The organism is Exiguobacterium sp. s7 (assembly GCF_018618195.1).
In the GTDB taxonomy this organism is placed as follows: Bacteria; Bacillota; Bacilli; order Exiguobacteriales; family Exiguobacteriaceae; genus Exiguobacterium; species Exiguobacterium mexicanum_A.
In genome coordinates this window covers 1-113589 of sequence record NZ_JACSLO010000005.1, presented here as the reverse complement: position 1 = coordinate 113589, position 113589 = coordinate 1, and the positions used below count along the sequence as shown (strand labels likewise).

Annotated in this window: 118 protein-coding genes and 1 other annotated feature (1 of these 119 only partly in view); of the genes, 87 read left to right on the top strand and 31 right to left on the bottom strand. The window is 52.2% G+C overall.

What is annotated here, in order from left to right; genetic code table 11:
- Positions 1-1066, top strand: partial view of an MFS transporter gene (locus KNP79_RS08310; RefSeq protein WP_215191989.1) — the 3' portion only. It extends 185 nt beyond the left edge of the window; the window shows 1066 of its 1251 coding nt (coding positions 186-1251); its start codon lies off the left edge, out of view; it ends in the stop codon at positions 1064-1066.
- A gap of 27 nt (positions 1067-1093) precedes the next feature.
- Here the strand turns inward: KNP79_RS08310 and KNP79_RS08305 are convergent, their stop codons facing one another.
- The 4 genes from KNP79_RS08305 to KNP79_RS08290 all read right to left on the bottom strand — a co-directional run bounded on the left by KNP79_RS08305 (position 1094) and on the right by KNP79_RS08290 (position 3661).
- The gene (locus KNP79_RS08305) at positions 1094-1288 is read right to left on the bottom strand and encodes a hypothetical protein (protein WP_034776662.1); all 195 of its coding nucleotides are present in this window, start codon (positions 1286-1288) and stop codon (positions 1094-1096) included.
- Positions 1289-1394: 106 nt separating this feature from the next.
- Positions 1395-1943 (bottom strand): cysteine hydrolase family protein, encoded by a 549-nt coding sequence (locus KNP79_RS08300; RefSeq protein WP_214825135.1) that lies wholly within the window; start codon positions 1941-1943, stop codon positions 1395-1397.
- Positions 1944-2007: 64 nt separating this feature from the next.
- On the bottom strand, positions 2008-2745 hold the full coding sequence (locus KNP79_RS08295; RefSeq protein WP_214825132.1) for an ABC transporter permease: 738 nt from the start codon (positions 2743-2745) through the stop codon (positions 2008-2010).
- Entirely contained in the window at positions 2723-3661 is a 939-nt protein-coding gene (locus KNP79_RS08290; RefSeq protein ID WP_034776668.1) for an ABC transporter ATP-binding protein, read from the bottom strand. The genes KNP79_RS08295 and KNP79_RS08290 overlap by 23 nt, the downstream gene beginning before the upstream one ends.
- A gap of 334 nt (positions 3662-3995) precedes the next feature.
- On the opposite strand from KNP79_RS08290, the gene KNP79_RS08285 reads away from it, so the two are divergent.
- The gene (locus KNP79_RS08285; protein ID WP_214825129.1) at positions 3996-6842 is read left to right on the top strand and encodes a 2-oxoglutarate dehydrogenase E1 component; all 2847 of its coding nucleotides are present in this window, start codon (positions 3996-3998) and stop codon (positions 6840-6842) included.
- Positions 6843-6860: 18 nt separating this feature from the next.
- Positions 6861-8138, top strand: coding sequence for a 2-oxoglutarate dehydrogenase complex dihydrolipoyllysine-residue succinyltransferase (gene odhB / locus KNP79_RS08280; RefSeq protein WP_215191987.1), 1278 nt, complete (start codon positions 6861-6863; stop codon positions 8136-8138).
- Positions 8139-8175: 37 nt separating this feature from the next.
- Here odhB and KNP79_RS08275 read toward each other — a convergent pair whose 3' ends face one another.
- Positions 8176-9771, bottom strand: coding sequence for a diguanylate cyclase domain-containing protein (locus tag KNP79_RS08275; protein WP_215191985.1), 1596 nt, complete (start codon positions 9769-9771; stop codon positions 8176-8178).
- A gap of 157 nt (positions 9772-9928) precedes the next feature.
- Between KNP79_RS08275 and KNP79_RS08270 the strand changes: the two genes are divergently transcribed.
- The 4 genes from KNP79_RS08270 to KNP79_RS08255 all read left to right on the top strand — a co-directional run bounded on the left by KNP79_RS08270 (position 9929) and on the right by KNP79_RS08255 (position 12795).
- Complete coding sequence (locus KNP79_RS08270) at positions 9929-10600, top strand: DsbA family protein (RefSeq protein WP_215191983.1); 672 nt, start codon at positions 9929-9931, stop codon at positions 10598-10600.
- On the top strand, positions 10597-11013 hold the full coding sequence (locus KNP79_RS08265) for a disulfide oxidoreductase (protein ID WP_214752441.1): 417 nt from the start codon (positions 10597-10599) through the stop codon (positions 11011-11013). The genes KNP79_RS08270 and KNP79_RS08265 overlap by 4 nt, the downstream gene beginning before the upstream one ends.
- 11 nt (positions 11014-11024) lie before the next feature.
- Positions 11025-11612, top strand: a complete 588-nt coding sequence (locus KNP79_RS08260; protein ID WP_034776677.1) for an SCO family protein — start codon at positions 11025-11027, stop codon at positions 11610-11612.
- Positions 11613-11700: 88 nt separating this feature from the next.
- The gene (locus KNP79_RS08255) at positions 11701-12795 is read left to right on the top strand and encodes an MBL fold metallo-hydrolase (RefSeq protein WP_215191981.1); all 1095 of its coding nucleotides are present in this window, start codon (positions 11701-11703) and stop codon (positions 12793-12795) included.
- Between the two features lie 22 nt (positions 12796-12817).
- Here KNP79_RS08255 and KNP79_RS08250 read toward each other — a convergent pair whose 3' ends face one another.
- From KNP79_RS08250 to trhA, 3 genes are all read right to left on the bottom strand, one after another.
- The gene (locus KNP79_RS08250) at positions 12818-14035 is read right to left on the bottom strand and encodes an MFS transporter (RefSeq protein WP_215191979.1); all 1218 of its coding nucleotides are present in this window, start codon (positions 14033-14035) and stop codon (positions 12818-12820) included.
- 97 nt (positions 14036-14132) lie between these two features.
- A complete protein-coding gene (locus tag KNP79_RS08245; protein ID WP_215191976.1) occupies positions 14133-14828 on the bottom strand; it encodes a DsbA family oxidoreductase in 696 nt (231 codons plus the stop codon).
- Positions 14829-14914: 86 nt separating this feature from the next.
- On the bottom strand, positions 14915-15559 hold the full coding sequence (gene trhA, locus KNP79_RS08240) for a PAQR family membrane homeostasis protein TrhA (protein WP_215191974.1): 645 nt from the start codon (positions 15557-15559) through the stop codon (positions 14915-14917).
- Positions 15560-15684: 125 nt separating this feature from the next.
- On the opposite strand from trhA, the gene KNP79_RS08235 reads away from it, so the two are divergent.
- Positions 15685-16209: a DUF1836 domain-containing protein gene (locus tag KNP79_RS08235; RefSeq protein ID WP_215191972.1), complete on the top strand. Its 525-nt coding sequence runs from the start codon at positions 15685-15687 to the stop codon at positions 16207-16209.
- A gap of 39 nt (positions 16210-16248) precedes the next feature.
- Here the strand turns inward: KNP79_RS08235 and KNP79_RS08230 are convergent, their stop codons facing one another.
- From KNP79_RS08230 to KNP79_RS08215, 4 genes are all read right to left on the bottom strand, one after another.
- On the bottom strand, positions 16249-16527 hold the full coding sequence (locus KNP79_RS08230; RefSeq protein WP_034776686.1) for a hypothetical protein: 279 nt from the start codon (positions 16525-16527) through the stop codon (positions 16249-16251).
- 14 nt (positions 16528-16541) lie between these two features.
- The gene (locus tag KNP79_RS08225; RefSeq protein ID WP_215191970.1) at positions 16542-17156 is read right to left on the bottom strand and encodes a PH domain-containing protein; all 615 of its coding nucleotides are present in this window, start codon (positions 17154-17156) and stop codon (positions 16542-16544) included.
- 13 nt (positions 17157-17169) lie between these two features.
- Positions 17170-18003, bottom strand: a complete 834-nt coding sequence (locus KNP79_RS08220; protein ID WP_214752447.1) for an aldo/keto reductase — start codon at positions 18001-18003, stop codon at positions 17170-17172.
- Positions 18004-18066: 63 nt separating this feature from the next.
- Entirely contained in the window at positions 18067-18978 is a 912-nt protein-coding gene (locus KNP79_RS08215; protein ID WP_214825103.1) for an MBL fold metallo-hydrolase, read from the bottom strand.
- A gap of 364 nt (positions 18979-19342) precedes the next feature.
- On the opposite strand from KNP79_RS08215, the gene abc-f reads away from it, so the two are divergent.
- The 3 genes from abc-f (at position 19343) to KNP79_RS08200 (ending at position 22849) form a co-directional block, all read left to right on the top strand.
- Positions 19343-21037, top strand: coding sequence for a ribosomal protection-like ABC-F family protein (gene abc-f, locus KNP79_RS08210; RefSeq protein ID WP_215191968.1), 1695 nt, complete (start codon positions 19343-19345; stop codon positions 21035-21037).
- A gap of 12 nt (positions 21038-21049) precedes the next feature.
- Positions 21050-21826, top strand: a complete 777-nt coding sequence (locus KNP79_RS08205; protein ID WP_034776691.1) for a hypothetical protein — start codon at positions 21050-21052, stop codon at positions 21824-21826.
- A 114-nt stretch (positions 21827-21940) separates the two neighbouring features.
- The gene (locus KNP79_RS08200) at positions 21941-22849 is read left to right on the top strand and encodes a cation diffusion facilitator family transporter (protein ID WP_215191966.1); all 909 of its coding nucleotides are present in this window, start codon (positions 21941-21943) and stop codon (positions 22847-22849) included.
- Between the two features lie 43 nt (positions 22850-22892).
- On the opposite strand, the gene KNP79_RS08195 is transcribed toward KNP79_RS08200, so the two are convergent.
- From KNP79_RS08195 to KNP79_RS08185, 3 genes are all read right to left on the bottom strand, one after another.
- Positions 22893-24032, bottom strand: coding sequence for a zinc-dependent alcohol dehydrogenase (locus KNP79_RS08195; RefSeq protein WP_034776693.1), 1140 nt, complete (start codon positions 24030-24032; stop codon positions 22893-22895).
- A 106-nt stretch (positions 24033-24138) separates the two neighbouring features.
- Positions 24139-24996 carry a metallophosphoesterase gene (locus tag KNP79_RS08190; RefSeq protein ID WP_215191964.1) on the bottom strand — a complete coding sequence of 286 codons (858 nt, stop codon included), beginning with the start codon at positions 24994-24996 and terminating at the stop codon, positions 24139-24141.
- A gap of 93 nt (positions 24997-25089) precedes the next feature.
- Entirely contained in the window at positions 25090-25503 is a 414-nt protein-coding gene (locus KNP79_RS08185) for an organic hydroperoxide resistance protein (protein WP_021066776.1), read from the bottom strand.
- Positions 25504-25621: 118 nt separating this feature from the next.
- Here KNP79_RS08185 and KNP79_RS08180 point away from each other — a divergent pair, with 118 nt between their 5' ends.
- Both KNP79_RS08180 and KNP79_RS08175 read left to right on the top strand, forming a co-directional pair.
- Complete coding sequence (locus KNP79_RS08180; RefSeq protein WP_215191962.1) at positions 25622-26068, top strand: MarR family winged helix-turn-helix transcriptional regulator; 447 nt, start codon at positions 25622-25624, stop codon at positions 26066-26068.
- 20 nt (positions 26069-26088) lie between these two features.
- On the top strand, positions 26089-27015 hold the full coding sequence (locus KNP79_RS08175; protein WP_215190327.1) for a CAP domain-containing protein: 927 nt from the start codon (positions 26089-26091) through the stop codon (positions 27013-27015).
- A 43-nt stretch (positions 27016-27058) separates the two neighbouring features.
- Here KNP79_RS08175 and KNP79_RS08170 read toward each other — a convergent pair whose 3' ends face one another.
- Positions 27059-27532 (bottom strand): glutathione peroxidase, encoded by a 474-nt coding sequence (locus tag KNP79_RS08170; RefSeq protein WP_215191960.1) that lies wholly within the window; start codon positions 27530-27532, stop codon positions 27059-27061.
- A 162-nt stretch (positions 27533-27694) separates the two neighbouring features.
- On the opposite strand from KNP79_RS08170, the gene KNP79_RS08165 reads away from it, so the two are divergent.
- Both KNP79_RS08165 and KNP79_RS08160 read left to right on the top strand, forming a co-directional pair.
- Positions 27695-28216 carry a VanZ family protein gene (locus KNP79_RS08165; protein WP_215191958.1) on the top strand — a complete coding sequence of 174 codons (522 nt, stop codon included), beginning with the start codon at positions 27695-27697 and terminating at the stop codon, positions 28214-28216.
- Between the two features lie 299 nt (positions 28217-28515).
- On the top strand, positions 28516-29808 hold the full coding sequence (locus KNP79_RS08160; protein ID WP_251132920.1) for a murein hydrolase activator EnvC family protein: 1293 nt from the start codon (positions 28516-28518) through the stop codon (positions 29806-29808).
- A gap of 31 nt (positions 29809-29839) precedes the next feature.
- On the opposite strand, the gene KNP79_RS08155 is transcribed toward KNP79_RS08160, so the two are convergent.
- The 3 genes from KNP79_RS08155 to KNP79_RS08145 all read right to left on the bottom strand — a co-directional run bounded on the left by KNP79_RS08155 (position 29840) and on the right by KNP79_RS08145 (position 32235).
- Positions 29840-30046, bottom strand: coding sequence for a hypothetical protein (locus KNP79_RS08155; RefSeq protein WP_138859809.1), 207 nt, complete (start codon positions 30044-30046; stop codon positions 29840-29842).
- A gap of 42 nt (positions 30047-30088) precedes the next feature.
- On the bottom strand, positions 30089-30934 hold the full coding sequence (locus tag KNP79_RS08150; protein ID WP_215191954.1) for a GNAT family N-acetyltransferase: 846 nt from the start codon (positions 30932-30934) through the stop codon (positions 30089-30091).
- A gap of 86 nt (positions 30935-31020) precedes the next feature.
- Complete coding sequence (locus KNP79_RS08145) at positions 31021-32235, bottom strand: dicarboxylate/amino acid:cation symporter (RefSeq protein WP_214797141.1); 1215 nt, start codon at positions 32233-32235, stop codon at positions 31021-31023.
- A 211-nt stretch (positions 32236-32446) separates the two neighbouring features.
- Here KNP79_RS08145 and zapA point away from each other — a divergent pair, with 211 nt between their 5' ends.
- The 16 genes from zapA (at position 32447) to KNP79_RS08065 (ending at position 46890) form a co-directional block, all read left to right on the top strand.
- Positions 32447-32668: a cell division protein ZapA gene (gene zapA, locus KNP79_RS15725; RefSeq protein WP_021066785.1), complete on the top strand. Its 222-nt coding sequence runs from the start codon at positions 32447-32449 to the stop codon at positions 32666-32668.
- A gap of 8 nt (positions 32669-32676) precedes the next feature.
- Positions 32677-33213, top strand: coding sequence for a CvpA family protein (locus tag KNP79_RS08135; RefSeq protein ID WP_215191952.1), 537 nt, complete (start codon positions 32677-32679; stop codon positions 33211-33213).
- A 63-nt stretch (positions 33214-33276) separates the two neighbouring features.
- Entirely contained in the window at positions 33277-34992 is a 1716-nt protein-coding gene (gene polX / locus KNP79_RS08130) for a DNA polymerase/3'-5' exonuclease PolX (protein WP_215192030.1), read from the top strand.
- The gene (locus KNP79_RS08125) at positions 34993-37347 is read left to right on the top strand and encodes an endonuclease MutS2 (protein ID WP_215191950.1); all 2355 of its coding nucleotides are present in this window, start codon (positions 34993-34995) and stop codon (positions 37345-37347) included.
- Positions 37348-37360: 13 nt separating this feature from the next.
- Entirely contained in the window at positions 37361-37771 is a 411-nt protein-coding gene (locus tag KNP79_RS08120; RefSeq protein ID WP_215191948.1) for a DUF350 domain-containing protein, read from the top strand.
- Between the two features lie 140 nt (positions 37772-37911).
- Positions 37912-38376, top strand: coding sequence for a hypothetical protein (locus tag KNP79_RS08115; protein WP_215191946.1), 465 nt, complete (start codon positions 37912-37914; stop codon positions 38374-38376).
- 29 nt (positions 38377-38405) lie between these two features.
- Positions 38406-38876, top strand: a complete 471-nt coding sequence (locus tag KNP79_RS08110) for a hypothetical protein (RefSeq protein ID WP_215191944.1) — start codon at positions 38406-38408, stop codon at positions 38874-38876.
- A gap of 296 nt (positions 38877-39172) precedes the next feature.
- Positions 39173-39985 (top strand): EcsC family protein, encoded by an 813-nt coding sequence (locus KNP79_RS08105; RefSeq protein ID WP_215191942.1) that lies wholly within the window; start codon positions 39173-39175, stop codon positions 39983-39985.
- 76 nt (positions 39986-40061) lie between these two features.
- A complete protein-coding gene (locus tag KNP79_RS08100) occupies positions 40062-40265 on the top strand; it encodes a hypothetical protein (protein ID WP_215191940.1) in 204 nt (67 codons plus the stop codon).
- Between the two features lie 121 nt (positions 40266-40386).
- Positions 40387-41463, top strand: coding sequence for a hypothetical protein (locus tag KNP79_RS08095; RefSeq protein ID WP_215191938.1), 1077 nt, complete (start codon positions 40387-40389; stop codon positions 41461-41463).
- Positions 41442-41642, top strand: coding sequence for a hypothetical protein (locus tag KNP79_RS08090; RefSeq protein ID WP_215191936.1), 201 nt, complete (start codon positions 41442-41444; stop codon positions 41640-41642). The genes KNP79_RS08095 and KNP79_RS08090 overlap by 22 nt, the downstream gene beginning before the upstream one ends.
- Before the next feature lie 191 nt (positions 41643-41833).
- On the top strand, positions 41834-42151 hold the full coding sequence (locus KNP79_RS08085; protein WP_251132918.1) for a nucleoside triphosphate pyrophosphohydrolase: 318 nt from the start codon (positions 41834-41836) through the stop codon (positions 42149-42151).
- On the top strand, positions 42144-44501 hold the full coding sequence (locus tag KNP79_RS08080) for a DEAD/DEAH box helicase family protein (RefSeq protein WP_215191932.1): 2358 nt from the start codon (positions 42144-42146) through the stop codon (positions 44499-44501). The genes KNP79_RS08085 and KNP79_RS08080 overlap by 8 nt, the downstream gene beginning before the upstream one ends.
- A 13-nt stretch (positions 44502-44514) precedes the next feature.
- Positions 44515-44958 (top strand): hypothetical protein, encoded by a 444-nt coding sequence (locus tag KNP79_RS08075; protein ID WP_138859788.1) that lies wholly within the window; start codon positions 44515-44517, stop codon positions 44956-44958.
- A gap of 8 nt (positions 44959-44966) precedes the next feature.
- Positions 44967-45224, top strand: a complete 258-nt coding sequence (locus KNP79_RS08070; RefSeq protein WP_215191930.1) for a hypothetical protein — start codon at positions 44967-44969, stop codon at positions 45222-45224.
- Positions 45225-45351: 127 nt separating this feature from the next.
- Positions 45352-46890 (top strand): hypothetical protein, encoded by a 1539-nt coding sequence (locus tag KNP79_RS08065; protein ID WP_215191928.1) that lies wholly within the window; start codon positions 45352-45354, stop codon positions 46888-46890.
- Positions 46891-46931: 41 nt separating this feature from the next.
- Here the strand turns inward: KNP79_RS08065 and KNP79_RS08060 are convergent, their stop codons facing one another.
- From KNP79_RS08060 to KNP79_RS08040, 5 genes are all read right to left on the bottom strand, one after another.
- The gene (locus tag KNP79_RS08060) at positions 46932-48113 is read right to left on the bottom strand and encodes a hypothetical protein (protein ID WP_215191926.1); all 1182 of its coding nucleotides are present in this window, start codon (positions 48111-48113) and stop codon (positions 46932-46934) included.
- Positions 48114-48376: 263 nt separating this feature from the next.
- Positions 48377-48661 (bottom strand): putative quinol monooxygenase, encoded by a 285-nt coding sequence (locus tag KNP79_RS08055; protein WP_215191924.1) that lies wholly within the window; start codon positions 48659-48661, stop codon positions 48377-48379.
- A 20-nt stretch (positions 48662-48681) separates the two neighbouring features.
- The gene (locus KNP79_RS08050; RefSeq protein ID WP_215191922.1) at positions 48682-49320 is read right to left on the bottom strand and encodes a nitroreductase family protein; all 639 of its coding nucleotides are present in this window, start codon (positions 49318-49320) and stop codon (positions 48682-48684) included.
- Between the two features lie 23 nt (positions 49321-49343).
- Entirely contained in the window at positions 49344-49754 is a 411-nt protein-coding gene (locus KNP79_RS08045) for a MarR family winged helix-turn-helix transcriptional regulator (RefSeq protein WP_215191920.1), read from the bottom strand.
- Positions 49755-49875: 121 nt separating this feature from the next.
- Entirely contained in the window at positions 49876-50628 is a 753-nt protein-coding gene (locus KNP79_RS08040) for a hypothetical protein (protein WP_215191918.1), read from the bottom strand.
- 179 nt (positions 50629-50807) lie between these two features.
- Between KNP79_RS08040 and KNP79_RS08035 the strand changes: the two genes are divergently transcribed.
- From KNP79_RS08035 to mnhG, 16 genes are all read left to right on the top strand, one after another.
- Positions 50808-51209 carry a GntR family transcriptional regulator gene (locus KNP79_RS08035; protein ID WP_034776753.1) on the top strand — a complete coding sequence of 134 codons (402 nt, stop codon included), beginning with the start codon at positions 50808-50810 and terminating at the stop codon, positions 51207-51209.
- Positions 51184-52065 carry an ABC transporter ATP-binding protein gene (locus KNP79_RS08030; protein ID WP_214752485.1) on the top strand — a complete coding sequence of 294 codons (882 nt, stop codon included), beginning with the start codon at positions 51184-51186 and terminating at the stop codon, positions 52063-52065. The genes KNP79_RS08035 and KNP79_RS08030 overlap by 26 nt, the downstream gene beginning before the upstream one ends.
- Positions 52055-53182, top strand: coding sequence for an ABC transporter permease subunit (locus KNP79_RS08025; RefSeq protein WP_215191916.1), 1128 nt, complete (start codon positions 52055-52057; stop codon positions 53180-53182). Before KNP79_RS08030 ends, KNP79_RS08025 begins: the two co-directional genes overlap by 11 nt.
- Positions 53183-53195: 13 nt before the next feature.
- Complete coding sequence (locus KNP79_RS08020) at positions 53196-53663, top strand: DUF4825 domain-containing protein (protein ID WP_214708053.1); 468 nt, start codon at positions 53196-53198, stop codon at positions 53661-53663.
- Between the two features lie 137 nt (positions 53664-53800).
- A complete protein-coding gene (locus KNP79_RS08015; protein WP_215191914.1) occupies positions 53801-55474 on the top strand; it encodes an AMP-binding protein in 1674 nt (557 codons plus the stop codon).
- Between the two features lie 80 nt (positions 55475-55554).
- Positions 55555-56133, top strand: coding sequence for a fatty acid metabolism transcriptional regulator FadR (locus KNP79_RS08010; RefSeq protein WP_215191912.1), 579 nt, complete (start codon positions 55555-55557; stop codon positions 56131-56133).
- 79 nt (positions 56134-56212) lie between these two features.
- Positions 56213-56986, top strand: a complete 774-nt coding sequence (locus KNP79_RS08005) for an electron transfer flavoprotein subunit beta/FixA family protein (RefSeq protein WP_021066820.1) — start codon at positions 56213-56215, stop codon at positions 56984-56986.
- Between the two features lie 13 nt (positions 56987-56999).
- Positions 57000-57965 carry an electron transfer flavoprotein subunit alpha/FixB family protein gene (locus KNP79_RS08000; RefSeq protein ID WP_034776767.1) on the top strand — a complete coding sequence of 322 codons (966 nt, stop codon included), beginning with the start codon at positions 57000-57002 and terminating at the stop codon, positions 57963-57965.
- Positions 57966-58071: 106 nt separating this feature from the next.
- A complete protein-coding gene (trxA, locus tag KNP79_RS07995) occupies positions 58072-58386 on the top strand; it encodes a thioredoxin (RefSeq protein WP_034776769.1) in 315 nt (104 codons plus the stop codon).
- Between the two features lie 371 nt (positions 58387-58757).
- Positions 58758-61187 (top strand): Na+/H+ antiporter subunit A, encoded by a 2430-nt coding sequence (locus tag KNP79_RS07990; RefSeq protein ID WP_215191910.1) that lies wholly within the window; start codon positions 58758-58760, stop codon positions 61185-61187.
- The gene (locus KNP79_RS07985) at positions 61171-61608 is read left to right on the top strand and encodes a Na(+)/H(+) antiporter subunit B (protein WP_034776773.1); all 438 of its coding nucleotides are present in this window, start codon (positions 61171-61173) and stop codon (positions 61606-61608) included. Before KNP79_RS07990 ends, KNP79_RS07985 begins: the two co-directional genes overlap by 17 nt.
- Positions 61608-61949, top strand: a complete 342-nt coding sequence (locus KNP79_RS07980; protein WP_021066825.1) for a Na(+)/H(+) antiporter subunit C — start codon at positions 61608-61610, stop codon at positions 61947-61949. The genes KNP79_RS07985 and KNP79_RS07980 overlap by 1 nt, the downstream gene beginning before the upstream one ends.
- Positions 61942-63426 (top strand): Na+/H+ antiporter subunit D, encoded by a 1485-nt coding sequence (locus tag KNP79_RS07975; RefSeq protein ID WP_138859773.1) that lies wholly within the window; start codon positions 61942-61944, stop codon positions 63424-63426. Before KNP79_RS07980 ends, KNP79_RS07975 begins: the two co-directional genes overlap by 8 nt.
- Positions 63427-63433: 7 nt before the next feature.
- Positions 63434-63913, top strand: a complete 480-nt coding sequence (locus KNP79_RS07970; RefSeq protein WP_034776777.1) for a Na+/H+ antiporter subunit E — start codon at positions 63434-63436, stop codon at positions 63911-63913.
- Positions 63913-64203 (top strand): Na(+)/H(+) antiporter subunit F1, encoded by a 291-nt coding sequence (locus KNP79_RS07965; RefSeq protein ID WP_114165745.1) that lies wholly within the window; start codon positions 63913-63915, stop codon positions 64201-64203. The genes KNP79_RS07970 and KNP79_RS07965 overlap by 1 nt, the downstream gene beginning before the upstream one ends.
- Positions 64181-64540 (top strand): monovalent cation/H(+) antiporter subunit G, encoded by a 360-nt coding sequence (gene mnhG, locus KNP79_RS07960; RefSeq protein ID WP_034776781.1) that lies wholly within the window; start codon positions 64181-64183, stop codon positions 64538-64540. Before KNP79_RS07965 ends, mnhG begins: the two co-directional genes overlap by 23 nt.
- 41 nt (positions 64541-64581) lie before the next feature.
- Here mnhG and KNP79_RS07955 read toward each other — a convergent pair whose 3' ends face one another.
- Entirely contained in the window at positions 64582-65895 is a 1314-nt protein-coding gene (locus KNP79_RS07955; RefSeq protein ID WP_215190310.1) for a dihydrolipoyl dehydrogenase family protein, read from the bottom strand.
- A 72-nt stretch (positions 65896-65967) separates the two neighbouring features.
- Here KNP79_RS07955 and uvrC point away from each other — a divergent pair, with 72 nt between their 5' ends.
- Positions 65968-67752 carry an excinuclease ABC subunit UvrC gene (uvrC, locus tag KNP79_RS07950; RefSeq protein ID WP_034776784.1) on the top strand — a complete coding sequence of 595 codons (1785 nt, stop codon included), beginning with the start codon at positions 65968-65970 and terminating at the stop codon, positions 67750-67752.
- 43 nt (positions 67753-67795) lie between these two features.
- Here the strand turns inward: uvrC and KNP79_RS07945 are convergent, their stop codons facing one another.
- Positions 67796-68188, bottom strand: a complete 393-nt coding sequence (locus KNP79_RS07945) for a YslB family protein (RefSeq protein ID WP_251132917.1) — start codon at positions 68186-68188, stop codon at positions 67796-67798.
- Between the two features lie 223 nt (positions 68189-68411).
- On the opposite strand from KNP79_RS07945, the gene KNP79_RS07940 reads away from it, so the two are divergent.
- The 22 genes from KNP79_RS07940 (at position 68412) to KNP79_RS07835 (ending at position 93025) form a co-directional block, all read left to right on the top strand.
- Positions 68412-69029 (top strand): succinate dehydrogenase cytochrome b558 subunit, encoded by a 618-nt coding sequence (locus KNP79_RS07940; protein ID WP_034776788.1) that lies wholly within the window; start codon positions 68412-68414, stop codon positions 69027-69029.
- A 16-nt stretch (positions 69030-69045) separates the two neighbouring features.
- Entirely contained in the window at positions 69046-70803 is a 1758-nt protein-coding gene (gene sdhA / locus KNP79_RS07935) for a succinate dehydrogenase flavoprotein subunit (RefSeq protein WP_138859768.1), read from the top strand.
- A gap of 8 nt (positions 70804-70811) precedes the next feature.
- Entirely contained in the window at positions 70812-71600 is a 789-nt protein-coding gene (gene sdhB, locus KNP79_RS07930; RefSeq protein WP_200881496.1) for a succinate dehydrogenase iron-sulfur subunit, read from the top strand.
- A 9-nt stretch (positions 71601-71609) separates the two neighbouring features.
- Positions 71610-72050, top strand: coding sequence for an acyl-CoA thioesterase (locus KNP79_RS07925; RefSeq protein ID WP_215191906.1), 441 nt, complete (start codon positions 71610-71612; stop codon positions 72048-72050).
- A 70-nt stretch (positions 72051-72120) separates the two neighbouring features.
- Complete coding sequence (locus KNP79_RS07920) at positions 72121-72384, top strand: phosphocarrier protein HPr (protein WP_021066838.1); 264 nt, start codon at positions 72121-72123, stop codon at positions 72382-72384.
- A 116-nt stretch (positions 72385-72500) separates the two neighbouring features.
- Positions 72501-73307 (top strand): glutamate racemase, encoded by an 807-nt coding sequence (gene racE, locus KNP79_RS07915; RefSeq protein ID WP_305798055.1) that lies wholly within the window; start codon positions 72501-72503, stop codon positions 73305-73307.
- Complete coding sequence (gene rph, locus KNP79_RS07910; RefSeq protein WP_034776797.1) at positions 73300-74049, top strand: ribonuclease PH; 750 nt, start codon at positions 73300-73302, stop codon at positions 74047-74049. Before racE ends, rph begins: the two co-directional genes overlap by 8 nt.
- A complete protein-coding gene (locus tag KNP79_RS07905) occupies positions 74046-74636 on the top strand; it encodes an XTP/dITP diphosphatase (protein ID WP_215191904.1) in 591 nt (196 codons plus the stop codon). Before rph ends, KNP79_RS07905 begins: the two co-directional genes overlap by 4 nt.
- Positions 74637-74641: 5 nt before the next feature.
- Complete coding sequence (locus KNP79_RS07900; RefSeq protein WP_034776800.1) at positions 74642-75154, top strand: metallophosphoesterase family protein; 513 nt, start codon at positions 74642-74644, stop codon at positions 75152-75154.
- Positions 75155-75695: 541 nt separating this feature from the next.
- Positions 75696-76601 (top strand): hypothetical protein, encoded by a 906-nt coding sequence (locus KNP79_RS07895; RefSeq protein WP_214797120.1) that lies wholly within the window; start codon positions 75696-75698, stop codon positions 76599-76601.
- 88 nt (positions 76602-76689) lie between these two features.
- Positions 76690-77982, top strand: a complete 1293-nt coding sequence (gene tig / locus KNP79_RS07890; RefSeq protein WP_034776805.1) for a trigger factor — start codon at positions 76690-76692, stop codon at positions 77980-77982.
- 210 nt (positions 77983-78192) lie between these two features.
- Positions 78193-79461, top strand: coding sequence for an ATP-dependent protease ATP-binding subunit ClpX (gene clpX, locus KNP79_RS07885; RefSeq protein ID WP_034776808.1), 1269 nt, complete (start codon positions 78193-78195; stop codon positions 79459-79461).
- A gap of 70 nt (positions 79462-79531) precedes the next feature.
- Positions 79532-81832: an endopeptidase La gene (gene lon / locus KNP79_RS07880; protein ID WP_034776810.1), complete on the top strand. Its 2301-nt coding sequence runs from the start codon at positions 79532-79534 to the stop codon at positions 81830-81832.
- A gap of 3 nt (positions 81833-81835) precedes the next feature.
- Entirely contained in the window at positions 81836-82432 is a 597-nt protein-coding gene (gene yihA / locus KNP79_RS07875; RefSeq protein WP_214708077.1) for a ribosome biogenesis GTP-binding protein YihA/YsxC, read from the top strand.
- A gap of 114 nt (positions 82433-82546) precedes the next feature.
- Positions 82547-83725 (top strand): AI-2E family transporter, encoded by a 1179-nt coding sequence (locus KNP79_RS07870; protein ID WP_215191902.1) that lies wholly within the window; start codon positions 82547-82549, stop codon positions 83723-83725.
- Between the two features lie 185 nt (positions 83726-83910).
- Complete coding sequence (hemA, locus tag KNP79_RS07865; RefSeq protein ID WP_215191900.1) at positions 83911-85254, top strand: glutamyl-tRNA reductase; 1344 nt, start codon at positions 83911-83913, stop codon at positions 85252-85254.
- Positions 85255-85313: 59 nt separating this feature from the next.
- Complete coding sequence (hemC, locus tag KNP79_RS07860) at positions 85314-86231, top strand: hydroxymethylbilane synthase (RefSeq protein WP_215191898.1); 918 nt, start codon at positions 85314-85316, stop codon at positions 86229-86231.
- A complete protein-coding gene (locus tag KNP79_RS07855; RefSeq protein WP_215191896.1) occupies positions 86224-86889 on the top strand; it encodes a uroporphyrinogen-III synthase in 666 nt (221 codons plus the stop codon). The genes hemC and KNP79_RS07855 overlap by 8 nt, the downstream gene beginning before the upstream one ends.
- On the top strand, positions 86886-87866 hold the full coding sequence (gene hemB, locus KNP79_RS07850; RefSeq protein WP_215191894.1) for a porphobilinogen synthase: 981 nt from the start codon (positions 86886-86888) through the stop codon (positions 87864-87866). The genes KNP79_RS07855 and hemB overlap by 4 nt, the downstream gene beginning before the upstream one ends.
- The gene (hemL, locus tag KNP79_RS07845) at positions 87863-89167 is read left to right on the top strand and encodes a glutamate-1-semialdehyde 2,1-aminomutase (protein ID WP_215190303.1); all 1305 of its coding nucleotides are present in this window, start codon (positions 87863-87865) and stop codon (positions 89165-89167) included. The genes hemB and hemL overlap by 4 nt, the downstream gene beginning before the upstream one ends.
- A gap of 47 nt (positions 89168-89214) precedes the next feature.
- Positions 89215-89435, top strand: a binding site (T-box leader).
- 55 nt (positions 89436-89490) lie between these two features.
- Positions 89491-92142 (top strand): valine--tRNA ligase, encoded by a 2652-nt coding sequence (locus tag KNP79_RS07840; protein WP_215191892.1) that lies wholly within the window; start codon positions 89491-89493, stop codon positions 92140-92142.
- 94 nt (positions 92143-92236) lie between these two features.
- Positions 92237-93025: a hypothetical protein gene (locus KNP79_RS07835; RefSeq protein WP_215191890.1), complete on the top strand. Its 789-nt coding sequence runs from the start codon at positions 92237-92239 to the stop codon at positions 93023-93025.
- A gap of 18 nt (positions 93026-93043) precedes the next feature.
- Here the strand turns inward: KNP79_RS07835 and KNP79_RS07830 are convergent, their stop codons facing one another.
- From KNP79_RS07830 to KNP79_RS07815, 4 genes are all read right to left on the bottom strand, one after another.
- The gene (locus KNP79_RS07830) at positions 93044-93220 is read right to left on the bottom strand and encodes a hypothetical protein (RefSeq protein ID WP_215191888.1); all 177 of its coding nucleotides are present in this window, start codon (positions 93218-93220) and stop codon (positions 93044-93046) included.
- The gene (locus tag KNP79_RS07825; protein ID WP_215191886.1) at positions 93217-93417 is read right to left on the bottom strand and encodes a hypothetical protein; all 201 of its coding nucleotides are present in this window, start codon (positions 93415-93417) and stop codon (positions 93217-93219) included. The genes KNP79_RS07830 and KNP79_RS07825 overlap by 4 nt, the downstream gene beginning before the upstream one ends.
- Complete coding sequence (locus KNP79_RS07820; protein ID WP_167491820.1) at positions 93414-93590, bottom strand: hypothetical protein; 177 nt, start codon at positions 93588-93590, stop codon at positions 93414-93416. The genes KNP79_RS07825 and KNP79_RS07820 overlap by 4 nt, the downstream gene beginning before the upstream one ends.
- An 87-nt stretch (positions 93591-93677) precedes the next feature.
- Positions 93678-95114, bottom strand: a complete 1437-nt coding sequence (locus KNP79_RS07815) for a protein adenylyltransferase SelO (RefSeq protein ID WP_215191884.1) — start codon at positions 95112-95114, stop codon at positions 93678-93680.
- 108 nt (positions 95115-95222) lie between these two features.
- Between KNP79_RS07815 and KNP79_RS07810 the strand changes: the two genes are divergently transcribed.
- From KNP79_RS07810 to KNP79_RS07730, 17 genes are all read left to right on the top strand, one after another.
- Positions 95223-96443: a bifunctional folylpolyglutamate synthase/dihydrofolate synthase gene (locus tag KNP79_RS07810; RefSeq protein WP_215191883.1), complete on the top strand. Its 1221-nt coding sequence runs from the start codon at positions 95223-95225 to the stop codon at positions 96441-96443.
- 84 nt (positions 96444-96527) lie between these two features.
- Positions 96528-96956: a type IV pilus modification PilV family protein gene (locus tag KNP79_RS07805; protein WP_138859753.1), complete on the top strand. Its 429-nt coding sequence runs from the start codon at positions 96528-96530 to the stop codon at positions 96954-96956.
- Entirely contained in the window at positions 96953-97408 is a 456-nt protein-coding gene (locus KNP79_RS07800) for a prepilin-type N-terminal cleavage/methylation domain-containing protein (protein ID WP_371743427.1), read from the top strand. Before KNP79_RS07805 ends, KNP79_RS07800 begins: the two co-directional genes overlap by 4 nt.
- Complete coding sequence (locus KNP79_RS07795) at positions 97392-98897, top strand: DUF7305 domain-containing protein (RefSeq protein WP_215191881.1); 1506 nt, start codon at positions 97392-97394, stop codon at positions 98895-98897. Before KNP79_RS07800 ends, KNP79_RS07795 begins: the two co-directional genes overlap by 17 nt.
- 27 nt (positions 98898-98924) lie before the next feature.
- On the top strand, positions 98925-100181 hold the full coding sequence (locus KNP79_RS07790; RefSeq protein ID WP_215191879.1) for a VanW family protein: 1257 nt from the start codon (positions 98925-98927) through the stop codon (positions 100179-100181).
- Entirely contained in the window at positions 100178-100471 is a 294-nt protein-coding gene (locus tag KNP79_RS07785) for a hypothetical protein (RefSeq protein WP_215191877.1), read from the top strand. Before KNP79_RS07790 ends, KNP79_RS07785 begins: the two co-directional genes overlap by 4 nt.
- Position 100472: 1 nt before the next feature.
- A complete protein-coding gene (locus KNP79_RS07780) occupies positions 100473-102131 on the top strand; it encodes a GspE/PulE family protein (protein ID WP_215191875.1) in 1659 nt (552 codons plus the stop codon).
- 4 nt (positions 102132-102135) lie between these two features.
- Positions 102136-103170 carry a type IV pilus twitching motility protein PilT gene (locus tag KNP79_RS07775; protein WP_215191873.1) on the top strand — a complete coding sequence of 345 codons (1035 nt, stop codon included), beginning with the start codon at positions 102136-102138 and terminating at the stop codon, positions 103168-103170.
- Between the two features lie 4 nt (positions 103171-103174).
- Positions 103175-104392, top strand: coding sequence for a type II secretion system F family protein (locus tag KNP79_RS07770; RefSeq protein ID WP_215191871.1), 1218 nt, complete (start codon positions 103175-103177; stop codon positions 104390-104392).
- A 141-nt stretch (positions 104393-104533) separates the two neighbouring features.
- Positions 104534-105010: a prepilin-type N-terminal cleavage/methylation domain-containing protein gene (locus KNP79_RS07765; RefSeq protein WP_215191869.1), complete on the top strand. Its 477-nt coding sequence runs from the start codon at positions 104534-104536 to the stop codon at positions 105008-105010.
- A gap of 88 nt (positions 105011-105098) precedes the next feature.
- Complete coding sequence (locus KNP79_RS07760; RefSeq protein ID WP_215191867.1) at positions 105099-105851, top strand: prepilin peptidase; 753 nt, start codon at positions 105099-105101, stop codon at positions 105849-105851.
- A gap of 12 nt (positions 105852-105863) precedes the next feature.
- Complete coding sequence (gene pilM, locus KNP79_RS07755; protein WP_215191865.1) at positions 105864-107501, top strand: pilus assembly protein PilM; 1638 nt, start codon at positions 105864-105866, stop codon at positions 107499-107501.
- The gene (locus KNP79_RS07750) at positions 107498-108205 is read left to right on the top strand and encodes a hypothetical protein (RefSeq protein WP_034776853.1); all 708 of its coding nucleotides are present in this window, start codon (positions 107498-107500) and stop codon (positions 108203-108205) included. The genes pilM and KNP79_RS07750 overlap by 4 nt, the downstream gene beginning before the upstream one ends.
- 139 nt (positions 108206-108344) lie before the next feature.
- A complete protein-coding gene (locus KNP79_RS07745; protein ID WP_251132916.1) occupies positions 108345-108932 on the top strand; it encodes a Maf family protein in 588 nt (195 codons plus the stop codon).
- Positions 108933-108961: 29 nt separating this feature from the next.
- Positions 108962-109585, top strand: coding sequence for a RadC family protein (gene radC / locus KNP79_RS07740; RefSeq protein WP_235420135.1), 624 nt, complete (start codon positions 108962-108964; stop codon positions 109583-109585).
- A gap of 467 nt (positions 109586-110052) precedes the next feature.
- Positions 110053-112065: an STM2767 family DEAD/DEAH box helicase gene (locus tag KNP79_RS07735; RefSeq protein WP_215191862.1), complete on the top strand. Its 2013-nt coding sequence runs from the start codon at positions 110053-110055 to the stop codon at positions 112063-112065.
- A gap of 10 nt (positions 112066-112075) precedes the next feature.
- On the top strand, positions 112076-112729 hold the full coding sequence (locus tag KNP79_RS07730) for an STM2766 family helicase-associated protein (RefSeq protein WP_215191860.1): 654 nt from the start codon (positions 112076-112078) through the stop codon (positions 112727-112729).
- A gap of 172 nt (positions 112730-112901) precedes the next feature.
- Here KNP79_RS07730 and KNP79_RS07725 read toward each other — a convergent pair whose 3' ends face one another.
- Positions 112902-113411, bottom strand: a complete 510-nt coding sequence (locus KNP79_RS07725; RefSeq protein ID WP_034776857.1) for a hypothetical protein — start codon at positions 113409-113411, stop codon at positions 112902-112904.
- Positions 113412-113589 lie beyond the last annotated feature (178 nt).

Genomic DNA, 113589 nt, shown 5'->3' with positions numbered 1-113589 from the left:
AGCCGCATGTCTGTTCTTCGTCGGGCGGTTGATCGACCGGTTCGGGCAACGTGTCATGATGGTCTTAGCATCGATTCTCTTAGCCGTCGCCTGTCTGTTCAATAGTTATGTGACGAACTTGACGATGCTCTTCTTCGGCATTTGGATGCTCCGTTTATTTGGACAAGGCTCGATGACACTCATTCCGAACACGCTCGTTCCGCAATGGTTCATCACGAAACGGGGGCAAGCGCTCAGTTATATGGCGATTGGTGGCTTCTTGAGTTCGGCTGTCTTTCCTCCGCTCAACGTTTGGCTTGTCGGTTTGATCGGCTGGCAGACGACGTGGCAAGTATGGGGACTCCTCGTGTTCGTCTTGTTCACGCCGCTCGCTTACCGTTTCGTCCGCAATCGACCGGAGGACATGGGGTTGTTGCCGGATGGCGGGACGAACCCACATCCGAGTCCAAAGACGGCAGGCGCACCGATTCATGTCGACATCGACTTCACGTTCAAAGAAGCGCTCAAGACACGGGCGTTTTGGCTGATTCTCTCGTGTATCGGGATCCCGGCGCTCGTTAACACGGCCATCACGTTTCATTTGATTTCCATCTTTGAGGAACAAAGTCTGCCTCCTGTCACGGCGGCACTTGTCTTAAGTTTGATGGCGATCCTTGGGTTTCCGGTGACGTTCATCGCCGGACGGATCATCGATGTCGTGAAAATCAATTACGTCCTCATCGGGATTTTTGTCACAGAAATCGTCTTCATGATTATCTTGCAGTATACGACGACGTTCTCGCTCGCCATCCTCTTCGGGGTCATTTGGGGGATCAGTAACGGCTTCGAACGCATCGCCTTGAATTATGTCTGGCCGTATTACTTCGGTCGCGCCGCGCTCGGCAGCATCAGCGGGCTGGCGACGTCTGTCATGGTACTCGGTTCTGCGGTCGGCCCGCTTCCGTTCGGGATCGCCTACGACCTGTTCGGGAACTATGAGATGATCATTTGGTATTCGCTCGTCTTCCCGTTCATTGGTATCGTAGCTGCCGCTTTGGCAGTGAAGCCGACACTCGTCCGCTCGTGATGACACAAAAAATCCCGATGAACGAAGTCATCGGGTAATGAAATAGTATAACAGGCCGAGCGCCACGAAGGAGATTGGGAACAGGACGATATACGTCCACGACACCATCGACCAGCTTTTCTTTTGACTGTAGTCTGATTTGTCTTTTCCGAGTCCGACCATGATCGTAAAAATGAGGGCAATCAAGCAAACGAGTAGCGATAATCCGATTGTGAGATACATATTGTCACATCCTTCATTGTTTCTTCATATATCAAGCATAGCTGAAAACGTAACGAAAAAGCCTCTGAAATGTTGGGATTATGTGTCCAACAGTCAGAGGTTTTTATCACACCTGGGTATCTTTTATATATGTGTCGGCATCATCGATCGGAATGCCAAGCGCCTCGTGGATGACGGTCAAGGCGCTGTCGTTGCGCTTGTCCGTCTCGGCGGCGACACAGTCGCGCGGGACGTGGAGCTCATACTCACGCATATAGCCGTCATTCGCCGAGAACAGGATACAGATATCCGAGGCGACACCGGTCAGGACGAGCGATGTGACCTCAAGTTGACGCAGCAAGATGTCGAGCTGTGTCCCGTAAAACGTCGAGTGTCGCGGCTTGATGATGAAGTACTCTTTCTCTTCCGGCGCGATCCGTTTGGCGATGGCGCTGCCTTTCGAAGACTCGACATGCCGGATGATATCCTCGGTGCTGTCTTTCCACTGCCCGAAGTTATCGTTGCAGTAGATGACCGGCCAGTCGTTCTCTTTAAAGTGATGCTTCAGTTTCAAAATCGGGTCGACAATCGGCTCCGTATGTCGAAACAGGTCGTCCCCACCGACGAAATCGAAGTCGTTAAACAGATCGATGATGAGTAACGCCGTCTTTGGCATCGTGGTCCCTCCATTCAAAGAAGTCTCTGTATAGGAAGTACCACACTCGTTCAGACGTTAATCGTCATTCAGCAAACGTTTTGCTGCGGAACATGAACGCCGTGATGATATAGAAGGCGACGATGTGAATCAGGACGTAGAACGCCGAGAACCAAATCGTCACGTCCATCGTCTCCATGAAACCTGGGCTTTGGTAGTAGATCGACAAGTCCGTGTGTAGGAAGACGATCCATTTGGCGATGGCCGGTTTCCACGCGATGAGAAGACCACCGATCATCGTCGAGACGAAGTTTGCGAGCACGGTGAAGCCGATCACGACCCCGACCGATTTGAAGACGACCGAGAACATGAGCGTCAAGAAGATGACGAACACGCCGCTCGAGACGCTAAGCAGGACATTGCGGAACTGCTCGAGCGTCAACTCCCCGTCGAGCGTCAACGCAAAACCGTACGTGACAGCAAGGATGAACACGAACTGGGCGAGCATGATGAGAAGGGCGGCCACAAGTTTCGACAGTAAAATTCGATCGCGCGAGTACGGGCTCATGAGTAAATGCTTCAACGTATCAAATTTCAACTCGTTCCCAATCATCTCAGCGGTGAAGACGATCGTGAAGATGCCGAGGAACGTCATCGCCGCCATCGTCGCATAGTTGACGAACGTTTCTGCGTCACCTGGGTTGTTGCCGCTACGGACGATGAAGTACGTTAAGACGATGATCCCAGTGTACATACCGAGTGCGACGAGCGGTTTGATCGTACGTCGCCATTTCATGAACTCATTGGCTAGTAATGAATGCATTGTTCGTGCCTCCTTCTTTTTTCGTCAATTTCAAGAACTGTTCTTCGAGTGTCTCGTGTTTCATCCCGATCTGATAGACGGCGATGTCACGTTCGACGAGATGTTTCAACAAATGCGGGATATCGGTTTCCGGACGCGGGACGATGAACGTCTCAGCTGACTGTTGAATGATTTTCACATCATCAAAAGCGAGTGCGACGACATCGAGCGCTTCGTTCATCTGCTCGCGGCCGACTTTACAGAGGATGACACTCTCCGTCTTGGCCTCACCGTCTCCGCCTTGGACCGACTTGATTTGTCCTTGATCGATGATGGCGAACCGATCGGTGATCAGTTCCATCTCGCTCAATAAGTGACTCGAGATGAGGATGGCGATGCCGCGGTGGTCGGCTAAATGCCGTAAGTAGTTGCGCAAATCAGCGATGCCTGCTGGGTCGAGACCGTTTGTCGGCTCGTCGAGGATCAATACTTTCGGGTTATGGAGCAGGGCACGGGCGATGCCGAGTCGCTGTTTCATCCCGAGTGAGTATTGTTTCACTTTCATATCGAGCTTTGTCTCAAGTCCGACGAGGGCACCGAGGGCGTTCAAGTCGACTTTCTTTAGACCAGGAATCAAATTCATCGCGTGAATCAGGTTCTCGCGGCCCGTCAAATACGGATAGAAGGCCGGGTTTTCGACGATGGCACCGATGCGACTGAGCGCTTGTTGGCGTTCTGTCGAGACGTCGAATCCGTCGACGGTCACTTTGCCGTGTGTTGCTGGCATGAGGCCGGTGATAATACGGATCGTCGTCGTCTTCCCGGCGCCGTTTGGGCCGAGGAAGCCAAAGATTTCTCCGGGCGTGACGTCAAAACTGACATTCGTCAGGACGTTCGTCTGGCCCATTTTCTTGTGTACATTTTGTACGGATAACATAGGGTCACCTTGCTTTCGTTGAGAGTATTTTCCAACTGGACACCCTTATATACGGATTGGATTGAAACAAGGTTTCACCTTTTTTTGAAACTGTTGAAACAAAGCGTTGATTTCACAATTAGTTGATAAGGAAAACTTATTGAAATAGTATGGACGAATTGTGAATTTGAAAGGGTCTTTCTACAGGGAAAGGTGTAGTATGAAGAGGAGAGAAAGAGGCAAGATTTGGCTCTTTTTGCAGGACGAATCAGATGGATGAACTGCTTCGTGCTTAATGTTAAAATGAAAGCGTTCACACATCGGACGCACAGGAACGGATAGGGGGATTTATTCAATGGGAGAGTCGTCGAACGGTCGCGAAGAAGTGCAAGCATTTTATGGTCCAAACTTAGGCTATATCGTTGAATTATATGAGCAATACGTGGAAGACCCAGAATCGGTCGACGCGGAGACGCGTCAATACTTTGACGAACACGGGGCACCGGAAGCGAGCGCGCCTGTCGCGCCGGCTGCATCGTTTGATTTAGAGAAAGTCGTGGCAGCGACACGGTTGGTCAATGATATCCGGGCACTCGGCCATAAAGCGGCCGATATCTATCCGCTCAAAGACCACCCGCGCGAACACGGCTTGTTTGCGTTTGACCGTTACGGATTGAGTGAGGCCGACCTCGAGCAAGTACCGGCTCACTTGTTGTCGGAAGACGTGCCAAAACCGGGCGCGAACGCGCTCGAACTCGTCCGTCATTTGCTTGACGTCTATACGGGCACGGTCGCCATCGAGCTCCGCCATTTGGACGATATGGAAGAGAAGCGTTGGATTCGCCGCCGTATCGAGCAAGGCGCATTGAAAGCGAAGTACTCGAAGAACGAGAAAATCGAGTTGTTCCAACGTCTAGCCGAGACAGAGTTGTTCGAGTCGTTCCTTCATAAAACATACGTCGGACAAAAGCGCTTTTCGATCGAAGGGCTCGACGCGATGGTGCCGCTCCTTGACGCCATGGTCGGCGGCCTCATCTCGAGCGGGTCAGAACATATCAATATCGGGATGGCCCACCGCGGACGCTTGAACGTACTCGCGCACGTGCTCGGCAAACCGTACGAGATGATCTTCGCCGAGTTCCAACACGCTCCGAACAAAGAGTTGATCCCGTCGGAAGGATCGATCGGCATCAATTTCGGTTGGTCCGGCGACGTCAAATATCACCTCGGTCTCGACCGCAGAGTGTTAGAAGAGAAGAAAGAGGTCCGTTTGAACCTCGCCAATAACCCGAGTCACCTCGAGTTCGTCGGTTCGGTCGTCGAAGGATATACGCGCGCAGCGCAAGACGACCGCTCAGAAAAAGGGATGGCGGTCCAACATGACGACAAGGCCGCATCGATCTTGATTCACGGAGACGCCGCGTTCCCAGGTCAAGGGATTGTCGCCGAGACGCTCAACATGACGAACTTGCAAGGCTATCGTACAGCGGGGACGGTCCATGTCATCGCCAACAACACGATCGGCTTCACGACCGACCCGAGCGACTCGCGCTCGACACGTTATGCGAGCGATATCGCCAAAGGCTATGAGATTCCAGTGTTCCACGTTAATGCGGACGACCCGGAAGCGTGTGTCGCCGTCGCCAAACTGTGCAGCGAGTATCGTGCCAAGTTCCATAAAGACATCCTCGTCGACTTGGTCGGTTACCGCCGCTACGGTCATAACGAGATGGATGAACCGATGAACACGAACCCGGTGCTCTATAAAGCCATCAAAGAACACCAATCGGTCCGTCACGTCTACGCAGATGTGCTCGAAGCGGAAGGTGTCATGTCGAAAGAAGACAAGGCGACGATCGAACAGTCGATCGAGGATCGTCTCAAGTCGGCCCGTGACCTCGTCCCGGCCGAAGAAGAAGATGCTGACATCGTCTTGCCGGAAGCGGTCCATAAAGGATTCCCGTTCGTCGAGACGGGCGTGGAACGTGATGTGCTCCAACAATTGAACGATGAATTGCTCGTCTGGCCGGAAGGCTTCGGCGTGTTCCATAAACTTCAAAAAGTGCTTGACCGTCGCCGTGACGCGTTCGCGGACAATGGGAAAGTCGACTGGGGCCATGCCGAGACGCTCGCGTACGCCTCGATTATCTCGGATGGCACACCAATCCGCTTGAGCGGTCAAGATTCGGAGCGCGGTACGTTCGCGCAACGTAACATCATGTTGAACGATGTCGAGACAGGCAAGAAGTTCTCGCCGCTCCATCACTTGTCGACGGCGAACGCCTCGTTCTCGGTCCACAACAGCCCGCTCTCAGAAGGATCGGTGCTCGGTTTCGAATACGGCTATAACGTCTTCGCCCAAGACACGCTCGTGCTTTGGGAAGCCCAGTACGGCGATTTCGCCAACTCGGCCCAGGTCATGTTCGACCAGTTCATCTCGGCCGGTCGCGCCAAATGGGGACAGAAGTCAGGTCTCGTCATGCTGTTGCCGCACGGCTATGAAGGCCAAGGGCCAGAGCACTCGAGCGCCCGTATGGAGCGTTACTTGACGCTCGCCGGAGAGAAAAACTGGACGGTCGCGAACTTGTCGACTGCCGCGCAGTACTTCCACATCTTGCGTCGTCAGGCGAAGATGCTCGGCACGGAACAAGTCCGTCCGATGATCATCATGACACCGAAGAGCCTGCTCCGTCATCCGCTTGCAGCCTCATCGGTCGATGAACTGTCAGACAACAGCTTCCGCCCGATCATCGAGCAGGTCGGTCTCGGTGAGAATCCGGAGCAAGTCGAACGTCTCGTCTTCTGTTCAGGGAAGATGGCGATCGATTTGCAAGAAGCGACGATGAAGTCAGAGGAGTCACTCGACTTCCTGCACATCATCCGCGTCGAAGAAATCTATCCGTTCCCGGTCCGTGAGATCCGCGAATTGATCAGCCGCTATCCGAACGCGAAAGAGATCGTCTGGGTTCAAGAAGAACCGAAGAACATGGGGGCATGGACGTACATCGAGCCACGTCTCGAAGCGGTCACATCGAACCGTCTAAACGTTCGCTACGTTGGCCGTCGCCGTCGTTCGAGCCCGGCTGAAGGAAACCCGACAGCCCATAAACAAGAGCAAGCACGCATCATCCGTGAAGCCATTTCACGTGACGCCGTCTCGGCTGCTGCCGGAACGAGCACATACCAAAAAGATCGTAAATAAGTTAAGGGGGAACTCATTGTGATCGAAATTAAAGTACCGGAATTAGCAGAGTCCATTACGGAAGGAACGGTCGCGTCTTGGCTCAAACAGCCAGGCGACCACGTCGAAAAAGGGGAAGCCATCGTCGAACTCGAGACGGACAAAGTCAACATCGAGGTGCCGGCCGATGAGTCGGGCACGCTCGACGAGCAATTGGCGGCCGAAGGGGACACGGTCCAAGTCGGACAAGTGATCGCTCGCCTCAGCTCAGGATCGGGTGGCGGCACGGCCGTCGCGACGAAGACAAAGACAGAAGCACCTGCTGAGACGGCTCCAGCACCAGCCGAGACGAAAGTCGAAGCGGTCGGGGAAGCGAAGAAAGTCGAGCGCCGTGAAGAGCACGTCGCGAGCCCTGGCAAAGGACCGATTGCGACACCGGCGGCCCGTAAATTGGCCCGTGAGAAAGGCATCGACTTGTCAGCCATCCAAACGAACGACCCGATTGGCCGCATCAACGTCCATGACGTGACGAGCCACGAGTCGAAACCGGCACCGGCACCGGCGCCACAAGCACCGAAAGCACCGGCAGCGGCACCGCAACCGGCGGCGAGCGGCAAAGAAGAGGAGCGCATCAAGATGACGCGCCGTCGTCAAACGATTGCCAACCGCCTCGTCGAGGTGCAACAGACAGCGGCGATGCTCACAACGTTCAACGAAATCGATATGTCGGCTGTCATGGCGCTCCGTAAACGTCGCCAAGAGAAGTTCATCAAAGACAATGACGTCAAACTCGGCTTCATGTCGTTCTTCACGAAGGCGGCCGTCGCGGCACTCAAACGGATGCCGTACTTGAACGCTGAGATTCAAGGCAATGAGATCGTCTTGAAGAAATACTATGACATCGGCATCGCCGTGTCGGCTCCGGACGGCCTCGTCGTCCCGGTCGTTCGCGAAGCGGATCGCAAAAACTTCGGTGAGATCGAGAAGGATATCTTGCACCTCGCCGATAAAGCCCGCAACAACAAGCTCGGGTTGAGCGACCTTACAGGTGGTACGTTCACAATCACGAACGGTGGCGTCTTCGGCTCACTCTTGTCGACACCGATCTTGAACGGCCCACAAGTCGCCATCCTCGGGATGCACTCGATTCAACTCCGTCCGATCGCCATCGACGCCGAGACGATGGAGAACCGTCCGATGATGTACGTGGCACTCTCGTATGACCACCGCATCGTCGATGGTCGTGAGGCCGTGACGTTCCTCAAGCACATCAAAGACATGATTGAAGACCCAGAACAATTGTTGTTCGAAGCGTAATCCAAGAAGGTCCATGCCAAGCGGCATGGACCTTTGTTTATGCGATGAGCGCCTCATCGAGCGTGATTTGATGCTTCCCGTTCGCTTTCGAGCGATAGAGCGCCTGGTCGGCCCGTTCGATGGCGGCGTGCGGTTCCGACTCCGTCTGCCAGAGCGACGCGCCGATACTTGCCCCGACGCTTGTCGACCCGTCTTCGATGACAATCGGTTCGGACAGGGAGGCGATGAGGTCTTGTCCAATCTGTGTGATCGATTGTTCGCTCTGTCCATTCCGTTCGAACAAGAGGAAGAACTCGTCACCGCTCAACCGGACCGGATAGGCACCGTCGAGCGTCACACGTTTCAATCGTTCGGCGATCTCAATCAAGACGACATCACCCGTGGCGTGGCCATACGTGTCGTTGACGGCTTTGAAGCCGTCGAGGTCGATATAGAAACAGACGTATTCGTTCTTCGTCGCCTGGGCTTCGTTCAAATAGTGACGGAGCGCCGTCCGATTGGCGAGTCCGGTCAAGACGTCACGGTTGGCGAGTGACTCGTAATGGACACGTTCCGACTCGGACTCGGTGAGCGACGTGACGAGTGACTCGAGGGCGAAGGCGAGCGTTTCGATTTCATGGATGCCCGACTGGTGCGGGAACGTCTTCGCTTTCCCTTGTTTCATGAGAGCGGCCGTCTCGGTGATGCGTTGTAGCGGTCGGGTCACAATCGAGGCGAGGAACCATCCTAGCGTGGACGTGACGAGCGAGGCGATGAGACCAATCCATAAGATTTTATTCTCAAGTTCGATGACCGGGGCGAATGCGACCTCGGTCGGCTGGCGAACGACGACGCTCCAACCGAGACCGGCGTAATCTTCATACCCTTCGCCGGTGGCGACACCGGTCAGATAAGACGTTCCGTCCTGCCATGTGTCGACGTGCCAGCCTTCCTTCAATGACGTCGGGAGCGGCTTGCCGATGAGATGATCTGGTCCGAGCAACACCGTGTTGTCGCGTCCGCTGACGACGAACAAGTCGGTGTAGTCGGATTGATGATGGAGCGTCCGATTGAAGTGGCGGAGCACTTCCTTGCCCCATTCCCAACTGAGGTGGGTCGCGAGTACACCTTGGAAGGCGCCGTCGCGGACGAGCGGGACGCTGATGTCGACGAACTGGAGCGGTTCGCCGCTAGGGTTCGGCAACAGTTCGGCGAGCAATACAGCTTCATGCACATCACCGATGAACGGCTCTTGCTGTGCATTTAGAAACACGGGACGTTCGCCAATCGAAGCGCCTTCTAAAATCCCGTTCGTCGACGCGACGACATTCCCTGATGCGTCGGTCACGCCCATCCATGAGAAAGCAGGGATGTTCGTCTGGACCTGGTCGAGAAGCGCCCGGCTCGAAGCAGGGTCGTTCAAGGCGTCGAGCCCTTGTAGCAATTGGATCTCTTGATAGCGCGACCACATGTAGAAGTCGAGCTTATCGACGAGCTGGTGCGACGTCATCGACAACCGTTCCCCGATCTCTGCTTCGAGCGAGGCGGCGGAGCGTTGGCTGGTCATGTACGTTAGCGTGATGGTGAGCAAAAAGACGAGTGTGGCGATGCTGAGCGCCAAGATCAGGCCGAGGCGCATCGAAAATGATTTCATGAACAAATTCCTCCTACAGTGACAATCTCCACTCTGTTCATCGTCATCTTTGCCGTGACATGAAGCGAAGTTACGAAAAAACAAGGGTGATTTCGTGGAAACAGATAGCGCTTTCGTTATAATGAAAGACGAATCGATACAAATAGAGGTGAGACAAATGAAACAGAATAAACTATTGGTCATCGCGACGCTGCTCGCGGTCGCCCTCGTGGCCGTTGTGGTCGTTCTCTTGAACCGGCCGGCCGAACAAGTGGAGACGGCGGCACCGGTAAAGGCAGAGCATGTGTCGACCGAAGGACAGCCGACGCTCGGAGATGCGGACGCACCCGTCTCGGTCGTCGAGTTCGGGGATTATAAATGCCCGTCTTGTAAACAGTGGGGTGAGACGGTCTATCCGAAGTTGAAGCAAGACTATATCGACACCGGGAAAATCAGTTTCAGCTACATCAACGTCCTGTTCCACGGACAAGAGTCGATTTTGGCATCGCTTGCGTCAGAGTCGGTGTATAAACAAGACCCGGACGCGTTCTGGGATTTCCATAAGGCGCTCTATGACGCGCAACCGGCGAGTCAGCAGCACGACGAGGCATGGGTCACGGTCGAGCGGTTGACAGAGATTGCGAGCGAGACGACATCGGTCGACGTGGCGAAGCTCGAGGACGACTTGAGTGAGAACTCGACGGTGCTCGACCAAGTGAGCCTCGATGACGGGCTCGTCAAAGAGCACGGTGTCCAGTTCACCCCATCGATCATGATCAACGGGGTCATGCTCGAAGACCCGTTTGACTATGAGACGATTGAGCGGTTGATCGAGCAAGGCACACCATGAAGCAGTCGTTCTTGACCCGTTATGGTCTCTATCTCGCTTGGCTCGTCGCCCTCGCAGCGACGCTCGGCAGTCTTTACTTCAGTGAGATTCGCGAGTTCGTGCCATGTGAGCTTTGCTGGATTCAACGCATCTTCATGTATCCGCTCGTCATCCTGCTCGGCGTTGCCGTGTTCACGGACGACCGGGCGGTGAAGAAGTATGTATTGCCGCTGTCGATGATCGGCGGTCTCGTTTCTTTGTACCACTACTTGGTCCAAAAAGTGCCCGGGTTCGCCGACATCAAACCGTGTGTCGCAGGCGTACCTTGTAACGTGCAATACATCAATTGGTTCGGGTTCGTGACGATCCCGTTCCTTGCCTTGACGGCATTTACTTTAATCACGCTCCTCGTTTGGCGCGTGAAACGCAACTGACAACGAAGGAGATGGAACGTGTGAAGAAATGGATGCTTTTCGGGCTGATCAGCCTCATGGTGGTGCTCGCTGCATGCGGCAACGAAATCGAAGACCCGCTCAACTGGGAGATCGAGTCGTTCAATTATATGAATCAAAATGAAGAGATGGTCAGTCTTGATGATTTGAAAGGGAAGGTATGGATGGCCGACTTCGTGTTCACAAACTGTGAGACGGTCTGTCCACCGATGACGTACAATATGACAAAGCTCAATGAGGCGCTCGTCGAGGAAGGTGTCGAGGACGTCCAGTTCGTGTCGTTCAGCGTCGACCCGACCGTCGACACGCCAGATAAAATCAAAGAGTTCATGGCAAACTACGACTTGGCACAGGCCGACTGGCAGTTCTTGACGGGCTACTCGCAGGAGGAGATCGAGGCGTTCGCGCAACAGAACTTCAAGGCGCTCGTTCGTAAACCGGCAGAGGGCACGCAAGTCGATCACGGGACATCCTTCTACCTCGTCGACCAAGACGGGAAGATCATCAAAGTGTATCCCGGTTTCCAAGAGGTACCGCTCGAGGATATCGTGAACGATATTAAGATTTTACAAGAATCATGAGACGGCCATGTGCCGTCTTTTTCTGTATTCAAAAACAGGGAAATCGGCGCTAGTACCGTATAATGAAAACGTAGAGGAGTGGATGAACATGAAGAAGACATTATTATTTTCATTGTTGGGCATGGCAGCCGTGACCGGGACCGTGCTCACCCAATATAAACCGCTCGGGAAAAAGCCGAAAACGCTACGATCGCCGAACCTCGTGAACGGCAAGTTTCGCAATCAGCTCGAGACGCCGATGCGGTTTTCAACGGACGACATGATCTCGATGTCGAAGGAATATTTGAACCCGGACTCGCTTCGGAAACCGAGTGAGCGGTTGCCGGTCGTCCCAATCGACTTCAGCGAGAAACTCGGCTCGAGCTTCACCCGCATCTATTGGCTCGGCCATTCGGCGATGCTCGTCCAAATGGATGGCAAGACGATGCTCGTCGACCCGATGTTCGGCCGGAGCCCGTCGCCGCTCCCGTTCGCAAAGAACGAGCGGTTCAGCGAGGACTTGCCGTTCGAGCTCAACGACTTACCAGATATCGATGTCGTCCTGCTCACGCATGACCATTACGATCATTTGGACTATGCGACGATTCAAACAATCAAAGACAAGGTCGCGGTCTTCATCGTCCCACTCGGTGTCGGCAGCCACTTGAAACGGTGGGGTGTCGGGACGGAACGCATCGTCGAACGTGATTGGGGCGAGACGTACAACTTCGGGCCATGGACGTTCGTCTGCACGCCGGCTCGGCACTTCTCGGGCCGCTCGCTCACTGACCGCAACGCGACGCTCTGGGCGTCATGGGTCGTCCTCGGTGAGACGGATCGCCTGTTCTTCAGTGGGGACGGTGGATACGGGCCGCACTTTAAAGAGATTGGTGATGCGTACGGACCGTTCGACTTCGCAGCGCTCGAGTGCGGCCAATACGACGAGCGTTGGCCGGACGTGCATATGCAACCGACTGAGACGGCACAGGTGTTCCGGGACGTGCGGGCCGACAAGATGCTCCCGATCCATTGGGGCGCGTTCACGTTATCGTTCCATGCCTGGTTCGACCCAGCCGAACAGATGGTGGGGCTCTTACCACGAGAGGACGTGCTCACGCCGCGAATCGGTGAGCGGATCACGCTCGACGGACGGAACGACACGACCAACTGGTGGCGTGACATCGAAGACATGAACAAGCGCTGACCGAATTCGGTCAGCGCTTTTGTCACGAAGAGAGGCGTTCGGCCTCGTCCGTTTCGATATGAAGTTTGTGTTTGCGCGTGTAGACGAGGAACGCACCCGTCATGAGGATCGAGCTGATCCCGAACAAGACGACCATGAGCTGTAAGCCGATTAAGTCGAGGAAGAAGCCAGTGACGAGCAACACGACTTGGAAGACGATCCGGTCGAGCATGTTCCGGAACGAGAAGAAGCGGCCGTGATAGTCTTTCGGCATCCGTGTCTGGAAAATCGTCACGGCCGTCGGGAAGAAGCAGCCGACCGAGAAGCCGAACAAGACGAATGCGGCGATCGAGACGGCAGGGATGTCGGCGAAGTAAAGCATGAGCTGGGCGACCCCGATCAAAAACGAGAACGTGAACAAGATGGAGAACACGGAGAACTTCTCACCGATCCGTTTGATGAGAAACGCACCGACCATGAAGGCAATCCCTTCGGCCGTGTAAATCCATCCTTTGATCGCCGTCGAGTCCTGCAGCTCGCTAATGTTAATGACGAGCAAGTTGAACCCGCCGATGAAGAGGAGCGGGATGAGCGTCATGACGAGCGTCATAAAGATGACCGGAATCGATTTAATGATCGGAAAGACGTCCTTAAACCCGCCGGACGACTTGGCGTCCACTTTCTTCGCAGACGGGACGGTCGTCTCGTCGATCTTCAAGAACCACGTCGCGACGGCGAGAAGGAGATAAGCGACAAGCGAGAGCGAGTAGACGTCCCGAAGTGAGATGAGCGTGAGCAAGATGCCGGCGATGGCCGTCCCGATGACCCGCGACAGCGTCGACACGTTCATATGCACCCCGTTCAAGGCGAGTAACTCTCGTTCCTTGACGATGAGCGGGATGGCCGCTTGGAGCGCCGGGAAGTAGAACGCGGCCGACCCTTGCAGGAAGACGAGGAAGACGACCATCCACAGCACGCTTCCCGTCTCGATGGCGACGAACATGAACAGGACGCTCAGCGCCCGGACAATACTTGAGATGAGCATGATTTTCTTTTTCGAGCCTTGGTCGGTGAGACGGCCGGCGAGCGGCCCGATGGCGACCCCGGCGAGCAGTCCGCCAGCGAGGATGAGCGCCTTGACGAAGTCAGACGGCACTTTCTCCTGCATGAACTCCAAGTTGCCGATGATGCCGAGCCAAAGCCCGAGACCGGCGACGAACTCCCCGGTCAAGATGATCCAGACGTTGCGATTTTTCCACATATGGTTAAGTCCTCGATTCTTATTAGCTAATAATAATTATCCTTCAGAACGATTTAGAAAGCTACAAAAAAGAAGCCGGGATTCGGCTTCTTTCAAATCAGATATCGCAGTTGTCGTCCGTGCACGTCGCACCGCCTGAGAGCACTTGAAGCGTCGGTGCCGATTCGGCCCACGTCTTCTCAAGCACTTGTGTGAACGCCTCGGTCGGTTGCGCGCCAGAGACGCCATATTTTCCGTCAAAGACGAAGAACGGGACGCCGGTGATGCCGAGGTCGCTTGCACGCTTCTCTTCAGCGCGAACGTCTTCCGTGTATACGTCTGAAGCGAGCACGTCTTTCACGGCGTTAGCATCGAGTCCGACACTTGTCGCGATCTCGACGAGGACGTCGTGCTCGCCGATATGTTTCGCGTCGACGAAGTAAGCCTTGAGGAGCGCTTCTGACAGTTCTTTCTCTTTGCCGACCGTCTTCGCATAGTGCGTCAATCGGTGCGAGTCGAGTGTGCCCGTGACGACCATGTTGTCGAAATCGTACTCAAGTCCGACGGTGCGGGCCTGGGCAGCGACTTGTGCCGTCGTGCCTTTCGCCTGCTCGAGCGGCATGCTGTATTTCTTCGCGAGTGCTTCGTAAATCGAACGCGAGTCCGTCGTCGGGGCGTTCGGGTCGAGCTCGAAACTCTTGAACTCCACTTCGACGTTGTCCGCGTGCGGGAACTGTTCGAGCGCTTCTTCTAGACGGCGCTTGCCGATATAACAGAACGGGCAGACATAGTCTGACCAAACTTCAATTTTCATCATAAATCCCTCCTACAGTCAGTGTAGGATGTCTTGAATTTGAAGTAAATGAATGTGCTCACGAAAAAAGCCCTCACGAGGAGGACTTAAAAGACGTACCAGAACACGCAGACGAAGTGGGCGAAACTGCCGAACAAGATGAACAAGTGGAAAACCTCGTGGAAGCCCCAACCGCGCCAGTTGACGAACTTCGGTTTGAAGCCGTAGATGAGCCCGCCGATCGTGTACATGACGCCGCCGAGGATGAGCCAGAAGATACCGGCGTTGCCGATGACTTCATGAAGCGGCCCGATGAAGAACACCGATAACCAGCCCATGCCGATATAAAGTGCCGTCGACAAGAAGCGCGGCGCGTGGAACCAGACGAGCTTGAAGACGATGCCGAACAAGGCGAGCGCGTGGACGGTACCGAACAACACCCAACGCGTCGGCCCTTCGAGCGCAAGCAACGTGAGCGGGGCGTACGTCCCGGCAATCAAGGCGTAAATCATCGCATGATCGATTCTCCGGAAGAAAGCGATGACTTTCGGCGAGGCGATGATGCTGTGGTACAGGCCCGACGACAAATAGAGGAAGACGAGGCTAATCCCAAACAAGATCGCAGCCATGATGGCGAGCGGCGACCCGAGCAGAGACGCTTTCACCGTCATCGCAATCAACGCGACGAACGCGAGCACGGCCCCGGCCAAATGGGTCAGTGCATTAATCGGTTCCCGAAAAATCGAATTCATGTAAAAACACTCCTCATCACGTCATGTAGTATCCATAACTACATGATAAGCTGTATACGGAAGAACAACAAGGTTTTTGTTTCGACAAATCAGGTTTGTCCGTATACTGAAAGGGAGGTGATCCAATGAAACCGCACGAGATTGTAGAGACGGAAGGGACATTGCCGAAGCAGGTGCTCCCGACGATCGACTTATATATGGACCAAGTCATCCAGCTGTTTGAGCAACATTACGGCAAGATGAAACGAAGCGACGATGAGACGATTTTGACGAAGACGATGATCAACAACTACGCCAAGGGCAAACTGTTCCATCCCGTCAAAAACAAGAAATACACGAACGAGCACTTGATGTTGCTCAGCCTGATTTACGAGATGAAAGGATTGCTCTCGATCAATGACATCAAAAAGACGCTCCGGCCGTTGAACGAGTCGGACGAGGGTTTCTCGCTCGAGGACTTCTATGACGCGTACCAGGTTCAGAAAGAGCAGAACATGCAGGCGTTCGAGGCGCAAGCCGAGACGCTCCTCGCCAACGTACGCACGAACGAGACGAACGGCATCCAACAGTCGCTCGCCATCGCCTCGGCCGTCCATATGAGCCACTTGTTCCAACGGCTCGCTGAACAGTTGATTGATGAAGGCAAATAAAAATGTCCCCTAGAATCCGATTGGAGTCTAGGGGACATTTCATTTCAGACGATCGCGTTCGAAGCGCTCACCTTTGTTGTACAGTTTGATGACAAGAAGTGGTGCTGCATAACTGATGGTCACGAGAACGAGTAGCGTCCAGAAGAGATTATAATCCAACATGAGACGCTCATACGCAAACGATAACAACAAGATGACAGCGATATGAATTACCGGGTGGAGGTGCCGGAACAAGGCGTTGAGCACACTACTGATGAATACAGTCAAAATTACGAGCATGAACAAGCCGAACGCAATCAACAGCCACATGTAATCCATAAGTCACCGCCTGGTTAATTATTGATGTGCTTCTCGAACACGTCACCGAAGTCTTTGCGGTTCCACTCGTGATAGTGACCTTTGAGCCAGTCGAAGCTTTGTTCGTTCAATTCCTTGAACGTCGACGCCACGTTCATGTCGCCTTGGCGGAGCCCGCTCAAAATCGACACCGAATGCGTGAGTGACGCGTTGGCATACTCCATCATCTTCCGGCCTTCACGTTGCTTCTCAGCGATGGCGAGGAGCGATTTGTACAAGTCTTTCACATGCTCGATTTGTTTCTTGTTCACGTCGATTGAGTACGGCTTGTCGCCGATGGTGAACTTGATCTCGACGTCCATGTCGACCGTACCGGCCGTCTCGAACATGACGTTATTCAATGGGAAATGGGCGTAAGGATAACGGTACAAGACGCGTTTCGAACTCATCGCACTCGTCCCGTCGAGGTGGATCATCGCCAAGTTTGTGAAGCAGTACTCGTCCGATTTCGATTTGATCAAGAAATAAATCTTCTCGTTGTCCTCATGCAGGACGTAATCATCCGAATCCGCTTTATCAAAATCTTTCGGGTCGATGACTTCGCCGATATCGCTGAAGCCCGTCAAATCAGAAGCTAGTTTTTTGAACATGTACAATCTCTCCTCAGTAGTGGATTTTGTGCATCTCGTTCGGGTCAGACCCGGTCCGCTCGTCGCGGTTGAGTCCATCGATCGCGTGCATCTCTTCTTTCGTCAACGTGAAGTCGAATACCTCTATATTCTCGCGAATCCGGCTCGGCGTGACCGATTTCGGGATGACGGCGACGCCGTTCTGCAAGTGCCAACGCAAGATGACTTGAGCCGGCGACTTCCCGTACTTATCAGCGATCTCGGTGATGACCGGATCCTCGAGCGCCTCACGCCCTTTCATGAGCGGACTCCACGCCTGGATCTGGATATCGTAGCGCTGGCAGAACGCAATCAACTCTTTTTGGGACAGGTATGGGTGGATCTCGACTTGGTTCACCGCCGGGACGATCGAGCACGACTGGATGATCTGTTCGAGGTGGCTGATCTCAAAGTTCGAGACCCCGATGGCCCGAACCTTGCCTTCCTCATACAACTGTTCGAGCGCTTTATACGTCTCGACGAACTTGCCGAAGCGCGGCATCGGCCAGTGAATCAAGAACAAGTCGACATATTCGAGCCCGAGCCGGTCGAGGCTATCTTGGAACGCTTGGAGTGCCTCGTCATAGCCGTGGAACTCGTTCCACAGTTTCGTCGTCACGAAGATGTCTTCCCGCGGGACGCTTGACTCGCGAATCGCTTGGCCGACGCTCTCCTCGTTTTGATAGATGGCCGCCGTGTCGATTAACCGATAGCCGGCATCAAGCGCCGCTTTGACCGTGTCGACCGTGACCGCTCCGTCTTCCACTTTGTACACGCCGAGTCCGAGCATCGGCAGTTTCACATCATTGTTGAGTGTTGTCCATTCCATAAATTGATTCCCTCCCTCTCACCTCTTACGTTACCGAAAATCGTCCGGAAGTGAAAGCGAAAGCTACAGCCGAATGCTTTCGCCGTGCGCCTTGATCACGATTTGATCACGTTCAAGCTTTGCCGCGGCGACGAGTCGCTCATACGGCTCCTCGACGGGTTCGTAGGATAAGACGAACGTGTCCCAATGCATCGGGAAGAAGCGTTTTGCTCCGCTCTGTTTGAACATTGTCCATGCCTGTTCCGGCGTGCAGTGCGCTTCCTCGAACGACTCGGGTTGATAGGCACCGATCGGAAAAAAGGCGAGGTCGATCGGCTCTTTGTTCGCGAGCCCGTTGAACGACTCGGTGTACGCCGTATCCCCGGCGAACAGCATGCGGACCCCTTTATATTTCAAGACGTAGCCGTTATAGCCCATATGTTTGTCCCATGGGAAACGATTGCCCCAGTGGGCGACAGGGATCGCTTGGACGTGGAGCCCGTTCGCGAGCGTCAATTTGTCGTGTGGATGCATCTCGAGCGTCTGTAAGCTCGGATATTTACGTAACAGTTTGCTCGTGCCTGGAGCCGAGATGACGACCGTATCGCGGGTGATCAGCCGCTTCAGGCTCTTATGGTCGAAGTGGTCCATATGGGCGTGACTGAGCAAGATGACGTCGACGTGCCCAATCTCCTCGATCGAGAGGGCGGGGGCGGTATGGCGTTTCATCCCGAACGTGACCGGGCCGACGTGGACCCCAATCCGGTTCGAGAACACCGGATCGGTCAAAATCTTTAATCCGTACCAATGGATGAGCACGGTCGAATGGCCGACCCAGGTGGCGCCGATCATCGTCTCATCGAACGAGGCGAGGTCCGGCTTGACCGTCGGGACTTTGAAGGCGGGGCGAGGCAGTCTTTGTTTGAATCGTGTATATAAGAACGTACCGACGCTCGCTAGGACAGCGCTCGGGACGAGTAGGTTTCGTAATTTCATGGCAGTCACCTCATCATCTAAGTTGGTTTAATCATACCGCTTGCGTGACGCGCTTGCATCCGCCGGAAGGTGTAGAAAAAATGGGAGATTGTGGGGCACCCCTTGCGAATCCGCTTTCAATTTGGTACGGTTGCAATAACTTAGGAAAGGAAGGTACAACGTGCCATGAAAAAGTCACACGCCCTCAACTGATGAAACGAATCATCACTGTTCGCACGAACAGTCACGGGTGAAGTGTGTCCAATTTCAGGCTACGGGGGTAACCCTTCTTTCCGCTTGACCGGAGCTCTTCACACCATCGCTTTTGAGCGGATGGTGTTTTTTGTTTCATCGCGTATCCGAACAATTAGCGAGGTGAAACAATATGTTATCAATCCAACAAGTCCGGTTCGACCACGACCGGCAACCATTATTCGACAACGTCTCGTTCGACGTGGCGGCAGCAGAACGGGCCATCTTATTCGGACAGAACGGGTCCGGCAAGACGACGCTGTTCAAGCTGCTTATCGGCGAGCTGACCCCACAAGCAGGCACGATCGACGTCTTAGGTTCGGTCGGTGTCGTCGAACAGACGGTGTTTGACGGAGAAGAGACTGCGCTGGACTACGTCATGCAAGGCGACCCGCAGCGCTATCCGCTCTACATGGATGTCACATCAGGTGACACGGCGCGCGTGCTTGAAGCATACGACGAGGCGCTCGCAACTGACGCCTTCGGACTCGAGACCGAAGCGAGACGAGCGCTCAAACGGCTCGGTCTCGACGCACAGGACTCGATCCGGCTCCGAGAGTTGAGCGGCGGTGAACAGACACGGGCCCAACTTGCTCGGCTCACGATGCGACATGTCGATATCGTCCTCTTAGACGAGCCGACGAACCATCTCGATGTCGACTCAATCGAGTGGCTGACGCGCTGGGTGAACGAGTTTCCGGGTACGGTGCTCGCCATCTCCCACGACCGCCAGTTCATCGACGATGTTGCGACGGTCATCCTTGAATTAGACGAAGGGAAAGTCGTCCGCTATCCTGGCAACTACACGGCCTATAAACACCAGAAGGCCGAGGAACGTGTACGCGACGAGCGAGCCCATGCCCGCTACGTAGCGCGGAAGTCGGAGCTGCTCGATATGATCGCCCAATATAAGGGCTGGCATTTGAAAGCGAAAGCGACGGCGAGCGTGCGGAGTCCCGGCGCGCAAAAAGGCGCGGCGAACCTCGCCGTCAAAATGAAGGCAAGGGAACGTAAGCTCGAGCAACTCGAAGGTTCTCGGCCCGATCGCCCGAAAGACGCGGCCCACGTCTCCGTCCGTTTCCAAGCCGACCCGCTCGAGGCGAAGACGTGGATCACGGTCGACGACGTCTCGTTCGGTTATGAGGAACCCCTCTTTGAGCACCTCTCGTTCACGGTGAACCGGGGTGACCGCATCTCCATCGTCGGTCCGAACGGAAGTGGGAAGACGACGCTTTTGAAACTATTGATCGGCGAACTCGCACCGGAGGCAGGGGACATCAAGCGTCACCCGAAACTGAAGGTTGGCTATTTCTCGCAGACGCTCGCGCGATTGCCGAAAGACGGGGCGTTGCTCGACGCACTTCTCGCCGAGAGCGACATCACAGAGACGGAGGCACGGACGCTTTTGGCGCACTTCTTATTCCGCCGCGATGAGGTGTATAAGCCGATCCGTGACGCGAGCATGGGGGAGAAGTGTCGCATCGCCTTCCTCATCCTCTACTTCTCGGATGCGGATTTGCTCGCGCTCGATGAGCCGACGAACTATTTGGATGTGGCGACGCGAGAACAAATCGAAGCCGCACTCGACGTATACCGGGGCGGGTTGATCCTTATCTCGCACGACCGGACGTTCCATCGATTGACGGACCGGACGATCGAGCTCGGAAAGACGGTGCGCGTCCTTGAGTCGGGTGATACAAAACCTCCGGTCGACGTCGACGCGACGCTGCGGACGCTCGAGACGTTGACGAGCGAGCCGCAAATTTTCTTCGACGAGGCAGGAAACGGGATCCCTCTTGCCGAATCGGAGAAGGGACGAAACAAATAGGGGTGGAAGAACATGAAAGAAGAAGTACGGGTATCACGGGCAGCGTCACGGAAACGGAAACGGTTTTGGCAATCAGCGACAGTGGTGTTGTTGATCGCCTCGCTCATCGGCGTCATCGCTTTCGCGGCGCTCATGGACTCGAAGAAGTCGGCGTTGCCGGAGACGGACGACATCGCGACCGAATCGGTCAACAGTGAGACGGAAGCGACAGAGGAGACCGAGGCGGAAGCAGAGGCTGACGAGACCGACGGGGTGTTCGTCTATATCGCGGCGCCGTATACGAAAGTGTTTGCCGATGACCGGGTGACGGTCATCTATGAGGCCGACCTCGGCGACCGTTTCGAACAACTCGAGGCCGTCAGTGGTTTCGTCAAGCTCCAATTGAACGAGCGGACGATCGGTTGGGTGACGGAAGCGCAAGTGACGAAAGAAGCGACGAGTGTCTCGGACGAAGATGTGACTGCGGCCTGGAAAACGGTCGTCCCTACGGCCGACCCGGCGACGCTTGAATGGCTCGGACAAGATATCTCGAGCGTCCGCGCCACGCTCGGTGCCCCGAAAGCCGTCCAGCGTGACCAAGTGAACGAATATCATTTCTATGACGGTTTCTTCTTGATGGTGCGTGACCAGCAGGTGAAGGCGATCGACTGGGACCGCCAAGCGGTCGCGACGCCTGATATGACGGCGACGAGCAGTCAAAGCGCCGGCAGTTGGTATGAGGGCGAGACGCGACAATTGAAGTTGTTCCCATATGACGGGGTCATGCGGGTCCGGCTCGAACAAAAATAATGACGATCGTCGAGAGGACATCCCTTTCGGCGATTGTTTTTATGTATTCATTCAAACGAACGTTTGAATGTTAAAGGAGAAAGGTATAGAATGAAAGGGAGAGGAGGGGATGGTATGGGTGCACATCACGATCACCACGGACATGACCATCATCACCATACGACGAATCAACGGGCGTTATTCTGGTCGTTCGTCCTGATCGCGACGTTCATGATCGTCGAGGTCATCGGCGGATTATGGACGAACAGTTTGGCGCTCTTGTCGGATGCGGGCCACATGCTCAGTGACGCCGCCGCGCTCGGACTCAGTTTTCTCGCCGTACGGTTCGGGGCACGGCAGGCGACGCCGGAGCGCACGTTCGGCTATCGGCGGTTCGAGATTTTGGCGGCATTCGTCAACGGATTGACGCTGCTCGTCATATCCATCTACATCATCATCGAGGCGTATCAGCGCTTGTTCGCCCCGCCTGAGATTTTGAGCGGGGGCATGCTCACGGTCGCCATCATCGGACTACTCGTCAACGTACTCGCGGCCTGGCTGCTCATGAGGGGTGAACGTGACAACTTGAACGTCCGCAGTGCACTGTTGCACGTGTTCGGCGATTTGCTCGGCTCGGTCGGTGCCATCACGGCGGCCGTATTGATTATGGCGTTCGGATGGACGCTTGCCGACCCGATCGCGAGTCTGTTCGTCGCTGTCCTGATTTTGTTGAGCGGCTACCGCGTGACGCGGGAGGCGATCCATATTTTGATGGAAGGGACACCCGACCAAATCGACGTCGTGGCGATGCAACGTGAACTCGGTGGCGTCGATGGCGTCAAAGAAGTCCATGACTTACATGTCTGGTCAATCTCATCGAACGAACTCGCCGTCACGTGCCACGTCTTGATCGGGGCAGACACGGACGACCAGCGCGTCTTGCGTGAGGTGACGAAACGAATCCGACAGTTCGCCACGTTCGAGCGTTCGACCGTTCAAATCGAACGGGAAGCACAATGTTGCGAAGAACGGACGATCTGGTAAATAAACAAGCGGTCCCTGACATCTGTCGGGGACCGCTTGTTCGTTATGGTTTCAAGACGACTTTGACGCAGTCGTCGAGATGATCATTAAAGATTTTGTAGGCGTCGGCCGCTTGTTCGAGCGGCAAGCGGTGCGTAATGATGTCGGTCGGGTCGAACTTCTTGTCGACGATCATTTGGAACAACTCGGGCATATAGTGGATGACCGGGGCTTGTCCGGTCTTCAATGTGACGTTGCGTGTGAAGAAGTCGCCCATCGGGAACTGGTTGTAGTTCATCGGATAAACACCGGTCAATTGGACGATACCGAACTTACGGACGGCTTCTTTGGCGACTTTGATGGCGCTGAGCGTGCCGCCTTGGACCATGAGTTTCTGCTCGACTTTCTCGATTGGTGATTTCTTCCCGTCAATCCCGACACAGTCGACGACGATATCGGCGCCGCCACCCGTGATCTCGCGGATGTATTTGCCGGTTTCGACCGGGTCTTTCAACAGGACGGTCTCGACGTTGTTCGACAGCTTGGCCCGATTCAAACGATAGATTTCGGGGTCGACGGCGATGACACGTTTCGCGCCGCGCACCCAGGCGAGCTTTTGCGTCATCAGACCGACCGGCCCCGATCCGAGGACGACGACCGTGTCGCCAGCCTTCATACCCGCGTTGTCTAGACTCCACCACGCCGTCGGGATGACGTCCGATAAGAACAGGAGCGCCTCGTCATCGAGCTCGCACGACTCCGGGATGACGAGCGGCATGAAGTTTCCATACGGTACTTTTAAGTACTCGGCTTGACCGCCGGGATGGTTCCCGAACTGCTCGGTGTAACCGAACAACCCGCCGGCGTCGGTGTGCGGGGCATGGTTCGAGTTGTCGCACTGGCTCTCCATGTCGTTCTCACAATAGAAGCAATGGCCGCACGAGACGTTGAACGGCAAGACGACGCGGTCGCCTTTTTTGACCTTTGTCACGTCCGGTCCGACTTCTTCGACGATGCCCATCGGCTCATGGCCGATGATGAACCCATGACGGGTTGGCATGTTCCCTTGATAAATATGCAAATCCGATCCACAGATGGCCGTCGATGTGATCTTGACGATAATCTCTTCCCGATTCTCGATCTCCGGGTCTTTCACGTCCTTGACTTCGATGTTCTTCGTTCCTTGATAGGTAACAGCACGCATATGTCCACTTCCTCCTTTTTTCAAAAACAGGTAAGTCACAACATGGATACTGTACCCGCACTCGGTGCATGCGAATCCGATTTTTAGGGAAAATAGGAAAAGGGGCTCATTGAGGAGCCCCGGTCCCAGCGACGTCGATGACGACGATCTCTGGTGGGTTGAACACGCGCGGTACACTGACGCTGTAGTTGAAGCCGCGACCGATGACGTGGGTGAACGTCTCGTGCTCATATAGACCGCCGGCATACTTCGGGAAGAAGCCTTGGTCCGGCGCGTACAGCCCGTTCAATAAATAGGGAATTCGAACCTGCCCGCCGTGGGCATGGCCTGAGAGGACGAGGTCAAACGGTAAGGCGGCGTACGTCTCGACCTGCTCGGCCCGATGTGACAAGAGCAGACTGAACGCCGTCTCGGTGTCGACATCACCGAGTGAGGTCAATGCCGTCTTTTCCCAGCTGCCGTGGATGTTTTCCGTATACGTCCGCAATGGGTCCTCGAGTCCGCCGACGAGGACGTCGACGCCGTTGACATTGATTGACGCGGTCTCGTTCTCGAGCACGGTCACACCATAGGAGCGAAATACGTCCTTGACGTCGTGGCGGACGAAATCGTCCGAGCCGTCGATCTCATGATTGCCGGTCACGAAATACATCGGCGCGATCCCTTGTAGCCCCTCGATCAATTCGAACGAGGCGTCGGGGGAGCGGAAGCGGTCGAGGATATCACCGGGCAGGGCGATCAAATCCGGTGCTTGGTCTCGTACTTTATCGATCAAGACGCGCTGGTCGTCCCCGTACGAGTAGCCGTGTAAGTCCGACAGCAGGACGACTCGGAACGATTGTCCTGCCTCGAGCTTGTCCGACTCGACCGCATAATTGCGGACGGTCAGGCCGTTATAGAAGGCGGCGAGAAGAAATGCGACCCCAAGGCCGAACGTCACATATTTTCGTTTTCCTTTGAACATCATCCGCCTCCTCTCCTTGTCTATCGTTCCTTCATTCTACTCCGTAGAGTAGGGAGACGCAAAAAAAAGCCCGCTCGGAAGCGGGCCATCGAATTATGCTGCTTTGGCAGTCAACTTGACGTCGACGTTGCCGCGTGTCGCTTTCGAGTACGGGCAAACTTGGTGTGCCGCTTCGACGAGACGTTCCGCCGTCGCTTGATCCACACCTTTGATCTCGACTTCTAGTTCGACCGAGATGAAGAAGCCTTCATCGTCTTGGTTGAGCGTCACGTGTCCTGTGACGTTCGTGCCATCTGTTTTAATACGTTCTTTGCCGATAACGAGGTTCAAGGCGCTACCGAAACATGCCGCATAACCCGCTGCGAAGAGTTGCTCCGGGTTCGTCGCTTCGTCCGCGTGTTTTGAGCCAGGCATTGAGACGTTCAAGTCGATGACGCCGTCCGTCGATGTAACGCGACCTTCGCGGCCACCGATTGCAGTTGCTGAAGCTGTGAATAATGGTTTCATGATTCAATTCCTCCATTTCGTTTTTAGGCAATTAAGTTGTGCACAATTTAATTATAGGGCAGTCAAACAGATAAGCAAGTGATATGCTTGTCCTAAGACTATAGCCGGAGGAAATGACATGAAAAGTTCGTTAACATTAGAGCATCAGATTTGTTTTCAGCTCTATACCGCCTCGAAAGAATTGACGCGCCTGTATCGGCCGATTCTCGCGCCGCTCAAGCTGACGTATAGCCAGTACTTGGTCATGCTCGTCTTGTGGGAAGAAGACAATATCGACATGAAACAACTCGGCGACCGACTGACGCTCGACTCGGGCACGCTGTCGCCGCTCGTGAAACGTTTGATTCAGCTCGATTACGTGGAGAAAGTCCGGGCGACCGACGACGAGCGTCGCGTCCTCTTATCCCTCACGCCGTCCGGCAGCGCACTGCGTGAGCAGGCCGAAGACGTACCGGTCAAAGTGAGTGGTATGCTGAATATAGATGAAGCGACGTACGTCGCTTATATGCAGATGCTCATCGATATCAAGACACGACTGCGTGACTTCGGTGAGCGACAGGAGTAGTTTTTTCGAAAGGAGACGCGATGTTTCGTAAACTAGTGATTCTATTACTCGCGATCGGCATGTATGCGGCCTGGAAGTATGAAGTGCCGAACGTGTCGGCGCCGACGAGCGTTCAAGTGAAGTCGACGGAAGTGGCGGAAGAACAACAGGAACGTGCGACCGACGCGCCGCGCTTCACGAGCCAATATGCCGGGCATGACTGGTACTTGCTCGAGAAGGGCGGGGACCGGAGCCTCGAGTTGATCGATGACGACGGTTCGAAGAAAGGCCATTACCAGTTCGAGACGGGGAGCGTCTATGAAGGACTCGTCGTGGGTGAGACGACACGGCAACAAGTTGAGCAAATCGGTTTCGATGAGGTCAAGTCGTATAATAAGGGACTCAAACGCTATTTGATCCCGGACGACCCATCATTCAACGTCTATGCGATCGACGACGACTATGTGACGCTCTTCTTCGATCAGCACGATGAGGACAAGCTAAAGGCCGTGCTCACTGTCGACCGGGACGTCGAGGAGTCGAGTGACGGCTATTACGGCGACGTGTCGGAAGACAATCTCGTCGCGAACGAACAGTTGATGCGGATGCTCATGAACTGGGACCGTCAGAAGTTTGGATTGTCGGCGCTCGCTGACTACGAACCGCTGCTCCCGGTCGTGCGCGCCCATAGTGAGAACATGGCCCGCAACAACTTCTTCAGCCATACCGATCCCGAGGGCCGCGACCCGTTCGAGCGGATGAATGAGGCCGGCATCGCCTACTCCCTCGCCGGAGAGAACTTGGCGATGGGGCAGATGAGCGTCTTCCACGCCCACTGGGGACTCATGAATTCGCTCGGCCACCGGGAAAACATTTTGAAAGATGGTTTCACGCACGTGTCGGTCGGCCTCGTCTATAATGAGGAGTCGAGCCCGTTCTACACGATCAACTTCATCACACCGCGTTAACAAAAAGGATGGCCTGCCGGATTGTGGCGGACCATCCTTTTCCTTATAACAGGCGTTTGACCGCCGTCTCGATCTCGTCCGGTGTCGTCTGCGGCGAGAACCGTTCGATGACGTTGCCTTTCCGGTCGACGAGGAACTTCGTGAAGTTCCACTTGATCGTCTTCGAGCCGAGCAGGCCAGGTGCTTCTTTCGATAAGTATTGGAAGATCGGGTGGGCGTCTTTCCCGTTCACGTCGACTTTGGCGAACATCGGGAACGTCACGCCGTAGTTCAATTGACAGAACTCGCTGATTTCCTCGTTCGAGCCCGGATCTTGATTGCCAAACTGGTTGCATGGGAAGCCGAGGATATGGAACCCTTGCCCCTGGTAACGTTCATATAATTTCTCGAGCCCGTCGAGCTGTGGTGTGAAGCCGCACTTGCTCGCCGTGTTGACGATCAACAGGACGTCCCCCTCGTATTTGGATAGCGGTTGGAGCTTGCCGCTCATGTCGGCCGCTTCATATTGATAGATCATGTTGATTCCCCCTTTTTGTTTTCATTATAACAATCGGAATTTCAAGACACGACTTTGAACCGGTCGTCCGCAATCAAATTGTCATGAAATGATGAAGTCGTTGTTACAATGAAACATGATGGACGGCGTATAATGAGACTCGTTGTAGAAAGGAACGGTGTTATGTACATACTGAAAAATGAATTTATATGGATCAGTTTGATCCTGATTGGCTTATTCTTCTCGAGCGCGACCCCATACTCGGACCAGAGTATCGTCTCACCGCTCGAACGCATCGATTGGACGTGGGCCGAACCGATGCTGTCGACCGTCGACTTCGAGTACGCCGGAGGACCAGTATCGCTCGAGGCGAAAGGGAGCGTCGGCTTGATTGAGTTCTTGATTCGGAAAGCGGCGCACTTCACCGTCTTCTTCGCTCTCGGGGCACTTCTCGTCAAAGCCGTGTCGCGGACAAGACTCCATGCCGGTCTGACAATCTTGTTTGCCTGGACGCTCGCGAATACGGTCGCCATCTTTGATGAGTTCCATCAAAGCCTGACGCCGGAGCGGACGCCGCTCATTCAGGATATCCTGCTCGACAGTTTCGGGGCAGGCTGTGGCGCCCTTCTCGTTGGCGGTTATTATTTGTGGAAACACGGCCGGACGAACCGGTCGCGATCGGGGTATGTCTCCCCAAGGTGGTAAAAAAATCATATAGGTAGTTATTTGGAAAGCGCTTTCAAGAAGTGCTTTTCTTTTTTATTTATAACGTTTTTGTGACATGGGGAAATGAGAAATCCCTTTATACCCCCATTTTTAAACGTATAAAACCTAAAACAGGTCAATGTAATGCGAATGAAATATAAGTGTAAAATAACTTTAGGTTTAGATTGCTATAATGAGTCTCAGAGCGATACAGGAATTCGCGTTTTAACTTATAAATTATTCGATCTATTTTATATAGAAATTCACAGAACTCAGCGGAGGGAAGCACATTGGTTAACTTGAAGAAATTTGCAGCAACCGTCACTTTAGGAGCTCTTCTCATTAGCGGCACGACACCTGGCTATGCAGCGTCACTTACAGACAAACAGAAAAAGGTGCAGCAGCAACAACAAAAGAATAGCAGTGAACAGAGCAAAGCGAACGCCTCGATCCAAAAACGTGAACAGGCAATCAGCAAAGAGCAGCAAGAAATCAACAAGTTAGACGCTGAACTCCAAGACGTCATCAACGACGTCGCGCAAAAGAAAGCTGAGATTCGTGCGACACAACAAAAAATCGCAGCCCTTCAAAAGCAAATCAAACAATATGAAGCGAAGATGAAGGCACAAGAAGAGCTCATGAAAGAGCGCATGGCCACAATGCAAAAAAATGGCGGCGGTTCGATCGACTGGGCAGAGTTCATCTTCGGTTCGAAAGACTTCGGTGACTTGCTCACACGCATGATCACAGCTGGTACGATCCAAGAGAACGACAAGCAAATCTTCGAAGAGTACCAAGCGACAAAAGAAAAATTGGCGAAAGCGCAAGCTGAATTGAAAGCCGAGCGCGACGCTCTCGTGAAACAAAAAGAAGAACTCGAACAACGTCAAAAGACGCTCAACAAGAAAATGAAAGAGCGCGCAGCGAAGATCAAGAAACTCAACGCTGAAAAAGTGAAGTTCGAATCGAAATTGGTGAGCCTCCAAGAAATGGAGTCAACACTCAAGTCACAAGAAAAAGCCATCAAAGCTGAAATGGAAGCACAACGTCGTGCGGCCGAAGAAGCCAAACGTGCGGCAGCGGCAGCAGCGGCAGCGAAGAAACAACAGAGCTCAAACTCTGCTGCGAGCGCAGTCAACACGCCGACAGCATCGGCAGCAGCTTCAGTACCAGCAAGCGGTGGCATGTTCCAACGTCCAGCAAGCGGTCGCCTCACACAAGGATGGGGTCCAGCAAGCGGAGCGAACGGCTACTCGTTCCACAACGCTCTTGATATCGCAGGTCCAGTCGGTACACCGATCTATGCAGCACAAACAGGTACGGTCCTCCGTGCAGGTTGGAGTGGCGCATACGGAAACCAGGTCATGATCGCACACGTGATCAACGGACAAGTATGGACGACAGTATATGCTCACATGAACTCAATATCCGTTTCTGCGGGTCAACGCGTGTCACAAGGACAAAACATTGGCGGCATGGGTAGCACAGGGAACTCGACAGGTTCACACCTTCACTTCGAGATTCACCGTGGTGGCTACTCGTACTCATCTTCGAGCGCGGGAAGCACAGTCAACCCAGCATTATTCTTCTAAACATAAAGACAGTGATCGACAAACGCGTCGATCACTTTTTTGTTGCCTTGTACGTGATAAAGGTCAAAAGGGCGGCGCCAATCACGCTCAGCCAGAGCGTGTCCCAGTTCGGGTCGTCGAGCATGCTCCTCCCGCCGAGGAAGACCATATAGCCGAGCACCGCGAGCGTGGCGAGCGTCAAGACGGTCATCCGGATCCGGCGTGGGATGCGGAGCCACCAACCGAATAATCTGTTCATCAAAAATCGCCTCCACCTACAGTATAGGGGAGGCGACACGAATCAGCTAGGCAATCGAATCCATGCCGAAGTGAAGATTTTTTGATAGCCGACTTCTTTGTAAATCTTGTTCGATGTCGGGTTGCTCAAATCCGTATAGAGCGTACAATATTGTTTCGACGTCAAGAGCTCCCGGCTCAGCTCGGCGACGAGCGAACGGGCATAGCCGCGCTTGCGCAACGCTTTCGGTGTATAGACGAACGAGACGTTGACGCCGTTCGCGGTCTCACGTGATTTCTTCGCGCAGGAAACGACCTTGCCGTCGACTTCCCAGACGTACACTTCTTGATTCTCGAGCATCGTCGCAATCTTTTGTTTTGCGTCTGCCTTCGACGAGACCGGCAAACCGGTTTCTTTTTCAAACGCGTTATACGCCTTTACGAGGAACGTCTCATCGTCCTCGGTCGCCCGTCGCATCGACCCTTCCGACAGCGGGATGTCGTTGACGTGATCAAGACGATACAGACCCTGCTCCATGAAGACTTTCGGCTCTCGCGCCGTCAGGATGTACCAGAGCGTGTAGAAATTCATCGCTAGATCGGCTTGCGAGACGACCTCGGTGAATGGGATATCACCATTTAATAGTTCAGGCACGAGCAGACGAAGGACGTCATCCTCTCGCTCGGGCGTCACGAGCACATAGTTGAGCGGATGGGGCGGCGTCACTTGCAGGATTGCGAGCACATCACCGTCATCTTCGACGGTCAGTTGATGATACGACTCGTATCGGCCTTGCTTGATGGCATCGAGCACGCCAATCATCAAGCTGTTCTCGGCCTCATGTTCGAGCAGGTGGGGCATGACACGTTCTTCAAATCCGGATAGGTCGTTCCAACGAATCAGTTCCATGTAAACACCCTTTCTTCGTATGTATGAAAAACGGGCAAACCGCGTGGCCTGCCCGTTTTCCTCATTCTATCAAATTTTGGAGCGTATTATGCGATTTCTTCGCGCGCTTTCGCGTCGTCGAGGAGTTTCGTGTTGCGTTTGAAGTAATGAACGATCTTGGCGATGGCCCCGTCTCCCGTGACGTTCGTCGCCGTGCCGAAGCTATCTTGTGCCAAATAGAGAGCGATGACGAGACTTTGCATCGTCGCATCGAACCCGAGGATTGAACCGAACAAACCGAGTGAGGCCATAACGGCTCCACCTGGTACGCCTGGTGCCGCGATCATCGTGACGCCGAGGGCGAGGATGAACGGAAGCACGATCGCGTAAGACATCGGCATGCCGTTCAAGTACATGAGGGCGACACCGACCGATGTGAGCGTGATGGTCGACCCTGACAAGTGGATCGTCGCACAGAGCGGGACGACGAAGTTGGCGACGCCCTCGTCCGTGTTGTTCGCTTTCGCTTGGCGAAGCGTGACCGGGATTGTCGCCGCTGACGACTGTGTCCCGATGGCCGTGAAGTAAGCCGGCATCATCGTCTTCAAGAGGCGAAGCGGGTTCTCTTTGTTGAGACCCCCTGCGATCGAGTATTGAATCAAGAGCATCGTCAAGTGTAGGACGATGATTGTGACGAAGACGAGCGAGAACACCGAGAGAATCTCAGCGACTTGTCCGGCATACGTCATGTTCATGAAAATTCCGGCGATGTGAATCGGTAATAGTGGAATGATGACTTTGCTGATGAGTAGTTCAATGATATCGCGGAAATCCATGGCCAAATCGAGCGAGCGCTTGCTTTCGATGGCGGCAATCCCGATGCCGATGACGAATGCGAGAATGAGCGCCGTCATAACGCCGAATACCGGTGGGATCTCGAATTCCATGAAGCCTTTTAAGAGCGCTTCCTCCGGGCTTTCAGCTGACGCGTTGTTACGTGTCAAAATTTGTGGGAACAGGTTGCTCGTCGCGAAGTAGGCGAGCGTCCCGGCAACGATTGTCGATACGTATGCGATCAGTGCCGTCAAACCGACCAATTTCCCAGCGCCTTTTCCAAGTTCCCCGATTCCTGGAATGATGAAGGCGAGAATGATGAGTGGGATGGCGAAGCCTAGGAACTGTCCAAAGACCGTGTTGAACGTGACGAACGTCCGGACAATCCAGTTCTGGCTTTCTGGTACGATGCTACCGAGTAGAATCCCGAATGCGATAGCGATGATGATGCGACCTAGAAGGCCAATGCGTAATTTCAAATAAATCATCCTCTCTTGATGTTTGAATTGTTGCTATTTTCGCACATTTCATGCGGTATTGCCACCCTATCTTTCATTTTTCAATGAAGATTGATGTTTGACAACTTTGAAATAGGGTATTACAAAATGTTGGAGTGGAAAAGCGAGGGACCTTCTTCTTTTCCTAATATACAAACGATGTTATGATTAATTTTGAATAGACGTAAAGGAGGGGTGACGCGTGCAGGTACAACGAACAACAATTCATATCGCGGGTCAAGACTATACGATCGTCAGCGAAGAGCCGGCCGATCATGTGAGGGAAGTGGGCTTTCTGGTCGATAGCAAAATCCGTGAGATTCGTGAACAGTCCCCTCATCTAGACGCTCGTCAGGCAGCGGTGCTCGCCGCTATCCAAATCGCGAGCGATCACGTCAAAACTAAACGAAATACGGGAGAATAAATCACTTTATGGTTACTCTACTTATACTGTTTTTCTTGTTCATCGGAATCGTTAACGGGTTCCGTCGCGGGGCGATCTTGCAGCTCGGCCATTGGGTCGCGCTCATCATTAGTTTCCTCGTCGCCAATGCATACTACCGTGATCTCGCCGAAGCGTTCAAGCTTTGGATTCCGTATCCGTCGCAACTCGATGGAACGCTTCCGAAAGGTGTCATCGATTTAAACGCGCTCACGGGGCTCGAGATGACATTTTATAACGTCTTTTGGTTCGTCGTGTTGTTCGTCGTCACGAAACTTGTCTTGCATCTCATCCTATCGATGCTCGACTTCTTGACGGACTTGCCGATTTTGCGCCAATTGAAAGGCATCATTGGTGCCGTCCTCGGTTTCTTCGAGGCGTATGTGATCACGTTCTTCATTTTATGGGTCATCGCCTTCGTGCCGATGGCAAGCGTCCAAAGTGCGGTCGATAACTCGTCGCTCGCGACGTACATCATTCAAGACACGCCATACCTCTCAGAATGGTTCTCGAATAAGATGTTGTAACACGACAGGCCGGAATGCAAGCTAGTGCTTGTGTCTCGGTCTTTTCTGTATGGAAAAGGGGGAATTTCAATGAATAAAGTTGAAGCGATGATGCTGTTAGAAAAGATCGCGCAATATATGGAGATTAAAGGGGAGAACCCGTTCAAGATCAACGCCTTCCGGAAAGCCGCGACGGCGCTCGAGAACATGGAGCTCGAGCTCGAGGACATCGAGGATTTGACGACGATCTCTGGGATCGGCAAAGGGACGGCCGCCGTCCTCGAAGAGTGGCGGGACACGGGCCGCAGTGAAGTGCTCGAGTCACTCCAAGAAGAGATCCCGTACGGTCTCATGAAACTGCTCAAAATCCAAGGGCTCGGCGGCAAGAAGCTCGCCAAGTTCCGTGAGATCGGCGTCGTCGACCTCGAGACGCTGATTACCGTGTTAGAGGACGGCACGGCCGCAAGCCTGCCGGGATTCGGGGCCAAGAGCGTCGAGAAGTTGCTCACGGCGGCAAGGAACCTCGAGTCACGTCCGGAACGTTTGGCGTACGCCATGATGCGTCCGGTCGTTGAAGAGATTGAGACGGTGCTCGAAGCCGAGCCGCTCGTCTTGCGCCATTCGGTCGGAGGCAGTTTCCGCCGTGCCGAGGAGACGTGTAAAGACCTCGACTTCATCATCGCGACCGAGGAACCTGTCGCCCTCCGCGATAAGCTGCTCGCCCTCCCGTTCATCAACGAGGTCATCGCGGCCGGCGAGACGAAAGTGTCGCTCGTCCTTGAGCGCGAGGAGATGGTGTCGATCGACTTCCGCATGGTCGAACCGGGTGCCTTCGCTGCGACGCTCCATCACTTCACCGGCTCGAAAGACCACAACGTCCGCATGCGCCAGCTCGCCAAGGCGAAGGGTGAGTCGATTTCCGAGTATGGGGTCGAGACAGCGGACGGCCTCTGGCAACCGGAGACGGAAGCCGAGCTGTTCGAACGCTACGGTCTGCCGTTCATCCCGCCTGAGCTCCGGGCAGGGAACCTTGAGTTCGAGCACGATATCTCGAAACTCGTCACACTCGACGACATCAAGGCCGACGCGCATATGCACACGGTCTGGTCGGACGGGAAGCTGACGGTCGACGAGCTCGTCGCGGCGATGAAAGCACGCGGCTACGAGTGGATCGCTATCACCGACCACGGCAAATACATGTCGTTCGTCAACGGCTTGACCGAGGAACGGCTCGAGGCGCAAGGAGAAGAAATCCTTGAGGCCGCGAAGAAACACGACATGCACGTCCTACGCGGTGTCGAGATGGACATCCGCCCGGACGGGACGCTCGACTATGAGCCCGAGTTCTTGGCGACGCTCGATTACGTCGTCGCCTCGATTCACTCAAAGATGGACCAATCCGTCGACGAGATCATGGCCCGGCTCGAGAACGCCTGCCGCTCGCCGTACGTCAACGTCATCGCCCATCCGACCGGCCGCCTCATCGGGCGCCGTGACGGCTATCCGATCGATGAGGAGCGCTTGATCGCCCTCGCCAAAGAGACGGGGACGGCGCTCGAGTTGAACGCGAACCCGAACCGGCTCGATTTGACGGCCTCGACGCTGAAGAAAGCGAAGGCGGCCGGCGTCAAACTGATGATCAACACCGACACGCACCACCCTGATATGATGGAAGATATGGCACTCGGCGTCCTGCACGCCCGGAAAGCCTATCTCGAACCGTCAGACATCATCAACTGCCTCTCGTTCGAGGACGCCAAGGCGTTCATCGACGCGAAGCGACAGAAAGGAACATGCTAGATGGATCACGCGTTACGCGTTTTAGAATATGAAAAACTACGCCAGCAGCTCGCCGCCCACGCCGCGAGCACGCTCGGGAAAGAACGGGCGCTCAACATGCAACCCGACTATACGTACGACCGGGTATTGTCGAACTTGAACGTCACCCGCGAGGCGACCGAGGTCGTCCGACTCCGAGATCGTCTCCCGCTCGGCGGGCTGACCGACGTCCGCAGTGAAGTGAAGCGGGCCGCTATCGGCTCGGTCCTGTCGACGAGCGAACTGCTCGCCGTCGCCGCCGTCATGTACAGCGGCCGCCAAGTGAAGAACTTCTTTGAGAAGCTGCACGAGGACAATGAAGACCTCCGCATCCCGCGCCTCGATGAGTATGCCGAGCGCTTGACGAAGCTGATTGAGGTCGAACAGTCGATCCGTCACGCCATCGACGACCAAGGCACGGTCCAAGACTCGGCGAGCGACCGACTCCGTGGCCTCCGGACCCAGCTCCGCAGCTTCGAGGGCAGCGTCCGCTCACGAATCGACAACATCCTCCGCAACAACGCGAAGATGCTGTCAGACGCCATCGTCACGATCCGGAACGACCGTTACGTCGTCCCGGTCAAGATGGAGTACCGCCAAGCGTTCGGCGGGATCGTCCACGACCAATCGGCATCGGGCCAGACGCTCTTCATCGAGCCACAGGCGATTGTGTCGATTAACAACGAGATTCAAGAAGTCCGCCTGAAAGAGCGCGCCGAGATCGACCGCATCTTGAGCGAACTGTCGAACCTCGTCGGCGGTGTCGCCGATTCGGTCGTAATCAATCTCGACGTGCTCGCCACGCTCGACTTCGTGTTCGCGAAAGTCGCCTACGGCCATCAGCTCAAAGCGACGGAGCCGAAATTGAACGACGAACGCGAAATCAAGTTGAAACAGGCGCGTCACCCGTTCATCCCGCAAGATGAGGTCGTGCCGATCACGGTCGAGCTCGGTGAGGCGTTCACGTCGCTCGTCATCACCGGACCGAACACCGGCGGTAAGACGGTGACGCTCAAGACGCTCGGATTGCTCCAACTGATGGTGCAGTCAGGTCTGTACGTACCGGCCGAGTTCGGGACGGAGCTGTCCGTCTTTGACGCCATCTATGCTGACATCGGGGATGAGCAGTCGATCGAGCAGAGCTTGTCGACGTTCAGCTCGCACATGACGAACATCGTCAGCATGCTCGACAAGATCGACTTTATGTCACTCGTCCTATTCGATGAGCTCGGTGCCGGGACCGATCCGCAAGAAGGGGCGGCCCTTGCCATCGCCATCCTTGACGAAGTGAAACGACGCGGCGCCCGCGTGGCGGCGACGACGCATTACTCGGAACTGAAGGCTTACGCCTATAATCGCGAAGGCGTCATGAACGCCTCGATGGAGTTCGATATCGAATCACTCAGCCCGACGTATCGCCTGTTGATTGGCGTACCAGGTCGTTCGAACGCGTTCGAGATCAGTCGACGTCTCGGCTTATCGGAACAAGTCATCGACAAGGCGCGGAGCCATGTCGGTACCGACGCCGAATCAGTCGAATCGATGATTAATGAGCTCGAGGCGGCCAAGCAACGCGCCGAACAACTCGAGAAAGAACTCATCGTCAAACGCCACGACCTTGAAGAAGAGCAGGCGGCGTTCGAGGCGAAGCTGACCGACTTCGAGCGCGAGCGCGACACGATGTACGGCGAAGCCGAGGCTCGTGCCGAGAAGGCCGTCGAACAGGCGAAGCGCCAGGCGAACGAAGTCATCGACCGTTTGAAGAAGCTACGCGCAGAAGGGATCGTCAAAGAGCACGAGATTATCGCCGCGAAGAAACAGCTTGAATCGGCGAAACCGACGCTCCAAGAGAAAAAGATCCAAAAAGTGAAACAAAAAGCGCAACAGAAACGTACGTTCAGTAAAGGCGAAGAAGTGAAAGTGACGACGTTCAACCAAAAGGGCTATATCGTGAAGCAGTTGAACGACAACGAGTACAACGTCCAAGTCGGGATCATGAAAGTGAACGTCAAAGCGGACGACCTTCAGAAGATCGGCCCATCGAAAGAGCAGTCGCTCCAGTCGAAAGGCAGCTCGCTCAAGCGTCAGAGCTCGACGAAGTCGGAGCTCGACCTGCGCGGCGTCCGGGTCGAAGAAGGACTTTCCCGCCTCGACAAATATATCGACGAGGCGCTCGTGTCCGGGTATGACAACGTCCGTATCATCCATGGTCTCGGGACCGGTGCGATGCGACAGGCGACACAAGAGTACCTAAAAGGACATCGTCACGTGAAGAGTCAGCGCCCCGGTGGGATGGGTGAAGGCGGACTCGGTGTCACGGTCGTCGAACTGAAGTGAGGGGAACAGACGGATGGGGAATGTGAACGTGAACGTATTGCTTGAATCGCTCGGTCTGTATTCAATCGCGGGACTCATGATTGTCGTCGGTCTCGCCGTCTTCGAGGTGACGACACCGTACAGCAATTGGCGCGAGATTCAAAAAGGAAACATCGCCGTCGCACTCGCGACCGGCGGGAAAATCGTCGGTCTCGCCAACATCTTCCGCGTCGTCGAGAGCCACCACGACCAGACGATGGATGTGTTGGTCGGAGGGAGCTTCGGCTTCGTGCTCTTGTTGGTGACGTATTGGCTATTCGAATTTTTGACGCCGTCGCTCAAAGTGAACGAGGAGATCGGGAAAGGGAACATCGCCGTCGGCCTGATGGCGTTCCTGCTTTCGATTGGGGTCTCGCTCGTCGTCGGCGCGGCGTTGGTGAGGTGAAGACATGGTATATGAGAGACTAGCGAAGATTCTCTTCATCGGGGCCGGCCTGTTTTTGGTGGCAGCGGCACTGTGGTTTATCTTTTATTGAGGAAAAGCGACGTTTTCGGACGTCGCTTTTTTGAAAGGGGGAGACAAGTGTGGCAATCGATTTGAACTTTTTGATGACGACGGAAGACTATGTGCTCGAGACGGAGTCGTTCCAGATGAAGGGCGTCACCTATTATCCACTTGAGTGGACGTTTTTCGGGGCAAATGATCCGACGATGTTGCTGACGTGGGACGCGGAACGCGACCGAATCAGTATCCGTTTTGAGCAATATGCGGTATTTCTTGGGACAATCGAGGACCATAGTACGCATGAAGAAGGGCTACGCAATGCTTACCCAATCGTGAAACTGAAGACGTCCCGATTCACACGATTCGCCGCAGAGAACATGGGGACAGAACGTGTCAACACGTACCGAGGCGAACTATCCCACTATGTGATTCGGACGTTTGAACAAGAGTTTCACGTCTTGGCGTACGAAGAGCCGACCGTGCTCGACTTGGGGAAAGCCGGGGATACAGGGGTTGTGGTCGAAACGATAGATGAACTTTCTTAAGAAAATCTAGCAGATGCGGAGGAAGATCGATGGTGAAGAAGTTACTTTTATCCGTCGCTCTGTTCGCAGGAGCAATGCTTGCTTTAACCGGTTGCGGAAGCACGGGAACGGTTGAAACGATTGACGTCAGACCCGTTATTCATTTCAATGCCGCTTCAATCATTTCGTCAGCACGCGACCATCACATCAAGATGCTCACGTTATCGAGCATTCCGAGAGATGACGTCAACGTTCCCGGAGCGGTAGAAGAATTGCAAGGCATGCAAGCGGACAATGACATGTATTTAGCCGAACTGGAGGGCTTGCAACATAAAGTTTCTGCTGCCGATGAGTATAAAGACCTCGTTGTCGAATATTTAGAAGCGGAAAACGCGTATATCGATCAAACCATCGAGAACGTGCACGCGGGGAGTATAAGTCTCCCTAGCCGATTTTCGATGGACACGCTTTACTCGCGAACAAACTCAAAAGTGTCAGACTTTCGATATGAGCCAAAATGAATGACTAAATAATATGAAAACGTGTATGCAGAAGATGTGATACACGTTTTCAGCCTCTATATCAACCTATTCAAAAAGCCTCAATCTAACAGATTATATCTCCCAGCCCTAAACCAAGCTAGGGGACGTAATTCGTGGTGAGGTTTTTTGATTTTTAGTTGGTGACAGAAATCAACCCTTAAGAAGGCAATCGATCTAAGCTGAAATGTTTCTCTAGACAAGCTTAAAGGAAACAGTATATAGCTAAGTAGGATTTAAGTGATGATGAGGGCTGTAGAAAGGGATGGAATGTGAATATGTTGAATGGGGCAAAATTTTTCGAACAGTTAGTGATTAATGTAGTGAAATTGCCAGGAGTGAAAGTAGATCGAACAGAGTTTTTAGCAAAAAGTTTTAGTAAGCACGTGACCGCGAGACAATTAGCAGACATCCTTGAAAAAGGACCAGTTCAATCAAACGTTTCAAAAAAGTTGATTCGACGAGTCGCAAAGAAGACCATTTTGAATCGAACGATGAAAAGTTCATCGGCTTCGTTTGCAGCGGGGTTACCTGGTGGGGTGGTCATGGCGGCCACGGTTCCAGCGGACACTGCTCAATTCTTTGGTGTAGCGCTTCGAGTGGCTCAAGAAATTGGTTATATCTATGGATATGAAGATTTTTGGAGTGAGAATGGCTTAGATGTCAATCGAGTGAGCGGAGAATTGATTTTGTTTCTCGGTGTCATGTTTGGTGTAGGTGGAGCGACGGCCACCATTAAAGTGTTGTCTTCGCAATTATCCAAACAAGCATTGAAGAAAATTCCGAATCGAGCAATGATGCAGACCATCTATTATCCGATTCTTAAGAAGATGGGAAGCTACATCGGATTGAAGATGACGAGAAAATCTTTCGCGCAAGGGATTTCGAAAGTGATTCCGATCGCTGGCGGCGTGATTTCAGGTTGGATCACGTATTCATCCATGCATCAAATGGGGAATAGACTACTGACAGCACTTGAAGAAAGCATGGATCTCTCTGATGAGGAACTTGTAGCGAGTATCAAAGAGATGAAACAAGAAATTCCGAACATGACTGAGAAAGATTTCAGGATTTTGCAAGGGAGTGTGTAAGCAAGGAGATGAAAATAAGTCTGGCAGACGGTGACGAGCGGTAGAAGGACATCATGAGTGTAACGGAGGAGACGACATGAAATCGTATGAAATTGAATTCCATATGATCAATGATGAGGTGTTGACGCAAGTGGTGGAAGCGGAGAGTCGCTATGCGGCGCTCGAATCGATTTATCAATCGTTCCGTCATGCGACGGACGGATTCGTCCAGTTCGAGGATGAGTGGATCATCTTTCTCGACCATGTCGTGTATGTGAAGGCGTTTGAGATTTTGGAGTGATTCGAAGCATAATGTATTCATCATTGCGAAGAAATAGTAGAATTAAATTATATAATATAATAAGAGTCAGTAAGTCTATATTTAATATTGAATTTAATATTGATGGTATTGGAGGGAAAGAATGAGTTCTAATTTCAAGCAAAATTTGCTAAATCTCAGTGGTGATTTCGATAACTTCTTCGGATTACTTCAAAAAAGCTATAATGACGAAAAGCTAGCTCCGTGGACAACTACTCTGCTAACAGCCCCTTTTACTAAAACATCCTTTTGGGCTATCGTTAAATCTTTGTTCCCATTAATTATAGGAATTTTAATTAGTATAGGGGCAGTAAGTGCTGCCACAACCATTTCGGCTAAAATAATAGCTGGATTAATCACATTTGCTATTGCTTTACTAATAACATATGCGCTTCATTTTTTTAGAATGATTAATCCGAAAGATATAGAAAACTTCCACATAGGTGCTTACAGAATTGCTAAAAAGCATGAATATGATCTCTTTGTAAAATACTTGCCTTACAATTTTTCGTTTTCGGGACTTTACGATGAGGTTGTAACCCACAATCCTAGTAGACAAGAATTATTGTTAAAAGAAGAGCAAATCAATTTGCAGAAGCAACAACATGAAGAGTATGTAAGGAAAGCCACTAATAATTATGTGTCTCTTCAGCAAGAATTTAAAGATTTGCAAGAACAAAATTCTTTAGTAGTAGAACTGTTTAAGGAAATAGTCACTATTTTCTACCAATTTGTGAACAATAGCTTTGAAGTTTATTCCATGAAATTCTTTGCTGGTTTTACTATTTATGAAACAAACAGTGAAAACAGAAAAGTTTTAACGAAAATTGCAGATATAGGGACTACTGGTCATTCCGCTATGAGCATTTCAATTCCTAACAAAATTGAGGATAGTGACTTTGCTGTATTACGAGCTTTAAGGCCGAGGGAAGATAGGTATGAACCAGAGTTTGACATACCGTACAAAAATCGCTTTATAGTATCGTTTTGTATGAGAATGAATAATAGAAATACATGGGTATTTAATTTCCATGCTGATGAGGATAACTCGAGAGCTTTATTTTATCTTCTTACCGATAGTATAATGGAAACACGAGAAGTTTATCGATTAATCCATTCCCTCTGTTTAAACCTTGAGCAAAGAAAGGAGCACAGAAAATGTGGAGAGATGTTGCATTAGACAAACTGAAAACTAAAAGTGGAAAGCTCTCTTTTAAAACTCAAAGCGAAATTAATGCAGAACAAAAAAAGAAACTAGAAGAATTTACTGATAAGTTATCTGAACTTAATGAAATAAATATAAAATTTCGTGAAGTTTCAGTAGTTGAAACCATTTCACACCACAAAGAAGAAGGTTAAGTGAATGTTTTGTATTGAATCGAAAGTAGTCAACTTACATTTTTTTAATTTCTAGAATAATATGAAAATTGCCTTCAATTAATTTACTATTGAAGGCAATTTTCTTTAATAACCTTAACGGGAAAATAAATTTCGACCGTCTATAATTTATAGAAATTTTATTGAAGGGATGATTTACGATGACTAAACATATGAAATTAATCCGCGACCGTATCCCTGAAATTATTCACGAGGCAGGACAAATTCCTGTCGTCAAACACCTAAATCAAGCCGAACATTTTGAACAGGCCCGCTTGAAACTTTACGAGGAGATCAAAGAGTACGAAGAGACGAACATCGATGAAGAATCACTCGAAGAACTTGCTGACATTCTGGAACTCGTTTATACGCTTGGAAAGATGCATGGTGCGAGCTTCGAAGAGTTAAATCGCATCCGTGAGGAGAAGCGTGAGAAGCGAGGCGGCTTCGAAAAAGGTCTCTTCTTGGAAGAGGTCCTTGATCATGAGTGAGTTACGTCTTCATACGAGCCATTTACGAATTCCATTACAACACCAAATCAATGCGGCGACTGAAATCTATATGGTCGTCGCGTTTGCGCAAGTATCGGGTGTTCAAGAACTCGTCGCTTCACTTAAGCAAGCAGTCCATCGCGATGCCCAAGTCCGTATTCTGATTGGAGATTATCTCTATTTGACGAACCCGGACGCGCTTGAAATGTTAATGAACATTCAAGGCGTGGAACTACGGCTCTATCGATCGAAAGGCCAGTCATTTCACCCGAAGGCATATTTGTTCCGAACACAAGATGGAGGGACGTTCTTTGTCGGCTCGTCCAATCTGTCGCATAGCGCTTTAAATCGAGGTGTCGAATGGAACATCGAGATTCCGGCGAGCATCTCGGAGGACGTGTTTGAACAGTCGGTCGATGCGTTTCATGAGCTTTTTTATAGCGACTACGCCCAAATCATGAACGCCGTCTCGTTGCAGCCCTATCGTGAAGAATATATGGCCCGGCAAAATCGGATGAAGGAAGCCGAACAAATCGCAGCGCCGGCCCCGGTCTATATCGAGGACGATACAATCACACCGAACACCGTTCAAGACGCTGCATTGAAGGCGTTACGCGAGACGATGGACGAAGGCAGACGCAAAGCAATGCTCGTGCTCGCGACAGGACTCGGAAAGACGTATTTGAGTGCCTTTTTTGCCCGCCAGTTCAAACGAGTGCTCTTCATTGCCCATCAGAAAGAGATTCTGCTTCAAGCTGAGGCATCGTATAAGAAAGTCTCGAGCGAATGGAAGACGGGATTATTGCTTGGCGGTGACTCGAGAGATGAGGAATCGGCAGATGTCTTATTTGCTTCGATACAAACGTTGGCATCGAAACATCGGATGCAACAGTTCACACCAGATCAGTTCGATTTGATTGTCGTCGACGAGTTCCATCATTCGGCGGCACCTTCCTATCGGCGTGTCCTTGACTACTTCGAGCCGAAGTTCTTGCTCGGATTAACGGCAACGCCAGATCGGTTGGACGGGGGAGACGTCTATGCCTTATGTGATGACAACGTTGCGTATCAGATGCATTTCACCGAAGCGATTGAAGAGTCGTATTTGACACCATTCCATTACGTTGGGATTTATGATGAGATCGACTATTCGCAGATTCGACTGATTAACGGTCGTCGCTATGATCAGGACGAACTGTTGGCGGAGCAGTTGAAGGAAAGTGTCGCTCAAAAAATCTTTGATGCCTGGCGGCTACATCATCAGACGCGAGCGCTCGGATTCTGTTCATCAGTCACTCAGGCTGAATACTTGGCCGACTATTTTCGCCTGCAAGGTGTTCAAGCCGTAGCTTTACATAGTCAGACCGAATATGACCGTGCAGAAGTCATCCGTCAATTGAAGCAAGGACATCTCGATATCATCTTCGCGGTCAACTTGTTCAATGAAGGTGTTGATATCCCGGAAATTGATACGCTATTGTTCTGCCGCCCGACCGAATCGTTGACGGTCTTCACGCAACAGATCGGCCGTGGATTACGTCTATTGAGTGGGAAGACGCACTGCACCATCATCGATTTGATTGGGAACTATAAGAACATCGATAAAAAGTTGGCGCTGTTGACGACGAAGCGGCAGCCGATTGTCAAAGCACTTCCTACAGATGTGGATTTACCAGGCGAATGTACCATCGAATTTGATTTACATGCCATCGATTTATTGAAGCGAATGGTCACCCGTTCTTCGACACGGCGACAACAGTTGGAGCGGAACTACTTCATGGTGAAAGAAGAACTCGGAAGACGGCCGAGTTATCTAGAGTTGATTCAACGAGGCGAATACTCGATGGATGCCTATCGCTCTGAATGGAAGAAAGATGGAGGGTTTTACGGGTTCCTCAATCGGATGGGGGAGCTGGATGAGGAAGAGAGTCACCTGTTTGAAGAGGTGAAGTCGCTATTGCTTGAAGTAGAATACACAGACATGACGAAGAGCTATAAGATGATTGTGTTATCCATCATGTTAAGTCGTGGGGTCGCGGGATGGCTTCAACCACTCTCAGCTAGCGAGGCGGCTCGTCCATTCTATGAGTTCATCAATGAATTCCCATATCGTCAGCAGATTGACGGACAGACGAAAGACTTCCAATCCCCGTTCCATCAACAAAAGATTGAAAAGTTACTGTTGCGGATGCCATTTGATAAAATAGCTAAAGGACCGTTCTTCGTATCAGAGGAGTCATTACACATCGAGCATAATGAAGCATTTGCTCATCCTTTAGTTTACGAATGGATCAGTCAAATCGTTGAAGTGCGGCTACATCACTACTTCAGTCGTAAGGCTTCAGAATGAGGGTGGCGTAATTATGGAAGATCGGCTTGAGCGGTTAATTCAGTACATAGATGAGTTCGATAGACAGGGACCTTACAAGATGAACGTACTGAAAATAATGTTAGAGCGAGGTTCTCAAGATTGGTATGCGCCAATTTCGATAACTGAACTTGCAAAACCTTATTATGATTTAGTGAACGAGCAACTCCGTTCTTATACCCTTAAAAATATAAGTGCGGGCTTTACAACGAGCTTTTCACAAGCAAAAATGGAACGGCATTTAAGAACACTGCCATTAAAATATCTATCAACAACTTCTACTAGAGTAAGCAATATTTCTCCACCCTTTGAATTAATTGATGATATGTTTTATGTGAGGGAAGAGTACTGTATTGAAGGTCAAGCGGCTCATGATAGAATCATTAAAGCAGTGGAACAAAAGTTTGAAGAGTACTTAGAAGTATTTAGTGAAAGGTGAGGGATAATTTGAAACGCGCACTACTTCGCAAAATCCAATTCGCCCTCCAGCATCATGGCGGGACGGCTTCATTGAAAGAAATCAACGCATATATCGAGCGGTCATACTATCAACTCGAGCTCGATCGATATAAAGACTGGAAGGCTCACGTCAATAAACAGATTCGGGCCCATTCGAGTGATTCGGCCATCTTCGCGGGGAAAGAAGACTTATTTTATTCCACGGGAAATAAAGGCATATGGGGCCTTCGCCAACCGAATAACTAACCGAAAGCGGAACCATTTTAGTTGGTTCCGCTTTCAATGTTTACAATACGTCACACCCCCTTGTCACAGAATGTTCAATCCTGTAAACTTCGAAACAGTGTGAAAAAAATGTATAAGGGGTTTATCCATGGAAATCGTTCAGCAATTATCGCAAGTACAATTACTCAACCAATTCTGGTTGCTCATGGCCTTCGTCATCCCGATGGTCATTTTATCGCGGATGGTCGTGGCCGGTTCACGGTTCTCGCCAATCCTCGTCATCGTCATCTTCGGTCTCGGACTTGGTTTCGCCATGGTCGAGATGGGTATCGCGACACCGGGTCTCCCTGAGTTCCCGCTCGTCGACTTCATGTCACGCACGACGATCATCGCGCTCGTCGTGTCGTTCTTTGTCGGTGGACAAGAACTTCGCAAGATTTTAAGCAAGCAAGAGCTCGACGTGAAAGATATCGTCGTGCCATCGAAAGAAGAGATGTTCCTCGGGACAGGACGGACACAGTTCATCTTCATCCTCCGTTCATTCTTCTTGCTCGTCGGTCTCGAAGGGTTCTTCCGCATGATGATTCAACCGGGCGCGGCAGAGGGCATCATGCTCTACTACCCGATCCTCGCGTTGATCGGCCTCGCGGCATCGTTCCTCTTGATCGACCACAAGGCGCAAATCGACGATAAGAAGGTATACATGCGTAAAGGCGTCATCGAGACAGTGTTGATGCTCGTCATCTTGTTCGTATCGTACGGCATCGCCGTGGCGGTTCAACCGGTCATCGCATTGCCACAGATTTTCTTCGCCATGTTGATCTCGTCAGCACTCGGTGCCATCTTCCACAACTGGACGTATGGACCGACCGTCCGTGCGCTTCTGTTTGCCGGAATCCCGGTCGTCTTGGCCGCCAACTTCATGGTCGGTGGTTCGCGAATCGGTGATGCGTTCGCCATCGAAGGCATGAACTCGATTCTCGTTTACGGTTTCTTTGGTCAATTGTTCTGGATGTTCGGTGGGATTGCACTCCTCATGTGGTTCGCCCGCACAGGACATGTCCGCAACCTCGCACCAGGTATGGCCGGCTCGCTCTCGCACAGTGGTCTCACAGGCGCATGTACGGCCGGTGACTTCGGTCAAGTGGCCGCGAAACGTGCTCCGATCATGATCAACATCCCGTTCTTCGGTCACATCTTCGTGTTCTCGATTTTGGCAGTCAGTGCCGACAACGGGGCGCTCTGGATTTGGCCGACGGCGATCATCGTCTTGATCGGTCTTGTGCTCACGGCGCTCGCGCTCAAAAACTTGCGCGGTGCCAACGGAGAAGACTTCAAAGAAGTAAAGGCGCTCATGCAGTTCTCGTTCGGTTGGCAGATGATGGCGGTCTTCGGTGGACTCGTCATCCTCAGCTTCAGCTCGATCGCGTTCGACTACACGACGATGGCTCAATCGTCAGCCATCTCGCACTTTGGTCTTTTCGCAGCCGTGCAGGGCGGCATGTTCGGGACAGAGGCATCGCTTCTCATCCCGCTCATCTTCTCGATGCCGTTCCTCGTCCACCCGATTGTGTTCTACATGTTCGGGAAGGCGCTCGATAATAACGGTGAAATGCCACGCGTACCAGTTTATGCGATGGCGCTCATCGGTGTCGTCGGAGTCTCGTTCGCGATTCTCGGCGTATAACAAACAGCCGCTTCTACAAATGCGTAGAAGCGGCTGTTTTTTTAACGGAAATGTGTTGTGGGTACTTCTGTAAAACCCAAAGAAGAAATTTGCATTATTGAATTGAAAAGTACTTCACTGATTATAGATTCAGGTAAAGCGAAGTTTCTTCCATATGGCTTTAATGTCCAGTTTTCTGCAATTGCACGATGTCCTTGTGATTCACAGGATGTAATTACTGAATTTTGGGCATGAATCTTGGTTATTTCTTTTGCCTGATAACGTCTTGTACTGTTTGCCACAGCACGATAAATAATATTAAATATTTGTGCTGTTGAAAAATGATTGAGTAAATAATCAAATACTTGATATGACTTTTTGCCTAAATTAAACGAGTAACCCACCTTATTCATTTCAAAAAGAAGATATTCTTCAATTTCATTAAGTGCAATTTGTCTCCATTTTTCATAACAAAATTCTACATTAAATGATTCGGGATTAGGATATAGCAATCTTTGAATCATTGAATAATAGTTTCCGTCATCAGCAATTATATTGATTTTATATGCTACTTGATATCCATGATAAGAAATATCACGTTCTCCTTCTTCATCTATTTCCAAAACGAAAGCATCTAAACTGGAGTATTCACTAATTAAAATTAAGTTTCTAGCTGTTAATGTATCCATTATTTCTTTTATTAACTTATTGGTAGGAGCAATCTTTCTACTAATTTCGTTCAATGGGCCGATAATTCTCATATCTTCGGAAAGTGCTGCTCTTAGAATGACACTCATATAAAAACGATCTTCTAAAGATAAATCTTTTTCAGAAATTAAAGGGACATCTGCATTTATGAAAGTTGCATTAACTATTTTTTTCTTCTCTTCCTCTAACTCTATTCGTTCTTTTTCGCAGAAATAACAATCACAAAAACGAGAATTGACTTTATGGGAGCAATTCGGACAAGCTTCCTTTGGTCCGATTATATGAAGACTCGATTTAGATTTAAATTCACCATGTAATTGTGAATTACACTTCTTGCAATGTGCCTTCAAAAACACAGAAGGAAAAACTTTAACCAATTTCGATGGAGTAATTGATATTTTATAATCGTTCAAAATATCATTGATTTTTTCATCATCGTAATACTTTTTGATAACTTCATAAATTTGTTCATTTAATAAGTGCTTTAAACTTGGGTCTATGTTACTGAAATTAATATGACCAATTGCTATCTGCATACAATACCTCCCAAATAAAACCTTCATTCGTTTATAAACAGTATAAGTTTCCTAAGCCTATTTCAAAAGGGATTTTTTATATAAGCTAATTGGCTACAATCACTACAACAAAATTAAAATACCCGACAATGACACCCTATTGAGTATCAGGCTGACGGTTGGCGTTTCTTCTATATATTATAATGAATGCACTGGATACAACGAGCCTCTTCCATGTATTAGTCCATATAAAAACGGCCGACACGAGATCGACCGTCTTCTGCTTATTTGACTTCCGTCACATGGATGACCGGTTTCGCCGTCACGTAGTTGCCTACGTTTTGGGCGAACGCAATGAGATCCGGGTTTTGGTTGTGTTGCTCGACGGCCGCTTGGTCGGCCCAGTTCTCGATCATGACGAAGCGGTTCTCCGAAGTCGTCGATTGATAGAGCTCATAGCCCAAGCAACCGGCTTCTAGTTTCGACGAGTCGATGAGCTTGTTGATGTCTGCCAAGAAGTTGTCAAACTCCGTTTCTTTCACGTCGAATATGGCGTTGATTAAGATCATATTCGTATCCTCCGGTTATCTTATTTGAATGATGTGATGGTTTCAGCGTCGAGGCGTACCGATTGGTAGCCTGCTTCTGCCGCTTTACCGACTGAGAGGATCATGACCGGCACGTAACGGTCTTTATCTAAACCGAACGCTTCCGCGAGTTGGTCTTTCTCGAAACCGCCGATTGGGTTCGTGTCGTAACCGTGGGCACGGGCGACGAGCATGAATTGCATCGCTGCGAGACTCGAGTCGATTTTGACGATGTCGTTCATCTCTTGTTTCGACAAGTTCTTGTAGTATGGGAGGATGGCAGCGAGCTGTTGGTCGCGTACTTCTTGCGGCATTTTGCCTTCCGCGACAGCTTGGTCATAAATCTCTTCACCAAGTTCGTAGCATTCCATGTCGCCGAAGATGAGGACCATCGCAGCCGACGTGTCGTTTTGACGGACGTTGAAGCGGATGAGCGGCTTGAGCGTCTCTTTCGCCTCTGGGCTCTCGACGACGACGAAGCGCCACGGTTGCATGTTGACTGAAGACGGGGCCGTTGTCGCTTCCTCGATCATTTGAAGCATTTCAAGTTGTGAGATTTTGACGTTCTCGTCGTAGACGCGGATCGATTTGCGACCGAGCATCACGTCAGTGAATGTGTTGTTTTCGAATGTAGTTGCCATGGATATTACCTCTTTCTCTCTTGTTATAGTTGGTTTAGCTTTTGCAACAATCCGGACAGTTGCTGAATCTCTGACTCGGACAGCACTTTCGTGATCAAATGCTTGCCACGGTCGTGGTCTTGTTCACAGCTCGTCAAGTCATGCTTGGCTTCGTCGGTCAAATGGACGAACACTTCACGATGGTTCGCGGTGTTCCGTTCCCGGCGGACGTAGCCTTTTTCTTCAAGGATCTTCAAATGGCGGGTGATGGCCGCATTGTCGATTTTCATCGCCTGCTGAATCTCGCTTTGCGAACAGACGCCCTTGTCATGCACGATCATGAGCATCTCGTAGCGGGTCAGGCTGAAGCCCGTCTCTTTCTCGAACGAGGTCGCGACGCGTTGGTCCGCCAGTTTGATTTGGTAGAGCAGTCGGCTAATATCTCGTAATTCCATCTGTGGTGTCTCACCCCTCTCATTTGACAAGTCAATTGTTGACTCGTCAAATGTAAAACATTCACGCCGTGCTGTAAAGGAGAATGCTCACAAAAAAACCATCCGCTTTTGCGAATGGTCCTCAGTCTTCATATTTGGTGCCATCGAAGTGGTAGTCATGGATGAACGTCGTCTCGTCGAAGCCATACAGTCGATCATGGCGATTCAAGTCGTCAATCGTCTGTAGCTCATGCATCGCCGGTTCGCCCGGTAACGAATCGCGTGCGACGTTCAAATACCGCTCGGTGAAGTCGTCATCCTCATACGGTGTCCCGTCGAATGAGAAATGAATCGAGTAGACGTCATCTTCCAAAGCTCGTATCACGCCGAGCATCCGTTGTTTCTGCGCATCGGTGTTGGACCACTTCTCGTGGAACATGATGGACACGTCCAAGAACTCTTTTGACTCGACGTCGAAGACGGACGTCGGGGTAGGGCGTACGGTCGTCGCAACATCCTCATCCACACCGGTCGGTACACTCGCGCGGACCGTTTCCGCCTCCGTCAACAAGTCGAGTTGCTCGAGACGCTCCTTGAACGTGTCTTCGGCTTCTTGCTGCCAGACATGTTCAAGCACGTTGTCATGGATCGTTTGATCAGTCTGATACGTCTCAGCCCAATAGTCACCTTCGAGTATCGGATCGGTCAGGGTGAATTTGGCCGCATAGCCGCCCATCTTCCAGTCGCGCTTGAGCGTGACCTCGACGTCTTCTCCATATGTATCTTCAATATAGGACGCGTATCGTTCTTCCTCATCTTGTTTTGCATAAGTCGACCATGTCGTGCCAAGCGCGGTCACGGCGACAGCGGTTGCGACTAACCATCGTTTTCTCATTTTTGATTCACCTCTCTACCAATGTACCTGAAATGGAAGTGTACTACCTCGGTCCAAAGTCGTATTCAATTTATTCCCAATTGCCTGTAAACTGAAAGTGCCCTTTAAGAACTATTGTATTTACGTGTACTAATACATATAATACACTTATACCACGTACACAAGAGAGGGTGTGACCCATGTTATATAAAATTGATATGAAAAGCGCGGAACCTTTGTATGAACAAATCGTCAATCAGACGAAGGCACTCGTCATCCGCGGAATTTTACGGCCGGGCGACAAAGTCATGTCGGTGCGCGAACTTGCGACCGACCTCGTCATCAATCCGAACACGGTCAGTAAGGCGTATCAGGAACTCGAGCGGCTCGGATTGCTCGAGATGCACCGCGGGCGGGGGACGTTCGTCTCCGAGGACTGGATCGACCAGGACTCACCGCGCGCCCCAATCCTAGAGGCGATCAAGAAGCTCGCCATCGATTGCCATTACGCGAACATCGCGCTCACTGAAGCGCTGACGCTATTTGAGACAGAGTATAAGAAAGTAGGGGAGAACCATGCTGACAGTCCAGCAACTGAGTAAAAAAATCGATCGACAGCAAGTGCTAGATGATATCGATTTCACCGTCGGCGCAGGGGAAATCATCGCCCTCGTCGGACGGAACGGGGCCGGCAAGACGACGCTCCTCCGGACGATGGTCGGCATCATCCGACCGGACACGGGCGACGTCCGCTACGGTCCATCAAGCATCTTTGAAAAAGCAGAGTTAAAGCGTGACGTCATCTTCGTCCCAGATTCGGCCGACGCGCTCAAGCATTATACAGTCAACGAGGCGGCCGCGCTCTACGAATCAATTTATCCGACGTTCAACCGTTCAACCTTTAGAGAGACGCTCACACGATATAACATCGACAACAAGAAGATTCGCCAGCTCTCAAAAGGGCAGAAGGCGATGGTGACGCTGTCGCTCGCGTTCGCCGTCCAAGCGAAGTATTATCTGCTCGATGAACCGACGGACGGACTCGACGTCGTCGCTAAATCCGACGTCTTGAAGCTGATGATCGCCCAAGTCGAGGCGCGCAACTGTTCGATTATCGTCTCGAGCCACCAGTTGCACGAGCTCGAACGAATCGCCGACCGCATCATCATGATCGAAAAAGGACGCGTCAAAGCGATCATGTCGCTCGAGGAGGCGCGTGAGACGAGCGTCAAACTGCAAGTCGTCTTCAACGACCAAGTACCGGTCGAACTGCTTGAACGGAAAGATATCGAAATCATCAACGTCACAGGCCGGGTCGCCTTGTTCATGGCGAAAGAACGGACGAAAGAACTCGATACGTTCGTCGATGCGCATGATCCGATGCTCGTCGAAGAGATTCCGATGTCTCTCGAAGACATCTTCCGGGTCCAATTAGGAGGTGAGGCAAGTGTCTTTTAAAGTGTTGTTAAAGAAAGACTGGAAACAAGTGTCGTTGTTATGGATGTTGCTCGTCTTCCTTGGAATCGTCGCCTACACGCTTCCAGTGTGGACACAGATGCAATCATTCGATGAACAAGTTCGAGAAATTCAAGCGAATCCCGAGGAGTTTGCCGAATGGTATGGCGTCAATGTAACCAATCCGTCGGTTGAAGAGTTGTTTAGCCCGCAGTACAGCTACTTTATTGGTGACTTACAGACACTGATCCCGTATGGTGGCGTCATCTTCCTCTACATCATCTTCGGCTTCTTGATGGCATCCGTCTTGATTGGAAGTGAACGCAATAGCCAAATGTCTGACTTTGCGATGTCCCTCCCGTTCAACCGCAACCAGCTATACATATCGAAGTGGTTGATTGGGACGAGCGGGATCATAGTCTCGTCTTTCATTGGTGGACCGCTCATGCTTTGGGTGATCCACTCATCACGCTATTCTTTTTTGATGGACGGACACACGTTACAAGTCGCGGGGCTTGTTGGGTTTATGTTGTTGACCGGCATTGCCGTTTTCTCGTTGGCATTATGGATGGGTTCATTCGGCGGGGAGGCTGTCTCGCAAGTGCTCTGGTCGGTCGTCGCCTTATTATTCCCTGTCGGCATCCTCCTGTTGATTCAAGGGTCGATTTACGCGGTCGCTCAAAATACGTCGGGCGTCTACGGTCTGTTCGAACGGGCTATGGAAAGTGTGTTCTTGCGAGTGATTTCACCGCTTGCGAACGTATTTAACGTCGATACGTTCAACATGTTCACGGACAACACGGTGTGGGAAGACTTTATGACGGTGGCGATGCTTAGCGCCATCAGCTTTATCATCCTCTCGTTCGCTCTCGGCTTATGGATGTTCAACCGGGCCCCACAAGAGAACAACGGCCGCTTCTTCATGTTCACGAACTGGCTTTGGCTTGTCCACGTGATCATGGTCGTCTGTTTCGCCATGCTCGGCGGGATCATTCTAGCCAACCTCTCGTACCCGACGAACAGCATCCTTTACGTTGTCGGCTTTGTCATCGGCGGTTTCCTCGCTCATTTACTTGCGAAACGCCTGCTCTATCGCTTGAACTTGAAACTAAAATCTTGATAGGAGGATTTTCATGAAACGGCTCAGTCTGCTCGTCGTCTTGCTCATCGTGCTCGCTGGATGCGGGGACACCGAACGATCGAACGCTTTCCAATACAAAGGGTCTTACGTCGGGGACAACAGCGCCGTCGCCGGCATCGCCCAGACGTTGCCGATGCACGACTGCTACAAGTCGATCGAGTTGCAGACGAAAAAACGTCCTTACGGGCTGACGATTCGTTACAGTGATCCTGAGATTGAACGGATCGAACAGGAGCGGCTCGCGATTCGGAATGCGGCGACGTACTTCACACTCGTGCAAAATACGGAGATTGTCCGCTTCGCTTTCCCGAACCGGACATATTCGTTCTCACGCCCGGAGATGGAGGCGTGGCTCGACATCGACTTCTCGACGATCAAGTGGGAAAAAGAGTTAAAGGATCACTTGGACGAGAAAATCAGCAACCAAGAGCAGACCGAAGCCTATTTCAAGAGAATCTGAACGTGTGCGGAAACTTTCATCCGCGCACGTTTTTTCGATATTTTCTGAAAATTATCGGGTAAAGGGTAGATGAAAGCGTTTTCTTGGCATTATAATAGAGTTAACTGAATGACTATTCATTCCAAGGAGGAGAATCGATGAACAAACCGTGGTTGCAAGATTATCCAGCTGACATGCCAGAAACGATTGATTACGAGGTGAAGCCGCTCTATGAGGCGCTAGCCCGGGCCGCTTCCGATTATCCGGACCGGACCGCCGTCTCTTTCATCGGCAAAGAGTTGACGTTCGCCGAGGTCGATGACGCGGCGAAGCGACTCGCTACGATGCTCCAATCGAAAGGCCTGCAAAAAGGGGACCGCGTCAGCCTGATGCTCCCGAACTGTCCGCAATACGTCATTTCATTCTACGCCGTCTTGTACGCTGGTGGAACGGTCGTCCAGACGAACCCGCTCTACACCGAGCATGAGCTCGAGAATTTGATCACCGACTCAGGTGCGAACATCCTCATCACGCTCGACCTCCTCTATCCGAAATCGCTTCGTGTGAAACAGAAGACGGACATCAAGACGATTATCACGACGAGCATCGCCGACTATCTTCCGTTCCCGAAGAACAAGCTGTACCCGATCAAAGTGAAACGTGAGAACAACATCGTCATCGACACGACAGGTTCGGTCGCATTCAAAGACTATAAGAACTTCGGGCCGATCACCCCGATCGCAATCGATCCGAAAGAGGATGTCGCTGTCTTGCAATATACGGGCGGGACAACGGGGTTGCCAAAAGGCGTCATGCTGACCCACTTCAACTTGACGGCGAACGTCGACCAAATCTCGAACTTCTTCTATAGATATAACCGAGGCGACCTAAAGCGTGTCTTGAGCGTCGTGCCGTTCTTCCACGTCTACGGGATGACATGCTGTCTGAACTTCGGGATGGCGAACGGATATGAGCTCGTCCTCGTCCCGCGCTTTGATGTCACCGACGTCTTGAAGACGATTCACAAGAAGAAGCCACACTTCTTCCCAGGTGCACCGACGATGTATGTCGGCATCCTCAACGACCCGAAATTGAAGAAATATGACCTGTCGTCAATCGAGGCGTGTATCTCCGGGTCGGCGCCGCTCCCGGTCGAAGTGCAGGAGCAGTTCGAGAGCATCACGGGCGGTCGCATCGTCGAAGGGTACGGGTTATCGGAGACATCACCGGTCACGCACGCGAACTTCCTATGGGATAAACGGGTCGTCGGCTCGATCGGCGTGCCGTTGTCGGACACATCTGCTAAAATTGTAAAGGCAGACGGGGAGACGCCGGCGGATGTCGGCGAGATCGGTGAAGTCATGCTTCATGGCCCGCAAGTCATGAAAGGATACTGGCAGAAGCCGGAAGAGACGGCTGCCGTCTTGAAGGATGGATGGCTCGCGACCGGTGACCTCGGCTATATGGGCGAGGACGGGTTCTTCTATATCGTCGACCGGAAGAAAGACATGATCATCGCCGGAGGCTTCAACGTCTATCCACGTGAAATCGAAGAAGTGCTCTATGAGCATCCGGCCGTCAAGGAAGCGGTCTGTATCGGCGTCCCGGACCCATATCGCGGCGAGACGGTCAAGGCGTTCATCGTGACGCGTGACGGCGCCAGCGTGACAGAAGAGGAGCTCGACAAACACTGTCGCGAGAAGCTCGCGGCGTATAAAGTGCCGAAGCTGTACGAGTTCCGTGAGGAGTTGCCGAAGACGTTCGTCGGTAAGATTTTACGTCGTGTCCTCGTCGACGAAGAGAAGGCGAAACAAGTGAAACAAAGCAGTTGACACAACCGTGTCACATGATAGAATAATAAATGAATGAACCATCATTCATTTTTCTGCAGCGGTAAGGAGCTTGGGTGTTTATGACAAAGAATGGATCAAAAAGTGACCGCATTATCGATGCGGCAGTGAAAGTGATTGCGGATCATGGCTATCACGGTGCAAAGGTGACGGCCATCGCCAAAGAGGCGGGCGTCGCCGACGGAACGATTTATCTGTACTTCAAAAACAAGGAGCATCTGTTGATTGAATTGTTCCAAACGAAGATGGGCTTGTTCATCGACTACTCGAAGCAACAAATCGAGCGGGAGACGACGGCCGGCGACAAACTCTATCAGTTGATCGAGTCGCACTTGAAGCAACTGTCGGCCGATTACGACCTCGCCGTCGTGACGCAAATCGAGCTTCGGCAGTCGAACTTGGCGCTTCGTCAAAAGATCAGCGAAGTGTTGAAGCCGTACTTGAACTTGATCGATGCGGTCGTACAGCACGGGGTCGACACCGGCGAGTTCGACCAAGAACTTGACTATCGCCTCGCCCGGCAGATGATCTTCGGCACGATTGATGAAGTGGTCACGAGCTGGATGGCGAGCGGCTTCAAATATGATTTGATGTCGACGTTACCGAAAGTACACCATATGTTAAAAAAAGGGCTTGCTTAACCGTAAGCCCTCTCGCTAGCTCAAAAAATGAATGGAGATTCATGAATGATGGTGCGAACAACTTAAAGGGGGAACTACGATGAATATTTTTGTATTGCTGAAGCGTACGTTCGATACAGAAGAAGCGATTCAGCTCGAGAATGGGGAAATTCAAGAAGACGGCGCTGAGTTCATCATTAACCCGTACGATGAGTATGCGGTCGAGGAGGCCATTCGCAAGCGTGACGATCTCGGGGGAGAAGTCACGGTCGTGACGGTCGGTCCAGAAGACGCGGACAAAGAACTTCGCACGGCGCTCGCGATGGGTGCGGACAAAGCGGTCCGTATCTCAATCGAGGATGACGTCGAGGACGCCGATCACGTGACAATCTCAAAAGTACTCGCCACGTACTTGAAAGAGCAAGCGCCAGATCTCATCTTCGCGGGGAACGTCGCCATCGACGGCGGCAGCGGCCAAGTCGCACCACGCGTCGCTGAACTGCTGGACATGAACTACGTGACGACGATCACGAAGCTCGACATCGACGGCACGACGGCGACGGTCACACGCGACGTCGAAGGGGACACCGAAGTGATCGAAGTGGCGCTCCCGCTCCTCGTGACGGCGCAACAAGGGTTGAACGAACCGCGTTACCCGAGCCTTCCAGGTATCATGAAGGCGAAGAAGAAGCCGCTCGAAGAACTCGAACTGTCGGACATCGACCTCGATGAAGACGAGATCGAAGCGAAAATCGAGACGATTGAACGTTTCTTGCCAGAAGAGAAGAAAGCCGGACGCATCCTTGAAGGGGATACGTCGTCACAAGTGAGCGAGCTCGTTCAATTACTTCGCACGGAAGCCAAAGTCATTTAAGGGGGACACATAGATGAAAGCTCTAGTACTCGCAGAAGCGCGTGAAGGCGCGTTACGGAACGTATCATTCGAAGCCATCGCCGCGGCGAAGCAACTGACGGACGACGTGACGGCGGTCGTCATCGGGGATGATGTCAAAGCACTCGCCAATGAACTCGGGGAATACGGCGCGGGACGCGTCCTCGTCATCGAAGACGAGCGTCTCAAACATTACACGCCAGACGGTTACGGACAAGTGCTCCGCCAAGTCATCGACCAGGAGTCGCCGGACATGATCGTGCTCGGCCATACGGCACTCGGGAAAGATATCGCCCCGAAACTAGCGGCTCGTCTGGACGCAGGTCTCATCAGTGACGTCGTCTCGATTGAAGGATCTGGCAAAGACGCCGAGTTCGTTCGCCCGATCTATTCAGGGAAAGCGTTCGAGAAAGTGAAGTTCAAAGACTCGGTCATGTTCTTCACAATCCGTCCGAACAACATCGACGCTCTTCCGCGTACGGCTGGAGCGAGTGTGTCGGTCGAGACACCGAGCGTGGAGCTCAAGGACCTCGCCATGATCGTCAAAGAAGTCGTCCGCAAGGCGACGGGGAAAGTCGATTTGACGGAAGCGAAAGTCATCGTCGCCGGTGGCCGTGGCGTCAAGAGTGAGGACGGCTTCAAGCCGCTCGAAGAGCTCGCGGAATTGCTCGGCGGGGCCGTCGGTGCTTCACGTGGAGCATGTGACGCCGACTACTGTGACTACGCGCTACAAATCGGGCAGACCGGGAAAGTCGTCACGCCGGACTTGTATATCGCCTGCGGCATCTCTGGGGCGATCCAACACTTGGCCGGGATGAGCAACGCCAAAGTCATCGTCGCCATCAACAAAGACCCGGAAGCGAACATCTTCACCGTGGCCGACTACGGCATTGTCGGTGACTTGTTCGACGTCGTCCCGCTCTTGACGGAAGAGTTCCGCAAACACCTCGTCAATAGCTGATATGCAGAATGTTTGGGGAAACGTACCCTCCGTGGTATACTCTGAACATGAAATGCATGAGAGTTCTTAATCGGCTCTCACATCTTACTGGGGAGGTATTTACCAAATGGCTATTAAACACGCAACGACTCAAACATTTGAACAAGAAGTAAAAGAGGGCGTCGTCCTCGTCGATTTCTGGGCAGCTTGGTGTGGACCGTGCCGCATGATCGCACCGGTACTCGAAGAGCTTGACCAAGAGATGGGCGATCAAGTCCAAATCGTGAAACTTGACGTTGACGAGAACCCAGAAGTAGCGGGTGCTTTCCAAATCCAAAGTATCCCAACACTCATGATGTTCAAAGATGGACAACCTGTTTCGAAAACAATGGGCTTCCAACCAAAAGAAGCACTCAAAGAGTTTATCGCGACAGCAAAATAATGCGTACGGCCGACCGGGGAACTGGTCGGCTGTTTTTTGTTGGGCTCGTTAGGGAAGAAGGAGTTTAGTCGTTTCGCATGGAATAACAACGGTTAAGGTTCGGTCCGGATTTAACGGGGAATCCGGAAAAAGCACCATCTGAAAACGGATACATACAACGCTTGATCAGAATTTTTTTTCGTCGCTTTTTGTCGACTCTCTTCATATTTAACAGTTCGGTATTTTTTGACGAGGCTCTGAAAAGCGGGAAGGTTTTATCATGGAAACAGACTGAAAATTTACGCTATACTCATGAAGAAGACATGATGGCGTCAAGTGACCTTAATAATTGGCCCATCGCTTGTAAGACTCTGTTCGAAGGAGGAATTTTCTTGTCGGTGTTACATTTAGCTATCTTATTGCCGCTTCTCGCGGCACCGTTCATCCCGTTCTTGTTCCGGGCGCTGAAGCGAATCCATACGGGTTGGTTCGTGTTAATCGTTCCGGTCGTCCTGTTCGTGTACTTCTTCCGCTTCATCGGAATCACGAGCGCGGGGGACGTCGTGACGGAGACGGTCGAATGGATGCCATCGCTCGGCATCAACTTCACGGCCTACGTGGACGGGCTCGGCCTATTGTTTGCCCTCCTCATTACAGGGATTGGGGCGCTCGTCGTCCTCTATTCGATTTACTATTTGAATAAAGACAAAGAGTCGCTCGGTCATTTTTATGTGTACTTGCTCTTGTTCATGGGTGCGATGCTCGGTGTCGTCCTCTCGGATAACATGGTCGTCATGTACATGTTCTGGGAACTCACATCGATTTCGTCGTTCCTGTTGATCGGGTATTGGTACGAGAAAGAACGCTCACGCTACGGGGCACGTAAGTCGATGCTCATCACCGTGTTCGGGGGCTTGTCGATGCTAGGGGGGATTGTGATCCTCGAGTCGATCGTCGGCTCATTCAGCATCCGTGACATGGTCGCCAATCAGGCACTCATCGCCGACAGCCCGTTCTTTATCGCGGCGATGATTCTCATCTTGCTCGGCGCCTTCACGAAGTCAGCGCAATTCCCGTTCCACATCTGGTTGCCGGATGCGATGGAGGCACCGACCCCGGTCAGTGCATACCTTCACTCGGCGACGATGGTCAAGGCCGGTCTCTATCTTGTCGCACGGATGAGTCCGGTGTTCCAAGAGTCGTCACTCTGGCTATGGATCATTGCCTCGGTCGGGACGTTCACGCTCTTCTGGGGTTCGTTCAACGCGGTCAAACAGACCGATTTGAAGGGGATTCTCGCCTTCTCGACCGTCAGTCAGCTCGGTCTTATCATGTCGCTTCTTGGCCTCGGGGCCGCGGCGCTACATTATGACGGCATGGATGACAACATCTATATGGTCGCGACGATCGCGGCGATCTTCCACTTGATCAACCATGCGACGTTCAAAGGGTCGCTGTTCATGATGGTCGGAATCGTCGACCACGAGACGGGGACGCGTGACATCCGTAAGCTCGGCGGTCTGATGACCGTCATGCCGATCACGTTCACGATCGCCGTCATCGGCTCGTTGTCGATGGCAGGGTTGCCACCGTTCAACGGCTTCCTCAGTAAAGAGATGTTCTTGAAGGCGACGACGAAAGTGTTCTCGATGGACTTCTTCGCGCTCGATACGATCGGCATCTTGATCCCGGTCGTCGCGTTCATCGCGAGCGTGTTCACGTTCATCTACAGCTTGATTATCTTCACCCGGACGTTCATGGGCAAAGCCCAGTTCGACCGGTTACCGAAACAGCCGCACGAGGCACCGATCGGGATGCTCATCCCGCCAGCGATTCTCGCTATCCTCGTCGTCGTTCTCGGTTTCGTACCGAACGTGTTGTCGAACTCGCTCATCAAGCCGGCCGTCGAGTCGATTTATCCGACGCTCGTCGCGAGCGGGCAGGACGTGAAAGTCGACATCTACTTCTGGCATGGCATCACGCCTGAGCTACTCATGACAATCGGAATTGTTTTACTCGGGACGCTCATGTTCTTCACGATCAACAAGTGGATGGGCATCTACAACCATATCCCGCATCGCTTGACGCTCAATGGCATGTACGACGGGACGCTCGTCTGGTCGAACAAGGCGGCGTACCGCTTTAAAGACAACTATATGACGGGCTTCATCCGCTCGTATTTGGTGTACATCTTCTTGTTCTTGTCAGGCATGATGTTGTTCTCGATGTATCGCTTCGACTTGTTCGACTTCTCGTTCGGCGAGATGGAACCTGTCGCACCGTATGAATACGTCCTCGGGGCGGTCGTCATCTTGGCATCGCTCGCGATTCTGTTCATGCGTTCGCGTCTGCCGTCGATCATCTTGCTCGGTGTCGTCGGCTACTCGGTCGCGTTGTTCTTCGTCTTCTTCAATGCCCCGGACCTCGCCTTGACGCAACTCGTCATCGAGACGGTATCGGTCGCCTTGTTCTTGCTCGTCTTCTACCATATGCCGGAGATCAGCAAGAAAGAAGTGCGTGTTAAGTTTAAAATCGAGAATGCGATTGTCTCGATTTTCGTCGGGGTGACGGTGACGCTCCTCAGCTTCATGGCGCTGTCGAATCGGTCATTGTCGTCGATCTCCGAGTATTATAAAGAAAACGTCTATGACTTGGCAGCCGGGAAGAACATGGTCAACGTCGTCCTTGTCGACTTCCGTGGCTTTGATACGTTGTTCGAGATCGTCGTCCTTGCCATCGCGGCCATTGGGATCTACACGATGATCAAATTTAGAACGACAGTACGTACGAAAGGAGCGCGCGAACATGAACCGAAAAAATGATCAGGTCAATGACGTCATCTTACAGACGGCCGCGGTGATCATCTTCTTCATCATCATCGTGTTCTCGATCAATTTGTTCTTCGCCGGGCACTACTCGCCGGGCGGAGGCTTCATCGGTGGTTTGATGACAGCGGCGGCGCTCGTCCTCTTGCTTCTCGCCTTTGACTCGAAGACGCTCGCTGACGTGCTCCCGTTCGATTATCGGAAGATGACGGCGCTCGGTCTCGTCATCGCGATGCTGACGTCACTCCATAGCATCTTTTGGGACCGTCCGTTCCTGACGCACGCCTATGACAAATTCGATTTGCCGCTCTTGGGCGAACAGACGCTTCACACGGCGATCGCCTTTGACCTTGGCGTTTACCTTGTGGTCATCGGTGTGACGATGACGATCATTCAAACGATTGGAGAGAGTGAATAATGGAAATCTTCGTTAGCATCATCATCGGTGTCCTGACGATGAGCGCGGTCTATATGATTCTCTCAAAGAGTTTGTTGCGCATCATCATCGGCACCGGGTTGCTCAGCCACGCTGCCCACTTGCTCGTCTTGACGATGGGTGGACTGAAAACCGGAGCGGCACCCGTTCTCGTCGATGGGGTCACGGAATATACCGACCCGCTCCCGCAAGCGCTCGTCTTGACGGCGATCGTTATCAGCTTCGGGGTGACCGCGTTCTTCCTCGTGCTCGCGTATCGGGCTTACCAGGAACTGAACACGGATAATATTGAGGAAATGAAAGGAACGGAATCGAATGATTAACTTACCGATCTTTCCGATTGTCATCCCGGCGCTTGCGGCCATCTTTCTTCTCTTCGCACCGAAGCAAGTTCGTCTGCAACGCGGAGTGGCACTCGGGGCTTTACTTGTAACGTTTGCAGTGACGGTGCTGCTCATCTTCACCGTGTCTCAAGACGGCATCATGACCGTCAACTTAGGGAACTGGCCGGCACCGTTCGGAATCACGCTCGTCTCGGACATGCTGTCGGCACTACTCGTCGCCACGTCGACGTTGCTCGTCTTTTTCATCGTCTGGTTTGCGACCCATTACTTCTCAGACGCCTATGAATCGAACTACGTCTACGTCGCGATGCTGTTCCTCCTCGTCGGGGTGAACGGTGCCTTCACGACAGGCGATATTTTCAACTTGTTTGTCTTCTTTGAAGTCTTCCTCATCTCGTCGTACGTGTTGATTGTGCTCGGCGGGAAGGGCGTTCAGTTACGCGAGTCAATCAAGTATTTGCTCGTGAACGTCATCGCCTCGGCGCTGTTCGTCATGGCCGTCGCGCTTCTTTACGGGACGGTCGGTACGCTCAGTTTGGCGGACCTCGCGCAAAAGATTCCCCTCGTGGAGAATCAAAGCGTCATCACCGTCATCGGTGTGTTCTTCGTCATCGTCTTCGGCTTGAAAGGGGCACTCGTGCCGCTCCATTACTGGCTCCCGGGCTCGTATGTCGTGGCACCGACACCGATTCTCGCCATGTTCGGGGCGCTGTTGACGAAAGTCGGCGTCTACTCGATCTTACGGACGTATACGCTCCTGTTTGATGGCGGAAGTGCGTTCATGCAGAACTTCTTGATTATCCTCGCCGTGTTGACGATCGTCATCGGGATGATCGGGGCGATCGCCTACAACGACGTCAAGTTGATCATCATCTACAACATCATGATCGCCGTCGGGGTCATCTTGTACGGAATCGCACTCAACACGCAGACGTCGCTTGAAGGGGCGCTCTACTATTTGATTCATGACATGTTGATCAAGGCCGCCTTGTTCATGCTCGTCGGGATGATGATCGGCATCACCAAGTCCGGTCAACTGCGCGACATGGGCGGTTTGATTACCCGCTTCCCATTGTTCGGTTGGACGTTCTTCATCGCAGCGTTGTCGCTCGCCGGGATTCCGCCACTTAGCGGATTCTTCGGGAAACTGTTGATCGTTCAAGGCGGGGTCGGGGAAGGCAGCCTATTCGGGCCGCTCCTCATCTTGCTGTCGAGTCTGTTCGTCCTCTTCTCGGTCATCAAAATCTTCTTGTACGGATTTTGGGGAGAAGAGAAACGAGTCTATGACGGTCCGCTCGTGCCGTATATGAACCGCCTCATCGTGCCGACGTTCTTGCTTGTCGCGGTCGCCGTCGCCTACGGGTTTGGTGCCGAAGCGATGCATCCGTTCATTACCCAGGCAATCGAACCGCTCGTGCAACCCGAAATCTATATCGATGCCGTGATTAAGGAGTGATTTAGAGATGGCTTACCAACTACTCATCAACTTTTTCCTGGCGTTCATTTGGATGTTCTTCACGGGTACGTTCACGACGAGCGGATTCATCATCGGTTACTTGCTCGGGTTACTCGTCATCTTCATGATGCGCCGCTTCTTCAAAAACACGGACTTTTATTTCACCCGTGTCTTGAAACTGTTTAAACTGTTCTTGATTTTCTGTCGCGAACTCGTCGTAGCCAACATTGAAGTGCTCCGGCTCGTCTTGAGCCCGAAACTAAAAATCCAACCAGGCATCTTTCGGTATCACACCGAACTCGATGCCGGTTGGAAAGTGAGTTGGCTATCGATGCTCATCACGCTGACACCAGGTACACTTGTCGTCCAAGTGTCAGACGACAATAAGACGCTCTATATCCATGCGCTCCATATGCCGGATAAAGAGTCGCTCAAACAAGACATTTACGATAACTTTGAGTCGAACATCAAGGAGGCGACCAGCTAATGTTAAATATTATTATTTACGTCGCCCTCGCCATCCTCGTGCTCGCCATGCTCGGTATGCTGTACCGGGTCGTCAAAGGGCCGACGACAGCGGACCGAGTCATCGCCCTCGACTCGATCGGCATCGGGTTGATCTCGGTCGTATCGTTGTTATCGATTTTGCTCGATACGACGATGTTCTTCGAGGTCATCCTCTTGCTCGGGATTTTAGCCTTTATCGGAACGGTGGCGTTCTCGAAATTCCTCGAGAAGGGAGAGATCATCCAACATGACCGCAACAATGATTTATGACATCTTGACCGGTGTCTTCACGATCATCGGGGTGTTCTTCACCGTCGTCGCGGCGATCGGTCTGATCCGGCTCCCGGACATCTATTCCCGCGCCCACGCCGCCTCGAAGAGTGCGACGCTCGGCGTCATGTTCGTCCTGTTCGCGGCGCTCTTGCACGTCTGGGTCGACCAGCGCATCTTTGACGCACGGCTTCTGCTCGGACTGTTCTTCGTCTTGTTGACGGCGCCGGTCGGAAGTCACTTGGTGGCCCGCGCGGCCCATTCTCAAGGTGTCCCGCTTTGGAAGAAATCGCTCCAAGATGCACTTCGAGAAGATAAGGACAAAGGAATCGAATGACGAAAGGCTCTTCCAAGTCAAATTGGAAGAGCCTTTTTGCGTCACATCAGATACGTCACGTCAGAGGCTGACGTCGGATAGGCGAACTCCAAGTGTTTGATGTGTTGATGGGTGATGTTGTTTTGTATAATAAACGAGAACAAGTTGATCAATTCCGGTGCATGTTGCCCGATCAAGTGGGCCCCGAGCACGTGGCCGTCTTTGCTGAGCAGAATGCGGGAAAACGCCGTCGTGTCGTTGATGCGCTCATACGTCAAGAAATGGGACAAGTCGTTGTCCTTACACTCGTAGTCGATGCCGCGCGCCTTCGCCTCCTCGACCGTCAGTCCGACCTTGGCAATCGGCGGTGTCGTGAAGACGACCGTCGGGGCAGGGCGCTCCGGTAAAGGACGCGTGTTGTCCCGTAACAGGTTGAGAGCGGCGATGCGTCCTTCCTGCCCCGCGAACGGGGTGAGGGCGGGGTTGCGGCTCTTGGCGACGTCCCCGGCTGCATATACGTTCGCATTCGTCGTCTGCAGGAACTCATTGACGAGGACGCCGCCGTGGTCGGACTCGATACCGGCCGCGTCCAAACGGAGCCGTTCGATGCTCGGAATTCGCCCGGTGGCGTTAAGGACGACGCCTTCGAGGGTAGAGTCATCTGATAACGTCAGCACGTCCCCATCCATCCGGACGGGCTCGATGCCGTAACGGACATCGATGCCGATTCGAAGCGTCTCATCGACGAGACGTTTGACGACTTTGCGATCGAATTGTTTAAGTGCCCGCGATCGGATGAGGAGGGTCACCTCGCTCCCGAAGCGGCGGAGGATATGTGCGAATTCGAACGCGATATAGCCGGCCCCGATGATGATGACGTGTTTTGGCAAGTCGTCGAGGTCGAAAACGTCGTCGCTCGTGATGGCCAAGTCGCCACCCGGGATGTCGAGCGGTCGCGGAATGAGACCTGAAGCGATTAAAAACTGATGCGCCGAGATTTCATGCCCATCAATGACAATTGAGTCTTCATCGATGAAATGGGGTTCGCCTTCGAACAAGTCGATGTCGTGCTCTTTCCAATGATGCATCTTCGTCGTCGGGACGGCGAAACGATACTCGTCGATACGCCGTTTAAAGGCGTGCCAATCGAGCGTGAGCGCGCCGTGGACACCGAGCGATTTCATCCGTTCCGCACGGGCAATGAGCTCTGCTCCTTCCGCGAGCATCTTTTTCGGGTCACATCCGCGTTGCGGGCACGTCCCGCCGAACGTCCAATTCTCGACGATGGCAATTTGTTTACCGGCGTCGCATAATACGTTAGCGGCTTGGCTCGCTGCCGAGCCGCTGCCGATGATGATGACATCGTACCGTTTCATAACAAAACCCTCCCTCTGAGACTTCATCAAATTTTTCCCGTCTGGAAGGAACTTAAACTGAGGTGATTGAATTTGAGTCATTCTGACCACATTAAACATAAATTGGCGCTCCTCCCGGACGAGCCCGGCTGTTACTTGCATAAGAACGAGTACGGCGAGATCATTTACGTCGGGAAAGCGAAAAATCTGAAAAATCGGGTCCGGTCTTATTTTACAGGGGCGCATGACATCAAGACAATGCGCCTCGTCGCTGAGATTCGCGACTTTGAGTATATCGTCACGGCGAGCGAACTCGAGGCGCTTCTGCTTGAGATGACGCTCATCAAAAAGCATGACCCGAAATACAATATCCGTCTCAAAGACGACAAGTCGTACCCGTACATCAAGATCACGAACGAGCCGTACCCGAGGTTACTCACGACGCGGAAGCTGAAGCGGGACGGCGGCTTCTATTTTGGCCCGTACCCGAACGCCTATGCCGCCAACGAGACGAAGCGGTTGCTCGATAAACTGTATCCGCTCCGGAAATGCCAACCGATGCCGCGCAAGCTCTGTCTGTATTACCATATCGGGCAGTGCCTCGGACCTTGCGAGCTCGCCGTCGACACGGACGAGCAAAAAGAGATCGTCCAAGAGATTCGCCGCTTCCTGAACGGGGAGACGAGCGAGACGCTCGCCAAGCTCCAAGTCGACATGGGACGAGCGGCCGAAGACATGCAGTTCGAACGAGCCGCTGAGCTCCGTGACCAAATCCGGGCCGTCGAGTCGATTATGAACAAACAGAACATGATCACGGCCGACCCGACAGCACGCGACGTCTTCGGCTATACGCTCGACCGCGGCTGGATGTGCGTCCAAGTGTTCTATATGCGGGGCGGCAAGATGATCGAGCGCGACGTATCACTGTTCCCGCTCCACGGCGAGCCGTCCGAGGAGCTCGAGAGTTTCATCGTCCAGTTCTACGAGCAGAACGTATTGCCGAAGGAAGTGCTCGTCCCCGAGATCGTCCGCATCGATTTGTTGAACGAGGCGATCGGGACGAAAGTGATGCAACCGAAGCGCGGCGCGAAGCGACAGCTGCTCGACTTGGCGACGAAAAATGCGGGCATCGCCTTGAACGAGAAGTTCGAGTTGCTCGCCCGCGACGAAGAGCGGACACTCCTCGCCATGCGTGAACTCGGTGAGGCGATCGGCATCCCGAACTTGTCACGCGTCGACATCATCGACAATGCGAACATCCAAGGGGCTGATGCCGTCTCGGCACTCGTCGTCTTCGAAGACGGGAAGCCGCTCAAGAAGGAATACCGGAAATACAAGATTCGTACCGTCCAAGGACCGGACGACTACGAGACGATGCGAGAGGTCGTCCGTCGTCGGTTCCGTCGCCTGTTGACCGAAGAGAAGCGTCTACCGGACTTGCTGTTGATTGACGGGGGCATCGGGCAATTGAACGCCGCCCTCGACGTCCTGCAGAACGAGTTCGGGCTCGACTTGCCGGTCGGGTCGCTCAAAAAAGATGACCGTCACCGGACGAGCCAGCTCTTGTTCGGTGAAGGCGGCGGGGTCGTCGAACTGAATTCGCGCTCGAGCGCGTTCTATTTGCTCCAACGTATGCAAGACGAGGTCCACCGCTTCGCCATCACGTTCCACCGCAGTTTGCGGACGAAGAAGATGACGAAGTCGGTGCTCGACGATATCCCGGGCGTCGGGCCGAAGCGACGTCAGCAGTTGATCCGTCATTTCGGCTCGATGAAACAAATCCGCCTCGCCTCGCTCGAACAGTTGAAGGAAGCAGGCCTGCCCGAGAAGTTGGCCGAGACCGTTTTGCAATACGTTCATGAGGAGACGGACGAATGAAGACAAAACAAGAGCCGATGCGGTCAGTCGCATCGGCTCTTCGTCATTCATACGTATCTTTTCGGTCTAGTTGGACGGTGATTTGGACGGCCTGGCGCGCCACATCGGCGTAGCCCTCGGCGACGCATTGGAAACGACCGGCAATTTGTTCGGCTAAAAAGCCAGCCTCAAGCTGGAAGTAGCCGGTTGCCTTTTCTTGGGTCGCAGGCGGGGGAAGTAATTCGAACAAGAACTTACTTCCTTTTTCTTTCAAGAGCGTCAATTGCCCCCAGCCAGCCTCCATAAAGAAGGCGCTCAGTTCGTCATTCGTCATGACCGGGAACTTGCGTGCGACCCGTTTGCCCGACCAATAGATGACTTGGGCGTAATCGTCCCCGAGCAAATCCGTCAACACATAATCGCGAAGCAGTTCGATCGCGAAAGTGGGTTGGCTCATCGTTTCCATCTTCTTCCATCACTCCATTCTCTCTATACCATTATAACGACGATTCCCCTTTTGGTCACCGGGTATTTTGCAAAAGAATGTGGCACAAATCGGTCGGGTTGTCTTGTCATACAAATTTCACAAGAGTAGAATAGGAGACAGAAAGCTATATTTACATTTGAAAACGCTTTTATTTACAAAACGAGCCAAGGGCTCGTGAAAAGGGGGAACTAGAATGGCAGCGCGTCGTGACTATTTCAGTCGTAAAGTCCATTCGCTACTTGGGGTCATCCCAATCGGCTTGTTTTTGATCGTTCACTTGTCGGTCAACTACTATATCGTCGATGGGGTGGAGTCGTTCAACAAGGCAGCAAAATTTATGGAGAGCTTACCGTACTTGTATTTCCTTGAAGTCACCATCATCGCTTTGCCGATGATCTTCCACGGAGTGTATGGCGTGTATTACGCGTTCCTCGGTTCGATTAACACGAACCGTTACTCATACGCCCGTAACTGGATGTACATGCTCCAACGCTTCACGGGCGTCTTCCTCGTCATCTTCATCGCATGGCACGTTTGGGAAACGCGCTTGGCGAAGTTGCGTGGCGTTGAAGTGAATGCGGAGATGATGCAAAACATCGTCGACAATCCGCTCATGCTCATCTTCTACATAGTCGGGATCCTCTCGGCTACGTTCCACTTCGCGAACGGTCTCTGGTCGTTTGCCATCACGTGGGGGATCACACAGTCGCCTCGTTCACAGCGCTTCATGAGCTATGTCTCAGGCGTCGTCTTCTTGGCACTATCTTTTGTCGGCATCCGTTCTATCTTGACGTTCGCGGGCATCTTGTAATTAGGGGGAAAAGTTCATGGCAAATCAAAGTTTGATCGTCATCGGTGGCGGTCTGGCTGGACTCATGGCGACAATCAAGTCGGCTGAGATGGGTGTTCCGGTAAAACTATTCTCGCTTGTACCGGTCAAGCGTTCACATTCAGTTTGTGCACAAGGCGGCATCAACGGTGCCGTCAACACGAAAGGGGAAGGGGATTCTCCTTGGCAACACTTTGATGACACGGTCTATGGGGGCGACTTCCTCGCCAACCAACCGCCGGTCCAAAAGATGGCGGAAGCGGCACCGAAGATCATCCACATGTTCGACCGCATGGGCGTCATGTTCAACCGGACGCCAGAAGGTCTTCTCGACTTCCGTCGTTTCGGCGGCACGCTCCATCACCGTACGGCTTACGCCGGTGCGACGACAGGGCAACAGCTCCTGTACGCACTAGACGAGCAGGTTCGTCGCTACGAGGCGCAAGGGCTCGTCGAGAAGTATGAAGGCTGGGAGTTCCTCCGAGCCATCATCGATGAAGCAGGTGTGTGCCGTGGTGCGGTCTGTCAGGATTTGCGCTCGATGGAAATTAAAGCGTTCCCATCGGATGCGGTCATCCTCGCGACAGGCGGGCCAGGTGTCATCTTCGGCAAATCGACGAACTCGGTCATCAACACCGGCCAAGCGGCTGGAGCGGTCTATCGTCAAGGGGCGGTCTACGCGAACGGTGAGTTCATCCAAATCCACCCGACGGCGATTCCAGGGGACGACAAACTTCGTCTCATGAGTGAATCGGCGCGCGGTGAAGGCGGACGTGTCTGGACGTATAAAGACGGCAAGCCATGGTACTTCCTTGAAGAGAAGTATCCGGCCTACGGAAACCTCGTGCCGCGTGATATCGCGACGCGTGAGATCTTCGACGTCTGTGTCAACCAGAAGCTCGGCGTCAACGGCGAGAACATGGTGTACCTCGATTTGTCGCATAAAGACTCAAAAGAGCTCGACATCAAGCTCGGCGGGATCCTTGAGATTTACGAGAAGTTCGTCGGCGACGATCCACGAAAAGTCCCGATGAAGATCTTCCCGGCCGTTCACTATTCGATGGGCGGACTATGGGTCGACTACGATCAGATGACAAACATCCCAGGCCTGTTCGCAGCCGGTGAGTGCGATTACTCGATGCACGGTGCGAACCGTCTCGGGGCCAACTCGCTCTTGTCTGCCGTATACGGCGGGATGGAAGCCGGTCCGGCGGCCGTTCACTACATGCGCGGTCTCGACCAGGCGACAGAAAGCGTGGCAGAAGCGCTCTTCAACTTCAACGAACGTGAAGAAATCGAGCGGTTCAACGATATCCTCGCGATGGACGGTACGGAAAACGCGTATCAAATTCACCGTGAGCTCGGCGAACTCATGACCGACAACGTCACGGTCGTTCGTTACAACGACAAGCTCGAGGCGACGGACCTCAAACTCCGTGAGCTTCGTGAACGCTATAACAACATCTCCGCGACCGACACGGCTCGCTGGAGCAACCAAGGGGCATCGTTCATTCGACAACTCGACCACATGCTCGACCTCGCGCGCGTCATCACGCTTGGCGCGTTGAAACGCGACGAGAGCCGTGGTGCTCATTACAAACCGGACTTCCCGGAACGTGATGACGACAAGTTCATGAAGACGACGATGGCACGTTACAACGCAGGGGAAGTCGATATCTCGTATGAAGAGATCGACGTTTCGTTAATCCCGCCACGCAAACGGGATTACTCGAAGAAAGGGGCGAAGACGAAATGACGACGCCGATGCAATCTGAACAAAAAGATATTCGTTTTATCATTGAACGACAGGACGGACCGGATCAAGCCGCTTATACGGAAGAGTTCACCGTCCCGTACCGCCCGAACATGAACGTCATCTCGGCGTTGATGGAAATCCGCCGAAACCCGGTCAATGCGAACGGGGACAAGACGACACCAATCAACTGGGATATGAACTGTCTCGAGGAAGTGTGCGGTGCCTGCTCGATGATCATCAACGGCAAGCCGCGCCAATCGTGTACGGCGCTCGTCGACAAGCTCGAACAGCCGATCCGTCTTGCTCCGATGAAGACGTTCCCGGTCATCCGTGACCTTCAAGTCGACCGTCAGCGCATGTTCGACGCGTTGAAAAAAGTGAAGGCATGGGTCCCAATCGATGGAACGTACGACCTCGGACCAGGACCGCGGATGCCAGAGAACAAACGTCAATGGGCGTATGAACTATCGAAATGTATGACGTGCGGTGTCTGCCTCGAGGCGTGCCCGAACGTCAATGACAAATCGAGCTTCATCGGACCGGCCGCGATCTCGCAAGTCCGTCTCTTCAACTCGCATCCGACTGGCGCCTTCCACGCGGAAGACCGTTTGGAAGCGCTCATGGAAGACGGCGGCCTCGCACAGTGTGGAAACGCACAAAACTGTGTCGAAGTTTGTCCGAAAGGTATTCCACTCACGACATCAATCGCCGCGATGAACCGTCAGACGACGCTTCACTCGTTCAAATCGTTCTTCGGTAGCGACAAAGGCCGCACCGGTTCTGCGGTCGAGGCGTAAGGGCTACGGATGACGAAGTACTTCCGGGAAGCCAATTGGGAAACACGTGTCAGAGCAGGGGTCGCGCTAGACGTCAAAGTCCGATTCTCGGAGTGCGACCCGTACGGTCACATGAACAACACCATTCCGTTCATCTATTTCGAGGACGCGCGGATCGAGTTGCTTGAAGCGACAGGTTTTTCGTTAAAAGATGGATTTGTCGTCGTGGCAGATGCCCAGTGCGACTACGTTCGCCAAGTGATGCCGCGGCAATCGATCATGGTGTATGCCAATGTCTTGACGGTCGGAAACACTTCATGTGATATTCATTACGGGGCATATGATGGAGACCAGCTCATGTTCGCGGGGCGTACGAGCCTCGTGCACTTGTCGAAATCCGGTCGTCCGATCGAATGGACTCCAGAATATAAAAATCGCTTGCAGAATTTTTGCGAATCCGCTATCATTTGATAATGAGTTCACAAACAATTATTCTGCGGGTTCGCCTGTAGAATTGAAATTTGAAGGGAGACCTCACGTCATGGAAAAAACGTTCACAGTCGTTGCAGATTCAGGAATTCACGCTCGTCCAGCTACACAGTTGGTAAACACAGCTTCTAAATTCCAATCAGATATCAACCTTGAGTACAACGGTAAGACAGTAAACCTCAAGTCGATCATGGGTGTACTTTCACTCGGAATCGCAAAAGATTCTACAATCAAAATCACTGCAGCTGGTGACGATGCAGAAGAAGCGGTTAACACGCTTTCTGACATGCTCACAAGCGAAGGTCTTGCTCAGTAATTGAGCGACGGACGAGGCGGCCAATCGGCTACCTCGTCTTTTTTGTTTGTCACGAGACCGTTTCTTTTTCAGAATCGGCTTTTTTGGTAAGATAGATGGGAATGGAAGTGATGATCATGAAACGAGCAATTGGAGTACTCGATTCAGGAGTTGGCGGCTTGACTGTGGTCAAAGAACTGATGCGCCAACTACCGAAAGAAGAAATAATTTATATCGGCGACACGGAACGGTGCCCGTATGGCCCGCGCCCGCACGATGAGATTGAAGCCTATACGTGGGAACTGATCGAGTTCCTGTTAAGTAAGAACGTGAAGATGATTGTCATCGCCTGCAACACGGCGACCGCGGTCGTCTTGAAAGAAGCGCGCAAACGCCTCAATATCCCGGTCATCGGTGTCATCGACCCGGGGGCACGGGCGGCCGTCAAAGGCACGCGCAATAAACATATCGGCGTCATCGGAACGAAGATGACGATTGAGAGCAACTCGTACGAGACGGCGCTCCGGCACGTGGCCGGCGAGATCGATGTGTATTCGCTCGCCTGTCCGCCGTTCGTCCCGCTCGTCGAAGCCGGCGAACTCGATGGGGACCGCGTCCGCAACATCGTCGCTGAGACGATTCGTCCGCTTCAGTCTTCCGAGATGGACACGCTCATCCTCGGCTGCACGCACTATCCGCTGCTCGCGCCGGTCATTCAAGACGTCGTCGGACCTGACGTCCATTTGATCTCGTCTGGTGACGAGACGGCGCTCGAAGTAGCGGCCATCCTTGACTTTAAAGAGCTCGAGAACGATTTGGATTCGGTCCCGGTGCACCAGTTTTATGCGACCGGGGATGTCGTCATCTTTGACCGTTTGGCGACAGAATGGCTCGGTCAACCCGTGAGAGCGGAGAAAGTAGAGGTGTCCGGTGTCGATGCGTAACGAAAGACAACATGACGAGCTCCGGCCCGTCGAGATCGTTCCCCATGTGAATAAACATGCGGAAGGGTCGGTCCTCATCTCGATCGGGGACACGAAAGTCATCTGCACGGCCACCGTCGAAGAGCGTGTCCCGAACTTCTTGCGCGGCAAGAAGCAAGGCTGGATCAACGCCGAGTATGCCATGCTTCCGCGTGCGACCGGTAACCGCACGGTCCGCGAATCGGTCCGCGGCAAACAGTCGGGCCGGACGATGGAGATTCAACGGTTGATTTCGCGGTCGCTCCGTTCGGTCGTCGATTTGGAACGGCTCGGTGAACGGACGATTTGGATTGACTGTGACGTCATCCAAGCCGACGGGGGCACCCGCACGGCCTCGATCACAGGCGGCTTCTGCGCGCTCGTCCTCGCGGTCGACGCGCTCATCCGTCAAGGCAAGCTCGACGACACGCCGATCAAAGAAGGCGTCGCTGCCATCTCGGTCGGACGGACCGACGAATTGCTCCTCGACTTGAACTACGAAGAAGATGCCGCGGCCGAGGTCGACATGAACGTCGTCATGACGGCGAGCGGACGTTTCGTCGAAGTGCAAGGGACAGGGGAAGAAGCGACGTTCACGTTGCTCGAGATGAACGAGATGCTCCACATGGCCCAAAGCGGAATCGAGACGCTGTTCAAAGCGGCCGAAGACGCGCTCGGTGCCTCGTGGTGGTATGTCGGGGAACAATTGGAGGAAACAACATGAAACTGATTGTCGCAACACGCAATAAAGGAAAAGTCGCAGAGATCGAAGGGATGCTCACGCCGCTCGGATTCGAAGTCGAATCACTTCTAGATTATCCGGACGCACCAGAGACGGACGAGACTGGGACGACGTTTGAAGTGAACGCCGAGTTGAAGGCGACAGAGGCGGCCCGCTATTTCGGCCACGCCGTCCTAGCGGATGACTCTGGACTCGAAGTCGATGCGCTCGACGGGGCACCCGGTGTCCATTCGGCCCGTTTCGCCGGACCGGAGAAGTCGGATGAAGCGAACAACGCGCTTCTTCTCGAGAAGTTGAACGGAGCGACCGACCGAACGGCTCGTTTCATCTGTGCCCTCTGTCTCGCCAAACCAACAGGGGAGACATTGACGGTACGCGGCACGATCGAAGGGACGATCGGCTACGCGCCTCACGGCGAGAACGGTTTCGGTTACGACCCGCTCTTCATCGTTCCGTCACTTCACAAGACGGCAGCAGAACTTGAACGCGACGAAAAGGCGGCGGTCAGTCACCGCGGCCAAGCACTACGAAAGTTAGAGGCAGAAATTATTCCGTTTATGGAGGGGTGACCTGTATGCGTTTTCTCGTAGTCAGTGACAGTCACGGATTGACAGAAGAACTATCGATCATCTTCAACCGGCACGAACAAGAAATCGATGACGCGTTCCATTGTGGGGATTCCCAGCTCGCGCTCGTCGATGAACATCTGCTCCCGTATCGTACGGTGCGCGGTAATTGCGACTTCGGCGGCGACCTTCCGCTCGAGCGAATCGAGGAGACGGCTGAAGGGACGATTCTCATCGTCCACGGCCATCACCACGACGTGAAGTACGACTTGAACCGGTTACGTTACCGGGCTGAAGAGGTCGGGGCGAACGTTGTCTTGTTCGGCCACTCGCACGTCGCCGGAGCTGTGATTGAGGACGGGGTGCTTTACGTGAACCCGGGTTCGATTCGCATGCCGCGCGGACGGAGTGACAAGACGTATGTACTGATGGATCTCGAGAACGGACAGGCAACGGTCCGCTTTTATCGGTCAGAGGACGGTTCTGCCGTCGAAGATCTCGATGTGAGCGGAAAGCTGTGACGGAATGAAAAGAAGGAATTGACAGCAAACCATTTTTCTATTATAGTTTTCTTGTCAATGTCCCAATAGCTCAGCTGGATAGAGCAACGCCCTTCAAGACAAATAGGAGCCTTTATAGGGAAACAGAAACCTATAGAGTGGACGACACTATATCGGTGAAGCCTTAACAGATGATGCTGATGGTAATACCGAGGAAACTTATTTCCTTTCGGGGACAAGGTGGTTCGAAGGACTAAAGGTCATCCTTTAGAGGTAGAGCCATTGAAGGAGCAGTTTGCTCGTGAGGTTCCGTAGAGACTACACGTGTCGCACCTGAAATGGTGAAGATATAGTCCAGACTACAAACAACACACGTTGGTGGCGAAAGCCATGGTGGTAAGCTAAGGCGTCGGTCGGGGGTTCGAATCCCTCTTGGGACACTTCCATTTAAAATAGAGATAGCCTCCACGGAGGTTGTCTCTTTTTTCGTTTTTCGGGGTATTGATTGACAACGAATCGATTCCTAAAGGAAGATGGAGATGAATGGAAAGGGTGTGGGGAGATGGCAAAAGAGCAAGCGTACCCGTTTCCAGGGAACTGGTCGCGGCTTCAGAAGATGATTCAAGAGGCAGACGCGGCCGGGGAACGGCAACGGGTCGAACCGATTCTGTGGGATTGGTACGAGGCAGTGCCCGGCGATCCATTTATTTTCATGGAAATATTCCAATGTCTGATGGAACGACCGGAAGAACCGGAGACGCTCGAGAAACTCGAAGAGCTCGTCACGACACAGATGACGGTGGCAGAAGAACCTGCAGCCGGCGGGCTTCAAATCGCCCAGTATTACATCATGCGTGACCAACCGTTCGAGGCGGCCCATTGGATCAACCTGTATCTCGAGTGGCAAGAAAAGACCGATCATGTCAACACGCAAGCACATCAAGTGCTCCAAGTGTTGAAGTTGACCGAGTTCCCGGCCGCGATCGCCAAAGTGAAGCGAATCCTTAACCGGGGCGGGATCGGCGAACAAATCGAGACGCTCGAACACGTTCATTTCAATATCGATGACGTCCTCGACAACGTCTTGAAAGAGCTCCTCGTCGCGGAACGACCGAAGTTGATGAAGTTGATCGTGCTCCAAAAGGCGTTCGACGAGCTGCCGGTCATCGAATGGACCGACCTCGGGACGCGGCACCGATTGACGCATGACGAAGCGAAAATCCACACGGAAGCGTGGGAGACAATGGTCAACGGGTTGCAGCGAGCGGTATATGGTGACGAGATCGCGACGCAGCTGCTCATGAACTACATGTATACGCACTACCCGTTCACGCCTGAGGAAGCGTCTGCCGTGGAGACGGCGATTGCTCAAGCGAAAACGGCCATCCTGCAACATGAGGAAACGGACGGCCTCGCCGCCGAAATTCTTGAGGCGGACATGCGTTTCACCGAGGCGTTTCTAGACTAAATCCTTGTGTGCAGTCGTCGGATTTATGCTATAATACGGATTGTTGTACATTTTTGTACGTATAAACGAATTGTTGGAGGGACTTAGCATGACAGCAAAATGGGAAAAAACATCAGGTAGCCAAGGCGTACTCACGTACGAAGCACCTGCAGAAGCTTTTGATAAAGCAGTTGACGCCGCATTCAAAGATGTCGTCAAAACTTTGAACGTGCCTGGCTTCCGTAAAGGGAAATTGCCACGCCCAATGTTCAACAAAATGTACGGAGAAGAAGCACTCTATCAAGATGCGCTCGATATCCTCTACCGTGACACAGTTCAAGGTGCGGTCGAAGAAGCTGGTTTCGAACCAATCGCTCTCGAAAACATCGATGTAGACGGCACGCTCGAAAAAGGCCAACCTGTAACGTTCAAAGTAACGTTCGTTGTTGAGCCAGAAGCTGAGCTTGGCGAATACAAAGGTCTCGAGTACGAAGCTGTTGAAACAACAGTCACTGACGAAGAAGTTACAGCTGAACTTGACGCGCTTCAACAGCAAGGCGCAGAGCTTGCTGTCAAAGAAGGCGCAATCGAAAACGGCGATACAGCTGTCTTTGATTTCGCAGGTTTCGCTGACGGAGAGCAATTCGAAGGCGGCACGGCTGAAAACTACACACTCGAAATCGGTTCAGGCCAATTCATCCCTGGATTCGAAGAGCAAATGGTCGGCATGACGGCTGGCGAAGAAAAAGACGTTGAAGTAACATTCCCTGAAGAGTACCACGCTGACAACTTGGCGGGTAAACCAGCGACATTCAAAGTCAAACTTCACGAAGTCAAAGCGAAGCAAGTTCCTGAGCTCGACGACGAGTTCGCAAAAGACATCGACGAGTCAGTTTCATCACTCGACGAGTTGAAAGCGAAAATCCGTGAGCGCTTAGAAACTGCGAAGAAACAAGAAGCGGAAGGCACAATGCGCGACCAACTCGTCGAGCAAGCAACAGCTAACGCAACAATCGACGTACCTGCAGTACTCGTTGACCAAGAAGTAGACCGCATGGTTCAAGAGTTCGGCACACGTGTTTCTTCACAAGGAATCGACCTCAACATGTACTTCGAACTCACTGGTACTTCTGAAGAAGCGATGCGCGAAGAGATGAAAGAGCAAGCTGAAGAGCGCGTTAAAGCTCGTCTCGTCTTGAAAGCAATCGCTGAGAAAGAAGCGATCGAAGTGTCTGACGAAGATGCTGAGAAAGAACTCGAAGAAATGTCTAAACTTTACAACATTGCACCGGATCAACTCCGTACAATGCTCGCGCCACAAGGCGGAATCGAGACACTTAAAGGTGACCTCAAATTCCGTAAAGCGATCGACGTTCTCGTTGAAAACGGGAAAGCGAAGTAATCGGATGACAGAAGGACGGCTGCTCAGCAGTCGTCCTTTTTTTCGTCACGACACTTTGCATGTGTTTATCTTTGATGAAGTGATTTGTTCATGCTACAATTATTGCAACGCAGAGATGTAAATGTTTTTTCGAGAGTGCTTTGCACCTGAAAATACAAATAGGCGATTTATCGCACTTACATCCATTTTCATTCAGAAGGGGTGTACCGAATGTTCAAATTTAACGAGGAAAAGGGACAACTTAAATGCTCGTTTTGCGGGAAATCGCAAGAACAAGTCCGTAAACTAGTCGCCGGTCCTGGCGTATACATTTGTGACGAATGTATCGAGCTTTGCAATGAAATCGTTGAGGAAGAGCTCGGTGTCGAAGAAGAAGTAGAATTCAAAGACATTCCAAAACCACAAGAGATTCGTAACATCTTAGACGAGTATGTCATTGGTCAAGACCGGGCGAAACGTGCGCTTTCGGTAGCCGTCTACAATCACTATAAACGCATCAACGCCGGTGGCCGTTCTGATGATGTCGAACTTTCGAAATCGAACATCGTCATGATTGGACCAACTGGTAGCGGTAAGACGCTTCTCGCTCAAACGATGGCCCGCGTCTTGAACGTCCCATTCGCAATTGCGGATGCGACGAGCTTGACGGAAGCCGGTTACGTCGGGGAAGACGTCGAGAACATCTTGCTCAAGCTGATCCAATCGGCGGACTACGATGTCGAGAAGGCTGAAAAAGGGATCATCTATATCGATGAGATCGATAAGATTGCCCGTAAGTCGGAAAACCCATCGATCACGCGTGACGTATCTGGTGAAGGTGTCCAACAAGCACTTCTCAAAATCTTGGAAGGTACGGTCGCAAGCGTACCGCCGCAAGGTGGACGGAAGCATCCGCATCAAGAGTTCATCCAAATCGATACGACGAACATCTTGTTCATCGTCGGCGGCGCGTTCGCTGGCATCGAAGCGGTCGTCAAACGCCGTATCGGGAAAAAAGTTATCGGATTTGGGAACGACCAAGAAAACCGCGAGATGACGCAAGAAGACTTGCTCGCCCGCGCGCTTCCGGAAGACCTTCAGAAATTCGGATTGATTCCGGAGTTCATTGGTCGTCTACCGGTCATGGCGACGCTCACGACGCTTGACGAGGAAGCACTCGTCGAGATCTTGACGAAGCCGAAGAACGCCCTCGTTCGTCAGTACGAGAAAATGCTCGAACTCGACGATGTCGAACTCACGTTCACAGACGAGGCGTTGGTTGAAATCGCCAAGCTTGCGATCAAACGTAAGACAGGCGCACGCGGTCTCCGCTCGATTATCGAAGAAATGATGCTCGATGTGATGTTCACTGTCCCATCGCGTGACGATATCGAGAAAGTCATCATCACGGATGAAACGATTACGGGTCTTGCCGGTCCGAAATACGTGCTTCGCGATGGTACTGTCGAACAGACAGGCGACAATAAAGAGACAGCATAATTTTTAACGAAAAAGGCTCAAACACTCGGCACATCCGAGTTTTGGGCCTTTTTGCACAGGAGGCGTTGTAATGGAACAGTTACCTATCCTTCCTTTGCGTGGAGTCGTCGTGTATCCGCTCATCGGCGTGACGATCGACGTAGGGCGTCCGCTCTCTCTGCGGGCACTCCTTGCCGCAAAGGAACACGAGACAGATTTGATTGTCGTGACACAAAAAGAGACAGGCAAAGAATCACCTGAACCGGAAGACTTATATGCGATTGGGACACGCGTTCATATCGCCAAGATGAGCGAGCTGTCGAACGAGACGGTTCGTGTTCGTCTTGTCGGGAAAGAGCGCGTCAAAATCAACTCGATTGAAGAGACGAAAGAAGGCTGGTTCGCCGACGTCGAGACGCTTGACCTCGTCGAAGGGGAAGAAGTCGAACGGACGGCACTCGTACGCCTATTGAAAGAACAGTTTGGCAAACTCGTCGGGACGATCAAAGGGTTGTCTCCGGACGAACGGCGCCGCTTTGAGATGTATGAGCGACTCGAGTCGTTAACCGATTATATCTCTTCTAAACTTGATGTCGACGTCGACATTCGCCAAGCGATGCTCGAAGAAGCCGACGCAGTCAAACGCGGCTTAGAGCTGCTCGAAATCATGACGCATGAAGTCGAGATCATCGAGCTCGAGCAAGAATTGCGCGAACGGACGAAAAAGACGATTGAGCAGGCGCAGAAAGAGTATTATTTGCGCGAACAGATGAAAACGATTCAGCAAGAGCTCGGCGACCAGTCGCAAGAGTCTGAACCGAACCGTCTCCGTGAGAAACTCGAGGCGCTCGATTTGCCTGAGACGACACGGAAGAACGTCATGCGCGAAGCCGAGCGGTTGAACGTCGTCCCGGCGACGTCACCGGAATACGCGGTCATCCGCAACTATCTCGACTGGATCGCTTCGCTCCCGTGGGGCATCGAGACGGAAGATAAACTTGACGTCAAACATGCGGCCGACGTCCTAGACGACGACCACTACGGCCTCGAGTCGGTGAAAGATCGAATCCTCGAGTATTTGGCCGTCCGCCAATTGACGAACTCGCTCCGTGGACCGATCCTTTGTCTCGCCGGACCTCCAGGGGTCGGGAAGACGTCGCTCGCCCGGTCGATTGCGTCGGCGCTTGAACGTCACTTTGTCCGCGTCTCGCTCGGCGGGGTGCGCGATGAAGCTGAGATTCGAGGACACCGTCGCACGTACATCGGGGCGATGCCAGGCCGCATCATCCGCGGATTGAAGCAGGCCGAAAGCAAAAACCCGGTCTTCTTGCTCGACGAGATCGACAAGATGGCGTCAGATTTCCGGGGCGACCCGGCGTCGGCCATGCTCGAAGTGCTCGACCCGGAACAAAACGTCTCGTTCTCCGACCACTATATTGAAGAACCGTTCGACTTATCGAACGTGCTCTTCATCGCGACGGCGAACGACGTCTCGCAAATCCCGGCTCCGCTGCTCGACCGGATGGAACTCATCCAAATCGGCGGCTACACGGAACTCGAGAAAGTCGAGATCGCCAAACGTCACTTGGTGCCGAAACAATATAAAGAGCACGGCTTGAAAAAGAGCCAGCTCACGATCAAAGAAGACGCGCTTTACGAGGTCGTCCGCCGTTACACGCGTGAGGCCGGCGTCCGTAACTTAGAACGCGTCATCGGGTCGCTTTGCCGGAAAGCGGCGAAGCAAATCGCGATCGGCGAGAAAAAACGCGTCACCGTCTCGTTGAAGAGCCTCGGTGACTACCTCGGGAAACCGAAGTACCGCTATGGCAAAGGCGAGACGGAAGACTCGATCGGAGCCGTCACTGGACTCGCCTACACGGCGTTCGGGGGCGACACGCTCACGATCGAAGTGGCGCTCGCACCTGGTAAGGGCAAGCTCCAGTTGACGGGGAAACTCGGTGACGTCATGCAAGAGTCGGCGCAGACGGCGTATAGCTACGTCCGTTCGAACGCGGAACGGTTCGGGATTGACCCGACGTTCTACGAGCGCCAAGACGTGCATATCCACGTCCCGGAAGGTGCCGTTCCAAAAGACGGTCCATCGGCCGGCATCACTATCGCGACGGCGCTCATCTCGGCGTTGACCGGGAAGAAAGTCCGCCGTGATATCGGCATGACTGGAGAGATCACGCTCCGGGGCCGCGTCCTGCCGATCGGCGGGTTGAAAGAGAAAGCGCTCGCCGCACACCGGGCCGGTTTGACGACTATCGTCATCCCGAAAGACAACGAGCGGGACATCGATGACATTCAAGACACCGTCCGTGAGAAATTGACGTTCGTCCCGGTCACGACGCTCGATCAAGTATTAGAAGTAGCATTTGGAGGAAATTAAATAATGAAAATCACTAAAGCAGAATTTGTCACGAGTGCCGTCGCACCGGACCATTATCCGATTCACGAGTTGCCGGAAGTCGCACTCGCTGGACGTTCGAACGTCGGGAAATCGTCGTTCATCAACAAGATTTGTCAGCGGAAAGCGCTCGCGCGCACGTCTTCGAAGCCAGGGAAGACGCAGACGCTGAACTTCTTCAACATCAACGATGAGATCATGTTCGTCGACGTTCCAGGTTACGGCTACGCGAAAGTCTCGAAGACGGAGCGCGAGAAGTGGGGCGTCATGATGGAGCAATATTTGACGTCACAGAGTGCGCTTCGCGGCGTCGTCCTGTTGGTCGATATCCGTCATGAGCCGTCAAGTGACGACGTGACGATGTACAACTTCTTGAAGCATTACGAGATTCCGGTCATCGTCGTGGCGACGAAGCTCGATAAGATCAAGAAAGCGCAACGTCAAAAACATGAGGCGGCCGTCAAACGGAAGCTACAGTTCGAATCGACGGACCGGTTCGTCGCCTTCTCGGCTGAGACAGCCGAAGGGAAAGACGAGGCGTGGAAAGCGATTTACGATTTGTTGACGCAAGACGAAGATTGAGCGAAGACGAGGGAACCCCCTCGTCTTTTTTGTTTTCAGGGTTACGCGAGCGGGTAAGTATCGTATAATTGTCCTAATTACATAAGACAAGAGAATCTAGAACGAGGTGGAAAGATGCAAATCATGTTTCAAAACAAATGGTACCGCTTCTTATTTTGGACGCTAACGATTTTCTTGGTCATCTGGGTCGGGACGGAAATCTCTTTCGTATTCCAACCAGTCCAAGTCATTTTGGCGCTCGTCACGGTACCGCTCATCATTGCTGGACTTTTCTATTATTTCTTAGTCGGGATCGTCGACTTCTTAGAAAAACGGTTGAACGGCAAACGGCCGCTCGCCGTCGGTATCACCCTCGGAGGACTCGTGCTGATCTTTACGCTCGTATTCAGCATCCTCGGGCCGGTGCTCGGCGAGCAGATCACGTCGCTCGTCAACGCGATGCCGAGTATCGCCAAAGAGTTGCAGGAGCAGGCGTTTGCTGTCCGTGACTCGCTCATGCAAAACGAGTTCTTGTCACGCTTCATCGCCGAGAACGATGATATGTTCACCGATTTCACGAACAACGTCACGACGTACCTCGGTGACATCTTCGGGAACATCGCCTCATCGCTCGGCCAATTTGTCGGCTTTATCACATCGGCCGTCATCACGATCGTCGTCATTCCGTTCATGCTTTTGTATATGCTCTTGGACGGGAAACGACTTCCGGATTCGATCGTCAAGCTGTTGCCGTCGAGTTATGAGAAGGAGACGCGCAACATCTTGCATGACATGCATACGACGGTTAAAAACTACGTCCATGCCCAGTTGATCGTGGCGTTCTTCGTCGGGATCACGTCGCTCATCGGGCTATGGATCATTGGACTCGACTATGCCATCTTGCTCGCGCTCTTCATGATGGTGACGAACATCATCCCGTACGTCGGACCGTTCCTCGGTGCGGCACCGGCTGTCGTCGTCGCCTTCATCCAAGATCCGATCAAAGTGCTCTGGGTCATCGTCGTCATCATCATCGTTCAACAAATCGAATCGAACGTCATCTCGCCGCTCATCCAAGGCAAGTCGCTCAAGGTGCATCCGCTGACGATTATCATCGTCTTGCTCGTTGCCGGAAACTTGGCCGGGATTATCGGGATGCTCATCGCGGTTCCATTCTATGCGGTGGCTAAAGTCGTCGTTCAAAACATCGTCCGGATTTACAAGCTGAGGGAGCGAAAACATTACCTCGAAGCGGAAGAGGAAGATGAGAAACCAGAGAGCCAAATCATCACCGATCCGTCGTCTCTGAAATGATCAAACAAGTAGAAATGGTCTCCATGTCCGTTTCTACTTTTTTCTGTCACAAAAAGTTCTTAAATTATTTCACAAAAATCGAACAGAAGATTATAGTTCCTAAATAAAAATTGTTATAATGTACGGTAGAGATGTGAAAAAGAAGAGACAACCGTCGGTGGATTTTGGATGAGGGGAAGAGGTACATGCATATTGTCGTCGTTGGACTAAATAACAAGACAGCCCCTGTCGCGATTCGGGAGCAGTTCTCGTTTGGGGAGCAAGAAATCGTGGACGCGATGATTGCACTTCGCGAAGAGAAGAGCATATTTGAATCGGTTATTTTGTCGACTTGTAACCGGACGGAGCTATACGTCGTCACAGACCAGCTCCACACCGGACGTTATTATACAAAACGCTTTTTAGCGAACTGGTTTGATTTAGAGATGGACCAATTCACCCCTTATTTATCGATTCGTGAAGGAGAAGAGGCAATTCGCCACTTGTTCCGTGTCACGTCAGGACTCGATTCGATGATCATTGGGGAAACACAAATTTTAGGACAAGTGAAATCAAGCTTCTTCCGCGCCCAAGAGAACGGGACGACGGGAACGGTGTTCAATAAACTGTTCAAAGAGGCCGTGACGCTCGCCAAACGCGCCCATACCGACACACAAATTGGGGAAATGTCGGTATCGGTCAGCTCGGCAGCGGTCACGCTCGCTCAAGGGATGTACAACCGTCTCGATGACAAACAAGTCGTCGTCGTCGGTGCCGGTGAGACGGGCGAGTTGACGACGCTCAACTTGTTCGAGGCCGGTGCGAAACAGATTGCCGTCTTTAACCGGACCGAGAGCAAAGCAAAAGCGGTCGCCGACAAGTTCCAAGGCCGTGCCCACTCGATCCGTGAGATCGCCTGTGGGTTGCTCGACGCCGATATTTTGATCAGTTCGACCGGCGCCAAAGAAGCGGTCATCGCCTATGACGATGTCGCCGCCGCACAACTGCTTCGCCGAGAACGTCCACTTTTGTTAATCGACATTGCCGTGCCGCGAGATATCGATCCAGCGGTCCGGGCGCTTCCGGGCGTCCATTTGTTCGATGTGGATGATTTGAACGGGATCGTCAACAAAAACTTGGCGGCCCGTCTCGTCGAAGCGGAAAAGATTGAAATCAAAATCGACGAAGCGATTCAAGAGTTCCAAACGTGGCTCGTCACACTCGGTGTCGTCCCGATCATGAACGAGTTGCGCGCCCGCGCCCTCACTGTTCAAGAAGAGACGATGGAAAGCCTCGAGCGTAAGCTTGACCATCTATCGGACCGGGATAAAAAAGTCATCGGCAAACATATGAAGTCGATCATCAACCAGATGCTTCGTGAACCGATCGACTACATCAAAGACGCCGCGGCGCAACCGGATGCGAACACACGCATCAACCAGTTCGTCGAGACGTTCGGCCTTGATGTCGACGTCCCTTACGTCGAGCCGGAAATGGAAGAGACAGAAGCGATGTCAGCGAAAGCACCACTCCGCGCTTTGATGCGCTAATACAAAATCAAAAAAGGCGGCGGATCTCGTCGCCTTTTTCTATGAAGGGGATATGGACTATGCGTAAAATTATCGTCGGCTCACGCCGTTCACAACTTGCGATGACACAGACGAAATGGGTCATCGAGCAATTGAAGAAAGCCGGGGCTCAAAACGAGTTCGAGATCAAGGAAATCGTGACGAAAGGTGACCAAATCGTCGATGTCCAGTTATCGAAAGTCGGCGGCAAAGGGTTGTTCGTCAAAGAGATTCAGCAACAAATGATTGCCGGGGAAATCGATTTCGCCGTCCATAGCATGAAAGACGTGCCGGCCGAGTTGCCTGAAGAGCTCTTTATCAGCTGCATGCCGAAACGCGTTGACGCCCGAGACGTGCTCATCTGCGAGAACGGATATACGCTCGAGACGCTCCCGGAAGGTGCTGTCATCGGGACGAGTTCACTTCGTCGCGGTGCGCAGATGCTCGCCGCCCGTCCTGACTTCGAGATTCAATGGATCCGCGGAAACATCGACACGCGCCTCAAAAAACTCGAGACGGAAAACTTCAACGCCATCTTGCTCGCCAAAGCCGGGCTCGAACGCATGGGTTGGACGGACCGCGTCGACTTCGAAGCGCTTGACGCTGACATGATGGTCCCGGCCGTCGGTCAAGGCGTTCTCGCCATCGAAAGCCGGAAAGACGACGCTGAAGTGACGAACGTCTTGCAACTCCTGCATGACGACGTGACGGCGAAAGCGGCGACGGCGGAGCGGACGTTCCTCAAGGCGATCGAAGGCAGTTGCCACGTACCGGTCGGCGGTTACGCGACGGTCGACGGGGACGACGTGACACTGACGGGCCTCATCGCCTCGGTCGACGGGAAAGAAGTGCTCCGTGTGACGAAGACGTCGACTGACGCGGTCGCACTCGGGAACGAGGTAGCAGACGATCTTCTTGGACGCGGCGGGCGCGAAATTCTCGCCTCGGTCAATGCGTGACGTCTGGTACACAGGGACAAAACGACTGACCGCTACGCAACGAGCCCGGCTCGCCGCGAGCGGTCTTTCCGTGCATCACGTCCCGCTCATCGAGACGAGACTGACACATCGCGAGATGCCGATTCACCGGTTCGATTGGCTCGTCGTGACGAGCCAGACGGCGGTGCCGGCGCTCCGTGACGTCCCGCGTGACGTCAAAGTCGCGGCCGTCGGGGAGAAGACGAAACAAGCACTCGAGGCCGAGGGCTTCACCGTCTCACTCATGCCGAAGACGTATACGGGCGAGGCGCTGTTCCGCGACCTCGCGGACGTCGTAACAGCAGGCGAGGTCGTCTTGTTCGCCCGGGGCGACTTGGCGAACACGGACCACATGAAGCAACTCGAAAACGTCCACGACTGGGTCGTCTATGAGACGATCGGCCGTGAACTGACAGAGACGGAAGTCGAGGCGCTCGAGAACGTGGACGCGCTCCTCGTCCTCAGTCCGTCCGCCGTCCAGGCGATCACGCCGTACCTTGAACACTTCCACGGGACGTGGTACGCCATCGGTGAAGTGACCGAGCGCGCCGTCCGGGAAGTGTCGACGTTACCGGTCCGAGTGCCTGAGTGTTATACTATGGATGCATTAATACAGTGTATAGGGGAGGATTTTTCATGAACCAGTTCGACCGTCACCGTCGCCTTCGTTCATCGAAGTCGATGCGTGCACTCGTACGTGAAAATCATGTTCGGAAAGAAGATTTGATTTACCCGCTCTTCGTCATCGAAGGGACAGACATTAAACGCGAAGTCAGCTCGATGCCGGGCGTCTTCAACTTCTCGCTCGACCGTCTCGAGGACGAGATCAAGGAGATCGTCGACCTCGGCATTCAATCGGTGCTCTTGTTCGGCGTGCCGGAACATAAAGACCCGGAAGGTACGGAAGCGTATCATGACCACGGCATCGTCCAAGAAGCGATCCGCAAAGTGAAAGAGTGGGCGCCACAGCTCACGGTCATCGCGGACACGTGCCTATGCGAATACACGTCGACGGGCCACTGCGGCATCGTGAAGAATGGTGACGTCGATAACGACGCGTCGCTACCGCTTCACGTCCAGACGGCGATCACGCAAGCGCAAGCAGGCGCTGACATCATCGCGCCGAGCTCGATGATGGACGGCTTCGTCGCCGCCATCCGTGAAGGGCTCGACCAGAACGGGTTCAACCATATCCCAATCATGAGTTACGGCGTCAAGTACGCATCGGCGTACTACGGACCGTTCCGTGATGCGGCCCAATCGGCACCTGGCGAAGGCGACCGCAAAGGCTATCAGATGGACCCGGCCAACCGCCGTGAAGCGTTCCGTGAATCACAATCGGACGTCGAGCAAGGCGCCGACTTCATGATCGTCAAACCGGCGCTCGCGTTCATGGACATCATCCGTGACATGCGCGACTCGCTCGATATGCCGATCGTGGCGTATAACGTGAGTGGAGAGTACGCCATGGTCAAAGCGGCTGCTTTGAACGACTGGGTCGATGAGCAACGCATCGTCATGGAGACGATGGTCGGCTTCAAACGGGCCGGTGCGGACCTCATCGTCACGTATTTCGCAAAAGACGTCTGTCGCTATTTGGAAGGAGACTATTCATGACCTACAAACAAACACGCTCAGAAGCGGCGTTCGAACAAGCACGTCCGCTCATGCCGGGCGGGGTGAACAGCCCGGTCCGTGCCTATAAATCAGTCGGCATGACGCCAATCTTCGCTGAACGCGGTGAAGGATCACGCGTCTACGACATCGATGGCAACGAATATATCGACTACGTCCTCTCATGGGGTCCACTCATCCTCGGCCACCGTGACCCGGTCGTCACGAAGGCGATTCAAGAACAAGCCGAGAAAGGCTGGACGTTCGGGACACCGACTGAGCTGGAAACGAAAATGGCCGAGCTCGTCATCGAGCGCGTCCCATCGATCGAGATGGTGCGCATGGTCAACTCGGGTACGGAAGCGACGATGGCGGCACTTCGCCTCGCACGCGGCTACACGGGCAAGACGAAAATCTTGAAGTTCGAAGGCTGCTACCACGGGCACGGCGACTCGCTCCTCATCAAGGCCGGTTCGGGCGTCGCGACGCTCGGTCTCCCGGACTCACCGGGCGTGCCGAAAGACTTGGCGAGCCAGACGCTCACGGTGCCGTACAACGACTTGGACGCCCTTCGCGTCGCGTTCGAGAAGTTCGGCGACGACATCGCTGGGGTCATCGTTGAACCGGCGGCCGGCAACATGGGCTTCGTGCCACCGCAACCTGGATTCCTTGAAGGGCTCCGCGAGATCACGGAACAATACGGCGCGCTTCTCATCTTTGACGAGGTCATGACCGGGTTCCGGGTCGGCTACAACTGTGCCCAAGGTTACTTCGGCGTGACGCCGGATTTGACGTGCCTCGGGAAAGTCATCGGCGGCGGCCTTCCGGTCGGTGCCTATGGCGGGAAACGCGAGATTATGGAACAAATCGCGCCGCAAGGACCGATTTATCAGGCGGGGACGCTCTCAGGGAACCCGCTCGCGATGATCGCCGGCTACACGACGCTGTCGCAACTCAAGCCTGAGCACTACGCCGAGTTCGAACGCAAAGCGGACCGTCTCGCCGAAGGTTATACGAAAGCGGCCGAGAAGTATAACATCCCGCACGACACGAACCGGGCCGGCTCGATGTTCGGATTCTTCTTCACGAACGAGAAAGTAACGAACTTCGAGAAGGCGAAGACGGCGAACCTCGACTTGTTCCGCGCTTACTATCAGAAGATGGCGGCGCGCGGCGTGTTCTTGCCACCGTCACAGTTCGAAGGATTGTTCCTCTCGACCGTGCACACGGACGAAGATATCGACCAGACGCTCGCAGCGGTCGACGCGACGTTCAAAGAGTTGCAACAAGAGTTTTCACTGTAATCTTGACGGAACCATCTTCTGTCGCTACAATTGTTTAACAGATACGATTAAAAGCTACGATGAGGAATAGTACGCCAACAACATCCTTTTTCAGAGACGCGGCCGCTTGGTGCGAGGCCGCGAGGGATGGGGCAGAAGTCGCCTCGGAGCTGACCTTTTGAACGAAGTAGGAAGGTCCGGTCCATCGACCGTTATTCGATTTTGAGGGCGCCACCTGTTGGCGAACTAAGGTGGTACCGCGGAAGATACGGCTTCTTTCGTCCTTAGCGTTAAGGACGAGAGTAGCCGTTTTTTTGTCCACATTATTAGAGGAGGTTGGGCATATGGCCAACGAGACAAACGAAATCACCATGCCGACGAAGTACGATCCAAGTGCGACGGAAGCAAAATGGTATGACTACTGGTTAGAGAACGACGTATTCAAAGCAGACGAGGACGATTCAAAACAGCCGTACACGATCGTCATCCCGCCACCGAACGTAACGGGGAAACTTCACCTCGGACACGCGTGGGACACGACGCTCCAAGACTTGCTGACACGCCTCAAGCGCATGCAAGGTTATGACGTCCTCTGGCTCCCAGGGATGGACCACGCCGGGATCGCCACGCAAGCGAAAGTCGAACAGAAGCTCCGTGAGGACGGCATCATGCGTTACGACCTCGGACGCGAGAAGTTCCTCGAGAAGACGTGGGAATGGAAAGATGAGTACGCGGACACGATCCGTGCTCAATGGTCAAAACTTGGCCTCGGTCTCGATTACTCACGTGAGCGCTTCACGCTCGACGAAGGACTCTCGAAAGCGGTCCAGGAAGTGTTCGTCCGCCTCTATGAGAAAGGCTTGATTTACCGCGGCGAATATATCGTCAACTGGGACCCGGCGCAAAAGACGGCCGTTTCCGATATCGAAGTCATCTATCAAGAAGTCGAAGGTGCGTTCTACCACATGAAGTATCCGCTCGCTGACGGCTCGGGCCACATCGAGATCGCGACGACGCGTCCAGAGACGATGCTCGGCGATACGGCCGTTGCCGTCAACCCGAAAGATGAGCGCTATGCGCACCTCGTCGGCAAGACGATTATGCTTCCGGTCATGAACCGTGAAATCCCGATCGTCGCCGACGACTACGTCGACATGGAGTTCGGTACAGGTTGCGTCAAGATCACACCGGCGCACGACCCGAACGACTTTGAAATCGGGAACCGCCACGAGCTCCCGCGCATCCTCGTCATGGACGAAGGTGGCAAGATGAACGAGAACGCCGGCAAGTACGAAGGGCTCGACCGCTTCGAATGCCGCAAGCAACTCGTCAAAGACCTAGAAGCGGACGGCACGCTCGTCAAGATCGAGCCGCACACGCACTCGGTCGGCCACTCGGAACGTTCAGGCGCGGTCATCGAGCCTTATCTTTCGAAACAGTGGTTCGTCGACATGGAGCCGCTCGCGAAAGCAGCGCTCGAAGCTCAAGGACATGACGATACGAAAGTCAACTTCGTCCCAGAGCGGTTCGAAGGCACATACCTCCGTTGGATGGAGAACATCCGCGATTGGTGTATCAGCCGTCAACTCTGGTGGGGCCACCGCATTCCGGCTTGGTACCACAATGAGACGGGTGAAGTCTATGTAGGTAAAGAAGCACCGGCGGACAGTGAGAACTGGCACCAAGACGAAGACGTGCTCGACACATGGTTCTCGTCAGCGCTCTGGCCGTTCTCGACGATGGGCTGGCCGGACACGGATTCAGCAGACTTCAAACGTTACTTCCCGACGAGTGCGCTCGTCACGGGTTACGACATCATCTTCTTCTGGGTATCGCGCATGATCTTCCAATCGCTCGAGTTCACTGGGAAGCAGCCGTTCAACGACGTGCTCATCCACGGTCTCATCCGCGACTCGGAAGGCCGCAAGATGTCGAAGTCGCTCGGTAACGGCGTCGACCCGATGGAAGTCATCGACCAATACGGCGCGGATTCGCTCCGCTGGTTCCTCCTCACAGGATCGACACCAGGGAATGACCTTCGTTTCTATTGGGAGAAGATCGAGTCGACATGGAACTTCGCGAACAAGATTTGGAACGCGAGCCGTTTCGCCCTCATGAACATGGACGGCATGAAGTACGAGGACATCGATTTGTCAGGTGAGAAGACGCTCGCTGACAAATGGATTCTCACGCGCTTGAACGACACGATCGACCAAGTGACGCGTCTCGTCGACAAGTACGAGTTCGGCGAAGCCGGCCGTTACTTGTACAACTTCATCTGGGAAGAGTTCTGTAACTGGTACATCGAGATGGCGAAACTCACACTTTACGGTGAGGACGAGGCTGCGAAAGCGACGACACGTTCAGTGCTCGCGTATACGCTCGACTCGATCATGCGTCTCATGCATCCGTTCATGCCGTTCCTCACAGAGGAGATCTGGCAGCACTTACCGCACGAAGGCGACTCGATCGTCCGTGCGAGCTACCCGACACGCCGCGACGAGCTCCACTTCGCGGACTCGGTACCAGCGTTTGAAGCGGTCATGAACGTCATCCGTTCGGTCCGTAACATCCGTTCGGAAGTGAACGCACCGATGTCGAAACCGATTCAACTCTTCATCTCGACGTCTGATGAGGCGACACAAGGTTACTTGAGCGCGAACGAGACGACGATCGGCAAGTTCACGAACGCGACCGAACTCGAAATCGGACGCGGCTTGACAGCTCCTGATAAGTCGATGTCGGCCATCATGACGGGTGCGGAACTGTTCATCCCGCTCGCCGACCTCATCAACTTCGAGGAAGAGATCGCCCGTCTTGAGAAAGAAGTGGCGAAGTACGAGAAGGAAGTCGAGCGCGTTCAGAAGAAACTCGGCAACCCAGGCTTCACTGGCAAGGCGCCGGCTCACGTCATCGACGAAGAGAAGGCGAAAGAGAAAGACTACCTCGACAAGCGTGACGCAGTCCGTGCGCGTTTGGAAGAGTTGCGTAAATAATAAATCAACCTTCTTTGGAGACCTGTTCTCCGAAGAAGGTTTTTTTGTCGTTTGGTGGAATTTAGGAGAGGAGACGATACAAAGGTGGAGTGACATGAGACGAATCGGAATAGTGTTGGGTTTGGCTGTGATCGGATTGAGTGGATGTGTGGCGGAACGAGCTGAACCACTCGAACCGACGGAATCAAAAATCACGGTTAGCGTAAACAAAGAAGAAATTGATTCATCCGTTTCCGATGTTGAGGAAACGACGGCGAAAGAAGTGTTCGGTTCGATGATCGAGGACGTGCCGAAAGGGACCGTTCGACTACTCGATGCGGTCACATCCCAATACACGCTTCAATATACGGATGGCACGTCCGAACGACCGTCGAGAGACGGTGTGATCTATGAAACGGTCATCGATGACCTTGGGCTCATTGCCATCAAGTTACCAAACCGCGATGACTCGTTCGGCGTGTTCAACTATTCACGGGACGAGGAGTGGGCGTTGCATGGCATCCAAAACTTTACGATTCTCGAGGCGGCCGAAAAAGTCCGACACGGGTTGGATTTGCCTGAAGAGGAGCTATTTGTCGCCCACTTTGAGATGAATCAGTTGGAGCGGCCGGTAGAGATGTGGACGTTGTATGATGAGACGCAACGCATCACGGTTTTGGTAACCGATGCGTTCAGCGTGGCCGACGGAGAGTTGATTGAGCGGCGAGACGTTTCAAATGAGCGGTATCGTTTGGATCAACCGGAAGGGAGAGGCTTGTTTTATGTAGATCAAGGCAAGCTCATCGTTTTGACGGGTGATGTGTCAGAAGAAGTGTTGCTCAACCTCTCGGACTCATTGCCAGAGGCGTCGTCGGTGGATTTTCCGCTGAAGCAATCCGAATAAAGTAACGAACCCCCGCCATCAAGAATGATGTTCGGGGGTTCGTTTGCGTCCAATGTGGATGATGCCAAATAGAGCGATGACAATCAAGGTGTGAAAGATGAGCGGTTGAGTATGTCCAATGCGGAATAGATGAATCGCATAGACGACGTAAAGGATGCTGCCGAATACTAGCAAGATGGAATAAAGAACCTTCATACATCCTCTCCCTCCGGTTCTGTCCAAAACGGAAGGCGACCGGTTGTCACGACGTAAGATGACGTGAGCAGGACGCCGATTGCAAGTCCAGTTACTTGAGGCTGAATCGACTGACCCATCAACGACAAATAAAAACTGTAGACGAGGTATGAAGTTGAACTTACGATGATTGTCATGAGCAAGAGTGTCATTTTCATTTTGTTTCACTCCATTCGAGCTCGTTCAAATGCTTCATGAACTGGACAAACGAGACACCTAGAAAGAAAGCCGGCATTGTCCAGACCCAATTGCTGAGAAACGGACCTTGCCAGAGTTCAAGCGAAATCATGCAGGCGAAACCTAACGAAATGAGTGAAGCGAGTAAGCGCATTATAAAACCTCCAAACGGACTTTGTCTATTCTACGTGGCGAATAGCCAAAAGGTTCCAAAAAAACCATCCCGCGAAAGCGAGATGGTTCATGTGCCGCAGAAAGTCTGATACGGATACGTCCGCGGCGGTCCGGGTGAGATATAACGTCCATAGTCGGCTTCGTAGTCGTATGGCTTCCGCAATACGTCGAGCAGTGCGTGGGTCGGCTTGAAGTCACCGCGTTCGGCTGCCATGAGGGCGGCCTCGACGTGATGGTTGCGCGGGATGACGGCCGGGTTGTGCTGACGCATGAGGCGGATGACGTCCTCATCAGGAAGACCTTGTTCCCCGAGGCGTTTCCGCCAAGCGGCGAGCCACGCCTTACCATCGTCCTGGTTGGCGAAGGCGAGTGCTTCGGTGTCGCCGATCGTGAGGGCGCGGAACGTGTTCGTGAAGTCGGCCTCGGTTTCCATCATGAGCCGGAGCAGTTCGTCCGTCAGTGCGTCGTCTCCGTCTTTTCGCACGTAGAGTCCGATTTTATGGGCGAGCCCAGTGAAATACGCCTCTTTATAGGTTTCCGTGTAGTCGTTCAACAGCTTGTTGGCGATATCGACGGCCTTTTCTTGTGTGTCAGCGAGGAGCGGGAGCAACGTCTCGGCGAGGCGGGCCAAGTTCCATGACCCGATATACGGCTGATTCGCATAGGCGTAGCGTCCCTCGCGATCGATGGAGCTGAAGACGGTGTTCGGGTGATACGTATCCATGAACGCACACGGTCCGTAGTCGAGTCCTTCACCGCTGATAAACGTGTTGTCTGTGTTCATGACGCCGTGGATGAACCCGACGAGCTGCCAATCCGCGATCAGTTTCGCCTGCCGGGTAATGACACGGCCGAGGAACTGTTCATAGCGGTCCGGTTGTCCTGCAAGGTCAGGGTCGTGGCGCTGAATCGCATAATCGGCGAGGGCGATGACGTCATCGATCGATCCGGCCGCGGCGGCGTATTGGAACGTACCGACACGTAAATGGCTTGCCGCGACGCGCGTCAAGACGGCGCCGTGCTTCGGTCCTTGGCGCATGATCGGCTCACCGGTCGTGACGACGGCGAGCGCCCGGTTCGTCGGGATGCCGAGGGCGTGCATCGCCTCACTGATGAGGAACTCACGCACCATTGGCCCGACGGCGGCTCGTCCATCACCGCCACGCGAGTACTCGGTCGGACCCGAACCTTTCAATTGAACGTCGACACGCTTTCCGTTCGGGGCGACGTGTTCTCCGAGCACGAGCGCCCGTCCGTCACCGAGCATCGTGAAATGGCCGAACTGGTGGCCGGCGTACGCTTGAGAGAACGACGTGTCGGTCTGACGATTCCCGGCGAAGAGTGCGACGTCTTGAGACGTTTCGGCGTCGAGACCGAGCGTCTTGGCGAGTGCTTCGTTCCACAGGACGAGTTCGGGCTTGACGACCGGATGGACCGGTCCCCGGTCGTAAAAGATGTCACGGAGATCGAGGTAGGTCGCCTCGAAGTTCCAACTGTTGGTCATAGTAATTCCCCCTTCTTCGCCTCGAGTATAGCACAGCCGATTCCTTGCGTAGCGCTTCGCGAATTTTGGTAAGATGAGAGGGAAGTGTGAAAACAGGAGTGATGGAAGATGGAGACGAGACAAGACGTATTGGAATGGCTGAACGGGCAGCTGCGGTTCGGGATCAAGCCCGGGCTCGAACGCATCGAGTGGATGTTGAACGCGTTACAAATCAAGGAGTTGCCGTCGATTCACGTGGCAGGGACGAACGGAAAAGGGTCGACGGTCGCTTTTTTGCGGGCAATGGCGACGAAACAGGGCTTGAACGTCGGGACGTTCATCTCACCGTACATCATCCAGTTCGAGGAGCGGATCATGTTGAACGGGGAAGCGATCCGAGAAGACGACCTCGTTCGAATCGCCAATCGGGTCCGTGACTGTGCGAGTGCGTCACCGGAAACGTTGACGGAGTTCGAACTGCTGACGGTCATGGCGTGGCTCTATTTCCATGAACAACAACCTGACCTCGTCATTTGGGAAGTCGGTCTCGGCGGCCGCCTCGATTCGACGAACGTGTTGACGCGACCGCTCGCGACGGTCGTGACGTCAATCGGGCACGACCATCAAGGGATTCTCGGCGACACGCTCGAAGAGATCGCGCTCGAGAAGTTTGGCATCATGAAGCGGGGCGTGCCGATGTTCCATAGTTTGACGGATGAACGGTTGATCGCGTTGCTCAAGCGACAAGGAGAGGCGATGGACGCATCGATTCACGACGTCACACCACTCATCACATCAATCGAGGACGGAACCGACACGGTCGTCACATATGATGGATTGGATCCAGTGACGCTCGGGTTGACCGGACACCATCAAGCGTATAACGGGGCGTGCGCCGTCGCCGTCGCGCGTCACCTCGGCTGGAAGGCGGAAGCGATTCGAGCGGGGCTCGAGGCGGCACAACACCCGGGTCGCTATGAGCTCATCTCGAGACAGCCCCGCATCGTGCTCGATGGGGCGCATAACCCGGAAGGTATCGCCGCGCTCGTCGAACAAGTGAAGATTGAGCGTGACGTGACCGTCCTCACAGCCATCCTTGTCGATAAGGACCGGGAAGCGATGATCGCGTCGCTCCAGATGGTGGCGGATGTCTATGAGACGACGTTCGATTTCCCGCGCACCCGGACGAAAGAAAGTCTGATTGCCGACGGGGCCCGTTACGTGGACTGGCAGGAGTGGTTGGCCGCATGGCTGGAAGCGCCGAAATCCGAGACGCTCGTCGTGACCGGGTCGCTCTACTTTATCAGTGGGGTCAGAAATCATTTAGCTAAAGATATTCAAAAAATGTAAGAAAAAGATTATAGGTGTGGGATAATAGGCTTAGATTGGGATAAACTGAATGGGAATCCACTTTGAGGAGTAGTGAGGTGCAATATGGAGAGTGAGAAAGGTTTCACATTAGTAGAAGTATTAGTTTCTATTGTTCTCCTCGGTATTATTTTTACAAGTTTTTATGGACTTCTCGTTCAAAGTGCCCAAACGAATACGGTTTCTCGGACGATGATGGATTTATCTTACGTTGCTCAAAATGAATTCGAGTTGATGAAAGCAAAAGGGCAGGAGACTAGTGCCAAGACGAGAATTCAAATAGTTGAAGAACTCGGCTATACCTATCGACAAACGTCCTTAATAAATGGGACGGTATGGCTGGAATTCTCAAAACCGATTCCACTTGATAATCGGCGCATCGTTTTAAGGGTGGAGAATAGTCCCTCAGCTTTAAATCGAATCATTATCGAAGTGTTTGAAGAGGCAACGATTGACTCTAATACAAAACTGGAGGGCGTCTTGAGGTGGGGATGAAGCAATTTGTTATCAAAATCCGTAATGAATCAAAAGGCGTTACTTTAGTCGAACTACTGGTGACAATAGTCATTAGCTCAATTGTTGTAATCGTATTGGCAAATATTTTGACTGGTCTTGTTCAATTCAATCAATCCGAAAAAGTACGAGATCATCAAACGGCAGAGATGCGATTAGTCATTAAGATGATTACTACTGATGTTCGCAGAAGCAGCGCGTTTGAAATGAATTCCTCAGCTTTGACTGTGAATAGTCGTACATACAAAGAGAGTAATGGAGTCATTTATCGAAACAATGAAGTGATTGCGCGAGGCATCGAATCGTTGACGTTTTATTTCAAGGATCAAATGTTAACAATCGATTTAAAACTTGAGGGTGTCAATCAACCTTCAAAAGTCGTAACGACAAAACTGTTTATCGGGGAAGGTGTGGCAGTTGAAAACTTGGAATAATTGGCGCCTCGCTAAAGAAGAAAAAGGGAATACTCTCATCTTAGTCTTGATAGTGATCTTACTGTTTTCTTCAATTGGTTTAAGCATGATTCAGTCTAGTTTGAATTCTGTGTCGCTTTCGAATGGGGAAGTCAAAGAACAATCTGCCTACTACATCGCTGAAAGTGGCATCACGTATACACTTGATCAGATTCAACAAACACTCGACGAGGTGGAAGATTTAAACAAAATGACAGATGAACAGTACTACAACTATGTAAATGCCAACATTTTAACTGGTACTCAACCTCGAGTGTTTTCTTCGTTTGAGAAACAGAAAGGCATTCAACCATTGGCTATGGTAACTGTAAAGATGAGTAATGTTTCATCAGATCGTACGGTTAGAGACTACATCATCACATCGACTGGCCAGGTCGGTGAGCGAAAAAAAACGTTGCAAACAAGTTACTCGTTGGATCTCGAGCGGATGCCAGGACCAACCCTTCCTTCCAACTTAGGGATATACTCCAAAGGAAAAATGAAGCTCGCTAACGGAGTTGTGACAGGTAATATCCTCCTAGAATCGAACGCTCAAAATATGTTAGAGGTTACTGGAAATCCGACAATCAACGGAGCTGTCTACACGTTACCCTCGTCTCATTACAAAACTATTTTGGCGCCGAATTGGTGGCTGGATCAAAAGCGACCTACAATATACAAAGAAGACTTTAATTTAGGTTTAACACTTCCTGACTTTCCGTCAGCAAATGATTTCAATTATAAGATGATTCCCGATGCTACTTTTAAAGCGGGCAGCAGTCAGTACCAAGTGATTTCAAAAGGTAATATCAATATTTCGAACTGGATTGTCAGTGATTATGAGCTTATTTTGGATCAAAATTATAAAGTAAACGACATTAACTTGAGTAGTAACTATCGTTTGACGATTAACGTGAAAGATAAGGATGTGTCCTTATACGTTAATTCGATTCAAGGAATCGGACATTTAGATGTGAAGAGTCAACCGGGTGGGAGTTTAACGATTTACCTAGCTGACAACATTTCATTAAACGGTCATGTGAACGAAAGCGACGGGAATGATTTGTTCATGTATATCGGACCTTCTAATGGTCAAACAAAACTAGTAAAGAGTTCTGGTTATGGGAAATTTAATGCCTCGATTTATGCGAAAGATGCCAACTTAGAGTTCGTTGGTTCGGCCTCCCTGAATGGAAGTATTTTGTCAGGTGGGAAAAATGTGAAAGTTACCGGTGGGACTCAAATCAATGTACCTAAAAAATTAATTTTTGCTCCGAACGCCCATGTCGAAATTATTGAAGGCGGTACAGTGAACGGTGGGATTGTTTCCGACACGTTTACAATTAGCGGTGGAGCGAAAGTCAATGCAGCATCAATTGAATTAGACGACTTACCCTTCTTCGGAGAGGCAAGTTCAGAAACAAACTTGATTGTAAAGAAAGGGACTGTTAGAGAAATCGCTAACCCATGAGAACTTTTACAAAGTGGAGGAATTTAAATGAAACAGTTTGGAATGCATGTCTCCATCCTCATTGGACTTGTCTTACTCGTATCGCTGCCGACGATTGGCCTTGTCAATTATCTCGAGGCATCGGCGAAGACAAGTGCTACATATAAAGAGACAACGGTTGCCGGTATCGATGTATCAGGGATGACGAGAGAAGAGGCGATCATTCGGCTTGATAATGCAATCAAAGATTTTAATAATACACCATTCACATTGACACTGGTCGATGGAACGGCGCTCGAAGTCGGCAAAGATGTCGTATCGTTTAACGTCGATGCGACGCTCGATGGAATTGAAACTTCTGGAGAATATCCTCTTGTTACGACAGTTGATGAAGAATTACTTACTCCTTACTTAAATAATCAACCGGTGACGCTCACCATGGTCACGCCTCCCCTCGTTGAAGCAGCTTCGAACTTTAATTCGGATGTTATTTTAGAGATGACGGCTACCGAGAGCGAAGTTGTCTCATCCATAACTATAAGTCCGACGCCTGCGATGCGTTCAGCAGTTGAACGAATGAATGGTTTCGAGATGGAGGCTGGAGATATTTTCAGTCTGAAGACGTTCGGAGAAGACTTTGACGCACTCAGTACGCTTGGTTCGTCTATGTATCAACTGTTCGCAGCGACACCGTTCCAAATCCTTGAACGTGTGCAACATGAGAGGCTACCGGCCGGCGTTGAGCTCGGCTACGATGTCAAAATCGACGATCGTTCGAACTTCGCTGTGCAGAATACGGAACAAACTTCATATGCGCTGATCGTATTAGAAGAAGGGAACACAATGACAATTCAATTGCTCGGTAAAGCATTCGTTGGAGCTTATGAGTCACGTGTCGAAGACGTGACAAGCGTACCGTTCCAGAATGTCGTTCGCTTCTCATCTGCACTCACAGCAGGCAGTTCATCTGTCACTCAGTCTGGACAGACGGGTGAGTCGGGCAAGTTATATCGTGTCCGTATTACGGAGACTGGTGAGTCATTAGAACTTCTCGGTTTTGATTTCTACGAACCAATTCCGGAAATCGTGACAAAGAGTTCTGTACCGGTTCCTGAGCCCGAGCCTGAACCAGAACCGACTGAACCGATTATTATTCCAATTTTGCCGGATAATCCGGAAGAATGGCTAAATGAATGGCTACTAAATGACGATGTACAAGATAACAACGACGACGGATATGAACAACAGCCGCCGGTTCAACAAGAAGATCCAACCGCGGTACCAAATGAGGGGGCAGTCGGATGATCGGATATTTGATATTGGTTGCCTTTTGGGTACTCGCAACTCTGACCGTGTTCGCCTTATCCATTCCAAACACACGAAAGCGTGAGACGAAAGGTATTATTTCACTTTTTGTGGCTTTGCTTTCATTTGGAGTATACAGCGTTTATAACGAAGGGCTCGAGCGAACGTGGTGGATTTGGGCCCTCCTTGCACTCGTTTTAATTGGCGGTGCGGCGCTCAGTTCGTTCGTTGAACAACGAGGCTCCGCACAGGTGGTGCCTCAGGAGGAACCACAGAGGATGGTGAAGTAAGGTGAGACGAACGAAAAAACGACTTGGCGAGATGCTCGTCGAGGCGGGGTTAATTACGCAAGAACAACTCGACGAAGCGCTCGTTCAAAAGCGGACCGGGGAAAAGCTCGGGGATGCGCTCATGCGATTGAACTATTTGACCGAGACACAATTGATTCAAGTACTGCACGAACAATTAAATGTACCGGTCATTTCTCTATACGCGCAAGACATCAATGTGACGGTGACGAAACTCGTCCCGAAAGTTATTGCCCAAAAACATGACATTATGCCAATCGAGTTACAAGGGAACACGTTGTTCATCGCGACGGCAGACCCGCTCGATTTGATTGCGATCGATGACGTTCGTCTCCAGACAGGGATGAACATTGAGGTCGGGATCGCCACACGCGAACAGATTCGTAAAACGATCAGTCGCTATTATGAGATGGATGCGTCACTCATCGAGATTCTGAAAGAAGAAGCGCCCGAACTCGAGCGCGAGGAGACGGCGTCGCGCGATGACGCCCCGGTCATCCGGCTCGTCAATCAGCTCTTCTTGAGTGCGATCGACCAGCGCGCCTCGGATATTCACTTCGACCCGCACGAGAAGCAGTTGCACGTCCGCTTCCGGGTCGACGGTGATCTTCGGACCGAAACGATTTATCCGAAGAAGATTCAAAGCGTCATGCTGACGCGCCTTAAGGTCATGAGTAACTTAGACATCACCGAGAGCCGTTTGCCGCAGGATGGACGTATCAAATATACGCTCCGGGGCCGCCCGTACGACTTCCGCGTCTCGACGCTCCCGACGATGTATGGCGAGAAAATCGTCATCCGGGTGCTCGACTCGTCGGAAGGATTGACCGATTTGACGAAGCTCGGCTTCGGCGACCAGAACGAGGCGGTGTACCGCGACATGTTGAAACGGCCGAACGGGATTATTCTCATCACCGGGCCGACGGGATCAGGGAAGTCGTCGACGCTCTATGCGTCGCTACGCGAACTGAACGAGGAATCGAAGAACATCATCACGGTCGAGGACCCGGTCGAGTATCAACTCGACGGCATTAACCAAGTCCAGGTCAACGCCAAGGTCGGCTTGACGTTCGCGTCGGGTCTGCGTTCGATTTTGCGACAAGACCCGAACATCGTCATGGTCGGGGAGATTCGGGACACCGAGACGGCCGAGATTGCCATTCGAGCGTCGTTGACCGGTCACTTGGTGTTGTCGACACTACATACGAACTCGGCCATCAGCTCGATCACCCGCTTGATTGACATGGGAGTCGAACCGTTCCTTGTCGCCGCCTCGACATCCGGGCTCGTCGCCCAGCGGCTCGTCCGGCGCGTCTGTCGCGACTGCGGTCATGAACAGCCGGTCTCGAAGCGCGAGCAGGAACTGTTTGCCGCTGAAGGGGTTCCGGTCGAACGGATCATGCGCGGCAACGGTTGTGCCTCATGTAACTTCACAGGTTATCGTGGACGGCTCGCTATCCATGAGGTCGTGCCAATCGATGAAGGGTTGCGCCGATTGATTATGAACCAGGCGACGGAAGCCGAGATGGTCGCCTACGCGAAAGCGCAAGGTGCCCGTTTCCTCCTCGCCGATGGGCTTGAGAAAGTCGCGTTCGGACTGACGAATACTGAGGAAATATTGAGAACAGTGATAACGGAGTGAGCCTATGATTCATCAGTCGATTGAAGTGATTTTAACGAAAGCGGTCGAACAACGCGCTTCGGACATCCATTTGACCGCCGGCTCACCGCCGATCATTCGGGTCGACGGGAGCCTCATCACGATGGGTGACGAGAAAGTGTTGCCGCTCCATATCGAGAGCTATTTGAAGGACATCATGACCGAGGAGATGCGGGGGCGGCTAGAGATGCAGCGCGATCTCGACTTCTCGTTCGGGGTTCCGCGCGTATCGCGGTTCCGCGTCAATGCCTATTACCAGAGGGGCACGGTCGCGATCGCGTTCCGTTCTATTTCCGGGGAAATCCCGACGATGAACGAGCTCGATTTGCCACAAGTACTGAAACGTTTGATTGAGAAGCCGTACGGGCTCATCCTCGTCACCGGGCCGACGGGGTCAGGGAAATCGACGACGCTCGCTGCGATGATCCATGAGATCAACCGGACGCAGCGGAAACGGATCATCACGCTCGAAGACCCGATTGAGTATTTACATACGCACGACCAGAGCATCGTTGACCAGCGCGAGATTGGCTCGGACGTCATGAAGTTTGTCGACGGCCTTCGCGCCGCGCTTCGGCAAGACCCGGACGTCATTCTGCTCGGGGAGATGCGTGACCTCGAGACGATTTCGACGGCGATGACGGCCGCCGAGACGGGCCACCTCGTCATGGCGACGCTCCACACGTCGAGTGCGATGTCGACTGTCAGCCGGGTCATCGATGCGTTCCCGGCCGAGCAACAAGACCAAATCCGGACCCAACTCGCCAATGTCTTGCTCGGTGTCGTCAGTCAGCGTCTCTTCCCGCGCGTCGATGTGCCGAAAGGTCGTGTCGCCGCGATGGAGATTATGATTGGCAATCCGGCCGTCGCCAACTTGATTCGGAACGAGAAAGAGTTCCAACTCCCGACCGTCATCCAGACGAACCGGCAGAACGGAATGCAGACGATGGACATGGCGATCGAACAGCTCGTCCGTCAAGGCGTCATCAACCCGAACGCCGTACCAAATGAAGAGAGGTGACTGAATGGCCATCTTCCAATACGAAGGCAAACTGCTGAATGGGAAGCGTAAAAAAGGGCGGGTCACCGCCGTCTCGCTCCGCGAGGCGAAAGATAAACTGCGCCAAGAATCGATTCTGGTCACCGAGCTCGCTGAACTCGAGTCGACGGGGTTGAATAAAGAAATCAACCTACTCCCAGAGCGGGTCAAGGTTGAACATTTGATTATGTACGTGCGCCAGTTCGCGACGCTCATCCGGGCCGGTGTGCCGATTGTCCGGGCGACGTCCATCTTGCGCGTCCAGACCGAATCGAAAGTGTTGAAGAAGACGCTCAGCCAAGTCGAGGACGATCTGCGGGAAGGGATCGCGTTCTCAGAGGCAATCAAGAAACATCCGCGCGTGTTCTCGAACTTCTTCAGCTCGATGGCACTCGCGGGTGAGGCGAGCGGGAACTTGGAGGAGGCGCTCGACCAAATCGGGCTCCAGCTCCAAAAACAGTATGACGTCAAACGAAAAGTCATCTCGGCGTTGACGTATCCGCTCGTCGTCTCGATTGTCGCCATCGGCGTCGTCGCGTTCCTCATGGTGAGCGTTGTCCCGACGTTCGCGAGCATCTTCGGACAGCTCGGCGGAGAACTGCCGCTCATCACACGGATCGTCGTCGCCGTCTCCGATTTTGTCGCCGCCTATTGGTGGCTCATCTTCGGCGGGGCACTTTTCGCACTGCTCATCTTCACATGGATGTTGAAGCGCGACAAGGAACGGTATGTGATTGATGGACTGCTGTTGAAGATGCCGATTTTTGGGCCTATCGTCCTAAAGTCGCAAATCGCCTTGTTGACCCGAAGTTTGGCCGTCTTGCTCCAGGCAGCGGTCCCGATTTTATCGGCGATTGAGATCACAGAGAAGATTGTCTCGAACCGTGTCATCCGCAAAGGGCTTGCCCAGGCGCGTAAGATGATGGCGCAAGGAATCCCGCTCCATGAACCACTCGAACGGAACGACAGCTTCCCACCGCTCATGACGCAAATGATTGCAGTAGGTGAGGAGAGCGGGGATTTGGACTCGATGTTGAACGAGGTCGCGGAGTTTTATGAGACCGAAGTCGAGACGACGACGGACCGTTTGAAGTCGATTATCGAGCCGCTGTTGATTGTCGTCTTGGCGAGTATCGTCGGCGTCATCGTCATCGCGATTGTCGTCCCGATGTTCCAAATTTATGGCGATATCCAAAATCAGTAGAAACTTTTTATTTATTTGCAGATTTGTATCTTTTCAATCCTAAATTTTGAATGTATAGTAAAATTGTTCTACTAGTATTAGGTCAAAGGTAATGAATCTAGCTTACATCACAGCAAAACACACAAAAGGGGAGAATGAATCATGTTAGAGAAAATGAAAATGATTTGGCAAGATGCCAAACAATTGAAAGATGAGCGCGGACTCACACTCGTCGAGTTGCTCGTCGTCGTCGTTATCTTGGGGATTATCGCAGCTATCGCGGTTGTCGCGATCGGCGGAATTATTGAGAACTCGAAGAAGGATGCGATGGTTGCCGACGCGAAACAGATGGTGAGTGCTGCGAAGTTGTATGTCGCTTCAAACGAAGTAACAGATGGTGAAGTGATTAGATTTGTTGGAGCTCCGATTGCTGGGGAAGAAAATGGTAGTAACATGATTGATACGATGAAAGATCCATATGGTACGGCTTATAGTAATGGAATTGTTCTTGTTAAGAAAGATTCTAATAATAAATACACTTACAAAGTTTGGCTTGATGGAACTAAAGATATCGGTACTGCTGCTACAGATGCTGGCACAATTGCAAGTGAGAGCATAAATAAGGAATCAGTTAAATAATTTATACTCCGGCTGGCGCTGGGCACTCGCTCAGCCTAGCCGGTTTTCTGTTTTTGGCATATACTTACAAGTAAGGAAGTGACCTTGATTGGTTGAACTCATTGGACTCATTTACAGCCTCGTCCTCGGGGCCGTCATCACGTCATTCACGAACGTCGTCGGGCTCCGCGTGCCACGCAAACAGTCCATCGTCACGCCGCGCTCACACTGTCCGTCATGCGGACACGTCTTATCCGCTTGGGAACTGATTCCGGTCTTTGGTTACGTGTTCCTGCGCGGGAAATGCCGCGGCTGTGGCGGGCGGATCGCGCCGACGTACCCGCTCTTTGAACTACTTGGAGCGGTCGGTTACGCCTATAGCTTCTGGCTATACGGCTTTAGCCTCACGACGCTCCTCGCCTTCGTCTTCTTATCGACGCTCCTCGCCTTGGCGATGTCCGATTTGTCGACGATGCTCGTGCCGAACGTCATCTTATTGTTCACGGCACCGGTCCTCCTATTGCTCGCCTATGGCGCGGGTGTGGCCTGGTGGAGCCCAATTGGCGGAGCGGCGCTCGGCTTTTCTGTCCTCGCCACCGTTTTTTTCGTCTCCAAGGGGGGACTTGGGGCCGGCGATGTCAAACTATTTACAGTAATCGGGCTCGTCCTCGGGCCGCGCGACGTCCTCGTCGCCTTATTTTTATCGAGCTTGATTGGAGCGATCGTCGGACTGACACTGATCGGTTTGAAACGGATGGATCGCAAACAGCCGATTCCGTTCGTGCCGTCGATTGCACTTGGCACGATGCTGACGTTTTGGTTCAGCGAACGCTTTTTTGATTGGTATTTTGATTTGATGTAGGGGGAAACCAGCATGAGCCGGTCTATAGAGAAAGGAACGGTCGCGTATTTCTCGTTCGATGCGCTCAGCATCCACGGGGCCGTGATTAAACAAGGCGTGTTCAAACGCAGCGCGTCCGTCCAATTGGCGAAAGGCGCTTACGTAGGGGGACGAATTGAAGACGAGAACGCATTCGGTCTCGCCTTCGACGAACTGTGCCGCAAACTGAAAGTCCGAAAAGGGATGGTCTGTGCCGTCGATATGGCCGAGACCGAGGTGTTGTCCCGTAAAGTCGAGATCCCATCGACGATCCCGAAAGATGAGATTCGCGGTTATCTGTTCATGGAAATCGGCAGCTCGATCATCTTGCCGTTCGACGACGTCGCCTTCGACTACGAGGTGCTCGGCGAGACGGAGACGAAGACCGAGGTCATGCTTCACGCCGTCTCGGTCGATTTGACGAAAGCCATCCGCGCCTACATGAAAAAACGCGGGTTCCAATTGAAGAAAATCGTTCCGCGTCCGGTCGCCATCGCCAACGGGGTGGCCCGACTCGAGACGCTCGACCCGCTCAAGTCGACGCTCCTCTGGCACGTGACACCGTTCGCGCACCAGTTGCTCGTCCTTGAAGAGGGCCAGGTCCGCTTCATCCGCGCCATCGAGACCGACCTCCCGTACCGCGCCGAGACGACGGACGGGCTTGTCACGTATACATATAGCGGCTCCAAAGAGACGCTCGCGACGCAGACAGACGAGTGGCTGAACGAGCTGGCCCGTTTCCTCGACTTCTATCGCTACTCGCTCCGGACGGACGGACGCCCGATTGACGAGTTGCTCGTCTCGGGGACGGTCCCGAACCTTGACGATCTCGTCCAGACGATTGAAAGTGAGGCGATGGTGCCGGTCAAACGGATCGCCGACCCGCTTCCACTGTCTCACGCGACGCCATTGTCGCATCAGATGTTGCCGCTCCTTGGGATGGCGACGCTCGACAAAGAGCACGACGCCAACTTCATCAACTCGACCGATGTGACGCTCCGCTGGCCGATCATCGCGAGCTTGCTCGCGCTCTTGATCGGTGGCGGGGCGACCGGTTACTTGTTTTATGAAGTGAATGAGTTGAAGCGGAACGAGGCCCAAGTCGAGGAACAGTTGCAGCTCGTCCGCATCTATCAGACCGAGCAAGTGAACTCGAAAGGTCAGCAAGTCCTATCGCTCGACCAGACGGTGACGGCGCTCACGGCTGAAGAACGATGGGCCGTGCCGGCGCTCCGGGCGTTGACCGAGCAATTGCCGCCGACGGGCTACGTATTGACGTATAACTACGCCGACGGTTCGCTCATGAGCGTGCGTACTCAGTTCGAGACGCTCGCCGATTTGAATGCGTTCCAACGCTCGCTCTTGAACGACCCACGGTTTGAGAACGTCAAACTGCTCGGCGTGACGACCGAGACGAAAGCGGAGACCGAGCAGGAGGAGACGGACACCGATGAGCCGCTCCGTCCGAGCGTGCTCGATTCGACGAACGAACCGCTCCCACGCTACATCGGCGAGTTCACTTTCACGTTCATCGATGCCGAACCGGAGACGCCGGAAGGGGAGACCCCAGATGGTGAGACACCGGACGGCGAGACGGAAGAGACGACCGATGAGGAGGTGGTGAGCGAATGAAACGCTCGACGATTTATTTGATTTTTACAATCTGTTTGTTCGCGGCCATCGCCGTACCGTCTTATTTCGGCTACCAATACTTCATCCACCAAGGCAACGTCAAGTCGCTCGAGCGAGAACTGTCGCTCGAGCAGACGAAGCTCGAACTATTGCGCCAAGAAGGGGAAGTCGTCGACGTCGCCGACTCGCAGCGCCTCCAGACGCGTGTCCCGACCGAGGCAGCCCTCGACACGGTCGTCGAGACGTTATCGCAGGCGAGCCAACTGTCTGACGTGCGCGTGACGAGCATCGCTTTCGCCGACGGTGTCATCGCCGAATCGGAAGTGCCGGAAGACATCGACGAGCCGGAACCGAACGACGTGAGCGCGACGGCTGAACCGGCCGAACCGGTCGAAATCACGCCGGTCAACGCCTCGTCAATCCGCTCGACAGTATCGCTTCAAGCCGACACGTACGAGTCGCTCGTCTTGTTCCTCGAGTCGGTCGAATCGATGAACCGAATCCATATCTTGCGCACGGTCCAGTTCACCGGACCGACGGAGACGGGCCCGAACACGACGGAGACGGCCGAGCCGCTCGACTTCACGGTCGAACTCGATGCGTTCTATCGTCCGGACCTCGATCAACTCACAGACGATCGTTACGTACCGGCGCAGACGTTCACCCCGAAAGACATCCCGGTGTACGACTATACGACGCCATGATGCGAACGTCCCTTCAAAAAGAAGGGGCGTTTTTTTGAGGCGTCTTGGATTGTAAACGCCTGCCCGTTTGCCTACAATCGACAGTGAAGTGTGATACGGAAAAGAAGCCCGTTACGCACATATGGAAGGAGTCGTTACAATGAAACCAACACAGAAACGTGTCATCCTCGCCTCGATGTCGCCACGGAGGACCGAGCTGTTGAGCCAGGCTGGGATCAGTCATGAGGTCATCCCATCCAACGTCATCGAGGGGACGAACGGTCGGGAACATCCGGACGAGTACGTCGGACGCCTCGCTCGCGAGAAAGCGATGGACGTCGCCCGCGACAACCGTGACGCCATCGTCATCGGCTCGGATACGGTCGTCGTCCTAGACGGGACGATCTTAGAGAAACCGAAAGACCGGGACGACGCGCGAGATATGCTGCAACGGCTTTCGGGGGCGACCCACGAAGTGCTCACCGGCGTCAGCATCATCGGGCCCGAGCGGCAAGACTTGTTCGTCACGACGACGCACGTCACGTTCATCGACATCCCGGACGCGTGGCTCGACGGCTATCTCGATTCGACGGAGCCGTACGATAAAGCTGGCGCCTATGGCATCCAAGGGTCGGGCGGTCTGTTAGTCGAACGGCTCGAAGGGGACTTTTATAACGTCGTCGGTCTACCGATTCGTCCGCTCGTCGAAACGCTCGAACGACACGGGGTAGCGCCGCGCTTTCTGTGAATGAAGCGAAAGTTGGTGAAGGAATGACCATGGTGCTCGACCGAAGTGTTGAATCCGCGATCGCCCGGCTGCTCCAAATCGGGGGCAGGGGTGGCGACCCGCACGAGACGGCCCGACGGCTGTCCGACGTATATCCGACGCTCCGGGCGCTGTCGCAGGCGTCCGTGAGCGACCTCTGTCAAATCGAGGGCATGACGAAGAAGAAAGCTGAGCAGTTGCTCGCGGCGTTCGCAATCGGTCTCCGTTACGTCGAGGAACCGAAAGTGGAGACGCCGACAATCCGTTCGCCACAGGACGCCTATGAACTGCTCCGTGATGAGCTCCGGCTGTTGAACCAGGAGCATTTCATTTGTCTGTATTTGAACACGAAGAATCAGCTCATCGCCCGGAAGACGTTGTTCGTCGGCGGGCTCAATTCGTCGATTGTCCACCCACGCGACGTGTTCCGCGAAGCGCTCAAACTGTCGGCGGCTTGTTTCATCGCGGTTCATAACCATCCGAGCGGGGACGCAACACCGAGCCGGGAAGACATCGAGGTATCGGAGCGTCTCGTTGAGGCGGGTCATATCGTCGGTATCGCTTGTCTCGATCACGTCATCATCGGCGAGGACCATTACGTCAGCATGAAGCAACGAGGGTATATGAATGGTTGAACAGGGGGCAGGCGTATGTGCGTCTGCTCTAATATTTTTGATAATAATGTTTATAAGAAAGTATACAAATTAAATCGGAAGAGAAACATACAGGGAGGAAGAGAGCGTACGTGAGTGATTACGTCTCTACGAGCTTTAAGAGATATTATTGAATCGTGCTATGTAACTTAGTCTGAACAAGAAGTACTATTATATACCTCCTGTATTTGACTAAGGTGGTCTTGAAGTACCGCTTTTTCGCTTGTACGGTGACTTTATGTGAAGAATTGTTGGAATTCATCGTGGACGATAATTTGAATTAAATTCCTAAGATAGTAATTAGCTAAAATAATTTCTTAGATTTAAGAGGGGAATCGTTCAATCATAAAGAATGATACAATGCTTAATAAGTCATATAGTTTAAAACAAATTACTGTGTAAAATGAAAATCTAACTAATGCCAAATCAGTGGTGAAAAGGAGTTATTTATGGATAATACGTATTATTTCCAATATCTGAATGAGGAAATTCAATCGGATTCCCACATAAGTGATGCACTTATATATTTGGAAGCCTATGCTGTAAGTAATAAAAGACAAGTTTATGTTATCGATGAGCCAATAAGTGAGAGAAAATATAAATATCCCTATAAAAAAGCAATTGTTTTATTAATACCTAAGGTGAAAGTGTTAATCATTAATTTCGGTCGAGATGAAAACGAATTTGAAAATTTTGTTGAAGACTTCATTTATGATTTGGGAATAATTTCAGATAAGTATGAATACAATGAATTTCTAGGTCGATCGAGAAGATGGAGAAGTAATTTAATTGAGGTAGCAAACTTTGAAGGGAGATCGATAGAGGAAATTGAAACATTAATAGATTCTAATGTTTTGACAGGGACTGACGGCCGTAAAGCGGAGTTATTAATCTCCCTACTTACGGGGAGTATAAATGATATTGATCGTGTAGAAGGGGATGTACCTGAAAACAATCTAGAGCAAATTAAAAAAAATATTATTCTATTCGATAGTGAACAAACACGATTTATTTTTCAGGCTCCTAATAAAAAACGAGTCACTATACAAGGGTTAGCAGGAACTGGGAAGACAGAATTGCTTTTACATAAACTAAAAGATATTTACATTAACGAAGAAGATTCAAAGATTTTCTTTACTTGCTTCAATAAGATTCTTTCAAAAGAACTAAAAAACAGGATTCCAGATTTCTTCGATTTTATGAAAGTTAGGGAACAAATTAAATGGAATGAAAGGCTTTGGGTTGAGCGTAGTTGGGGGTCAGCTTCAGACAAAAATTCAGGGTTATATAGCTTTATTTGTAATACGTATGATATTCCTTTTGAAAGATATAACTGGGGAACATCATTTGAAGGAGTATGTAAACGAGCCTTAGAACGTTTAGAAAGTCTTGAAAATTTCACACCATATTTTGATTATATATTGATTGATGAATCTCAGGACTTTAATGAATATTTCTTTAAATTATGTGAGAAAGTCACGAGAAGACAAGTTTACGTGGCAGGTGATATATTCCAAAGTATTTTTTATTCAAACGATGAATATCAAAACCAGCCTGATTTTCTCTTAAATAGAGTATACAGAACGGATCCAAAGACCGTAATTATGGCGCATATAATCGGTTTTGGGCTGCTTGAAAGACCTGTTGTTCGGTGGCTAGAAGATAGTGAGTGGGAAGCATGTGGTTATCAAATTGAAAAAGACGAAGATAAATATACGCTATATCGTGAGCCATTAAAGAGATTTGAGAATTTGCCTGATAGTAATAACAAGAGTATTAAGGTAGGAATAATGCCTGACAAGAGCGATCCAATTATTGGCGTACTAAAGGCAATTGAGGAAATTAAAGCAGAAAATCCTACTGTGGAACCAGGTGATATTGGAGTGGTGTTTTTAGAAAATTCTGATGCGAATTTTGAGTTGGCTGAAAAGATAGCCATAGAAGTTGATTCGAGATATGGATGGAAATCTGTGAAAGGTTATGAAGTGAAAGACAAACAGAAAGGTGCTTTGTTTATAAGTAATAGAAATAACGTTAAAGGTTTAGAGTTTCCGTTCGTTATTTGTGTAACCACTGCGTCATTAACCAAAAATACAACATTAAGAAATTCATTGTATATGATGTTAACTCGCTCATTCTTAACAAGTTATCTAATTTTATCGTCAGAAAATGGTGAACTTAATCAAATTCTAAAGACTGCTGCAACAGAACTTAATCGCACTGGTACTATTACGATTGATAAGCCTAACCCTGACGAAATTATGGACACTCGTGTACTAATGCTTGAGGCTAACGGAAACAAGTCTCAATACGAAATCGTGGAAGAGATTTTAAATTCTTTAAACATTGAAAATGCGACTAGAAAGAAACAGCTGCATGCAATTGTTAATGTAATGCTACAGGATAGTGTTGATAAAGAAAAAATCTATAACTTAATCGTCAGTAATATAGATTTCTTATAGGGTGTGAAATATGAAAGAATACAAAATCGAAATTACAAGTGAATTAGAAGCTATTTTAGAAAACAAGATTAGGAAAAAAAAAGACGTAATAAAACTTTTGCTAGCAGCCGTTTCGTTATTAACTTATGGAACGCGCATTAAAAGACCTACGAAAGACCACCTTGTACTACGAATTGACAAAATGAAAAGGTTATTTGTTGTTCAAGAACATAAGATTACCACGTTTAATTTTCCTTTCGGTGTCGAAGAAAATCCTATAGACAATAAAGTTACTATATTTGACCCGTTAACTGATATGGAATTAGATGGTGCGAATTTAGCTATTTTGAGAAACATTTTTTATGAATTGATTGATAGTGAAGATTTCTTGTCATTGAAAGATTTAGATTCTGATCTTGAAAAAATAATGGATAGCTTTGATAGGCATACTGAAAAAGATCGGCTATGGTCAATAATGAAATATCTAATGGAATTTGAAGTGGGATATTTAAGATTTGATTATGACCTCGACGGGGAAAATGGTCGTATGCATCCTCTAAATCACCTCGATATTAATTATTCTACTGGTGTAACTTATAAGATAGGACTAAATTCTAAAAAAAGCGTTACTGAGTTGATGGATATTTTGGATTTAAATACCGAATGCTCATTTATTAGCAACTAACAATAGCAACGTGGGTATATGAATGGTTGAACAGGGGGCAGGCGCATGTGCGTCTGCTTTTTTGTTCAGACTCCATGTTTCCTACATTCCCTCAAAACAAAACCCCATAAATGTTGGATGGTCATGTCCAACGTTTATGGGGTAGTTCACAGCGGGTGGTTTTGGCTTGTCCTTATTTACTCGATGAAGGACTCGAAATGGGCGACCTACGTCGAGTCCATAAGACATACATGATCGCCATGGCTAACGTCAGTAGAATATATATAACAAACGTATTTAAGTTAAAGAGTTGATTACTCATATACGTATATGTAATACCCGTCACTCTCTCAAGGAAGAGAGGATCAGTAATCTTATACTCTCGTTCAATGACTACTTGTTGGACGTACTCTTTACGCTCGTGATAATTATCAACCTGCTGTTCATAGATGAAAAACAAAGCGATCCCGATGATGAACAACAGAGGGAGTAATATACGGGAATTAGAGTTGAAAAACTTCATCACTTTGATCCAATCATTCATGATGAACAGTGCAAGGAGCAAAAGGATAGGAATAAACAATAAAGCAGGGTTACCATTCCCAGAAATCTGAACCGGATCAACCGTCGACAGATTTCCAAGATAAAACGCGAGTGAAGCGATTGTGATCCGACTTAGAGCGAATAACCATTGTTTAATCATAGGTTCTCCTCTTCACTTAAATTTTTCAATCATGTCTAACATAAATTATAGGCCATAATCGGCCATCGTCACAGTCAGATAGTGGTCGTTGTATTTTGCAATACAAATGTGCACAATAATGCAACGAAAAGTACAGAACTTTGCCAGCTGGGTTTTAGTGTTTCGACAACGCATGCGT

Excerpts from the sequence above, each read along its gene's own strand:
- KNP79_RS07870 (WP_215191902.1), top strand. The coding sequence starts at position 82,547 with ATGCAAATCATGTTTCAAAACAAATGGTACCGCTTCTTATTTTGGACG.
- KNP79_RS07980 (WP_021066825.1), top strand. The coding sequence starts at position 61,608 with ATGGAAATCTTCGTTAGCATCATCATCGGTGTCCTGACGATGAGCGCG.
- KNP79_RS08005 (WP_021066820.1), top strand. The coding sequence starts at position 56,213 with ATGAATATTTTTGTATTGCTGAAGCGTACGTTCGATACAGAAGAAGCG.
- KNP79_RS07970 (WP_034776777.1), top strand. The coding sequence starts at position 63,434 with ATGGCTTACCAACTACTCATCAACTTTTTCCTGGCGTTCATTTGGATG.
- KNP79_RS07835 (WP_215191890.1), top strand. The coding sequence starts at position 92,237 with ATGAGACGAATCGGAATAGTGTTGGGTTTGGCTGTGATCGGATTGAGT.
- KNP79_RS08200 (WP_215191966.1), top strand. The coding sequence starts at position 21,941 with ATGGGTGCACATCACGATCACCACGGACATGACCATCATCACCATACG.
- KNP79_RS07730 (WP_215191860.1), top strand. The coding sequence starts at position 112,076 with ATGAAAGAATACAAAATCGAAATTACAAGTGAATTAGAAGCTATTTTA.
- KNP79_RS08095 (WP_215191938.1), top strand. The coding sequence starts at position 40,387 with ATGAGTTCTAATTTCAAGCAAAATTTGCTAAATCTCAGTGGTGATTTC.
- pilM (WP_215191865.1), top strand. The coding sequence starts at position 105,864 with ATGAGCCGGTCTATAGAGAAAGGAACGGTCGCGTATTTCTCGTTCGAT.
- KNP79_RS07815 (WP_215191884.1), bottom strand. The coding sequence starts at position 95,114 with ATGACCAACAGTTGGAACTTCGAGGCGACCTACCTCGATCTCCGTGAC.
- KNP79_RS08250 (WP_215191979.1), bottom strand. The coding sequence starts at position 14,035 with ATGTGGAAAAATCGCAACGTCTGGATCATCTTGACCGGGGAGTTCGTC.
- KNP79_RS08120 (WP_215191948.1), top strand. The coding sequence starts at position 37,361 with ATGGGGAATGTGAACGTGAACGTATTGCTTGAATCGCTCGGTCTGTAT.
- KNP79_RS08030 (WP_214752485.1), top strand. The coding sequence starts at position 51,184 with ATGCTGACAGTCCAGCAACTGAGTAAAAAAATCGATCGACAGCAAGTG.
- hemB (WP_215191894.1), top strand. The coding sequence starts at position 86,886 with ATGAACCAGTTCGACCGTCACCGTCGCCTTCGTTCATCGAAGTCGATG.
- KNP79_RS08175 (WP_215190327.1), top strand. The coding sequence starts at position 26,089 with ATGTTTCGTAAACTAGTGATTCTATTACTCGCGATCGGCATGTATGCG.
- KNP79_RS07830 (WP_215191888.1), bottom strand. The coding sequence starts at position 93,220 with ATGAAGGTTCTTTATTCCATCTTGCTAGTATTCGGCAGCATCCTTTAC.
- KNP79_RS08220 (WP_214752447.1), bottom strand. The coding sequence starts at position 18,003 with ATGGAATGGACAACACTCAACAATGATGTGAAACTGCCGATGCTCGGA.
- KNP79_RS07955 (WP_215190310.1), bottom strand. The coding sequence starts at position 65,895 with ATGAAACGGTACGATGTCATCATCATCGGCAGCGGCTCGGCAGCGAGC.
- KNP79_RS07800 (WP_371743427.1), top strand. The coding sequence starts at position 96,953 with ATGAAGCAATTTGTTATCAAAATCCGTAATGAATCAAAAGGCGTTACT.
- KNP79_RS07900 (WP_034776800.1), top strand. The coding sequence starts at position 74,642 with ATGCGTTTTCTCGTAGTCAGTGACAGTCACGGATTGACAGAAGAACTA.
- KNP79_RS08100 (WP_215191940.1), top strand. The coding sequence starts at position 40,062 with ATGAAATCGTATGAAATTGAATTCCATATGATCAATGATGAGGTGTTG.
- KNP79_RS08170 (WP_215191960.1), bottom strand. The coding sequence starts at position 27,532 with ATGATCTATCAATATGAAGCGGCCGACATGAGCGGCAAGCTCCAACCG.
- KNP79_RS08060 (WP_215191926.1), bottom strand. The coding sequence starts at position 48,113 with ATGCAGATAGCAATTGGTCATATTAATTTCAGTAACATAGACCCAAGT.
- hemL (WP_215190303.1), top strand. The coding sequence starts at position 87,863 with ATGACCTACAAACAAACACGCTCAGAAGCGGCGTTCGAACAAGCACGT.
- rph (WP_034776797.1), top strand. The coding sequence starts at position 73,300 with ATGCGTAACGAAAGACAACATGACGAGCTCCGGCCCGTCGAGATCGTT.
- KNP79_RS08225 (WP_215191970.1), bottom strand. The coding sequence starts at position 17,156 with ATGTTCAAAAAACTAGCTTCTGATTTGACGGGCTTCAGCGATATCGGC.
- KNP79_RS08080 (WP_215191932.1), top strand. The coding sequence starts at position 42,144 with ATGAGTGAGTTACGTCTTCATACGAGCCATTTACGAATTCCATTACAA.
- KNP79_RS07965 (WP_114165745.1), top strand. The coding sequence starts at position 63,913 with ATGTTAAATATTATTATTTACGTCGCCCTCGCCATCCTCGTGCTCGCC.
- KNP79_RS07945 (WP_251132917.1), bottom strand. The coding sequence starts at position 68,188 with ATGAGCCAACCCACTTTCGCGATCGAACTGCTTCGCGATTATGTGTTG.
- lon (WP_034776810.1), top strand. The coding sequence starts at position 79,532 with ATGGAACAGTTACCTATCCTTCCTTTGCGTGGAGTCGTCGTGTATCCG.
- KNP79_RS08110 (WP_215191944.1), top strand. The coding sequence starts at position 38,406 with ATGGTGAAGAAGTTACTTTTATCCGTCGCTCTGTTCGCAGGAGCAATG.
- KNP79_RS07975 (WP_138859773.1), top strand. The coding sequence starts at position 61,942 with ATGATTAACTTACCGATCTTTCCGATTGTCATCCCGGCGCTTGCGGCC.
- KNP79_RS08205 (WP_034776691.1), top strand. The coding sequence starts at position 21,050 with ATGAAAGAAGAAGTACGGGTATCACGGGCAGCGTCACGGAAACGGAAA.
- sdhB (WP_200881496.1), top strand. The coding sequence starts at position 70,812 with ATGCAATCTGAACAAAAAGATATTCGTTTTATCATTGAACGACAGGAC.
- KNP79_RS08255 (WP_215191981.1), top strand. The coding sequence starts at position 11,701 with ATGAAGAAGACATTATTATTTTCATTGTTGGGCATGGCAGCCGTGACC.
- KNP79_RS08090 (WP_215191936.1), top strand. The coding sequence starts at position 41,442 with ATGTGGAGAGATGTTGCATTAGACAAACTGAAAACTAAAAGTGGAAAG.
- KNP79_RS07895 (WP_214797120.1), top strand. The coding sequence starts at position 75,696 with ATGGCAAAAGAGCAAGCGTACCCGTTTCCAGGGAACTGGTCGCGGCTT.
- KNP79_RS07985 (WP_034776773.1), top strand. The coding sequence starts at position 61,171 with ATGAACCGAAAAAATGATCAGGTCAATGACGTCATCTTACAGACGGCC.
- KNP79_RS08020 (WP_214708053.1), top strand. The coding sequence starts at position 53,196 with ATGAAACGGCTCAGTCTGCTCGTCGTCTTGCTCATCGTGCTCGCTGGA.
- KNP79_RS08270 (WP_215191983.1), top strand. The coding sequence starts at position 9,929 with ATGAAACAGAATAAACTATTGGTCATCGCGACGCTGCTCGCGGTCGCC.
- KNP79_RS07825 (WP_215191886.1), bottom strand. The coding sequence starts at position 93,417 with ATGAAAATGACACTCTTGCTCATGACAATCATCGTAAGTTCAACTTCA.
- KNP79_RS08290 (WP_034776668.1), bottom strand. The coding sequence starts at position 3,661 with ATGTTATCCGTACAAAATGTACACAAGAAAATGGGCCAGACGAACGTC.
- KNP79_RS07735 (WP_215191862.1), top strand. The coding sequence starts at position 110,053 with ATGGATAATACGTATTATTTCCAATATCTGAATGAGGAAATTCAATCG.
- KNP79_RS08295 (WP_214825132.1), bottom strand. The coding sequence starts at position 2,745 with ATGCATTCATTACTAGCCAATGAGTTCATGAAATGGCGACGTACGATC.
- tig (WP_034776805.1), top strand. The coding sequence starts at position 76,690 with ATGACAGCAAAATGGGAAAAAACATCAGGTAGCCAAGGCGTACTCACG.
- yihA (WP_214708077.1), top strand. The coding sequence starts at position 81,836 with ATGAAAATCACTAAAGCAGAATTTGTCACGAGTGCCGTCGCACCGGAC.
- KNP79_RS07920 (WP_021066838.1), top strand. The coding sequence starts at position 72,121 with ATGGAAAAAACGTTCACAGTCGTTGCAGATTCAGGAATTCACGCTCGT.
- KNP79_RS07785 (WP_215191877.1), top strand. The coding sequence starts at position 100,178 with ATGATCGGATATTTGATATTGGTTGCCTTTTGGGTACTCGCAACTCTG.
- radC (WP_235420135.1), top strand. The coding sequence starts at position 108,962 with ATGGTGCTCGACCGAAGTGTTGAATCCGCGATCGCCCGGCTGCTCCAA.
- hemC (WP_215191898.1), top strand. The coding sequence starts at position 85,314 with ATGCGTAAAATTATCGTCGGCTCACGCCGTTCACAACTTGCGATGACA.
- abc-f (WP_215191968.1), top strand. The coding sequence starts at position 19,343 with ATGTTATCAATCCAACAAGTCCGGTTCGACCACGACCGGCAACCATTA.
- KNP79_RS08185 (WP_021066776.1), bottom strand. The coding sequence starts at position 25,503 with ATGAAACCATTATTCACAGCTTCAGCAACTGCAATCGGTGGCCGCGAA.
- KNP79_RS08190 (WP_215191964.1), bottom strand. The coding sequence starts at position 24,996 with ATGTTCAAAGGAAAACGAAAATATGTGACGTTCGGCCTTGGGGTCGCA.
- KNP79_RS07725 (WP_034776857.1), bottom strand. The coding sequence starts at position 113,411 with ATGATTAAACAATGGTTATTCGCTCTAAGTCGGATCACAATCGCTTCA.
- KNP79_RS08035 (WP_034776753.1), top strand. The coding sequence starts at position 50,808 with ATGTTATATAAAATTGATATGAAAAGCGCGGAACCTTTGTATGAACAA.
- KNP79_RS07765 (WP_215191869.1), top strand. The coding sequence starts at position 104,534 with ATGTTAGAGAAAATGAAAATGATTTGGCAAGATGCCAAACAATTGAAA.
- KNP79_RS08230 (WP_034776686.1), bottom strand. The coding sequence starts at position 16,527 with ATGGATTACATGTGGCTGTTGATTGCGTTCGGCTTGTTCATGCTCGTA.
- KNP79_RS07805 (WP_138859753.1), top strand. The coding sequence starts at position 96,528 with ATGGAGAGTGAGAAAGGTTTCACATTAGTAGAAGTATTAGTTTCTATT.
- KNP79_RS08260 (WP_034776677.1), top strand. The coding sequence starts at position 11,025 with ATGGAACGTGTGAAGAAATGGATGCTTTTCGGGCTGATCAGCCTCATG.
- KNP79_RS07770 (WP_215191871.1), top strand. The coding sequence starts at position 103,175 with ATGGCCATCTTCCAATACGAAGGCAAACTGCTGAATGGGAAGCGTAAA.
- KNP79_RS07745 (WP_251132916.1), top strand. The coding sequence starts at position 108,345 with ATGAAACCAACACAGAAACGTGTCATCCTCGCCTCGATGTCGCCACGG.
- KNP79_RS08055 (WP_215191924.1), bottom strand. The coding sequence starts at position 48,661 with ATGATCTTAATCAACGCCATATTCGACGTGAAAGAAACGGAGTTTGAC.
- KNP79_RS07840 (WP_215191892.1), top strand. The coding sequence starts at position 89,491 with ATGGCCAACGAGACAAACGAAATCACCATGCCGACGAAGTACGATCCA.
- KNP79_RS08085 (WP_251132918.1), top strand. The coding sequence starts at position 41,834 with ATGAAATTAATCCGCGACCGTATCCCTGAAATTATTCACGAGGCAGGA.
- KNP79_RS08135 (WP_215191952.1), top strand. The coding sequence starts at position 32,677 with ATGGTTACTCTACTTATACTGTTTTTCTTGTTCATCGGAATCGTTAAC.
- KNP79_RS07775 (WP_215191873.1), top strand. The coding sequence starts at position 102,136 with ATGATTCATCAGTCGATTGAAGTGATTTTAACGAAAGCGGTCGAACAA.
- trxA (WP_034776769.1), top strand. The coding sequence starts at position 58,072 with ATGGCTATTAAACACGCAACGACTCAAACATTTGAACAAGAAGTAAAA.
- KNP79_RS08265 (WP_214752441.1), top strand. The coding sequence starts at position 10,597 with ATGAAGCAGTCGTTCTTGACCCGTTATGGTCTCTATCTCGCTTGGCTC.
- KNP79_RS07820 (WP_167491820.1), bottom strand. The coding sequence starts at position 93,590 with ATGCGCTTACTCGCTTCACTCATTTCGTTAGGTTTCGCCTGCATGATT.
- KNP79_RS08000 (WP_034776767.1), top strand. The coding sequence starts at position 57,000 with ATGAAAGCTCTAGTACTCGCAGAAGCGCGTGAAGGCGCGTTACGGAAC.
- KNP79_RS08165 (WP_215191958.1), top strand. The coding sequence starts at position 27,695 with ATGTACATACTGAAAAATGAATTTATATGGATCAGTTTGATCCTGATT.
- KNP79_RS08300 (WP_214825135.1), bottom strand. The coding sequence starts at position 1,943 with ATGCCAAAGACGGCGTTACTCATCATCGATCTGTTTAACGACTTCGAT.
- KNP79_RS08245 (WP_215191976.1), bottom strand. The coding sequence starts at position 14,828 with ATGAAAATTGAAGTTTGGTCAGACTATGTCTGCCCGTTCTGTTATATC.
- racE (WP_305798055.1), top strand. The coding sequence starts at position 72,501 with ATGAAACGAGCAATTGGAGTACTCGATTCAGGAGTTGGCGGCTTGACT.
- KNP79_RS08155 (WP_138859809.1), bottom strand. The coding sequence starts at position 30,046 with ATGAACAGATTATTCGGTTGGTGGCTCCGCATCCCACGCCGGATCCGG.
- KNP79_RS08050 (WP_215191922.1), bottom strand. The coding sequence starts at position 49,320 with ATGGCAACTACATTCGAAAACAACACATTCACTGACGTGATGCTCGGT.
- KNP79_RS08125 (WP_215191950.1), top strand. The coding sequence starts at position 34,993 with ATGGATCACGCGTTACGCGTTTTAGAATATGAAAAACTACGCCAGCAG.
- KNP79_RS08285 (WP_214825129.1), top strand. The coding sequence starts at position 3,996 with ATGGGAGAGTCGTCGAACGGTCGCGAAGAAGTGCAAGCATTTTATGGT.
- KNP79_RS08065 (WP_215191928.1), top strand. The coding sequence starts at position 45,352 with ATGGAAATCGTTCAGCAATTATCGCAAGTACAATTACTCAACCAATTC.
- KNP79_RS08145 (WP_214797141.1), bottom strand. The coding sequence starts at position 32,235 with ATGATTTATTTGAAATTACGCATTGGCCTTCTAGGTCGCATCATCATC.
- sdhA (WP_138859768.1), top strand. The coding sequence starts at position 69,046 with ATGGCAAATCAAAGTTTGATCGTCATCGGTGGCGGTCTGGCTGGACTC.
- KNP79_RS08275 (WP_215191985.1), bottom strand. The coding sequence starts at position 9,771 with ATGAAATCATTTTCGATGCGCCTCGGCCTGATCTTGGCGCTCAGCATC.
- KNP79_RS08105 (WP_215191942.1), top strand. The coding sequence starts at position 39,173 with ATGTTGAATGGGGCAAAATTTTTCGAACAGTTAGTGATTAATGTAGTG.
- KNP79_RS08305 (WP_034776662.1), bottom strand. The coding sequence starts at position 1,288 with ATGTATCTCACAATCGGATTATCGCTACTCGTTTGCTTGATTGCCCTC.
- KNP79_RS07925 (WP_215191906.1), top strand. The coding sequence starts at position 71,610 with ATGACGAAGTACTTCCGGGAAGCCAATTGGGAAACACGTGTCAGAGCA.
- KNP79_RS08015 (WP_215191914.1), top strand. The coding sequence starts at position 53,801 with ATGAACAAACCGTGGTTGCAAGATTATCCAGCTGACATGCCAGAAACG.
- KNP79_RS08075 (WP_138859788.1), top strand. The coding sequence starts at position 44,515 with ATGGAAGATCGGCTTGAGCGGTTAATTCAGTACATAGATGAGTTCGAT.
- KNP79_RS08045 (WP_215191920.1), bottom strand. The coding sequence starts at position 49,754 with ATGGAATTACGAGATATTAGCCGACTGCTCTACCAAATCAAACTGGCG.
- KNP79_RS07905 (WP_215191904.1), top strand. The coding sequence starts at position 74,046 with ATGAAACTGATTGTCGCAACACGCAATAAAGGAAAAGTCGCAGAGATC.
- KNP79_RS08150 (WP_215191954.1), bottom strand. The coding sequence starts at position 30,934 with ATGGAACTGATTCGTTGGAACGACCTATCCGGATTTGAAGAACGTGTC.
- hemA (WP_215191900.1), top strand. The coding sequence starts at position 83,911 with ATGCATATTGTCGTCGTTGGACTAAATAACAAGACAGCCCCTGTCGCG.
- KNP79_RS08215 (WP_214825103.1), bottom strand. The coding sequence starts at position 18,978 with ATGAAATTACGAAACCTACTCGTCCCGAGCGCTGTCCTAGCGAGCGTC.
- KNP79_RS08010 (WP_215191912.1), top strand. The coding sequence starts at position 55,555 with ATGACAAAGAATGGATCAAAAAGTGACCGCATTATCGATGCGGCAGTG.
- KNP79_RS08195 (WP_034776693.1), bottom strand. The coding sequence starts at position 24,032 with ATGCGTGCTGTTACCTATCAAGGAACGAAGAACATCGAAGTCAAGGAC.
- KNP79_RS07855 (WP_215191896.1), top strand. The coding sequence starts at position 86,224 with ATGCGTGACGTCTGGTACACAGGGACAAAACGACTGACCGCTACGCAA.
- KNP79_RS08180 (WP_215191962.1), top strand. The coding sequence starts at position 25,622 with ATGAAAAGTTCGTTAACATTAGAGCATCAGATTTGTTTTCAGCTCTAT.
- clpX (WP_034776808.1), top strand. The coding sequence starts at position 78,193 with ATGTTCAAATTTAACGAGGAAAAGGGACAACTTAAATGCTCGTTTTGC.
- KNP79_RS08040 (WP_215191918.1), bottom strand. The coding sequence starts at position 50,628 with ATGAGAAAACGATGGTTAGTCGCAACCGCTGTCGCCGTGACCGCGCTT.
- KNP79_RS08235 (WP_215191972.1), top strand. The coding sequence starts at position 15,685 with ATGAAACCGCACGAGATTGTAGAGACGGAAGGGACATTGCCGAAGCAG.
- KNP79_RS07790 (WP_215191879.1), top strand. The coding sequence starts at position 98,925 with ATGAAACAGTTTGGAATGCATGTCTCCATCCTCATTGGACTTGTCTTA.
- trhA (WP_215191974.1), bottom strand. The coding sequence starts at position 15,559 with ATGAATTCGATTTTTCGGGAACCGATTAATGCACTGACCCATTTGGCC.
- mnhG (WP_034776781.1), top strand. The coding sequence starts at position 64,181 with ATGACCGCAACAATGATTTATGACATCTTGACCGGTGTCTTCACGATC.
- KNP79_RS07940 (WP_034776788.1), top strand. The coding sequence starts at position 68,412 with ATGGCAGCGCGTCGTGACTATTTCAGTCGTAAAGTCCATTCGCTACTT.
- KNP79_RS07810 (WP_215191883.1), top strand. The coding sequence starts at position 95,223 with ATGGAGACGAGACAAGACGTATTGGAATGGCTGAACGGGCAGCTGCGG.
- KNP79_RS07750 (WP_034776853.1), top strand. The coding sequence starts at position 107,498 with ATGAAACGCTCGACGATTTATTTGATTTTTACAATCTGTTTGTTCGCG.